This window comes from Kitasatospora albolonga, assembly GCF_039535905.1.
GTDB classification, from domain to species: domain Bacteria; phylum Actinomycetota; class Actinomycetes; order Streptomycetales; family Streptomycetaceae; genus Kitasatospora; species Kitasatospora albolonga.
Genome location: NZ_BAAAYB010000120.1, coordinates 1 through 115,343 on the forward strand (window position 1 = coordinate 1; position 115,343 = coordinate 115,343).

Genomic DNA, 115,343 nt, shown 5'->3' on the forward strand with positions numbered 1-115,343 from the left:
AGCTTCCAGAGCGGGAAGCGGGACTCGACTGTGACGTGCCGGCCTCGCGGTCGAGCGCGCAGCGCGGACAGGCCGTCGGGGTGGCATCAGCAGCGACGTCCCCAGGCGGAGGCGATCGCGGGAAGGAGTGGCCGGAGCCGACCGCCTTCAGCCGTCCGGCCATCGACTCTGCGGCCGTGGCCGATCAGGGCCGACATGCTCCCCTCGACCGAGCGCGGCGTCGCCGTCGGCTGGCCGGGCGATATGGTTTCGGCCCAGTTCCGCAGCGCTGGCCTGAGGGCATGGGGTGCCTCCGCTCCGGGCCGGCCCGCGCCGTAACCGTGGAGTAGTGGGGAGCGTAGTCGCCGCGCGCCCCGGAAAAACAGGGTCCGGGGTCACGCACGACGATCATTCGTAGAGCGGTCTCAGTACCGCCACGGGCCTGCTGCGCTACGGGGGCGGCAGCCTCCGCGCGCAGCCGCCGAAGATGCCGCCGAGGGGTCGACACAGGCGCGCCGAAGCGGCGGAGGCCACCCGCACCCAGTACCCGGCCGAGCGTTCGCCGCGTCCACCACCAGGCCACCGAGTCTGTGTCGAACCGGTTCCCACCCGAGAGCGGCACGCCAGGTCCGGCCGGATTGGTGGTCCAGGTCAGTCCTCGGTCAGCTGGTGGCCGCATCAGCTCGCTCGACCAGCGCCATCGCGTGATCAGGTCGGCGAGTATGCAGACCTCGCCGCGCCACGAAAGCAGTCGTCGCGCGGATGCGTCCACGCACAGCCCGCGCGGGTCGCGCACCAGCGCAGGGCCACGCACACCACCAGGCGGCACCATGCTGGCCAGCCATCGAGCGGACGACCGGCCCGACGAGGAGAGCGTGCGGCCATGCGACTCCGGTGACGCTCAACAGCGTTGCGCCGAGGCACACGACCGCCGGCGCTAGGCGCAGGAGCGCGAGCGGGTGCGCGTAGATCGCCAGCACCACGCACGCGGTCAGGCTCATTGTGCTCTGGCCATCGGCGTACGGCGCAGGCTGACGTGACACCTCGACCGAACCGAAGACGCGCAGGTCAGCCACGACTGAGGCTGGCCAACCAGCACCTGGAGGGACCCTTGAGAGAGGAGGCGCTCGACGCGGCCGCGCCCGGTGCGTCCTCGGTAGCGCACCGTGCGCCTCGTCGCGCGCGCTGGGCTGGTGGAGAGGCAGCGGCACGCCGACCATGCAGAACGGACGCCCGCGCAGCAGCACGGTTGCCGGACGTCGCGTTGAGAGGACAGCTGGTGGCCTAGTCGTGATGCGGTGAGAGGATCCGGGCCCCGATTTGATGACAAGTCTAGAGTGGCTCGTCCACGCACCGCGCTCGCGAGCTGAGTTCTTTACGCGGTGGTGTGCCAAGCCTGTGGCGGGGGCGAGCTGTCGGTACAGGTCTCTGCGCAGCAATGCGTGGCCGCGCGACCATCGAGCCGTGCGGCGATGGGGCATGCTCGCGCTCATTGCCGCGACTCGCGGGCGCAGGAAGCGCGTCCAGACTGGGCCCCGCGTGTCAGGCCCCGGGCAGCATGGACAGTCAGCTCCGACTTCACGCCGGCGGCAGTAAATCCGTGACCGCGCGGCTCCGCGGGCAAGGTGGATCCGCCGCTGCCTGCTGTACGCAGGTGTCGACCAGGCCGTGCGGAGACCTAGGGTGCGCCCAGAGCACGCGCGACCGGAGACGGCCACTGCGGCCGAGCACCAGCGGGCCTGCGCCACGCACTTCCCCGTAGCGCGCTCTCGCGCAGCTCGCGGCATACTCAGCAGCTTCCATAGCTGATGACTGCTCGCGTATCCGGCGGTCTATCGAGATCGGCACTCACGGCATACAATTGAATCCGCGGACGACTCGAGAAGGCGCTGGCTAGCCGGGGTCGCGCATGGAAGCCGCGAGCGACAGATCTCTTGGGCCAGCGGCTAGCGACTCGGACAGCGCACGCGCGGAGGCTCGCTAGCGTGCGAAAGGTCAAGGCAACACTCGGACCGTCACGCAGTACACAGCACTACGAGCCCAGCGGCGAACAGTATCCTGATGCTTCCGTTCCTAGTCTGTGGACCTGCGCCGGGGAACGTCCCTTTGGTGGCCGAGACGATCGTGTCGCCGCATGCACCGACTTCGCGCACCCTCACTCGCCCGCGTGGCGGGGACATCCGTGCCGGCCCCACGTACGCGACGCCCTGCTGCTGTCTCTCCTTCGGCGGACCGGAGCCCCCGAGGACGTGGTCTCCTGTAGAGACGTCACCGCGCGCCGGAGGCATCCCGAAGGAGCGGCTGGCCGAGGTCGGCAAGCACTACTTCCTGTTCGGCGGGGGTCAGCCCGATCAACGAGCAGAACCGGAGCTGCTGGCCGCCCCTCCGCAAGGACTTCGCCGACCACGGCCTGACCTGCCGGTCTACTGGGGCAACCGGAACTGGGCGCCCTACCTGACCGACACCCTGCGCGAGCTGGCCGCCGACGGTCACCGCCGGGTGCTGGTGCTGGCCACCAGCGCCTACGCCGGCTACTCCGGCTGCCGCCAGTACCGGGAGAACCTGGCCGACGCGCTGGCCGCCCTGGAGGCAGAGGGCGTCACCGGGCTGGGCGTGGACAAGCTGCGCCACTTCTACAACCACCCCGGCTTCGTCGAGCCGATGGTGGACGCCACCCTCGCCGCCCTGGAGGGGCTGCCCGCCGCGGCCCGCGACGGCGCCCACCTCGCCTTCACCACGCACTCCATCCCGGACGCGATGGCCGACGGCTCCGGGGCCCCCGACGACCCGGCCCGGGGCGAGCCCGGCGGCGCGTACGTGGCCCAGCACCTGGAGGTGGCCCGGCTGGTCGCCGAGGCCGTCGCCGAGCGCACGGGCGTGACGGGCCGTCCGTGGCAGCTGGTCTACCAGAGCCGCAGCGGCGCGCCGCACGTCCCGTGGCTGGAGCCGGACATCTGCGACCACCTGGAGGGCCTGAAGGAGGCCGGCGCCCCGGCCGCCGTGGTGGTGCCGATCGGCTTCGTCTCCGACCACATGGAGGTCAAGTACGACCTCGACACCGAGGCCGCCGCCAAGGCCGCCGAGCTGGACCTGCCGGTCACCCGGGCCGCCACGGTCGGCGCCGACCCGCGCTTCACCGCCGCCGTGCGCGAGCTGGTGCTGGAGCGCGCGGCCGCCGAACGCGGGGAGCGCCCCGAACGGTGTGCGCTCGGGGCGCTCGGCCCCAGCCACGACGTGTGCGCCGTCGCCTGCTGCCCCAACCCGCGCGCCCCGCGTCCGGCCGCCGCCGAACGCTGAGCCGCCGAGCCGAACTGACGCGGCGTCGTCCTGACGCCGCGTCACCCTGACGGACCGTCGGAAGGAAACCCCGTGCCCGATCCCGCCCTGCTCGACGAACTCCTCGACGTGGCACTGGAGGCCGCCACCAAGGCCGGCGCCCTGCTCCACGACGGCCGCCCGGCCGACCTCGGGGTGGCCGCCACCAAGAGCAGCCCGGTGGACGTGGTGACCGAGATGGACCTCGCCTCCGAGAAGCTCGTCCTGGAGCTGATCGGCACCCGCCGCCCGCAGGACGGCTACCTCGGCGAGGAGGGCGCCGACCGGCCCGGCACCAGCGGGGTGCGCTGGGTGGTCGACCCGCTCGACGGCACCGTCAACTACCTGTACGGGCTGCCCTCCTGGGGCGTCAGCGTGGCCGCCGAGCTGGACGGGCGGGCCGTGGTCGGGGTGGTCGCCGTCCCGGCCCGGGGGGAGCTCTTCCACGCCGTGCTCGGCCGCGGCGCGCACCTGGACGGCGCCCCGATCCGCTGCCGCCCGGCCCCGCCCTGGGGCCAGGCCCTGGTCTCCACCGGCTTCAACTACGTGCGGGCCGTCCGGGAGGAGCAGGCCCGGGTGCTGCTCGGCCTGCTCCCGGAGGTCCGGGACATCCGCCGGGGCGGCGCCGCGGCGGTCGACCTGTGCGACCTGGCGGCGGGCCGGCTGGACGCCTTCTACGAGCGCGGCCTGCACGCCTGGGACCGGGCCGCCGGGCTGCTGATCGTCGCCGAAGCGGGCGGGGTCTCCGGCGGCCGCCCCGGCGAACCGGCCGGCGACGGGCTCACGGTGGCCGCGCCGCCGGCCACCTTCGAGCGCCTCACCGCCCGGCTGGCCGAGCTCGGCGCCTGACGGGCCGCAGCCGCACGCGCACCCCCGGCTCCCGCACCCCCGTACGCGCACCCCCGCTCCCGCACCCCGTGCCCGTTGTGCCCGGGCAGCACGAAGCCCTGGCACACGGGGGGTGCCAGGGCTCGGTCTGTGCGGGTGGCGCGGCGGTGCGGGTGGCGCTGGGTCAGGCGGCGGAGCGGTGCAGCTCCTGCACCGGGTCGACGCCGTGTTCGGCGGCGAGCCGGCGGAGGTCGTCCAGCTCGGACTGCTCGACCTCGGCGAGGAACTCGTCCCCGGAGGCGAGAGCGCGGTGCAGGTCTTCCTCGGCGTTCCTTATGCGCTGGATGATCCCGGCGGTGAAGGCGTCCATTCGGGCCCCCTTACGGTGTCGGACGGGCACGGTCCGGCGTTCCCCGATCCGGATGACGGCGACAACGGGAACGCCCCAGCCGGGCTCCCTGCTCCCCCGGCTGGTGCGTCAACGGCCTGCGGCCGCCCTATGTGACTCCGAAACCCGGACCGGTGCGGATGAACGCACGGCGGGTGGTGACCACGATCGGCGTTCGGCGCGATCGTGGGTGTGCAGCTCTACTCCCCGCCACCACCGCCGGGAAACCTGACGGGGACGGAAAGTTGCCCGCGTCACAGTCCGAACACGGAACCGTTCGACCTGACGTGCCCTGGTCGAGACCGACCGGCAGTCGGGGGGCGGCGTCGCGACGCCGGGGTGCGCACCTCGCCGGCTTCTCCTCGGTCGCCGATGCTCCGCATGGACTTCCTCGTCGGCGCCGCCGAGGCACGCACCCCAACGCCGCTCCTTCTTCCACCCCCCGACTGCCGGTCGGTCTTATCGCTGCTTTACCGCCCGACCAGGCAGGATGGAGCCACCGTCGGACCGCTGTGCCCGGCCCCGCCGCCGCAAGGCCGGTGGGTGTCCGCGCCGGTGTCCGCGCCCGGCCGCACCACGGCCTGCCCGGGCACCGCCACGGTGGGCCGCAGCCAAGCCGTAGAAGGGACAACCACCGTGCGGGTTCTCGTCGTGGAGGACGAGCAGCTGCTCGCCGAAGCAGTGGCCACCGGTCTGCGCCGGGAGGCCATGGCCGTCGACGTGGTCTACGACGGGGAGGCCGCGCTCCAGCGCATCGCGGTCAACGACTACGACGTGGTGGTGCTCGACCGCGACCTGCCACTGGTGCACGGCGACGACGTCTGCCGCAGCATCGTCGAGCAGGGCCTCGCCACCCGGGTGATCATGCTGACCGCCTCCGGCGACATCAGCGACCGGGTCGAGGGCCTGGAGATCGGCGCCGACGACTACCTGCCCAAGCCCTTCGCCTTCAGCGAGCTGGTGGCCCGGGTCAGGGCGCTCGGCCGCCGGGCCACCGTCCCGCTGCCGCCGGTGCTGGAGCGGGCCGGGATCTCGCTGGACCCGGGCCGCCGCGAGGTGCTGCGGGACGAGCGGCCGATCCAGCTGGCCCCCAAGGAGTTCGCCGTGCTGGAGGTCCTGATGCGGGCCGGCGGCGCCGTGGTCTCGGCCGAGCAGCTGCTGGAGAAGGCCTGGGACGAGCACACCGACCCGTTCACCAACGTGGTCCGGGTGACCGTGATGACGCTGCGCCGCAAGCTCGGCGACCCGGCCGTCATCGTCACCGTGCCCGGTTCCGGCTACCGGATCTGAGTCCGGGCCAGCCGACCTGACGCCGCGTCAGCCCGACCGGCCCCACCCACCACCGGCCCCGGACCGCCCCGGCCCCGGACCGCACCCGAGAGGACAGCCATGACCACCCCGCCCTCGCCCGGCGGGTCCTCCGGCGCGCCCGGAGGCACCCCGGCACCGCCGCAGCCGACCCAACCCCCGGCCGTGGCAGCGGCCCCGTCGCCGGCCGAGCCGGCGAGCGGCGGCGGACTGTTCGGCTGGCTCCAGCTGCGCCCGACCATCCGGATCCGGCTCACCCTGCTGTACGGCGGGATGTTCCTGATGGCCGGCGTGCTGCTGTTGCTGCTCATGTACTACTTCGTCCAGCAGGCCTTCCACGACGCCTCGCTGCCGTACATCAGGCTCGGGCCGAACGTGCAGGTCGCCCTGCCGAACGGCCAGGTGGCCACCGAGGGCACGTTCAACCAGCTGATCCGGGAGTACCAGCAGCAGGAGTCCGCGGACTCGCTCACCACCCTGCTGCGCAAGTCGCTGACCGTCATGGTCTGCCTGGCCGTGATCGCCTTCATCCTCGGCTACGCACTGGCCGGCCGGGTGCTCCAGCCGCTCAACCGGATCACCCGCACCGCCCGCGAGGTGGTCGGGTCGGACCTGCACCGCCGGATCGACATGGACGGCCCGGACGACGAGCTCAAGGAGCTCGCCGACACCTTCGACGAGATGCTGGAGCGGCTCGACCGGGCCTTCGACTCCCAGCGCAGGTTCGTCGCCAACGCCTCGCACGAGCTGCGGACCCCGCTGGCGATCAACCGGACCCTGCTGGAGGTCCAGCTCTCCGATCCGGCGGCCTCGCCCGACCTCCAGCAGCTCGGCAAGACCCTGCTGGCCACCAACGAGCGCAGCGAGCAGCTGGTCGAGGGCCTGCTGCTGCTCGCCCGCAGCGACAACGAGCTGACCGAGCGCCGCCCGGTCGAGCTGTCCGAGGTGGCCCAGCGGGCGGTGGAGGTGACCAAGCCGGAGGCGGCCGGCCGCGAGGTGGAGGTGCGCTCCCAGCTGCACCCCGCCGTGGTCGGCGGGAACGGCGTGCTGCTGGAGCGGATCGCGCTCAACCTGCTGCAGAACGGCATCCGCTACAACACCCCCGGCGGCTGGGTGGAGATCACCAGCGCCCCCGCCCCGGGCGGTGGGGGAGAGCTGACGGTCAGCAACACCGGGCCGGTGGTGCCCGGCTACGAGCTGGAGCACATCTTCGAGCCGTTCCGCCGGGTCAAGGGCGCGGACCGGACCAGGAGCGACAAGGGGGTCGGCCTGGGCCTGTCCATCGTCCGCTCGGTGGTCCGGGCGCACGGAGGCGCCATCGAGGCCACCGCGCGCCCCGGGGGCGGGCTCACCATCCGGGTCCGGATCCCGGGAGTCTGACCTCCGGGCGTCCCCGCGCCGCCCCGCCGTCCCCGTGCCCCCGCAGCCGCCCCCACCGGCCGCCCCGGTGCCTCCGCGTCGCTCCGTGTCCGGAGCATTCCGTTACGTCCACGATCGCCCAACAGCCGCCTCCGCCAGGCAAGTCAGCCGACATATGCCCTGGCGGGGGCGGCTTGTCTTTTGCCGCCGGGAGAACTTACGGTGTCGTAACCTACGCAGCCGTAAGGTGGATCGCAGCCACCCAGGCCCGACCGCGACCGCCGTCGTCCCTGCCCGCCCGAGGAGCACCGTGACCATCGCACCCGTGCAGCGCACCGTCGCCGCCCCCACCGCCGCCCCGCTCGCGACCACCGGCTGGACCGACGCGCGGCTGATCATGGCGCTCGAGGAGGTCGTGGAGACGGAGCTCAACCGGCACCTGAAGGTGGCCAAGGAGTGGATGCCGCACGAGTTCGTGCCGTGGAGCCAGGGCCGGGACTTCGACGGCGTGCTGGGCGGCGAGGCCTGGTCGCTGGACCAGTCGCAGGTGACGCCGCTCGGCCGGGTCTCCCTGGTGGTCAACCTGCTGACCGAGGACAACCTCCCCAGCTACCACCACGAGATCGCCACCATGTTCGGCCGCGAGGGCGCCTGGGGCACCTGGGTCCACCGCTGGACGGCCGAGGAGGGCCGGCACGGGATAGCCATCCGTGACTACCTGCTGGCCACGCGTGCGGTCGACCCGGTGGAGCTGGAGCGGGCCCGGATGTCGCACATGTCGGAGGGCTTCGAGTCCGACAACGCGCACAGCATGCTGCACTCGGTGGCCTACGTGGCCTTCCAGGAGCTGGCCACCCGGATCTCGCACCGCAACACCGGCAAGTGCGCCGGCGAGCCCCTCGCCGACCAGCTGCTGGCGAAGATCGCGAACGACGAGAACCTGCACATGATCTTCTACCGGAACCTGCTCAAGGCCGCCCTGGAGATCGCCCCGGACCAGGCCATGCGGGCCGTCGCCGACGTGGTGATCAACTTCCGGATGCCCGGCCACGGCATCCCGGGCTTCGAGCGCGCGGCGGCCCAGATCGCCATCGGCGGCGTCTACAACCTGCGGATCCACCACGACGACGTGCTGCAGCCGGTGCTGCGCCACCTCAAGGTGATGGAGATCGGGGGCCTGGGCCCGGAGGGCCTGCTGGCCCAGCAGGAGCTCGGCGCCTTCCTGGACGGGCTGGACGCGCAGGCCACCAAGTTCGACGAGCGGCAGGCCGCCCTGCTCGCGCGCAGGGCCGCCGCGGCCGCTCGGAAGTAGTCGCGGGGCAGGAGGATTCTTCGGGATTTGCCCGAAAAGTTCAGACTGTGACGGATCTCACACAAACGCCCTCGACCCGTTCGGATGATCTCTCTTGGTGATCACCGATCAGGGTGAATCGGCTCCGCAGGGTGACGGCCCGTTCGGCGGGGACAATTGTCGACGTAGCGTCAAATCCATGGCGTTGCAGGTAAGTTGGCGAATTGTCCCCTCGGCGGCCGTCGCTCAGCGTGACCATCCGAGTGCCCTGTCGCACCGGCGGTGGCAGCTCTGCGTGAACCCCTGACGGCCCCTCAGGACGTGCCCCAGGGGGCCGTTTGAGGGTGTCGATTGAGTAACGGGGCTTGAAGTAAGGCAAAATCTCGGCCTCGGGTCGGGCACAAGACCGGCCCCCCATGCGTTACGTGCGCTGGAGATACCCGCACACACCCAGAGGGGGAGAGCGAACAATGGCAACGGACTACGACACCCCACGCAAGACTGACGACGACGTCAACGAAGACAGCATCGAGGAGCTCAAGGCTCGCCGGAACGAGAAGTCCGGCAGCTCGGTGGACGTCGACGAGTTCGACGCCAACGAGGGCCTGGAGCTCCCCGGCGCCGACCTGTCCAACGAGGAGCTCTCCGTCCGGGTGCTGCCGCGCCAGGCGGACGAGTTCACCTGCATGAGCTGCTTCCTGGTGCACCACCGCAGCCAGCTGGCCGGCGAGAAGAACGGCCAGCCCATCTGCGTGGACTGCGGCGCCTGAGCCGGAGCGGGAACGGCCCGGGTCCGACGGTCACCGCCGGCCCGGCACACCACCCCGCCCGGCCTTGGGCAGCAAGGCCGGAGGCAGCAGCAGCGGCCGCTCCGGCGGTCGCGCCCGCACCACCGCACGGCCGGTCCGTCCGGCCGAGCGGCAGCAGTACCGGAACACAGGGACGGTCCCGCGTGACACCACGCGGAGCCGTCCCTCCTCCGTGTCCGGGGCCGCCCGGCGCGGACCTGCGCCGCTCGGGCCTACTTGGTGCGCCCGACCCGGCGGGCGTCGGCCAGGGCGTCGGCCAGCTTCTGCGGCGAGCGGGTGGACAGGTAGACGTACGGCGTCGGGTCGGCCGGGTCGGTCACCTCGACCCGGAGGGCCGTCGGGACGTAGCTGCGCAGCAGCATGAAGGCGCGCGGATCGGCCTTGCTGGTCCGCCAGGCGACCGTCTCGGCGGGGTTCAGCACGTGCGCGGTGCCCAGCGCCTCGGCGGGGATCCGGGCCTGCCCCGCCACCAGCGAGCCCTGCACCACCCGGATCCGGGCGGAGCCGTAGCTGCTCAGCGCGGCCGCGCCGAGGACCAGGCCGATCACCAGCGCGACCAGGGCCGCGACGGCGTCGAACCGGATCATGATCAGGCCCAGCGTGAGGCCGAGCGCGACGGGCAGCAGCCACCAGCTGCGCGGGACGGTGAGGCGTTCGTCGTACATGCCTCCATTGTGGGTGCGCCAACGCCGCCCACGGCCTCCGGGGGCCCCGCCGGAGGCCCGCCCGGGCACCTCGGGCGTCCGTGCGGGCGGGCGCCGGACACCCCGTGCACCGGAAGCTACCCGCCGGTAGGGTCGCGGGCGTGAACGCCTCCACCGACACCCCCACCGCAGCGCCCGCCCCACCGGCGCTCCCGCCCACCACCCCGCCCGCCGAGGCCGTGCTGCCGCCCCGTCACCCCCAGGCACCGGCGCCCGGCACCCACCTCGGCTCGCACTACGACCACTGCTTCGGCTGCGGCCCGCAGCACCCCCAGGGCCTCCAGCTCGACGCGGTGGCCGGGGAGGGCCTGGAGGTCACCGCCCGCTTCACCGTCCGCCCCAGCCACCAGGGCGGCCCCGGCCTGGCCCACGGCGGCGTCCTGATGACCGCCATGGACGAGACCATCGGCACCCTCAACTGGCTGCTGAACGCCCCCGCCGTCACCGGCCGCCTGGAGTGCGACTTCGTCCGCCCGGTGCCCGTCGACTCGGAGCTGCACATCCACGCCCGGATCACCGGTGTGCACGGCCGCAAGATCTACAGCGCCGCCGAGGGCCGGATCGGCGGACCTGACGGACCGGTCGCGATCCGCGCCCAGGCACTCTTCATCCAGGTGAAGCTGGAACACTTCACCACGCACGGTCGTCCCGAGGACATCAAGAAGGCCATGGACGACCCGGACCTGTTCAAACGCGCCCGAGCCCTTGAGGTGAACCCGTGAGCACCACCGCCCGCCCGCCGGTAGACGTCCTGATCACCCGGCTGGACCCGGAGATCCCGCTGCCCGCGTACGAGCACCCCGGCGACGCCGGCGCCGACCTGCGCACCACCGAGGACGCCGAGCTGGCCCCGGGCGAGCGGGCCGTGCTCCCCACCGGCATGGCGATCGCCCTGCCCGACGGTTACGCGGCCTTCGTGCACCCGCGCTCCGGCCTCGCGGCCCGGTGCGGCGTTGCCCTGGTGAACGCCCCGGGGACGGTCGACGCCGGGTACCGTGGTGAGATCAAGGTGATCGTCGTCAATCTGGACCCGCGCGAGCCCGTGAAGTTCCGCCGGGGGGACCGGATCGCCCAGCTGGTCATCCAGCAGGTCGAGAAGGCCCTCTTCCACGAGGTGGCCGAACTGCCCGGTTCGTCCCGGGGAGAAGGCGGGTTCGGGTCGACCGGAGGTCACGACAGGGTTACCATGCCCGCGCCAGCGCAGTAGCCGAGCAGTAGTCGAGCAGGTATTCGCATCGGTCTTGGACCGGGAAGGACAGTGACCGTGTTCCGTCGTCGCCAGAAGAGCGAGGACGCTGTCGAGCAGCTCGCCGACGACGCCATCAGCGCCGACGAGACGGCCGATGACGTCGAAGGTTCCGCCGACTCCGAGAGCGAGAACAGCATCGACCCCGCCGACCGGGTCGGCCTGCCGCCGGCCCCGCGCCCGGAGGGCCCCTGGGACGTCTCCGAGCTCGAGACCCCGCAGGACGGCCGGGTGGACCTCGGCGGTCTGCTGATCCCCGGCGTCGAGGGCATGGAGCTCCGGGTGGAGGTGGCCGGCGACGCGATCGTGGCCGCCACCCTGGTCCTGGGCAACAGCGCCATCCAGCTGCAGGCCTTCGCCGCCCCCAAGTCCGAGGGCATCTGGGGCGAGGTCCGCGAGGAGATCGCCACCGGCATCACCCAGCAGGGCGGTCTGGTCGAGGAGGAGGAGGGCCCGCTGGGCTGGCACCTCCGCGCCCAGGTCCCGGTCCAGCTCCCGGACGGCACCCAGGGTGTCCAGCTGGTCCGCTTCGTCGGCTGCGACGGCCCGCGCTGGTTCCTCCGCGGCGTCATCTCCGGCCAGGCCGCGGTCCAGCCCGAGATGGCGGGCGTCCTGGAGCAGGTCTTCCAGCAGACCGTCGTGGTCCGCGGTGAGACCCCCATGGCCCCCCGCGACCCGATCGTCCTCAAGCTCCCCGAGGACGCCCAGATGGTCGCCGACGGCGGCGCGGGCGTTGTCGAGGGCGCCGGCTCCCGCTTCGCGGACGCCTCGCTCGACCCCTTCGCCCGCGGCCCGGAGATCACCGAGGTCCGCTGACGCGCAGCGCGCTTCGCCCCCGCCCGGTCCGCCGGGCGGGGGCGATTTGCTTGTGGGGCGCCGATCCCCGTACAGTTCCGGAGTCGCCGCGAGAGCAGCGAACAAAAGCAGGTCAGATGGATGAAACTCCGGTGAAACGGAGCGGAAAACGTCTGATAGGCTGGGAAAAACGAACGAAGCGCCCGGAGGGCCCGCTGGAAGGCGGACCGAAGGAAGCCACCGTTCCTTGAGAACTCAACAGCGTGCCAAAAGTCAACGCCAGATATGTTGACATCCCCGGCCTCACCGTTCGGTGGGGTTGGAGATTCCTTTATGAAGTAAACACTAGCGAGGACGCAGTGCGCGGGACCGCCCTATTCCGGTGGTTGCCGTGCCGCTCAACGCGGGTGCTTGCCGGATTACCGGTAGACATTCACGGAGAGTTTGATCCTGGCTCAGGACGAACGCTGGCGGCGTGCTTAACACATGCAAGTCGAACGGTGAAGCCCTTCGGGGTGGATCAGTGGCGAACGGGTGAGTAACACGTGGGAAATCTGCCCTGCACTCTGGGACAAGCCCGGGAAACTGGGTCTAATACCGGATATGACCTTCTTCCGCATGGTTGAAGGTGGAAAGCTCCGGCGGTGCAGGATGATCCCGCGGCCTATCAGCTTGTTGGTGGGGTAATGGCCTACCAAGGCGACGACGGGTAGCCGGCCTGAGAGGGCGACCGGCCACACTGGGACTGAGACACGGCCCAGACTCCTACGGGAGGCAGCAGTGGGGAATATTGCACAATGGGCGAAAGCCTGATGCAGCGACGCCGCGTGAGGGATGACGGCCTTCGGGTTGTAAACCTCTTTCAGCAGGGAAGAAGCGCAAGTGACGGTACCTGCAGAAGAAGCACCGGCTAACTACGTGCCAGCAGCCGCGGTAATACGTAGGGTGCGAGCGTTGTCCGGAATTATTGGGCGTAAAGAGCTCGTAGGCGGCTTGTCACGTCGGGTGTGAAAGCCCGGGGCTTAACCCCGGGTCTGCATTCGATACGGGCAGGCTTGAGTGTGGTAGGGGAGATCGGAATTCCTGGTGTAGCGGTGAAATGCGCAGATATCAGGAGGAACACCGGTGGCGAAGGCGGATCTCTGGGCCATTACTGACGCTGAGGAGCGAAAGCGTGGGGAGCGAACAGGATTAGATACCCTGGTAGTCCACGCCGTAAACGTTGGGAACTAGGTGTTGGCGACATTCCACGTCGTCGGTGCCGCAGCTAACGCATTAAGTTCCCCGCCTGGGGAGTACGGCCGCAAGGCTAAAACTCAAAGGAATTGACGGGGGCCCGCACAAGCAGCGGAGCATGTGGCTTAATTCGACGCAACGCGAAGAACCTTACCAAGGCTTGACATATGCCGGAAACGTCCAGAGATGGGCGCCCCCTTGTGGTCGGTATACAGGTGGTGCATGGTTGTCGTCAGCTCGTGTCGTGAGATGTTGGGTTAAGTCCCGCAACGAGCGCAACCCTTGTTCTGTGTTGCCAGCATGCCTTTCGGGGTGATGGGGACTCACAGGAGACTGCCGGGGTCAACTCGGAGGAAGGTGGGGACGACGTCAAATCATCATGCCCCTTATGTCTTGGGCTGCACACGTGCTACAATGGTCGGTACAAAGGGCTGCGATGCCGCGAGGCGGAGCGAATCCCAAAAAGCCGGCCTCAGTTCGGATTGGGGTCTGCAACTCGACCCCATGAAGTTGGAGTTGCTAGTAATCGCAGATCAGCATGCTGCGGTGAATACGTTCCCGGGCCTTGTACACACCGCCCGTCACGTCACGAAAGTCGGTAACACCCGAAGCCGGTGGCCTAACCCTTGGGAGGGAGCCGTCGAAGGTGGGACCAGCGATTGGGACGAAGTCGTAACAAGGTAGCCGTACCGGAAGGTGCGGCTGGATCACCTCCTTTCTAAGGAGCACATAGCCGGATGTGAGCGAATGTCTCACACGGTTGCTCATGGGTGGAACGTTGACTATTCGGCACACTAGGTAGGCCCTGTTAGTACTGCTTCGGCGTGGAACACAGGACACCGTCTGGTGTGTCGGGCACGTTGTTGGGTCCTGAGGGAACGGCCGTGAGGTTGTTGCTTCAGAGATGCCGGCCTCATGCGAGGCGCCATGTAAGTGGTGTTGAGTTTGGGTGTCTGGTCGTTGTTTGAGAACTGCACAGTGGACGCGAGCATCTGTGGCCAAGTTTTTAAGGGCGCACGGTGGATGCCTTGGCACTAGGAACCGATGAAGGACGTGGGAGGCCACGATAGTCCCCGGGGAGCCGTCAACCAGGCTTTGATCCGGGGGTTTCCGAATGGGGAAACCCGGCAGTCGTCATGGGCTGTCACCCGCACCTGAACACATAGGGTGTGTGGAGGGAACGAGGGGAAGTGAAACATCTCAGTACCCTCAGGAAGAGAAAACAACCGTGATTCCGGGAGTAGTGGCGAGCGAAACCGGATGAGGCTAAACCGCGTTGGTGTGAGACCCGGCAGGGGTTGCCATCGTGGGGTCGTGGGAAAGTTCTTCAGTCGTCTGCCGGCGGCTGGGCGAGTCAGAAACCGTATGGATAGTCGAAGGACATGCGAAAGGTCCGGCGTAGAGGGTAAGACCCCCGTAGACGAAATCTGTGCGGCTCGCTTGAGCTTCTCCCAAGTAGCACGGGGCCCGAGAAATCCCGTGTGAATCTGGCGGGACCACCCGCTAAGCCTAAATATTCCCTAGTGACCGATAGCGGATAGTACCGTGAGGGAATGGTGAAAAGTACCGCGGGAGCGGAGTGAAATAGTACCTGAAACCGTGTGCCTACAAGCCGTGGGAGCGTCGGATGTGCAGCTTGCTGTGCATCTCGTGACTGCGTGCCTTTTGAAGAATGAGCCTGCGAGTTTGCGGTGTGTAGCGAGGTTAACCCGTGTGGGGTAGCCGTAGCGAAAGCGAGTCCGAATAGGGCGGTTGAGTTGCATGCCCAAGACCCGAAGCGGAGTGATCTAGCCATGGGCAGGTTGAAGCGGAGGTAAGACTTCGTGGAGGACCGAACCCACCAGGGTTGAAAACCTGGGGGATGACCTGTGGTTAGGGGTGAAAGGCCAATCAAACTCCGTGATAGCTGGTTCTCCCCGAAATGCATTTAGGTGCAGCGTCACGTGTTTCTTGCCGGAGGTAGAGCACTGGATAGGCGATGGGCCTCACCGGGTTACTGACCTTAGCCAAACTCCGAATGCCGGTAAGTGAGAGCGTGGCAGTGAGACTGTGGGGGATAAGCTCCATGGTCGAGAGGGAAACAGCCCAGAACACCGACTAAGGCCCCTAAGCGTGTGCTAAGTGGGAAAGGATGTGGAGTCGCAGAGACAACCAGGAGGTTGGCTTAGAAGCAGCCACCCTTGAAAGAGTGCGTAATAGCTCACTGGTCAAGTGATTCCGCGCCGACAATGTAGCGGGGCTCAAGTACACCGCCGAAGTCGTGTCATTGCAGCTATAGGGCCAACGCCTGCTGTGATGGGTAGGGGAGCGTCGTGTGCCGGGTGAAGCAGCGGAGGAATCCAGTTGTGGACGGTTCACGAGTGAGAATGCAGGCATGAGTAGCGATACAAGAGTGGGAAACTCTTGCGCCGATTGACCAAGGGTTCCTGGGTCAAGCTGATCTGCCCAGGGTAAGTCGGGACCTAAGGCGAGGCCGACAGGCGTAGTCGATGGACAACGGGTTGATATTCCCGTACCCGCTTTGAAGCGCCAACGGCGAACCTTCTGATGCTAAGATCGTGAAGCCGCCCCGGAGCCTTCGGGCAAAGGGGAGTGGTGGAGCCGTCGGACCAAGGTGGTAGTAGCTGAGCGATGGGGTGACGCAGGAAGGTAGTCCAGCCCGGGCGGTGGTTGTCCCGGGGTAAGGGTGTAGGCCGAGTGGTAGGCAAATCCGCCACTCATTAAGGCTGAGACCTGATGCCGAGCCGATTGTGGTGAAGTGGATGATCCTATGCTGTCGAGAAAAGCCTCTAGCGAGTTTCATGGCGGCCCGTACCCCAAACCGACTCAGGTGGTCAGGTAGAGAATACCGAGGCGTTCGGGTGAACTATGGTTAAGGAACTCGGCAAAATGCCCCCGTAACTTCGGGAGAAGGGGGGCCGGAACTGGTGATGGGATTTACTCCTTGAGCTGGGGCCGGCCGCAGAGACCAGCGAGAAGCGACTGTTTACTAAAAACACAGGTCCGTGCGAAGCCGTAAGGCGATGTATACGGACTGACGCCTGCCCGGTGCTGGAACGTTAAGGGGACCGGTTAGTCTAGTTTCGACTAGGCGAAGCTGAGAACTTAAGCGCCAGTAAACGGCGGTGGTAACTATAACCATCCTAAGGTAGCGAAATTCCTTGTCGGGTAAGTTCCGACCTGCACGAATGGCGTAACGACTTCTCGACTGTCTCAACCATAGGCCCGGTGAAATTGCATTACGAGTAAAGATGCTCGTTTCGCGCAGCAGGACGGAAAGACCCCGGGACCTTTACTATAGCTTGATATTGGTGTTCGGTTCGGCTTGTGTAGGATAGGTGGGAGACTTTGAAACCCAAACGCCAGTTTGGGTGGAGTCGTCGTTGAAATACCACTCTGGTCGTGCTGGATGTCTAACCTGGGTCCGTGATCCGGATCAGGGACAGTGTCTGGTGGGTAGTTTAACTGGGGCGGTTGCCTCCTAAAGAGTAACGGAGGCGCCCAAAGGTTCCCTCAGCCTGGTTGGCAATCAGGTGTTGAGTGTAAGTGCACAAGGGAGCTTGACTGTGAGACCGACGGGTCGAGCAGGGACGAAAGTCGGGACTAGTGATCCGGCGGTGGCTTGTGGAAGCGCCGTCGCTCAACGGATAAAAGGTACCCCGGGGATAACAGGCTGATCTTCCCCAAGAGTCCATATCGACGGGATGGTTTGGCACCTCGATGTCGGCTCGTCGCATCCTGGGGCTGGAGTAGGTCCCAAGGGTTGGGCTGTTCGCCCATTAAAGCGGTACGCGAGCTGGGTTTAGAACGTCGTGAGACAGTTCGGTCCCTATCCGCTGTGCGCGTAGGAGTGTTGAGAAGGGCTGTCCCTAGTACGAGAGGACCGGGACGGACGAACCTCTGGTGTGCCAGTTGTCCTGCCAAGGGCATGGCTGGTTGGCTACGTTCGGGAGGGATAACCGCTGAAAGCATCTAAGCGGGAAGCCTGCTTCGAGATGAGCACTCCCACCTCCTTGAGAGGGTAAGGCTCCCAGTAGACGACTGGGTTGATAGGCCGGATGTGGAAGCCCTGTAAGGGGTGGAGCTGACCGGTACTAATAGGCCGAGGGCTTGTCCTCAGTTGCTCGCGTCCACTGTGTTGTTCTGAAACAACGACCCCATGGTCTGGCCAGGTCATGGTGCGGTTGACAGTTTCATAGTGTTTCGGTGGTCATAGCGTGAGGGAAACGCCCGGTTACATTCCGAACCCGGAAGCTAAGCCTCACAGCGCCGATGGTACTGCAGGGGGGACCCTGTGGGAGAGTAGGACGCCGCCGAACAATCATTCAGAAGAGGCCTCCCGGCTTAGCCGGGGGGCCTTTTCGCATTTCCGGTCAGATTCCCGTCCGACCGTCCAGCGTCTCCCTGATGATGTCGGCGTGGCCGGCGTGCCGGGCGGTCTCCTCGATCATGGGGACGTGGTGAGGCCGTCGAGTTTGCGGAGCAGGGCTGTGCGCTGCTTGTCGAGGAAGCCGTTGAGGGCGTCGCGTTCGGTGTCGGTCGCGAAGGCGGGGGTGCTCATCCGAGGGCCAGTTTGAAGCCGAGGTGGGAGGCGGTGAAGCCGAGGCGTTCGTAGAAGCGGTGGGCGTCGGTGCGGGTGGCGTCGGAGGTGAGTTGGACGAGTTCGGCGCCGAGGGTGCGGGAGCGGTCGACGGCCCATTCGACGAGGGTGGTGCCGAGGCCGGTGCCGCGGGCGTCGGCGTGGACGCGGACGGCTTCGATCAGGGTGCGCGTGGAGCCTCGGCGGGAGAGGCCGGGGATGACGGTGAGTTGGAGGGTGCCGAGGACCTGGCCGGCGAGTTCGGCGACGACCAGGTGCTGGTTCGGGTCGTCGGCGATCAGGTGGTACGCGGCGAGGTAGGGGGTGAGGTCGTCGGGGGATTCGCGGGCGGCGCCGAGGGGGTCGTCGGCGAGCAGGGCCACGATGGCGGGGAGGTCGGCCTCGGTGGCCGGACGGATCGTCAGCTTGTCGGTCATGATCGTGAGGATAGGACGGATCCGGTACGGACTGTCACCGGGAGGCGGTACGGTGCGTAGCGCACGGTCACCGATCCGAGGGGGCAGCCCGATGGGTACTCAGCCCGCGCAGTCGCCGCAGCGTCAGCTCGCCCAGGTGGAGGGCGTGTTGGAGCGGATCACGTACGCCAACGAGGAGACCGGGTACACCGTGGCCCGGGTGGACACCGGGCGGGGGCAGCACGACCTGCTGACGGTGGTGGGGGCGTTGCTGGGGGCGCAGCCGGGGGAGTCGCTGCGGATGTTCGGGCGGTGGGGCTCGCACCCGCAGTACGGGCGGCAGTTCATGGTGGAGAACTACACGACGGTGCTGCCGGCCACGGTGCAGGGCATCCAGCGGTACCTGGGGTCGGGGCTGATCAAGGGGATCGGGCCGCGGTTCGCGGAGCGGATCGTGACGGCCTTCGGGGTGGAGACCCTGGAGGTGATCGAGAACGAGCCGAAGCGGCTGATCGAGGTCCCGGGGCTGGGGCCGAAGCGGACGAAGATGATCGCGGCGGCCTGGGAGGAGCAGAAGGCCATCAAGGAGGTGATGGTCTTCCTGCAGACGGTGGGGGTGTCGACCTCCCTGGCGGTGCGGATCTACAAGCAGTACGGGGACGCCTCCACCGAGGTGGTGCAGAAGGAGCCGTACCGGCTGGCCTCGGACGTGTGGGGCATCGGCTTCCTGACGGCGGACCGGATCGCGCAGGCGGTGGGGATCCCGCACGACAGTCCGGAGCGGGTGAAGGCGGGGCTGCAGTACGCGCTCTCGCAGAGCAGTGACCAGGGGCACTGCTACCTGCCCGAGGAGCGGTTGATCGCGGACGGGGTGAAGCTGCTGCAGGTGGACGTCGGTCTGGTGATCGACTGCCTGGCCGAGTTGGTGGCGGCGGAGGGGGTGGTGCGGGAGCAGGTGCCGGGGGAGGCGGGGGAGCCGGTGACGGCGGTGTACCTGGTGCCGTTCCACCGGGCCGAGGTGTCGCTGGCGAACCAGTTGCGGCGGCTGCTGACGGCTGACGTCGACCGTCTGCAGGCCTTCCAGGGGGTGGACTGGGAGGCGGCCCTGGGGTGGCTGGCGCAGCGGACGGGGGCCGAGCTGGCGCCGGAGCAGCGCGAGTCGGTGAAGCTGGCGCTGACCGAGCGGGTGGCGGTGCTGACGGGTGGGCCGGGGTGCGGTAAGTCGTTCACGGTGCGCTCGATCGTGATGCTGGCGTTGGCGAAGCGGGCCAAGGTGGTGCTGGCGGCGCCGACGGGGCGGGCGGCGAAGCGGCTGGCGGAGCTGACGGGGGCCGAGGCGTCCACGGTGCACCGGCTGCTGGAGCTGAGGCCGGGCGGGGACGCGGCGTACGACCGCGACCGGCCGTTGGACGCCGACCTGGTGGTGGTGGACGAGGCCTCGATGCTGGACCTGATCCTGGCGAACAAGCTGGTGAAGGCGGTGGCCCCCGGGGCGCACCTGTTGCTGGTGGGGGACGTGGACCAGCTGCCCTCGGTCGGGGCGGGGGAGGTGCTGCGGGACATGCTGGCGCCGGAGAGCCCGGTGCCCTCGGTGCGGTTGACCAGGATCTTCCGGCAGGCCCAGCAGTCGGGTGTGGTGACCAACGCGCACCGGATCAACGAGGGGTTGCCGCCGATCACCGACGGGCTGCCGGACTTCTTCCTGTTCGCGGAGGAGGACACCGAGGCGGCGGCCGGGTTGACGGTGGACGTGGTGGCCCGGCGGATCCCCCAGCGGTTCGGTCTGGACGCCCGGCGGGACGTCCAGGTGCTGGCGCCGATGCACCGGGGCCCGGCCGGCGCGGGGGCGCTGAACACGCTCCTCCAGGCGGCGGTCACTCCGGCGCGCGAGGGTCTGCCGGAGCGCCGGTTCGGCGGGCGGACCTTCCGCGTAGGTGACAAGGTCACCCAGATTCGCAACAACTACGAGAAGGGCCGGAACGGGGTCTTCAACGGCACGGTGGGGGTGGTGACGGACCTCAACGTGGAGGAGCAGCGGCTGACGGTGCGCACGGACGAGGACGAGGAGGTGCCGTACGAGTTCTCGGAGCTCGACGAGCTGTCCCACGCCTACGCTGTGACGATCCACCGTTCGCAGGGGAGCGAGTACCCGGCGGTGGTGATTCCGGTCACCACCTCGGCGTGGACGATGCTCCAGCGGAACCTGCTCTACACCGCCGTGACGCGTGCGAAGAAACTGGTGGTGCTGGTCGGATCACGCAGAGCGATAGCCCAGGCGGTCCGGGCCGTCAGCGCAGGTCGCAGGCACTCCGCGCTGGACCACCGGCTGGCGGTCGGCTGATCAGCGGGGCCGCTCCGACCTGATGGGTTGTCTTGACGTGAAGAGATTTACGGCGGAACCTAGTCTGTGCCGATCTTGTCCGGTTCATACCGGGTGGGGCGACAGCTTTTGTAGGTGCAGGGCCTTTCCGGCCCACCCCGGGTGCACGGTGATCGGCCCGATGGTGGATCGTAGAGTCAGTCAGGGCACCTTGGATGAGGATTCATTTCGTCGGTGAGGAAGACGTGAGCGACAACTCGGTAGTACTGCGGTACCAGGACGGCGAGTACGAGTACCCCGTCGTCGAGAGCACTGCGGGCAACGCCGGCTTCGACATCTCGAAGCTGCTCCCGCAGACCGGCCTGGTCACCCTGGACAACGGCTTCGGCAACACCGCCGCCTACAAGTCCGCGATCACCTTCGTGGACGGCGACAACGGCATCCTGCGCTACCGCGGCTACCCGATCGAGCAGCTGGCCGAGCAGGGCAGCTTCATCGAGACCGCGTACCTGCTGATCAACGGTGAGCTGCCGACCACCGAGCAGCTGGCGGAGTTCAGCAACGAGATCACCCAGCACACCCTGCTGCACGAGGACGTCAAGCGCTTCTACCAGGGCTTCCCGCGGGACGCCCACCCGATGGCGATGCTGTCGTCGGTGGTCGGCGCGCTGTCCACCTTCTACCAGGACAGCCACAACCCGTTCGACGCCGGCCAGCGCCACCTGTCGACGGTCCGGCTGCTCGCCAAGCTCCCGACCATCGCCGCGTACGCGTACAAGAAGTCGGTCGGCCAGCCGTTCGTCTACCCGCGCAACGACCTGAGCTACGTCGAGAACTTCCTCCGGATGACCTTCGCGGTCCCCGCCGAGGACTACGAGATCAACCCGGTCATCGTCAACGCGCTGGACAAGCTGCTGATCCTGCACGCGGACCACGAGCAGAACTGCTCGACCTCCACGGTCCGCCTGGTGGGCTCCAGCCACGCCAACCAGTTCGCCTCCATCTCGGCGGGCATCTCGGCCCTCTGGGGCCCGCTGCACGGCGGCGCCAACCAGGCGGTGCTGGAGATGCTGGAGGAGATCCAGAAGACCGGCGGCGACGTCGACACCTTCATCCGCAAGGTGAAGAACCGCGAGGACGGCGTGAAGCTCATGGGCTTCGGTCACCGCGTGTACAAGGCGTTCGACCCGCGTGCCGCCCAGGTCAAGATCCTGGCGCACGAGGTGCTCGGCCAGCTCGGCAAGTCCGACGAGCTGCTGGAGATCGCGCTCAAGCTGGAGGAGCACGCGCTCAAGGACGACTTCTTCGTCTCGCGCAAGCTCTACCCGAACGTGGACTTCTACACCGGCCTGATCTACCGCGCCATGGGCTTCCCGACCAGCATGTTCACCGTGCTGTTCGCCCTCGGCCGGCTTCCGGGCTGGATCGCCCACTGGCACGAGATGATCAACGACCCGGGCAGCCGCATCGGCCGTCCGCGTCAGATCTACACCGGCGTGGAGATCCGCGACTACGTGAAGCTCGAGGGTCGCTGACCCGGGAGGTCCTCACGGGCGCCCCACTGACGCGGAAGGGCCCGGCTGCCACTGGCAGCCGGGCCCTTCCGCGTTCCCGCGGCGCACGACGCCCGGGGGCGGTCCTGGTGGGCCCGGAACGGCCGCTCAAAGCGTTCCGAGCCCGTTACCGCTCCCCGGCGTCGTGCGCGAGGCCGCCGAAACGGTTCGGCAGCCGTACCGGGGCCCGCCGGAGCCCCGTCCCGACGGCCGGAGCCGTCGTACTACAAAGGTAAGACGTGTCCGGGGTCGCAAAGTTACGGGGAGGGGGTGTGAGTTGGCTCTCTCCACGCTCCGTGCATGACCGGGTGCATGGCCGGTACACGGCACATACCACACCATCTCAGACGGGCTACGTCACCCTCCCCACAGTCGCCGCAACCGAGCGTGATAGGAATCGACCCATTCCGGGACGGACCGCCGCGCCCTCAGCTGCGGTGGCCGGAGCAGGGAGGGAGTGCGCAGATGGCCAGGAACGTCGTCGTCACGGGCGGTGGCACCGGCATCGGGTACGAGGTGGCCCGCCGTTTCGCCGAGGCCGGCGAGCGGGTCGTGATCGTCGGCCGCCGCCGGGAGGTCCTGGAGAGAGCCGCCTCCGACCTCGGCCCGAACGTCTCCCCGCTGGTCTGCGACCTGGCCGACCCGGACGCGGTGGAGCACGCGCTGGACGCGCTGCCGGCCCAGGTGGACGTGCTGGTGAACAACGCCGGCAGCCGGGAGACCGTGATCGGCGGCGGCCCGCACGCGCTGCTGGCCCGCTGGCGCGGGGACTTCGAGCGGAACGTGCTCACCGTGGTGCTGCTCACCGAGTCGCTCCGCGACCGGTTCACCCAGGGCAGCGGGCGGGTGGTGACGGTCAGTTCGATCGCCGCCCTGCGCGGGGCCGGCTCGTACGGGGCCGCCAAGGCCTCCCTGCACGCCTGGAACCACTTCCTGGCCGCCCAGCTCGGCACCTCCGGCATCACGGCCAACATCGTGGCCCCGGGCACCGTCTCGGGCACCGAGTTCTTCGGCCCCCGCCTCGACGAGGCGGAGGTCTCCCGCCGGGCGGCCCGCACCCTGCTGGGGCGGATCGGCGAGTCCGGCGAGGTCGCGGCGGCGGTCTACTTCCTGGCCTCCCGGGAGGCGGGCTTCATCACCGGCGAGATCCTGCACTGCAACGGCGGGGAGCTGCTCGGCCGCTGAGACGCCGTCAGGGCCCGGGACGGTCTGTCCGTCCCGGGCCCTGACGCTGCGTCGGCTCCCGGTCAGCGGGCCGCGTCGAAGCGGCGCAGGCGCAGGCTGTTGGTGACCACGAAGACCGAGGAGAAGGCCATGGTGGCCCCGGCGACCACCGGGTTGAGCAGTCCGGCGGCGGCCAGTGGGATGGCGGCGACGTTGTAGGCGAAGGCCCAGAAGAGGTTGCCCTTGATGGTGGCGAGGGTGCGGCGGGAGAGCCGGATGGCGTCGGCGGCGGAGCGCAGGTCGCCGCGGACGAGGGTGAGGTCGCCGGCTTCGATGGCGGCGTCGGTGCCGGTGCCCATGGCGAGGCCGAGGTCGGCCTGGGCGAGGGCGGCGGCGTCGTTGACCCCGTCGCCGACCATGGCGACCGAGCGGCCCTCCTCCTGCAGCCTGCGCACGGCGGCGACCTTGTCCTCGGGGAGGACCTCGGCGATGACGTCGGCGGCGTCGATGCCGACCTCGGCGGCGACGGCCTTGGCGGCCGCGGCGTTGTCGCCAGTCAGCAGGACCGGGCGCAGGCCGAGGGCGCGCAGGCGGGTGATGGCCTCGGCGCTGGTGGGCTTGACCGCGTCGGCGACCACCAGGACCGCCCGCGCCTGGCCGTCCCAGCCGACCGCGATCGCGGTCTGCCCGGCGGCCTCGGCGGCGCTCTTGGCGTCGGCCAGGGCGGGCGGCAGGTGCTGGGCCCAGTCGGCCAGTAGGGCCTCCCGGCCGGCGACCACGGCGTGGCCCTCGACGATGCCCTGCACGCCGCGGCCGGGCAGGTTCTCGAAGCCTTCGACGGGGGGCAGGGTGCCGAGGCGGTCGGTGGCGGCGGCCGCGACGGCGGCGGCGATCGGGTGCTCGGAGGCGTGCTCCAGGGCCCCGGCCAGGCGCAGGGTCTCGGTCTCCGACACGCCGTCAGCGGTGTGGACGGCGAGCAGGGTCATCTTGCCGGTGGTCACGGTGCCGGTCTTGTCCAGCACGATGGTGTCGACCTTGCGGGTGGTCTCCAGCACCTCGGGGCCCTTGATGAGGATCCCGAGCTGGGCGCCGCGTCCGGTGCCGACCATCAGGGCGGTCGGGGTGGCCAGGCCGAGGGCGCAGGGGCAGGCGATGATCAGCACGGCGACCGCGGCGGTGAAGGCCTCGGTGGGGCTGTCGCTGACGAGCAGCCAGGTGACCATGGTGGCCAGGGCGAGCAGGATGACCACCGGCACGAAGACGGCGGAGATGCGGTCGGCCAGGCGCTGGGCGGCGGCCTTGCCGTTCTGGGCGTCCTCCACCAGCTTGGCCATCCGGGCCAGTTGGGTGTCGGCGCCGACCCGGGTGGCCTCGATCACCAGGCGGCCACCGGCGTTGACGGTCGCTCCGGTGACGGCGTCCCCGACGCCGACCTCCACCGGCACGGACTCGCCGGTGAGCATCGAGGCGTCCACCGCGGAGGTGCCCTCGACCACGGTGCCGTCGGTGGCGATCTTCTCGCCGGGGCGGACCACGAAGCGCGTGCCGACGGTCAGTTGACCGACCGGCAGCCGGACCTCGCGGCCGTCCTGGAGCACCGCGACGTCCTTGGCGCCGAGGTCGAGCAGGGCGTGCAGGGCGGCTCCGGCGCGGCGCTTGGAGCGGGCCTCCAGCCAGCGGCCGAGCAGGATCAGCACGGTGACCCCGGCGGCGGTCTCCAGGTAGAGGGTGGAGGAGGCGTCGGCGCCGCCGACCGCGAGGGAGAACTCGTGCCGCATGCCGGGCATGCCCGCGTGGCCCCAGAACAGTGCCCAGACCGACCAGCCGAAGGCGGCCAGGGTGCCGAGCGAGACCAGGGTGTCCATGGTCGCGGCGCCGTGCTTGAGGTTGGTCCAGGCGGCCTTGTGGAAGGGCCAGCCGCCGTGGAAGACCACCGGGCCGGTGAGGGCGAAGGCGAGCCACTGCCAGTTGTCGAACTGCAGTGCCGGGATCATGGACAGCAGCACCACCGGCACGGTGAGCAGGGTGCTGACCGCCAGCCGGTCGCGCAGGGGGTCGGGCGCCTTCGCGGGCTCGGTGGTGGCGGGGGCGGCCTCGGTGACCGGCGGGGCGGGCAGCTCGGCGGTGTAGCCGGTGCGCTCCACGGTGGCGATCAGGTCGGCGACGCTCACCTCGGGGCCGAAGTCGACCCGGGCCTTCTCGGTGGCGTAGTTGACGATGGCCTGGACGCCGTCCATCCGGTTGAGCTTCTTCTCGACCCGGGCCGCGCAGGAGGCGCAGGTCATCCCGCCGATGGCGAGTTCCACCCGGTCGTGGACGGCGTCGGGCTCTATGCCCGGTGCGGTGGTGCTCATCGCTGGCTGCTCTCCTCGGGTCGTGCCCCGGGGGCCGGCGGGCGGCCCCCGGAGGGGGTGGGGGCTCAGGCGGTGCGGCCGACCAGCTCGTACCCGGCCTCGTCCACGGCGGCGCGCAGCTGCTCCTCGTCGACCGGGGAGGCGGAGGAGACCGTGACGGTGCCGGTCTTGGCGTCGGCCAGGACGTCGAGGACGCCGGGCAGGGCGGAGACCTCCTCGTGGACGGACTTCTCGCAGTGGCCGCAGGTCATGCCGGAGACGGAGTAGGTGACGGTGCTGGACATGGGTGCCTCCGATGGGCTTCCGCAGGGGCTGGGTTCGACTCTGATAACACCATACCCCCAGGGGGTATTCCCCGCATCGGATGGCGATCAGTGCGCGGTGTTGCGGTCGTCACGTCGCCCGCCGAGAGTAACCGGACGGACACACTGGGTGCGCGACCGTCCGCAGGGCCGCGCCCCGGGGACGCCGAACGGGCGGTACCCGGAGTATCCCGGGGCCGCCCGTCGGTGGGTGCGTGGTGTGTCAGGTGACCTGCGGTTCGTCAGGTGACCTGGTGTTCGTCAGGTGATCGGAGGTGTGTCAGGTCACCGGGGTCGCCGGGGCCGGCGCCGTCCGGCTCTGCCGGACCAGTGAGCGCAGCCAGCCCAGGCCTCCCAGGGAGATCAGGATCAGCCCTAGGGCGTTGTAGAGGGTGTAGAGGTGCACCTGCTGCTCGGTCGGGGTGGGCATGTAGCCCAGCTCGAACAGCGAGCGCTGGAAGTCGCTGGTGGTGGTCCGGGCGACCAGCCAGACCGCGATGCCGCTCATGCTGTCCCAGAGGGCGTGCAGCAGCGAGACGCCGAGGTAGGTCGCCAGCACCGGGCCGTTGAGCCGGAAGTGCAGGCCGCGCCGCTCGCGGAAGAGCACGCCGCCCATGATCCCGGTCCACAGGATGTGGCCGACCGGGGCCAGGATGCCGCGCAGGATCTCGGTCTCCACCAGGTCCTTGAGCGAGAGCCCCTGGATGGTGAGCACCGCGTTGAAGGCGTAGCCGGCGCTCTCGAAGGCCGCGAAGCCGGCGCCCACCGTGGCGCCCAGCACCAGGCCGTGGCGCAGGCCGCTGACCGGGATCCGGCGGGCGACCAGGATCAGGGCGCCGAGCTTCACGGCCTCCTCGATCAGGCCCACGCCCAGGTACATCCAGACCGAGGGGGAGAGCAGGTAGGTCTCCAGCACCGAGGCGCCCAGCACGCCGATGATGCCGCCGACGCCGAAGCAGGCCGCGATCCGCTCCAGGCCGACGTCGTCGGCGTAGCGCTCGTACGCCCAGACCACGAAGGTCGCCGGGACCAGGAAGCTGCCGAGCAGGACGATGGTCGGCACCAGGTTGCTGTTGTCGGTGAAGAACGTGACCACCACCGTGGCCACCCAGAGCGCCAGGCCGGTCAGGAAGAGCTTCAGCCAGTACGTCGGTTTCGGTGGGGCGGCCGTGCGCGTGCGGACGTGGTCGGACATCGGCGAAGACCCTTCCCTCGGTGAGTGGGGTGAGTGGGCGTCACGTTGTCCGTACGGTATGACAAAAGGGTTATTTCGGGCGGTATTGCCCTCGGGACGCGCGGGTGGTGGGGGGTTTCTCCGCTATGTTCGGTATGTGTCCCGGTTCGTCCGCGCCCAGTCGCCCACGATGCCCAAGGCCGCCGGGCTGCCGCCCGCCCGGCGCGAGCGGGCCCTGCTCGCCACCGACCTCCAGGACCTCTCCCGGCGGCGCCGGGCCACGCCCGCGCTGAGCGCCCTGCTGCTGGTGGTCTTCGCCGACCTGGTCACCGGCCGGGACAGCTACCTCGCCCCGCTGATGGTGGTGGTCCCCTCGCTGGCCGCGCTCACCCTGCGGCCGGTCGAACTGCTGCTCGTCTGCCTGCTCGGCTTCCTGGCGCTGATCGGGCTCGGGCACTACGACCAGGTGGCCGACCTGAACAACGGTCAGTTCCTGTTCGGCGCCGTGGTCAGCTACCTGGTGCTCTCCGTCTTCAGCGCCTGGGTGGCCCGGATCAGGATGCGGCGGGCGGCCGCCTTCGCCGCCGTCTCCTCGGTGGCCGAGGCCGCCCAGCGCGCCCTGCTGCGCCCGCCCGGGCCGGTGGTCGGGCCGCTGCGGCTCGCGGTGCGGTACGCCTCGGCGGCGGACTCCGCCCGGATCGGCGGGGACCTCTACTCGGTGCTGGAGACCCCGAACGGGACCAGGGTGCTGGTGGGGGACGTCCGGGGGAAGGGACTGGGCGCGGTGCAGACCGCGGCGGTGGTGCTCGGTGCCTTCCGCGAGGCCGCCTACGACGAGAGCGGGCTGACGGCGGTGGCGGCCCGGGTCGAGGTCAGCGTGGACCGGCACGTGCCGGACGGGGAGTTCACCACCGCCCTGTTCGCGGAGTTCCGGCGGCCGGGTGTGGTGGAGCTGATGCACTACGGGCACGTGCCGCCGATCGTGGTCTCCCGGGACGGGGCCGTGACGGTGCTGGAGGCCGACGATCCGTGGGTGCCGCTCGGGCTGGGGGCGATGGCGGCGGGAGCCCCGACGAGCATGGAGGCGGCGTTCGGGGACGGGGACGTGCTGGTGCTCTGCACGGACGGGGTGGTGGAGGCGCGGAAGAAGGGGGCGGGGGACTTCTATCCGTTGGCGGAGCGGGTGGGGCCGCTGGTGCGGGACGCCGCGCGCTCGGCGGCGGAACTGGAGACGGCGGTGGGGCGGGTGTACGCGGACCTGCTGGTACACACGGGCGGGGAGCTGGGGGACGACGCGCTGCTCCTGCTCATCAGCCGCACCGACGGCTGACGCGGGCGGTCGCACCGGGCTGCGCCCCGCAGGGGCGCGGGGAACTGCGCGAGTACGGAAGGCGGACCGGCGCTAGATCGGGGCAGGCGAGCCGGTTGCACGTGTTGCCGTTCCCCCGCGCGCAGTTCCTCGCGCCCCCGGGGTAACCACGTACGCCCTCGCGCCCCCAGAGGCGTCACCTCGGTCCGGCGTCGGCCAGGGCACGGAAGAGCAGGGCGGTGGAGGTGGCGCCGGGGTCCTGGTGGCCGGTGCTGCGGGGGCCGAGGTAGGAGGCGCGGCCCTTCCGGGCCTGGAGGGGGGTGGTGGCGAGGGCGCCCCGTTCGGCGGCGGTGGCGGCGTCGGCGTAGGAGCCGGTGAGCCGGTAGGCCGCGGCGGCGGGGGCCCAGGCGTCGACCATGGTCTTGTCGCCGGGGGCGGCGCCGCCGAGCCGTCGGACGTCGGCGAGCGCCGCGTCGAGGGCGTCGGCGAACGAGGAGCCGGCGGTGAGGGCGGTGCCCATCGCGCGGAAGGCCTTGCCGTAGAGGGGGCCGGAAGCGCCGCCGACCTTGGAGATCAGGGTGGTGCCGGCCTTGGTGAGGACGGCGCCGGCGGAGTCCAGGCCTTCGACGGCGGGGAGGACGGCGGCGAAGCCGCGCCGCAGGTTGGTGCCGTGGTCGCCGTCGCCGATGGCGGTGTCGAGGTCGGTGAGCTGCTGCTGGTGCTCCTCGACGGCGGCCGCGGCGGCGCGCAGCCAGGCGAGGGCGAGGGCGGTGTCCACGGGTGAGGTCCTCTCAGGGCCGGCGCAGCGCCGGGGTGGTGGCGGGGGCGTCCCAGAGGTCGAGGAGTTCGGGGTCGGCCTTGGTGAGGGTGAGGGAGAAGCCCGCCATGTCGAGGCTGGTGACGTAGTTGCCGACCAGGCTGCGGGCGATGGTGATGCCGCGGTCGGCGAGGCGGTCGCGGACGGTGCCGTGGAGCACGTAGAGCTCCAGCAGCGGGGTGGCGCCGAGTCCGTTGAGCAGGGCGATCACCTCGTCCCCGGCGGTGAGGTCGTGGTCGGCCAGGACGGTGTCGACCACCTCGGCGGCGAGTTCGGCGGCGGGGCGCAGGGGTTCGCGGCGGCGGCCCGGTTCGCCGTGGATGCCGACGCCGACCTCGATCTCGTCCTCGGGGAGGTCGAAGCCGGGTCTGCCGGCGGCGGGGGTGGTGGCGGCGGTGAGGGCGATGGCGAAGGAGCGGGAGGCGGCGTTGACCCGGGAGCCGAGGGCGGCCACCGCGTCGAGCGGCGCGCCCCGTTCGGCGAGCGCTCCCGCGCACTTCTCGACCATCACGGTGGCGCCGGTGCCGCGCCGTCCGGCCGTCCAGGTGGAGTCCTGGACGGCGACGTCGTCGTCGACCAGGACGGTGCGGACCTCGATGCCCTCCTCCTCGGCGAGCTCGGCGGCCAGTTCGAAGTTCAGGACGTCGCCGGTGTAGTTCTTCACCACGAAGAGCACGCCCGCGCCGCTGTGCACGGCTCGGGCGGCGGCCAGCAGCTGGTCGGGCACGGGGGAGGTGAAGACCTCGCCGGGGCAGGCCGCGTCGAGCATGCCGGGGCCGACGAAGCCGCCGTGCAGGGGCTCGTGACCGGAGCCGCCGCCGGAGACCAGGGCCACCTTGGGGGCGGCCGGGCGGGCGGTCCGGTGGATCACGCGCTGCTCCAGGTCCACCGTCAACTCCGGGTGGGCGGCGGCGAATCCGGCCAGCGCGTCGGTGAGCACGTCCTCCGGGGCGTTGATCAGCTTCTTCACCGGTGGTCCTCCCTCGAACGGATCCTGCGGCCGACGTTACGTCAACCGGGAGCACGGGGACGGGAGATCCGACACGCTCGGCGCGAACCGGTCGTCTGGGCAGGCGGGGCGGCCGCCGTTAGGGTCGGGGCATGGGCAACCACGTGGGCGTCGTGTTGGTCTCGCACAGCCCCGGCCTGGCCGCCGGGCTCCGCGACCTGCTGGCCGAACTGGGCTCCGGCCAGGTGGCGGTACGGCTGGCGGCGGGCACCGAGGGCGGCGGGCTCGGCACCAGCTACGACCTGATCGTGCGGGAGGTGGCGCAGGCCTGGAGCCCGGCGGGGGTGGTGGTGCTGGCCGACCTGGGCAGCTCGGTGCTGACCACGGTGGCCGCGCTGGAGGACCATCCCCGGGACGGGGTGCGGCTGGTGGACGCGCCGTTCGTGGAGGGCGCGGTGGCCGCCGTGGTCACCGCCTCGACCGGGGCGGGGCTGGACGAGGTGGTGGCGGCGGCCGAGGACGCCCGGGGCTTCCGCAAGCTCTGACGCCCCCTCAGGCCCTCACTTGGCCTCGGCGTAGCTCTCCACCACGGCGGTGGTGAGCGGGAACCGCACCGGGGTGTCGCCGAAGACCAGCCGCCGGGCCTCCTCGGCGCTCTCCTCCACCGCGGCGGCCACCGCCTCGGACAGATTGGCCGGGGTGTGCACCACCACCTCGTCGTGCTGGAAGAGGACCAGGTGCGGGCGGTCCGGCCCGTCGGCCAGGGCGGTCAGGCGGCGGCGCAGCGCGGCCAGCAGGGCCAGCGCCCAGTCCGCCCCGCTGGCCTGGATCACGAAGTTGCGGGTGAAGCGGCCGCGGGCCCGGGCCGAACGGGCGCCCGCCTCCCCGGCGGTGTCCGGCGCCTCGGTCAGGTCCATCCAGTCCGCCGAGGGCGGCGGGCAGGTGCGGCCCAGGCGCGAGCGGACCATGCCGCCCTCCTCGCCGGTGCGGGCGGCCGCCTCCACGTAGCCCATCGCGGCGGGGTAGCGGCGGCGCAGGGTCGCCAGCAGCGGGCCGATGTCCCCGCTGGTCTGGCCGTACATCGCGCCGAGCAGGCCGAGCTTGGCCTTCTCCCGGTCGCCCTGGAAGGCGGTGGCGGCGAGCGCCGCGTACAGGTCGCCGCCGGCCGCGCTGCGGGCCAGCCCGGCGTCCTCGGAGAGCGCGGCGAGCACTCGGGGCTCCAGCTGGGCGGCGTCCGACACCACCAGGGCCCAGCCCGGATCGGCCACCACCGCCCCGCGCAGCACCCGGGGGATCTGCAGCGCCCCGCCGCCGCGGCTGGCCCACCGGCCCGAGACCACCCCGCCGACCACGTACTCCGGCCGGAAGCGGCCGCCGCGCGCCCAGGTGTCCTGCCAGGCCCAGCCGTGTGCGGCGTGGATCCGGGACAGTTCCTTGTACCGGATCAGCAGCGGCGCCGCCGGGTGGTCGACGCCGCGGACCTCCCAACTGCGGGTGGAGTTCAGCCGGATGCCCTGGTCGGCGAAGGCCTTGAGCACCTGGGCGTGCGAGTCCGGGTTGAACGGGCGGCCGCCGAGCGCGCGTTGGAGCTCGACGGCGAGCTCGGCGAGCAGCCTGGGCTGGGTGCCGGGCACGTGCGGGCGGGCGCCGAGCAGCTCGGTGAGCAGCCGGTCGTGCAGGTCGGCCCGCCAGGGCAGGCCGTCGCGCGCCATCTCGGTGGCCAGCAGGCCGCCGGCCGACTCGGCCGCCACCAACAGGCGGAACCGGCCGGGGTGCTCGGTCTCGCCGATCCGGCGCAGCTGGTCGGCGTGGACGGCCACCACGGCGGCCAGCGGGTCGGTGCCGGGCGGGAGTTGGAGGCGGTCGGGGGCGAAGAGGCTGTCCTGCTCCTCGCCTCCGGCGGCCTCCGGGAGGTCGGGCGGGACGGGGGAGCCCTGGAGGCGGGCCCAGGCGGCGCCGAGGCTGCGGGGTGCGCCCCAGCGGCCCTCGTGGCCGAGCAGCAGTGCCTCGACCAGGCGCAGGTCGTGACACCTCGCCACCTGCTGCGGCAGCAGCGGCGCGTAGGCGCTCTCGGCCGAGGCGAACACCCAGCGGGGGCGGACCGCCGCCTCCCGCTCCGCCACCGCCGCCGCCAGGTCGGCCACCTTCACCGGCCCGCCCGCCGGCCGCCCGTCCTCGGTCAGCTCCACCATCCGCCCGCCGGGGCCGTGCTCCGCAGGCACCACCGCGATCCTCGCCACCACGACGGGGCCTCCTTGCACGTACCGGAACAGACTTTCGGCCCCGACGCTACCGCCCGCCGCCGACAGGCCCGTGGATTGCGCCCCGCAGGGGCGCGGGGCTCTGCTGATCTGCGGCTCCGCCGCGGGGCGCGCAGGGGAACGGCAGCACGTGCAACTGGCTGACGGCGGTTCAGTTGCAGGTGGGCCGCCTTCCGATTCGCGCAGTTCCTCGCGCCCCCAGGGTGACCACCAGCCCGCGCCGCCCGGGGTGATCAGCCTCCCGCCCCTGATCCAACCGCCAGCGCTCCGGCCTTCCGCGGGCGGTATGGTCGCGGGCATGACGGACAACCCCTTCTTCGCACCCAGCACCCTGGTGTTCGAACTGCCGCCCTTCGCCGCGATCCGGGAAGAGCACTACCTGCCCGCCTTCGAGCGCGGCATGGCGGACCAGCTCGCCGAGACGGCCGCCATCGCGGCCTCCGAGGAGCCGCCGAGCTTCGCCAACACGGTGGAGGCGATGGAGCGTTCGGGTGCCCTGCTGCGCCGGGTCCGGCTGGTCTTCGACAACAGGAACTCCTCGGACACCAGCCCGCGGCTGCAGGAGCTGGACGCCGAGCTGAGCCCCCGGCTCGCCGCGCACCGGGACGCGATCCTGCTGGACCGCGCCCTGTTCGCCCGCTTCGACGCGCTGTACGAGCGGCGGGAGGCACTCGGCCTGGACGCCGAGGCGCTGCGGCTGCTGGAGCGCCACCACGCGCGCTTCGTCCGGGCCGGCGTCCGCCTCGACGAGGCGCAGCAGTTGCGGATGCGCGAGCTCAACTCCCGGATGGCGGCGGCCGAGTCGGCCTTCCGGCAGAACGTGTTCACCGGGACCCGGGCCAACGCGCTGGTGCTGGACGACGCCGGGCAGCTGGCCGGCCTCGCGCCGGGCGCGGTCGCGGCGGCCGCGGCCAACGGCCGGTCGCTGGGCCAGGACGGCGCCTACGTGCTGAGCCTGAAGAACTTCTCCAACCAGTCCGAGCTGGCGGAGCTCACCGACCGCGGCGTGCGGGCCCGGCTGATGGCGGCCTCGCTGGACCGGGCGGTGGAGGGCAACGGCCCGCTGGCGGTCGAGCTGGCCGCGCTGCGGGCCGAGCGGGCGGCCCTGCTGGGCTACCCGAGCCACGCCGCGTACGTGGTGGCGGACGAGACGGCCGGCACCGTGGAGGCGGTGGAGGAGCTGTTCGCCAAGCTGATCCCGCCGGCCGTGGCCAACGCCCGCAAGGAGGCCGAGCAGCTGGCCGCGTTCGCCGAACGGGTCGACGGGGTCACCGACTTCGGGGCGCACGACTGGCAGTTCTACGCCGAGCGGGTCCGCAAGGCCGAGTACCAGCTGGACAGCGCCGAGCTGCGCCCGTACTTCGAGCTGGAGCGGGTGCTGCACGACGGGGTGTTCTTCGCCGCGAACCTGGCCTACGGGCTGACCTTCACCGAGCGGGCCGACCTGGCGGCGTACCACCCGGACGCCCGGGTCTTCGAGGTGTTCGAGGCGGACGGCTCCTCGCTGGGCCTGTTCATCGGGGACTTCTTCGCCCGGGAGTCCAAGGGCGGCGGCGCCTGGATGAACGAACTGGTGCAGCAGTCCGAGCTGCTGGGCCAGCGCCCGGTGGTGGTGAACAACCTGAACATCGCCCACCCGGCGGACGGCGAGCCGGCACTGCTCACCTGGGACGAGGTGCGCACGCTCTTCCACGAGTTCGGCCACGCGCTGCACGGCCTGTTCTCGGCGGTGCGCTTCCCGTTCTTCGCGGGCACCGAGGTGCCGCGGGACTTCGTGGAGTTCCCCTCGCAGGTCAACGAGATGTGGATGACCCGGCCCGAGGTGCTGGCCAACTACGCCCGGCACCACCTGACCGGCGAGCCGCTGCCCGCCGAGCTGGTGGAGCGGATGGCCGCCACCGAGAAGTTCGGGTACGGCTTCCGGACCGTGGAGTACCTGGCGGCGGCGCTGCTGGACTGGGCCTGGCACACCGTGCCGGCCGGGGAGGAGATCGGGGACGCGCGGGAGTTCGAGGCGCTCGCACTGGCGAAGGCCGGGCTGGCCGAGCCGCTGATCCCGCCGCGGTACCGGACCACGTACTTCAGCCACGTGTTCTCGAACGACTACAGCGCCGGGTACTACGCGTACATCTGGTCCGAGGTGCTGGACGCCGACACCGTCCGCTGGTTCGAGACCAACGGGCGCGGCGTCCGGGAGAGCGGCGAGGTCTTCCGGACCGAGCTGCTCTCCCGGGGCGGCAGCGTGGACGCGTTGACCTGCTTCCGGAACGTGGTGGGCCGCGCCCCCGAACTGGAGCCGCTGCTGGCCCGCCGGGGCCTGGACGGCTGACCGTCCTGACCCGTCGTCAGGGGGCCCGCTACCGGCCGGTGATCCGCACCGTGACCACCGTGCCGGGGCGGGCCTGCGGCAGCAGCACCCGGGCGGTGCCAGCCCGCCCGTCCCGGGGCTGCTCCACGTCCAGCACCGAGGCGCGGGCGCCGGAGACGGTGACCTTCGCGCCGCTCGGGTAGGCGGTGGCGGGCAGGGTGATCTCGGTCCAGCCGCCGCTGCCGCCCGCGGTGCGCCCGCCGGCGGTGAAGGTGAGGGCGTAGGCGCCGTCCCGGAAGGTCTCGTCCTGCGGGGTGCCGGCCAGCGCCCGGGCGTACGGGGCGAAGGCGGGCTCGTGCCCCGGGGCCGGGAGGCCCTGCGGGTCCAGCGCGCAGTAGCCGCCGTTGCCCCTGCACCAGTACCACATGGCCCAGCCCTCGGCGAAGGCGGACATCGCGGCGGTCTGACGCCGCACCAGCTCGCGGTTGCCGGGGGTGCGGGCGCTGGGCGGGCCCCACTCGCCGACGATCACCGGCAGCCGGTGGGCCCGCGGGTAGGCGGTGACGGCGGCGGTGTAGTTCTCCACGAAGCCGCCGGACGGGTCCCAGTCCTTCCCGGCCTCGACGGCGGTGTCGTAGAAGTGCGGGGCGTAGCCGATCCGGTCGGCCCCGGAGCGGGGGTCGGCGAACGGCGGCAGCTCGGTCGGCACACCGAGCCCGACCAGGACCGTCGGCTCCACGAACAGCCAGGAGCGGGAGTCCACTTGGCGGACCGCGGCGATCAGCCGCCGGTACATGGCGGGGAGCCGGTCGCGTTCCAGGGCGGCGGAGGCGGCGACCAGCACGGCCGGGTCGGTCGGGTCGCCGGGGATCGGGCCGGACGGCTCGTTGAACAGGTCGTACCCCAGCAGCGAACCGTGGCCGCGGAGTTCGCGGGCCAGCCGGGTGTAGAAGTCGGCCTGCCAGCGGCGCAGGTCGGCGTCGTCGTAGAGGTGGGTGAAGGCGGCCTGCACGGCGGGCTGGTAGTACCCGGCGAACCAGTCGTCGGGGTCGGCCTCGAACGGCAGGCCGTCGTCCCGGGTGGCCCAGAGCGGGATGCCGCGGTCGCCGCCGCCGAACTTCGGCCCGTAGACGTCCTGGTGGAAGTCGACCAGGGCCAGCAGCCGGTACTTCTCGGCCCAGTCGAGCACCCGGTGCAGGCGGGCCAGTTCGGCGGGATCGAGCCGGCCGCGGGTGGGTTCGAGGCGGTTCCAGGAGATCGCCACCCGGACCAGGGTGAAGCCCTGGGCGGCCGCCGCCCGTAGATCGGCCTCCGTCACCTCGGCGTACTTGTCCACGTTGAAGCCGCGCAGCTGGACCACCCGGCCGTGGGCGTCGGTGAGGTGGGTGCGGCCGTCGGCGGTGGTCGAGGTGCCGGAGGGGAAGAGCGGTTGCTGCTGGTGGGCCGAGGCGGTGGCGGGCGCGGCCAGGCCGGTGAGGGCGGTGGCGGCGGCCAGGGAGAGAGCGGCGGCGGTACGTCGAGCGCGCACGGGACACCTCGCGGCTAGGGCCTGGGGCCAGTCTGGGTGCGCCGATCCTGCCTCAGCCCCCTGGTGCGCACAAGAGGTGAGGCAGGCTCATGTTACGTGGCGTCAGCCGAGCGCCCCGGGGAGCGCGGCGGCCGCCGCGAGGCGGCCCCAGAGCAGGTCGGCCAGTGCCTGCACCATCCGGGCCCGGGGGCAGGGCCGCTGGTCCAGCCACCAGTCCCCGGCGGCCAGCACCATGCCGGTGATCGCCCGGCCCCAGGTCTCGGAGAGCAGCGGTCCGTCCGCCCCGAGGTCGACCTGGGCCTGCACGGCCTTGGTGATCTCGTCGGCGATCTGCTGGAGCGCGGGCGCCAGCGCCTGCCCGGCGGCCCGGCCCTGGTCGCCGCCCTGGGTGATCAGCCGGTAGACCTGCGGGCGGGACTCGATCCCGGCCAGGTAGACGTCCAGCACGTGCTCCACCCGGTCGCGGCGCTCCAGCGGCTCGTTCAGCGCAGCCCGGACGGCGGCCAGCAGGCCGCTGGTGTGACGCTCCGTCAGGGCGCTGATCAGGCCGTTCCGGTCGCCGAAGTGGCGGTAGAGGATCGGTTTGGTGATCCCGGCCTCGGCCGCGATGGCGTTCATGCTGGCGCCCGGGCCGTCCCGCTGCACGACCCGGTCGGCGGCGTTCAGCAACTGCTCGCGGCGGGGCTCGTCCGGCATGTGCTGCTCCCTGGGCGTGGGGGTGGATGTGGACGTTGACAGGCCTACCAATCAGTAGCAGACTCCGAGCATGTTACCGGGGGTAACACCCCACGGCATGGGACGACACCGCGACCGGAGGCACCCCGCATGAGCACCTTCTCCCTCGACCCCGGCCCGGACCAGCTCGCCGTCCGCGACTGGCTGCACGGCTTCGCCGCCGACGTGATGCGCCCGGCCGCGGCCGAGTGGGACGAGCGCGAGGAGACCCCCTGGCCGGTCATCCAGGAGGCGGCCAAGCTCGGCATCTACTCGCTGGACTTCTATGCCCAGCAGTTCTTCGACCCCTCCGGCGTCGGCATCCCGATCGCCATGGAGGAGCTGTTCTGGGGCGACGCCGGGCTCGGCCTGGCCATCACCGGCACCACCCTGGCCGCCGTCGCGGTGCTGGCCAACGGCACCGACGAGCAGATCGGCACCTGGGCGCCGCAGATGTTCGGCACCCCCGAGGACGTCAAGCTGGCCGCCTTCTGCTCCTCCGAGCCGGACGCCGGCTCCGACGTCTCCGCGCTGCGCACCCGCGCCGTCTACGACGAGGCCAAGGACGAGTGGGTGATCAACGGCACCAAGACCTGGGCCACCAACGGCGGCATCGCCCACGTCCACGTGGTGGTCGCCACGGTGGACCCGGAGCTCGGCGCCCGCGGCCAGGCCTCCTTCGTGGTGCCGCCCGGCACCCCGGGACTGAGCCAGGGTCAGAAGTTCAAGAAGCACGGCATCCGCGCCTCGCACACCGCCGAGGTGGTGCTGGACGGCGTCCGGGTCCCCGGCAGCTGCCTGCTCGGCGGCAAGGAGAAGCTCGACGAGCGCCTGGCCCGGGCCCGCGAGGGCGCCCGCAAGAGCGGCAAGAACGCGGCGATGGCCACCTTCGAGGCCTCCCGCCCGGCCGTCGGAGCGCAGGCCATCGGCATCGCCCGGGCCGCCTACGAGGTGGCGCTGGACTACGCCAGGACCCGGGTGCAGTTCGGCCGGCCGATCATCGACAACCAGGGCGTGGCCTTCCAGCTGGCCGACATGAAGACCCGGATCGACGCGGCACGGCTGCTGGTCTGGCGGGCCTCCTGGATGGCGGCCACCAACCAGCCGTTCACCTCGGCGGAGGGCTCGATGTCCAAGCTCTACGCGGGCGAGACCGCCAAGTACGTGACCTCGCAGGCGATGCAGCTGCTCGGCGGGAACGGCTACACCCGGGAGTACCCGGTGGAGCGGATGCACCGGGACAGCGCGATCTACACGATCTTCGAGGGCACCAGCGAGATCCAGCGACTGGTGATCGCCCGGGCCATCTCGGGGATGCCGATCCGCTAGCGCGGTGGTGCCGAGGTGGTGGTGCCCGCGTGGTGACGTGCCGTCAGAACCGCGGGGGCCTGCGCTCCAGGAAGGCGGCCAGGCCCTCGCGGACGTCCGGGGACCGGCGGGACTTCCGCTCCCAGGGGGCGAGGGCGGCGCGGGCGTCCTCGACCCCGGGCCCGGCCTCCAGCGCGGCCTTGGCCGCGCCGAGGGTCTGCGGTGAGCGGGTGGCCAGCATCGCGGCGAACTCGTGTGCCCGGGCGTCCAGTTCGGCCGCCGGGTGCACCTCGTCGGCCAGTCCGAACAGCTCGGCCCGCCGGGCGTCCACCAACTCGCCGGAGAACAGCAGGTACTTGGCCCGGGCCGGGCCGACCAGCCGGGCCAGCCGGGTGGTCGGCACCGCCGGGTAGACCACGCCCAGCTTGGCCGGGGTGATGCCGAGGCGGGCGTCGTGGGCGACGAAGCGCAGGTCGCAGGCGACCGCCAACTGGCAGCCGCCGCCCACGCAGTGGCCGTGCACCACGGCGACGGTCGGGTGCGGGAAGGCGGCCAGCGCCTGCTCGGCCGCGACGTTCTGCGCGTGGTAGGCCTCGGCCCGGTCCGGGTCCGCGTACACCTCGGAGAGCTCGGCGATGTCGGCGCCGGCACTGAAGGTGCCGCCCGCGCCGGTCAGCAGCAGCGCGCGCACCCCGGGGGCGGCGGCCAGCCGGTCGAGCACGCCGGGGAGCGCGCGCCACATCGCGAGCGTCACGGCGTTGCGCCGCTCGGGGCGGTCCAGGACGAGGGTCGCGACCGCGCCGTCCACCGTGGCCCGCAGGCCGGGGACGCCGGTGTCGACGTGCTCGATCCCGGACCGGTCGCTCTCGAACTGCTCGGTCAAGGCCGCCTCCTGGGGGTGGGTCGGCTCAGCCTTCCACGGCGGACGGCTCCGGCACCACGGCGGTGACTGTGATCTCCACCAACTGGCCGGTGTAGCCGAGGGTGGTGACCCCGAGCAGGGTCGAGGTGTGCGGGCCGTCGTGCAGCGCCGAGGCGTCGACCACGTCCCAGACCGTGGAGAGCGGGCCCGGCCGGTCCGCCACCACGTAGACGGTGGAGGCCACCACCCGGTCGAGCGAGCTGCCGACCGAGACCAGCGCCGTCTCCAGGTTGGCGAGCACCTGGTGCGCCTGGGCCACCGGATCGCCCGGGCCGACCAGCCCGCCGGAGGCGTCCAGCGGGACGCCGCCGGCCAGGAAGACCAGCCGCTCGCCGGCCTCGACCACGGCGGTGTGCGCGTAACCGGGCGGCGGGAAGAGGGCGGGGACGGTGCGGTGCTGGGCCATCGGGACTCCGACCGGTCGAGGGGCTGGGCCTGGGCGGGCCCGGTCTGGGTGGGCCGGGCCTGGGTGGGCCGGGCCGGACGACCTCCGATCCTCGGCCGTCCGGCCCGGCCTGTCACCCGGTTTTCCGGGCCGCCCGGGCGCCGCTCTCCGGGGCGGGGCGCCATGTGGTCCACGAGCTGTCGGGCGACCGGGAGCCGGCCGGCGCCCACGCGCTGTCGAGCGCCCACGAGCTGTCAGGCACGGTCGGAGCCTCCCCGCTTCTCGGCCCACTCCGGGGCCAGGATCGCCCAGACCTCGTAGTCCAGCCGCTCGCCGCGGTACAGCGCGGACTTGCGCAGTACGCCCTCCAGTTGGAAGCCGAGGCCCTGGGCCACCGCGCGGCTGCGCGGGTTGACCGAGCTGTTGTGCCACTCGGCCCGGTAGAGGCCGCGCTCGGTGAAGGCGTAGTCCAGCAGGCGGGCGGTGGCGGCGCTGATCAGGCCGCGGCCCTGGCCGGCCGGCTCGGTCCAGGCGCCGATCTCGCAGTTGCCCTGCTCGGCGTCGAAGGCCACGAACATCACGCCGCCGACCAGCGTGCCGTCCAGCCAGATGCCGAACAGCTGGCGGGCGTCGGCGGCCTTCCGGTCGGCGAAGCCCTGGAGCGTGGCGGTGGCCGACTCCAGGTCGGTGGAGCGGGTGGCCCAGGGGACGTACGGGTTGACGTTGTCCCGGGCCCGGTCCATGTGGGCGAGGAACTCCTCGGCCTGCCAGGGCTCCAGCGGGCGGAGCTCGGCGCCCTCGGCGAGGGGTACGGCGAACACGGGGCCTCCTGTGGGCGGATGGTCGTACGTACATAACAAACGTTTGGTAGGTACCCTAGCGCCATGCCGCCCGCCCGTGGAGACCATGCCGCCCGTCGCAACGACGTATCCGCCGCCGTCTGGCGCGTGCTCGCCGAGCGCGGCTTCGGCGGTCTGACGCTCCGCGCGGTGGCGGCCGAGCTCGGGGCCAGCACCGGTCTGCTCACGCACTACTTCCCGAACAAGCGGGCGCTGCTCTCGTACGCGCTGGAGCTGCTGGACCAGGACGCCCAGGGCCGGCTGCCCGCCGCGGAGCCGGCCGGGACGGCGGGTGCGGCGGGGGTCGACGCCGGGCGCGGGGCGGCCGCCCCGGGCGCGGACGGGTTGGAGCGGCTGCGGGAGGTGCTGCTCGGCATCCTGCCGACCACGCCCGAGTCCGTCGCGGGGAACCGGATCTGGGTGAGCTCCTGGGACACGGCCCTGGCCGATCCGGAGCTGACGGCCCAGCACGCGGAGCGCTACCGCAGGGCCAGGGAACGGAACGCGGCACTGGTCGAGGCGGCGCAGCGGGCCGGGGAGGTGTCGGCGGAGCGGTCGGCGACGGAGGTCGCGGCGGGGGTGCAGGCCTTCGCGCTGGGGCTGGTGGTGCAGGCCCTGCTGTCGCCGGAGGAGTTCCCGGCGGAGCGTCAGGCGGCGCTGCTGGAGGGGTACCTGGAGACCCTCTGAGGGGGTCGGCGGCGGTGGCCGGAGCGGGCCCGCCGTGGCGCGGTGGTGCCCCCAGCAGGATTCGAACCTGCGACCTACCGCTTAGAAGGCGGGTGCTCTATCCGCTGAGCTATGGGGGCGCGGCGACATCCGCCCGGGGAGGGCTTCGGTCGGCGTGCGAGGTCCGGGACAGGATAAGGGAGCCCAGATACTCGTCCGGGTCTTCAAGCACCGTGCCGGGTGTGTCGAGCCGGTTGAGCGGTCCGATAATCGCAGGTGGCGGCCGGGTGCGCAGCGCTCTGACGGCTTCTGGCGGCGGACGTTGTGCAGTCGTTACGGGGCTGTCTCCCCACCTGTTATGGATTCGGTGCGGAGAATGCCCGTGCCCGGTGGCCGGGTGGGGGAGGTTTTCGGCCTAGTGGGCACCGGGTGACGTGCGGGGATGCCGGGGCGGCGCACCGACCGGCGGCGGGGCCGGGGAGGGTCGGCGGGCGGGCGCCCGGGGGTGTCGGGGCGAGGATGTTGTCATGGCCCCGAAAAGCTGGCGTCAGGTCAGTCGGAAATGCGATTGATTCACTCCGGAGAGTGACATCGGTTATCCCCATGCCCGGGTTGTCCACAGGATTTCGGAACTTCTCCGTGCATTTCCGCGGAGGGGGAACCCTCGGTTCTGCGGGCGATTCCGCAGGGTGATTCCCGACGGACGGAGGGTGTTCCGGTGAACGAGTCGATGGTGACCATGATCGGCAATGTCGCGACGGTGGTGAACTACTCGCAGACCGCCGCCGGGGTTCCGGTGGCCAACTTCCGGATGGCGGCCACCGAGCGCCGCTACGACCGGGAGAAGGGCGACTGGGTGGAGGGGGACACCAGCTGGGTCACGGTGAAGGCCTGGCGCTGGCTGGCGGCCAATGTGGTGAGTTCGCTGAGCAAGGGCGATCCGGTGGTCGTGAGCGGCCGGTTGAGGGTCAGGGAGTGGGGCGAGCCGGAGAAGCGGCACTGCGTGGTGGAGATCGACGCCCGGGTGGTGGGTCACGACCTCGGGCGCGGTACCACCGCGTTCCGCTGGGCGGTGCAGGCCAAACCCGAGTTGGTGGGCGGCCGTTCGGGTCGGGACGATCCGGCGGCCGGGCCGCCGCCGTCGCAGCCGGGCGGGCGCGAGCCGGCCCCGGCCGAGCAGGCGGTGCCGGGGTGGATCGTCGCGGCGCTGGACTCCAGGCGGGCGGCCGTGGCGGAGTCGGTGCGGGTCCCGGTGGCGGTTGGTGCGGGTGGGACGGATGGGGAGGGAGGGGCCGATGGTGTGCGGGAGTTGGAGCAGGCGGGTGACGGAAATGCGGGAGGTGATCGAGTAGTCGCCGGATGAGCCGGGCTCCGACCGACTCCGGACACTTCCCGGCCGCGGGAGTGCCGAAGCGGAAACCGTCCTGATTGATCGTGAGAATCTGGCGGATCGTCAGTACACCGTTGTGATCAGCTGCTTGATAACAATATAGATACGGAACCGTCCTGGTTCGGCACGGAGGTTTGCTGGCGCCCGTCGGTCAATAGGATGCGTCTGGTTCAACACAGGTGCGGCGGTGTCACAGGGTGCGTCGCTTTGCAAGGCGGGCTGCCATCGGCAACGCCCAGCCCGGAGGGGTCGAGATGTTCCACAAGCAGGGGCGGGCGTTCTCCCGCATAGGCTCTGTCATGCTCGCGACGAGCATGCTCGTCGGCGGAGCGATGGCCACGGCCGCGTCGGCGGCCGACACGCCGAGCTCGACCGGTACCAAGGCCAAGCTGCTGCCGGGCGTCCGGCACAGCGGCAGCATCAAGTACGACCGCAACGGCGAGGAGCACAAGGTCCAGGGCGGCATCCTGCAGCTCATGACCGAGGACGAGAAGACCCTCGACACGTACTGCATCGACCTCCTGAACCCGACCCAGGAGAGCGCCGACTACAGCGAGACCGGCTGGTCCGCCACCTCGCTGGCGGACAAGCCGACCGAGGCCGGGAAGATCCTCTGGATCCTCAAGAACTCCTACCCGCTGGTGAAGCCGGCCGCGCTCTCCACCTCCAGCGGCATCGAGGGCCTGACCGAGGACGACGCGGCCGTCGCCACCCAGGCCGCGATCTGGCGCCTCTCCGACGGGGTCAACGCGACCCCGATCAACAACGAGAAGGCCGTCAAGCTCGCCGACTACCTGAGCCAGAAGGCGGTCAAGCTCGAGGAGCCGAAGCCGACCCTCACCCTCAACCCGGCCTCGGTGTCGGGCAAGAGCGGCGACCTGCTCGGCCCGATCACCGTCACCACCAACGGCACCGCGGTCTCGCTGGCCCTGGACGAGGCGGGCACCAAGGCCGGCCTGACCATCACCGACAAGAGCGGCAAGCCGGTGACCAGCGCCAAGAACGGCGACCAGGTCTTCGCCAAGGCCGGCGCCGCCGGTGCCGCCGCGGGCAGCGCCGCCATCAAGGCGACCACCACCGCCGCCGAGGTCTCCGTCGGCCGGGCCTTCGTCGGCGTCGGCAAGGAGAACAAGCACAGCCAGACCCTGATCCTGGCGGGCTCGCAGCCGGTCAACGCCGCCGCCTCCGTCACGGTCAACTGGGCCCCCACCGGCCCGATCCCGGCCCCCTCCGCCAAGATCGACTGCATCCAGGGCGCGGTCGTGGTCACCGTCGCCAACAACGGTGACCAGGACTACACCTTCACGCTGGCCGGCCAGACCGTGACCGTCCCGCCGGGCGCCAGCAAGAGCGTCCCGGTCAAGGTCGCCGAGGACACCGCGTACAACATCAAGGTCCCGCTGGGCGGCGGCAAGTTCGAGGAGTTCAAGGGCGTCCTGAACTGCAAGACGGACACCGCCGTGACCCCGAGCCCGAAGCCGTCGGTCTCCGGCAGCAAGAGCGCCACCCCGACCCCGTCGGCCAGCCCGAGCGGTCCGGTCCTGGCCAACACCGGTGGCGGCGGCCAGACCCCGCTGCTCGCGGGCATCGCCGGTGCGCTGGTGATCGCCGGTGGCGCCGCGGTCTACACCCTGCGCCGTCGCGGCCGCCACAGCCGCGCCTGAGCCTGACGGTGACTCAGCCCGCCGAGGGCTGAGCCCCCGCACCGGCCCCGTTCCCTCCGCAGTCGAGGGGACGGGGCCGGTGCCGTCCCGGCCGGGCCCGCCGCGGCAACTCGGGCCGGTCCGGGGAAGGGCGGTTCGGGGCGGGTGCCGCGTTGCGGCAGAATGGAACGCTGCAAGCCGAATGTTCGGCTCCCCGTAGTTGCGGGGCGGTCCCCATCTCACACGACGACGCCGGAGCGATCTCACGTGGCGGAATACATCTACACCATGCGCAAGGTGCGCAAGGCCCATGGCGACAAGGTCATCCTTGACGACGTGACGCTGAGCTTCCTCCCCGGGGCGAAGATCGGCGTCGTGGGCCCCAACGGCGCCGGTAAGTCCACGGTGCTGAAGATGATGGCCGGGCTGGACCAGCCCTCCAACGGTGACGCCTTCCTGTCGCCGGGCTTCACCGTCGGCATGCTCCTGCAGGAGCCCCCGCTCGACGAGACCAAGACGGTCCTGGAGAACGTCCAGGACGGCGTCAAGGAGATCAAGGGCAAGCTCGACCGCTTCAACGAGATCGCCGAGCTGATGGCGACCGACTACTCCGACGAGCTGCTCGCGGAGATGGGCACCCTCCAGGAGGACCTGGACCACGCCAACGCCTGGGACCTCGACGCCCAGCTGGAGCAGGCCATGGACGCGCTGGGCTGCCCGCCCGGCGACTGGCCGGTCACCAAGCTCTCCGGTGGTGAGCGCCGCCGCGTCGCGCTCTGCAAGCTGCTGCTCGAGGCGCCCGACCTGCTGCTCCTCGACGAGCCCACCAACCACCTGGACGCCGAGTCGGTGAACTGGCTGGAGCAGCACCTGGAGAAGTACGCCGGCACCGTCGTCGCCGTCACCCACGACCGGTACTTCCTGGACAACGTCGCCGAGTGGATCCTCGAGCTCGACCGCGGCCGCGCGTACCCGTACGAGGGCAACTACTCCACCTACCTCGAGACCAAGCAGTCCCGTCTCAAGGTCGAGGGCCAGAAGGACGCCAAGCGCGCCAAGCGGCTCAAGGAGGAGTTGGAGTGGGTCCGCTCCAACGCCAAGGGCCGCCAGGCCAAGTCCAAGGCCCGCCTCGCCCGTTACGAGGAGATGGCGGCCGAGGCCGACAAGATGCGGAAGCTGGACTTCGAGGAGATCCAGATCCCGCCGGGCCCGCGCCTGGGCAGCGTCGTGATCGAGGTGGACCACCTCAACAAGTCCTTCGGCGAGAAGGTCCTGATCGACGACCTCAGCTTCACCCTGCCGCGCAACGGCATCGTCGGCATCATCGGCCCGAACGGCGCCGGCAAGACCACGCTGTTCAAGATGCTCCAGGACCTGGAGACCCCGGACTCCGGTTCGGTCAAGGTCGGCGAGACCGTCAAGATCAGCTACGTCGACCAGTCGCGGGCCAACATCGACCCGAAGAAGACCCTCTGGGAGGTCGTCTCCGACGGTCTGGACTGGATCAACGTCGGCCAGGTCGAGATGCCGTCCCGCGCCTACGTCTCGGCGTTCGGCTTCAAGGGCCCGGACCAGCAGAAGCCGGCCGGGGTCCTCTCCGGTGGTGAGCGCAACCGTCTCAACCTGGCGCTGACCCTCAAGCAGGGCGGCAACCTGCTGCTCCTCGACGAGCCCACCAACGACCTCGACGTCGAGACCCTCTCCTCGCTGGAGAACGCGCTGCTGGAGTTCCCCGGCTGCGCCGTGGTCATCTCCCACGACCGCTGGTTCCTGGACCGAGTGGCCACCCACATCCTCGCCTACGAGGGCGACAGCAAGTGGTTCTGGTTCGAGGGCAACTTCGAGTCGTACGAGAAGAACAAGATCGAGCGGCTCGGCGCCGACGCCGCCCGCCCGCACCGGGCCACCTACAAGAAGCTGACCCGCGACTGACGGGTCGGTGCGCCCCGTCCGGCAGCCCGCCCCGCGGGCGGGCTGCCGGACCGCCGCCCGTAAGCTGCCGACGGGTCACGTCGGCCGACGGGCGACCGGAAACCTGAGGAGAGATCGACCGTGGCACGCCACATCTACGCCTGCCCCCTGCGGTGGTCCGACATGGACGCCTTCGGACACGTGAACAACGTGGTCTTCCTGCGCTACCTGGAGGAGGCCCGGATCGACTTCATGTTCACCCAGGCCGCCGCCGCCGGCGCCGGGGAGTTCGCGGGCGGCTCGGTGGTGGCCCGTCACGAGATCGACTACAAGCGCCCGCTGGTGCACCGGCCCGAGCCGGTCACCGTGGAGACCTGGGTGACCAAGATCGGCGGGGCCTCGCTCACCGTGGCCTACGAGATCAAGGACACCGCCGCCGACGGCACCGAGACGGTCTACGTCCGCGCCTCCACCGTGGTCGTCCCCTACGACCTGGCCGAGGGTCGCCCGCGCCGGATCAGCCCGGTCGAGCGCGAGTTCCTGAGCCGCTTCACCGAGGACGCCGACGAGGTCGGGGACCGGTCGCCCGGTGTGGCGGCCGCCGCGGCCTGAGCCCGCGCGCCCGTCGCGGTCCGGGCCCGGGCCTGACCCGGCCCGCCTGACGGTCCGTCACCGCCCGCCCCTCCGTCACCGCCCGCCCCGGGACCCGTCCGGCGGGCCCTCCCGTCGCCGTCTCCCGCGCGTCGCCGCCTCGTACGCGTCGCAGCCCCGCGCGGAGCCGCCCCCATGAGTGAGCTGATCCGTTGACCACCCCTGCCCCGCTCCCGCTCGCCGACCAGGGCGAGGCCGCCGGTCTGGCCGCCTTCCTGAGCAGGTTGCTGCGCTTCGACCGCGCTGCGGCCGTCCGGCTGCAGGCGGTGCGGGCGGGTGGCGGCGCCGAGGGCGGTGGTGCGGGCGGTGTGGTGCTCGCGGTCTTCGGCCGGCTTCCGCTGGGCGGTACCGGGGTGCTCGCGGTGCGCAGCGTCCGGCTCGGCGCGGACGCCCCGGAGTTCGACCTCACCGTCTCCGCCGGGCAGTTGCTCGACGGACTGGACGAGGCGGCCGACGAGCTGCGCCTGCCCGCCGCCGTGACCGGCCCGGCCTGGGCCGGGCTGCTCCCGCCGCGGACCGGCTGGGAGCGGATCGCCGAGACCGCCGCAGCCGAGGTGGCGCCCGAACTGGCCGCCGCCATCGAGGAGTTCAAGCAGCGCAGCGCGGAGGTGCCGGAGCACCACCACAGCCGGTCGGTGCTGGAGGGCCTGGCCGACGAGATCTGGTCCCGCCCGCTGACCGCGGCTCCCGGGCTCCCGCTGCGTGCGGCGCACGCCGCCCAGGTGATCGGCTTCCTCGCCCCCGGTGGGCCGGTCACCGCCCACCGTTCCGGGGCCTGGCTGCGCCTGGGCACTCCGGCCGGCTCCGTCGCGCTGCGGGCGGCCGCCGCTCCGGGTGCGGGTCTGGGCCTCAGCCCGCTGCGCTGACCGGCCCGCGCCGGTCGGTCGGGCCGGGTCGGGGCGGACCTGCGCGGACCCGATCGGTCCCGACCCCTCCGGCGTCAGCCCGGGGTGTTGATCATCGAGGCGGCGGCGTAGGTCAGGTAGTCCCAGAGCTGGCGCTCGGCGTCGGCCGGGAGCTCCAGGGAGTCGACCGCGGTGCGCATGTGGCGCAGCCAGGCGTCGTGGGCGGCACGGTCCACCTTGAACGGGACGTGCCGCATCCGCAGCCGCGGGTGGCCGCGCTCCTCGCTGTAGGTGCGGGGGCCGCCCCAGTACTGCATCAGGAACAGCGCGAAGCGCTCCTCGGCCGGGCCGAGGTCCTCCTCCGGATACATCGGGCGAAGCAACTCGTCCTCGGCGACGCCCTGGTAGAAGACGTGCACCAGGCGTCGGAACGTCGGCTCGCCGCCGACCTGGTCGAAGAAGGTCACCTCGTCAGTCACTTGACCATGGTCGCAGACCGCCCCAGCGGCCGTACACCAGGTCCATCGGCCTAGGACCGTGGTACGTCGGGTGTGCGGCCGCCGGGGCGGCGGGGTGCTGCGGGCCGGGGTGGTGCGGGTCCTGGCGTACGGGCCGTCAGGAGCGGTGCAGGGTGATCGTGGTCCAGGCGCCGATGTGGACGCGGTCGCCGTCGTTGAGCGGGATGGCGGTGTGCGGGGGCACGGGCTCGGCACCGCCGTTGACCGTGGTGCCGTTGGTCGAGTCCTGGTCCACCAGGACCCAGCTTCCGTCGGCCTGTTCGGCCAGCAGGGCGTGCTGGTGCGAGGCGCCCGGGTCCTCCGGCGGGACGGAGAGGTCGATCTCCGGGACGGTGCCCCGGTGCTGGCTGCGGCGGCCGATCCGCAGCTGTCCCCGGCCGGTGAGCGGTATCCGCCGCTCCGGGCAGTACGGCGGGAAGAACAGCCCGGCCGCCTCCGGGCCGCTGCGGGCCATCATGTCGGTGAAGTAGTCGCGGTCCGCGCTGACCACCGCGATCCAGGTGGACCGGACGGGAGCGGCCGGGGGCTGCTGTGCGGCCGGCGGCTGGAGGTGGAACGAGGTGCCGAACTCGTCACCGGGGGCGGTGCCGGGCTGGGCGTAGGTCGGGCCGGAGTCGAAGGTCTGCAGGGCCTCGGCGCCGGTCGGCTCCGCGAACCGCTCGTGCTTGCGGAACGGATCGCCCGCACCGAACGGCCCCGGCGCCGCGGGGGAGCCGGGCACGCCGGGCACCCCGGGTACGGGGGGTGCGGCCGGGGCGCCCTGGGTGCCGACCGGTGGGAACGGCGAGGGCTCCGGGCTCGGCGCGGGCGGCGGTACCGGGGGCAGGTAGGGGTCGGGCGCCGGGGCCGGCGCCGGCACGGGTGGCTGGTACGGCCCCGGGGCGGGGGCCGGCGCGGGCGGCGGGAAGCCGGGGTGACGACCGGCGCCGGGGTGCTGGGCCTCGGGGTTGGAGAGGGCGTAGTCGAAGCCGCACTCCTCGCAGTACCGGCCGGTCTGCGGGGTCCGGCAGATCGGGCAGGTGACCAGGTCGGTGGTGAGCTCGGGTGCCTGCCCGGGGTGCCCGGCCTGCCCGGGGTGGGCCGGGTGCGGGGCGTGCGCGCCGGGGCCGGCCGGAGGGGCGAACTGCCCAGCTCCGCCCGGGGGTTGGGCGTACGGGTCGGACTGCTGAGGGTGCGGCTGGTAGGGCGCGGAGTGCGGCTGCTGTGACTGCTGCGGCTGGTACGCGGCGGCCTGGTGCGCCTGGTGCTGCTGCCCGTGGTGTTGGTGTGCCTGGTGCTGGTGCGGCGCCGGGTGTCCCGGGGCCTGGTGGCCCTGGGGCTGCGCCGGGTGGGCCGCGTACGGGTCGGGCCGGCCGGGCTGGGTGTGCTGCGGTGCGCCCGCGCCGTAGGGGTCATCCGGGCGCCCGAAGTGCGCGGGGGGAGCGACGGCTGGTGCGGGCGCCACCGGGGACACCGGTGCGACCGGCGACACCGGAGGCAGGTGCGGTGCGGCGGTCGGCGGCGCCCCCGTGCCCGGTGCGGGAGTGTGCCCGCTGCCGAACGGTGCGGCCGAGCCCGGCACGGCCAGCCCGGGCGGAGGCGTCATCGGGAAGCCGCAGAAGTCGCACCAGTCCTCGGCCTGCGACTCGTGGCCCCTAGGGCAGATCGGCATCAGGTCCCCCACATTCCAGCGACGTCACGTTCCAGCAGAGTCCAGCACGAGCGGCCCGGTCTCACTGGACCGTCACTTCTTCACCCGGACGGTCTTGGTGGACCGGGTCTCCAGCGTCATCGAGTCGGCTTCGCTCACGTTCTTACGGAACCGAACGGTACCTTCCTTCGGGTCCACCACGTCCACCACCTTCTGCAGGAGCTTGTAGGTGGAGTCGTTCCCCGTCCGGTGGGCGATCCGCACCGCCGCCCCCAGCTTGGCGGTGGCCCGGTCCAGGTCACCGGCCCGGTGCGCCTCCAGGCCCTCCTGGATGGAGGAGGCCAGCTCGGCCTGGCCGGTGTAGTGCGCGACCTGCGGGCTGATCCGGGTGGTGGAGGCGAGGTCGTCGGTCCAGACCGCGCGCACCAGACCCTGGGAGAGCACCTCGGTGCTGCCGTCCGGTCGGGGCAGCACCAGGCTTATCCGGGCGGCCAGCATCTCGTTGCCGACCTCGGCGGAGGGGACCTCCACACAGACGTGGTAGTCGCGGCTCTCGTCGCCCCAGGAGCCGGTCGGGTAGTCCCCGGCGCGCGGTCCGGCCTCGGACCGGTGGTCCGTCAGGTCCTCCAGCGAGGGGGAGACCTGCTTGACGTAGCGGACCACGGCGTTGGCCGGCGTCCAGACCCGGAGGGACACGTCGGCGACCTGCTTGCCCATCGCGGCCTCCATCATCTGCCGGAAGTCCTCGGCCAGGCCGGAGGGTTCGGCGACGATGTCCACGGTGCCGAGCAGGGCGGAGGCGATCTTGCGCAGCTCGGCCACCTGCCAGTCGGTGCCGACGCCGCGGCAGTCCACGGTGAAGTACCCGGCGGCCGACTCCAGGGCGCCCTCCAGGCCGCCCGGCTTCTCGTGCTCGTTGCGCCCGTCGGTGAGCAGGATGCCGTGCCGGATGGTGGACTCGGGGCGGCTGGCGAAGAGCTGACGGGCCTTCAGCAGCCAGGTGCCGATCGCGGTGCCCCCGCCGGCGGAGAGCTTGCGCAGGGCCTCCTTGGCCTGGGCCCTGGTGGCCTCGCCCGCCACCGCGAGCTTTCCGCCGCCCGGGTAGACCTCGGTGGCCTCGTGGGTGCCCGCCACCACGGCGAAGGCGACGCCGTCCCGGATGGTGTCCACCGCGACGGCGGTGGCGGCGCGGGCGTTGCGCAGCTTCTCGGCCGGGTAGTCCATCGACCCCGAGCAGTCCACCATGATCACGACGGCGGCCTGGGCGCCGCCCGCGCCGCCGGAACCACCCGCGCCGCCCGCGCCCTCCGCGGCGTCCCGGGAGACCGGCCGCCCCCCGGTGGTGCCACCGCCGGTCGCGGTCACGGTGACGATCGCGTTCACCTCGCGGGCGCCCTCGGCGAGGTACTCGTTCTGGAAGACGTCGACGCTGAAACTCGGCTCGGACCGGGACAGAACGGCCATCGTTGCTCCTGTCGTGCGGATCGGGTGATCGCGGGTTCGCTGGGTCGGTGGTGGGGCACGGGCACGGGCACGGGCGCGGGGGAGCGGGTGGCCGGGGCCGACGGCCGCGGGCCGGGGGCGCCGGCCCCGGGGTGACCGGTCGTCAGGCCCGGTCGGCCGGTTGGAGCTGGAGCTGGAGCTGGAGGGTCTGGTCGGCGGGCCGTTGGAGCTGGATGGTCGGGTCGGAGTGGAGCGGTGCGGCACCGGTCGCGGCGCCGGCCTGGAGGGGAACGGTCTGGAGCGAGGACTCCGGCGGCGGGCTGATCGGCAGCACCGCGACGGTGATGTTGTCGTGCCCGCCGGCGGCCACCGCGAACTCCACCAGGTTCCGGGCCGCGGCGAGCGGCTCGGTCCGGGCGTCCGGGCGGACCCGCTCGGCCAGGTCGGCGGCGGCCTCGGCGTAGTTCCACAGGCCGTCGGTACAGACCAGCAGCACGCCGGGGACGTGCGGGGTGAAGCTCACGGTGTGCGGTTCCAGGTCCTCCGCGTCGGCGCCGAGCCAGCCGGTGATCGCGTGGGCGCGCGGGTCGGCGTACGCCTCGGCCTCGTCCATCAGGCCGATCGCCACCACCCGCGCCGCCCAGGAGTCGTCCTCGGTCAGCCGGTACGGGACGGCCGACTCGCGGTCGTCCGGGATCCAGTACGCCCGGGTGTCACCCACCCAGCCGATGGTGACCAGCCCGGCGGCCGAGACCGCGCTGACGTAGGTGCAGGCCGGGGCGTTGAGGCTGCCGCCGGGGGTGCGGACGCCGTCCTTGGCCAGCTCGCTGACCGCCTTCGCGGCCTCGCCGATCGCCTCCCGCATGGCCTGGTCCGGACGCTGACCGCGTTCCAGCGCCGCGAGCAGGTGCGCCGAGGCGGCCCGGACGGCGGTCTCCGAGGCCTCGTCGGGCCGGGCCGAGGAGGACACCCCGTCGCAGACCACCGCGAGCGCGACCGGCTCGCCGCTGGGCAGCCGGGTGGCGGCCACCGTGAAGGCGTCCTCGTTGCGGTGGTGCCGCAGCCCCCGGTCGGTCACCCCGGCGACGCCCTCCACCTCCCGCTCCTGGTGGTCGCGCGGGCGGGGCTGCACGCCGCCGCAGGATTCGCAGTAGCCGTCGGCGGTCAGCTCCGCCGCTCCGCAGTGCACGCAGGGCACGGCCGCTGACGCTCCGTCGGAAGCGGCGGGCACCGGGGCGGTGGCGTCGGTCACGCCGACGCCGCAGGCGCCGCAGTAGTCGTCCTCGGGGTCCAGCGGCTCGGCACAGCTCGGGCACACGGTCTGCTGCGGCATCGGTTCACACCCACGTCCGGGGGCGGGCACGGTTGGCCCGCTCCACCATCTCGATCCTGATCTCGGCGCGGTCGGTCAACCGTGCCAGTACTCGATAGGAGTGTTCCAGGGCGAAGCGCAGTTCCCGTTCAACGGCGGGTCGGCCGAGCACGTCGATCGTACCGGTGGAGGCACCTCCGCCGGCCTTCCCGGCTCCGCTCGCAGGCTCGTTCCCGGCGCCGTTCCCGGCCCCGTTCCCGGTCCCGTTCGCGGCGTCGGCGGGGGAGCCCGCCAGTACCCAGCCGAGGGCGGCCTCGAGGAGTTCCACCGAGAGCTCCTCGGCGTGTCGGGCGTCCAGCGGAAGCGCCGTCAGCTGCTCGGAGCAGCGCGCCAGTTCCGGGCCGAGCGGGTCGGTCGCGGGCCGGCCGCGCAGGCGGGCCCGCAGGGTGGCGACCCGGGCGGAGGTCCAGTGCGCCGAGGACTCCGGCACGCTCTCCAGGGCCCGGACCGCCCCCTCCCGGTCGCCGGCGGCCAGCAGCACCCGGGCCAGGCCGAAGGCGGCGCTGACGTAGCCGCGGTCGGTGGTGCCGACCAGGCGGTAGAACTCGGCGGCGTCCTCGCCGTTGCCGAGCAGCTCGGCGCAGACCGCGAGGGCCAGCTTGGGGGCCTGCTCGCCCGGGAAGGCGTCGTAGACCGCGTCGAAGGACTCGGCGGCCGCCGCGGCCCGGCCGGCCACCAGCTCGAACAGGCCCCGGTGCCAGACCACCCGCCAGTCGTCCCCGTGGTCCTGCTCCAGCGCGAGCAGTTCCTGCTCGGCGGCGACCGTCGCGGCGGCCTCCCGCGAGCCGGGCGCGGGGACCTGCACGGGCGGTGCGCCGGGGACCATGACGACCGAGGCGGGCTCGGGGGTCCGCGGGTCCCCGGCGAGCCGCTCCAGATGGGCGCGCAGGGCGCGCAGCCGCAGCTCCGGCGAGGGGGCCGGAGCGGTGGCCAGCGCGGCGAGCGCCTCGGTGGGGCCGCTCGTGCTGAGGGTGGCCAGCAGGCCCGCGTAGGGGTCGGACGGGTCCACCAGCGGCACCGGCAGGGCGAGCGCGGCGGCGGCCGGGGCGGGCGGAGCCGGCGTCAGCTCGCGGTCCACCACCCGCAGTTCCGGCCCGAAGAGGGTGGAGAGCGCGGGCCGGGGGCGGCCGTCCTGGAGGCTGAGCAGTTCGCGCAGCACGCCGGTGAGCTGCCCGGCCATCTCCTCGGCGGAGCCGAAGCGGCGGGCCGGGTCCGGGTCGGTGGCCCGGACCAGCAGCCGGTAGTACGACTCGTACCGGGCGAACAGCTCGACCTGCTCGGGGCCGGGCAGCTCGTACCGGAAGCGGGTGTTGTAGCCCTGGAAGTCGAAGGTCAGCACGGCCAGGGTGCGGGCCACGGTGTACAGGTCCGAGGCGACCGAGGGGCCGTCGGTGGCGATCTCCGGGGCCTGGTAGCCGAGGGTGCCGTAGATCGGGCCGTCCTCGCCGATCCGGCAGACCGCGCCGAGGTCGATGATCTTGAGCGAGTCCTCGCTCTGGATCACGTTGTCGATCTTGAAGTCGCAGTACACCAGCCCGCGGGCGTGCAGGTAGCCCAGCGCGGGCAGCGCCTCCAGCGCGTACGCGATGGCCTGCTCGACCGGGAGCGGGTCGCGTCGGCCCTCGATGGTGCGGCGGTCGTTGGCGATGTCCTTGAGCGACAGGCCGCCGACGTACTCCATCACGATGTAGCCGTCGGTGGAGCCGGTCCGCAGGTCGGGGTGCTCGACGAAGTTGATGATGCGGACGATGTTCGGGTGGTCCACCTCGGCCAGGAAGCGGCGCTCGGCGATGGCCACCGCCAGGGCGTCCTGGTCCCCGGTGTCGAGCAGGCCCTTGAGCACCACCCAGCGGTCGTTCACCCGGCGGTCGGCCGCCAGGTAGATCCAGCCCAGGCCGCCGTGCGCCAGGCAGCCCATCACCTCGTACTGACCGCCCACCAGGTCGCCCCGGGTGAGCTTGGGCGTGAAGGAGTACGGCGTGCCGCACTTGGTGCAGAAGCCGTCGGCCCGTCCGGGGCGGCCGTTCTTCTCCCGGCCCACCTCGGCGTCGCAGTTGCTGCAGAAGCGCTTGCGCTCCGGCACCTGGGGATCGGTCAGCACCGCCGAGGCCGGGTCGGCCGCGGGGACCACGGGGACGTTCACCAGGCCCGCGCCCAGGTTGCCGCGCCGCGCCGTCCCGGTGGAGCCGCTGCCGGTGCCGCTGCGCACCGAGACCGAACGGCCGCTGCCGGTCCGGGTGGAGCGGTGCGAGCGGGAGCGGCCGGACATGGTCCGGGAGGAGCGGGAGGAGGTGGTGCCGGAGTGCGACCCGGTCCGGGCCGACGGGACGGCGCTCACCCGGCCGGTCTCGGCGGCCAGGCCGCACTCGTCGCAGTAGCCGTCCGGGTCGATGGTCCCGCCGCAGCCGCGGGTGCAGGCGCTCCCGGTGACCGGCGGGCCGGGGACGACCCGCCCGCTGTCCGGCGCGGCGGCCGAGGATCCCGTGGCCGACGACGCCGTGCCGGTCGATGCCGTGGTGGTCGAACCGAGCGGCGCCAGGCCGCAGTTGTCGCAGTAGCCGTCCTGGTCGATAGTCCCGTCGGAGCAGTCCGGTCGGACGCAGTTCTCACCCATCGACGCCATCCCCCTGTCCATCCGGTATCCGGTCCTGCGGTTGTCCGGCGGCCGCCGCGGCGGGCTCGGCGGGCGCCGGTGCCGGCGGCCGCAGCGCCTGCTGGAAGCGGACCACGGCCTCCGCCGCGGCGCGCAGGTCGCAGGGCGCGCTCCACAGCAGCCAGCGCGCCTTCTCGAAGCGCTCCACCACCACCGGGTCCTCGGCCAGCCCGAGCCGGGCCGCCATCGCCTTGTACGCCTCCAGGCGGCCGCGCAACTCGGCCCGCACGGCGAGCGGTTGGGCCACCTCGGTGAGCGACTGCCGGGCCCGGCCCAGCTCCTTGACCGCCACGTCCTCCAAGGCGTCCAGCAGCGGCGCCAGCCGGTGCCACTGGCCGCTCTGCTGCAACTCGACCGCGAGGGTGACCCGTTCGCGCAGCGCCGAGGCCGGTCCCGGGACCTGGGGCACCTCGGTGGCGGCGATCTTGGCCAGCACCTCGCCCCGGGCCCGGCGGGCCTCGGCCAGCGTGGCGTCGGCCCGGCGCAGCAGGTCTCCGACCTGCTGCAGGCGGTCCTGGGCCTCGTCGCGCAGCCGCAGCAGCCCGTCCAGCTCCAGTCTGAGCCCGTCCAGCGCCCGGCCGGCCCGGTCGAACCGCTCGGTGTCCGCGGCCCCCGCCAGCACCCCCGCCATCGCGGCCCCGGGCGAGACGGTCCCGGTGCGCTGCGAGGGCACCCGGCCCGGCCGCCAGAACGCCAGCGGATCGGACCGCACCTCGGACCGCAGCTGCGTCAACTCCCCTTCCAGGCCGTCCAGGTCGTCGGCCAGTGGGTGCGCCCCGCTGCGCACCCCGACCGAGCCGGAGAGCATCCGGACCCGGCCCAGCTCGGCCAGCAGCAGGTCGATCCGGGCGGGCAGCGCCGTCCAGACCGCGTCCGCCGGGGCCACCACCTCGTAGACCGCGGCGTACCAGGCGTTCATCCGCTCCAGCAGCTCGGCCAGGCTGATCTGCTCCACCAGACGGACCGGCACCGGCCCTGCGGCGTCCGGCAGTTGGCCGCCGGAGACGGTCACGGCCGGGCCGCTCAGCAGCTCGGTCAGCTCGGCCAGCTCCGCCCCACCGGGACGGTTGCGCCGGGCCCGGACCGCCCGGGCCGAGGCCAGCGCCTCGGCGTAGCGGTCGAACAGCGCCCAGAGCAGCGCCAGTCCGGGCTCGGCCACCGCCCAGCGCTCCTGGGTCCGCCCGCTCAGGACGGCGCCCTCCAGCAGCCGCCGGCCCTGGTGCTCCTGGAGGGAGAGCAGCGCGGCTTCGACCGCGTCGCGCTCGGCACCCAGCCGGCCCAGCTCGCGGTCCACCTCCTCCCGGCTCATCGCCGGCCCGGCAGCTCCTGCCAACGCCACGTCATCCCTCTCTCGACCAAGACCACATCACCGAACGAACCACGAACCTCGAACCACGAACCTCGAACCACGAACCGAGCACCACGCACCAGGAGCCGCGCACCACGCACCGCGATCCACGGGCTCGGCGCCGACGACGCTACGGCAGGTAGGGAGCCGAGGAGGCCCCCATGCTCGCCGCCAGCCAGTGGTCGTAGGAGGCCTGCCAGCCGCCGTTCGCCCGGTAGTCCACCAGCACCTGGTTGACCAGTGCCACCAGGTCGGTGTCCTCCTGCTTCAGCCCGATCCCCATCCGGGTCGAGCCGAGGTTCTCCTCGACCATTCTGGCGGTCGGGTCCTGGGCCACCTGGGCGGCGGCCAGCGAACCGTCCGTCAGGGTGGCGTCCACCTTCCCGAGCTGCATCAGCACCAGGCAGTCCAGCTGGTTCTCCACCAGGGTCACCGAGGCGGTGCCGTACTCGGGCTTCTTCAACTCGGTGTCGGAGGAGGACTGCTGGGCCGCGCAGGCGCGCTTGCCCTTCAGGCCCTCGGCCACCGTCCTCGCCTGCACCGCCTTCGGGACCACCAGCCGCTGGCCGTTGGCGAAGTAGGGCGCGGAGAAGGCGATGTCCTTCCAGCGCTCGCAGTTGATGGTCATGGTGCGGACGATCAGGTCCACCTGGCCGGTGCGGATCGCCTCGATCCGCTTCGGGGTCTGCACCGTCCGGTAGGTGATCTTCTCCGGGTCGCCCAGCACCGCCTTGGCGACGGCCTTGGCCAGGTCGATGTCGAAGCCCTCGATCCGGCCGGTCTGCGGGTTCCGGTAGCCCCAGTTGAAGCTGTTCTGGTCCACGCCGACCACCAGGGTGCCGCGGTTGCGGATCTCCTGGACCTTGCGGCCCGTCAGCGAGGAGCTGGGCGCCACCGTCTTCTCCGCGCAGTCCTCGGTCACCGGAGCCGCCGGAGCCGCCGGAGCCGCCGGCGCGGCGAGTGCCGCGGCGGGCACCGCTTCCGGGCCCGCCGGCCCGGCCGGGGCCGCCCGCAGGCCCACCGTCAGACCGGCGGCGGCCAGGGCCACCGCCACGCCGCCCGCCGCGGCCGCGAGGGTCGTTCCACGAACCGTTCGTTCCGTGTGCACCGTCAACTCCCCCTTACCGGTACTCCGCCAGGCGGCGGCCCAGGCCCACCACGACCCCCGCCGCCGCGAGCAGCGTCAGCACTCCGAGGCCCCAGGCCAGGGCGGCCAGATCGCCGTCCACCCCGCGGGCCGCGCGGTCGAACGCCGCCTGCTCGGCAGCCGCGGCGCTCCCCAACTTCCGGTCCAGTTCGGCGAAGACGGCTGCCGAGCTCTCCGCCCCGCCGCCGCTGCCGACCACGATCCGCAGCGAGGCGCCGTAGTCGTCGCCGCTCTCGGACTTCCGGTGCAGGGCGTCCCAGCGCAGGAAGTCGTTCGCGGCCTCCGTGACCGCGTTGCGGGCCCCGCGCGGCGATTCGTCCAGGGCCCGTCCCAGGGTGCCCTTCACGGCGGTCCGGGCCTTGCCGTCCTCTACGGGAGCTCCGGCCAGGGCGGCGGTGTAGCGGGCCCAGTCCTTGTCGTATCCGTCCGAGCCGCCCCGGGAGACCAGGTCGAGGTTCTCCGCCGCCCGGGCCTGGAGGGTCTCGATCCGGGCCTGGTTCAGCACCCGCAGCGGCGCGGCGCCGTTGCCCCGGCTCTCGCCGAGGTCCGACTGCGCCAGGGTGGTGCCGACGGTGAGCCAGGCCAGTCCGGCCAGCACCGCGGCCGTGGCGCCCAGCATGCCGGGGTTGAAGACCCGGTTGGTCCGGCGGAGCAGCAGGACCTGGCACCAGACCAGCGCGGCCAGCACCAGCAGTCCGAGCACCGCACCGGCCCACGGGACGGACCGGGCGTCGGCGTAGTCCGCGTCCAGCCGTCGGTTCTCCGCCTCCACCAGCTTCTGGGCGACCGGCAACAGCTCGGTCTGCATCTGCTTCGAGGCGTACCGCAGGTAGGCCCCGCCGAGCGGCAGGCCCTGCCGGTCGTTGGCCCGGGCGGTCTCCACCAGGCCCGCGTACGCCGGGAGTTGCCGGTTCAGGTCGGCCACCCACTGCTGGGTCTGCGCGCTGCTGCCGCCGGTGCCGGTCCGGGCCGCGGCCCGGGCGAGCAGCTCCGCGGCGGTGGCCAGGTCCTTCTCGTACCGGGCGCGCAGCTCCGGAGGGGCGTCGGAGGCCAGCAGGAAGACCGCGGCGGCGGTGGTGTCCGCGTCGGCCAGCGAGCGGTACACCTCGGCGGCGTCCTGGCTCATCGGCTGACTGTGCGTCACCACCTGCCCGGCGGCCCGGGCCCGGACGCTCACCTGCCAGGCGGTCAGCGCCCCGAAGGCCAGCACCAGGACGGTCAGCACCGTCATGGCGGCCCTCAGCCGCGCCGGCGCGGTGCCGGTCAGCCGTCTCAGCCGGTCCGGGTCCAGCAGCCGCGCCGGACCTCCGGAGGTCCGGGCCGCTTCCGTCCCTGCTTCCGTCCCCGCCCCGGCCGCGGCCTCGCCGCCGGGTGTTCTCGGTATCGGCGGACGCCCGCCGTGCACCACCGGTGTCGCCACCTGCCCCAACCTCCCCCTGGGACCCGCCCCGCCTCCGGGACCGTCCCCCGCGAGCAGTATGGCCGCCGGGTCCGGCCGCCACACGCGAGTTGCGCCGCTCTTGAGCTTCCGGCAGCCTCCGCGCTCTACCGGCGACGCCGGACGCACCCTATGCGGTTCCTGGCGATCAAGGCCATGGGGGGTGGGGAGGGGTTCGTCCTACGATGGGGGCCATGCGCCTGATCGGAACCATCGCCCCGGACCGCCCGCTGCTCGTCGTCGCGGTCGAGGAGGAGGCCGCCCACCTCGGCGGCGAGCTCCCCGTCCTGCTCACCGGCATGGGCAAGGTCAACGCCTCGGTGGCGCTGGCCACCGTGCTGGCCCGCGGCGAGCGGCCCTCCGAGATCGTCAACCTGGGCACCGCGGGCGCCCTGCACCCCGGCCTGGAGGGCACCCACCTGGTCTCCCGGGTGATCCAGCACGACCTGGACACGCCCGTCCTGCACTCCCTCACCGGCCGCACCTTCGGTGCCGAGATCGTCTTCGAGGGCGTGGCCGACGGCCCGGTGCTGGCCACCGGAGACCTCTTCGTCTCCGACGCCGACGCCCGCGACCGGCTGGCCGCCCGGGCCCACCTGGTCGACATGGAGGGCTACGCGGTGGCCACCGCCGCCCAGCGGGCCGGGGTGCCGGTGCGGCTGGTCAAGCACGTCAGCGACGAGGCGGGCGAGGGCGCGGCCCGCACCTGGCGCGAGTCGGTGGACGGCTGCGCCGAGCTGATGGCGGCCTGGGTCCGCAGCCACCTGCTCTGACCCGGACAGCGGTGCTGACGCCCGGTCAGGCCGCCTTCAGCACCTCCTCGGTGCGGACCACCTTGGCGAACCGCATCGCGTGCAGCACCGCTGCCGTGCTCCGGGCCAGCACCTCGGCCGGCACCGGCTCGCCGCCCGGGCCCGCCATCGCGAAGGTGTGCATGGCGTCGATCGGGAAGACGACGTCGTAGCCGAGGTTGCCGCCCATCCGGGCGGTGGTCTCGTTGCAGACGTTGGTCATGATGCCGGCCACCACCAGCTGGGTGGCGCCGCGCAGTCGCAGCCACTCGTGCAGGTCGGGGGTGCCGTAGAAGGCGCTGTTGACGGTCTTGGTGACGTGCAGGTCCGGGGCCGCGGCGGCGACGAAGGGCTTGAGGGCGTAGCCGGGGGAGCCGACCGCGAGCGGACCGCGCGGCGCGCCGTGCTGGACCGTCACCACCGGGCGGCCGGTGCGCTGCCACGCGTCGAGCAGTTCGCCGATCCGCAGCTCGGCGTCCGGGTTGTCCCGGGGGCCCCAGAACTCCTCGTCCTCGAAGCCCTGTTGGACGTCGATCACGATCAGCACGGCGTCGGGGGCGAGGGTGAGCGGGGCGTCGAAGGCGCTGGTGTTCGTCATGGCTCCATCCTCCGGCCGGCCTCCGGAGGGCGGTGAGGGGGCCGAGCGCCGGTGATCGATAGATTCCTGCCATGCGAACGGTGGGCTGCCTGGTGCTGGACGGTGTACGGGCCTTCGACTACGCGGTGGTGGGGGAGATCTGGGCGTCGCGGGGCGGGAGCCGTCCCGGACTGCCGGAGTTCGAGCTGCGGGTCTGCGGCCCGGGCGGTGGCCCGGACCGCGGCCCGGGCGGTGGCCCGGACCGCGGCCCGGATGTCCGGCCGGTCCGGATGGGCGGCGGCCTGGAGCGGTGGCCTGACCACGGGCTGGACGCGCTGGCCGGCTGCGACCTGGTGGTGGTCCCCGGCGTCGAGGACCCGTCCGCCTCCACCCCTGGGCCGGTGCTGGACGCACTGCGCGCCGCGCACCGGGCCGGCGTGCCGCTCGCCTCGCTCTGCGCCGGGGCCTTCCTGCTCGCCGAGGCGGGGCTGCTGGACGGACGCCGGGCCACCACGCACTGGCACCTGGCCGGTGAACTGGCCCGCCGCTACCCGGCGGTGACGGTGGATCCGGAGGTGCTCTTCACCGGCGACGGACTGATCTGGACCTCGGCGGGCGTGGCGGCCGGGATCGACCTCTGCCTGCACCTGGTCCGGGCCGCGCACGGGCAGGGGGCGGCGGCCGCGATCGCCCGGGGGATGGTGACGGCGCCGTTCCGGGCGGGCGGGCAGGCGCAGTTCATCCCCTCGCCGGTTCCGGTGGCCGGCGAGGATCCGCTGGCCGGGGTGCGGGCGGCGGTGCTCGGTTCGCTGGAGCGGCCGTGGACGGTGGGGGAGTTGGCGCGGATGGCGGTGATGTCGGAGCGGTCGTTCGCGCGGCGGTTCGCGGAGGCGGTGGGGGTGCCGCCGCTGCGGTGGCTCTCGGAGCAGCGGGTGCTGGCGGCGCAGCGCCTCCTGGAGGAGACGGACCTGACGGTCGAGGAGATCGCGCTGCGCTGCGGCTTCGGCTCGGCGGTCTCGCTCCGGCCGGCCTTCACCCGCCGCGTGGGGGTCGCCCCGCGGGACTACCGGCGGAGCTTCAGCGCACGGCCATAGGCGGAGCCAGGTGGTCACCCCGGGGGCGCGGGGCCCTGCTGATGTGCGGCTCCGCCGCGTGGGCGCGAGGCGGAAGACGACGACCCGTGTGCCGGGTACGGACACTCACTTGCAAGTGGCTCTCCGTACCCGGCACACGGGTCTCGTTCTTCCGCCTCGCGCAGTTCCCCGCGCCCCTGTGGCCCCCTTGCGGGGCCCAGGGGCGCGCGTGGGAGTGATGTCCCCACTTGGCACACGGCGCGTTCTCTTCCGCCTCGCGCCCACGCGGCGGAGCCGCACATCAGCAGGGCCCCGCGCCCCTGTGGCCCCCTTGCGGGGGCTACAGGGGCCGTCAGGCGGCCAGGGCCGGGGTGGGGAAGGCGCTGCGGAGGTGCTGCTGGGCCGCGGCCCCGGCGTCGAGGTGGTCGAGGCCGAGGAGGGCGGCCCCGAGGACGGGCGGGGCGACCACGACGCGGGGTTCGGCCAGGGGGGCGGTGGCCGCGAGGCGGGCGATGACGTTGTCGAGCAGGAGCGGGTGGCGGGCGGCGAGGACGCCGCCGCCGAGCACCACCGGGGCGGCCTCGGCGAGCAGGTCGAGCCGGCGCAGGGCGACCACCGCGAGGCGGGTGATCTCGTCGGCCTGACGGTCGATCAGTTCGAGGGCGATGGGGTCGCCCTCGCCGGCGACGTCGAACAGCACCGGCACCAGCTCGTGCAGCCGGCCCTGGTCCAGCTCGTCGAGGTGGATCGCCTCGGCGACCGCTCCGGCGGTCGGCAGCCCGAAGTGGGCGGCGATCGCCGGAGCGAGCGCGGTCGGCCGGTCCCGGCCGTCCTCGGCCCGGACGGCGTACCAGAGGGCCTCCTGGGAGAGCCCGCCGCCACCGCCCCAGTCACCGGTGAGCTTGCCGAGCGCCGGGAAGCGCGCGGTACGACCGTCCGGCAGCAGGCCGACGCAGTTGATCCCGGCGCCGCAGACCACCGCGACCCCGAGCGGGCCGTCGGTGCCGGCCCGGAGCAGGCCGAAGGTGTCGTTGGCGACGTGGTTGGTCAGGCCCCAGGGCCGGGTGGAGAGGGCGGCGAGCAGCGCCTCCTCCTCGACCGGCAGGTCGGCGTTGGCCAGGCAGGCGCTGACGTGACTGGTCAGCGCCCCGCCGTCCGTCCCGAGCCGGACCGGGTCGAGTCCGGCCTGGACGGCCACCGAGGCGACCAGTGGGGCCAGGCCCTCGATGGCGGCCTCGGCGCCGATGCTCTGCGGCTGGAACCCGCCGCCCCGGGCCCGGCCGAGCACGACGCCCGTGGCGCTGACCAGTGCCACGTCGGTCTTGCTGTTCCCGGCGTCGACGGCCAGGACGCCTGCGAGCTGTGCCTGCTGCTCCATCGGATCCTCACTGCTGGGGGCGTTCCGGACCGACTGCCCCGGCCCGGCCTGCCTCGGGAAGCTGACGCCCGACGGGCCGCTCGTGCCCGCCGGACCGCGGGTGCCCGCCGGACTGCTCATGCCCATGCGAGGTGGGCCCGGTTGTGGGCGATCAGACGGTCCGTCAACTGGTCCGCCAGCTCGATCTGCCCGACCAGCGGGTGGGCCAGCAGGGCGTCGAAGACCCGGTCCCGGCCGCCGCGCAGCGCGGCGTCCAGGGCCAGGTGCTCGTACGCGGTGACGCCGGCGATCAGGCCCGCGTACAGCGGCTCCACCGGCCGCTGCGGCAGCGGCCGCACGCCCGCCGCGTCCACCTCGGCCGGGACCTCGATCACCGCGTCGTCGGGCAGGAAGGGCAGCACGCCGTCGTTGCGGGTGTTGACCACCTGGACGGTGGTGCGGCCGTCGGTGCCCAGCAGCGAGGCGATCAGCTGGACGGCCGCCTCGGAGTAGAACGCCCCGCCGCGCTTGCTCAGCAGCTCCGGCTTGGTGTCCAGGGTCGGGTCGGCGTACATCTCCAGCAGCTCGGCCTCGATCGCGGAGACCGCGGCGGCCCGGGAGCCTGGACCTTGAGCTCCTCGACCACCTGGTCGTGCTGGTAGAAGTAGCGCAGGTAGTAGGAGGGCACCACGCCGAGCCGCTGGATCACCGGCAGCGGCAGGTGCAGGTCCTCGGAGATCTCCTTGCCGAAGCCGGCCAGCAGCTCGGGCAGCACCTCCCGGCCCGACGTGGCGTCGGGGGAGTCGAGCAGGGTGACGCCGCGCTCCCAGGTGAGGTGGTTGAGGCCGACGTGGTCCAGCCGGACCAGCTCGGGGGCCACGTTCAGGTGGGCGGCGAACTTGCGCTGGAAGCCGATCGCCACGTTGCACAGGCCGACGGCCTTGTGGCCGGCCTGCTGGAGCGCCCGGGTGACGATGCCGACCGGGTTGGTGAAGTCCACGATCCAGGCGTCCGGGTTGGCCCGGCGGACCTGCTCGGCGATGTCCAGCACCACCGGGACGGTGCGCAGCGCCTTGGCGAGGCCGCCGGCGCCGGTGGTCTCCTGGCCGACGCAGCCGCACTCCAGCGGCCAGGTCTCGTCCTGGTTGCGCGCGGCCTGGCCGCCGACCCGGAGCTGGAGCAGCACCGCGTCCGCACCCTGGACACCGGCGGCCACGTCGGTGGAGGTGGTGACCACCGCGTCGTGGCCCTGCTTGGCGAAGATCCGGCGGGCCAGCCCGCCGATCAGCTCCAGCCGGTCGGCGGCCGGGTCGATCAGCACCAGCTCGCCGATCGGCAGGGTGTCGCGGAGCCGGGCGAACCCGTCGATGAGTTCGGGCGTGTAGGTGGAACCGCCACCGACGATCGCCAACTTGAGTGCGGACATCAGCCCTTGACCCCTGTCAGTGTCACGCCTTCGATGAAGGCTTTCTGTGCGAAGAAGAAGAGAACGATCACCGGGGCCATCACCAGCAGGGTGGCTGCCATGGTGAGGTTCCAGTTGGTGTGGTGGGCCGCCTTGAAGGAGGCCAGGCCGTAGCTGAGGGTCCAGGAGTGCTCGTTGTCGCTGGAGTAGATCTGCGGGCCGAAGTAGTCGTTCCAGCAGTAGAAGAACTGGAACAGCGCGACGGCGGCGATGGCCGGCTTGGCCATCGGCAGCACCACCCGCAGCAGGGTGCGCAGTTCGCCGCAGCCGTCGATCCGGGCGGCCTCCACGTACTCCTTGGGGATGGTCAGCAGGAACTGCCGCAGCAGGAAGATCGAGAACGCGTCGCCGAAGGCCATCGGGATGATCAGCGGCCAGAGCGTCCCGCTCAGGTGCAGCTGCTTGGCCCAGAACAGGTACATCGGGATGATCACCACCTGCGGCGGCAGCATCATCATCGAGACCACCGCCAGCAGCGCCAGCCGCCGGCCGCGGAAGCGGAAGCGGGCGAGCGCGTAGGCGACCGGCACGCTGGACACGATGGTCAGCACGGTGCCGAGCCCGGCGTACAGCAGGGTGTTGCCCCACCACTCCAGGAAGCCGGGGGTGCGGAACACCGCGACGTAGTTGCTCCAGACCCACTCGTGCGGCCAGAGGTCCGAGGTGAGTGCCTGACGGTCCGTCATCAGCGAGGTGAGCAGGACGAAGACGAAGGGCAGCACGAAGAACAGCCCGGCGGCCAGCGCCGTGGTGTGGACGGCCACCCAGTGCAGGGCGGCCCGGCGGCGGGCGACCCGCAGCGCGGCGCCCTGGCGGGTCAGCGGTACGGAGACGGTGGCGGCCATCAGTCCTCACTTCCCAGCAGACCGGACTTCCGGCGCATCAGCACGGCGGTGAACGCCATCGAGAGGGCGAACAGCACCAGGGCCACCACGCAGGCGGAGCCGTAGTCGGAACGCTGGAAGCCCAGGTTGTAGACCATCTGCGGCAGGGTCCAGGTCGAGCCGTTGGGGTAGCCGGGCTCGAACTGCTGGCCGGAGCCGCCGATCACGCCGCTGGCGACCTTCCCGGCCACGATCGCCTGGGTGTAGTACTGCATCGTCTGGATGACCCCGGTGACCACCGCGAACAGCACGATCGGGGTGATGTTCGGGAAGGTGACGAAGCGGAACTTCTGCCAGGCGCCCGCGCCGTCCAGCTCGGCCGCCTCGTACTGCTCCTTGGGCACGTCCAGCAGGGCGGCCATGAAGATCACCATCAGGTCGCCGATGCCCCACATGGCCAGCATGGTGAGGGCCGGCTTGGACCACTCCGGGTCGGTGAACCAGCCGGGCTGCGGCAGGCCGAAGCTGCCGAGCAGGTCGTTCACCGGGCCGGTGCCGGGGTTGAGCAGGAAGGCGAAGGCCATCGTGGCGGCCACCGGCGGGGCCAGGTACGGCAGGTAGAACAGCGTGCGGAACAGGCCGGCGCCGGTCTTCACCTTGGTGATCAGCAGGCCGATGCCGAGGCCGAAGGCCACCCGCAGGGTGACCATGATGACCACCAGCCAGAGGGTGTTGCCCATCCCCTGCCAGAACGAGGGGTAGTGGTTGAAGACGTAGTTCCAGTTCTTCAGCCCGCGGAACTCCGGCGGGTCGATGCCGTTGTACTTCATCAGCGAGAAGTACGCGGTGGAGACCAGCGGGTAGACGAAGAAGACGCCGAAGCCGATCAGCCAGGGGCTGAGGAAGGCCAGGGTGCGCAGGCCCTCCCGGCGGCGCTTGCTGCGCAGCGCCGCCGGGACGGGGTTGGTGCCGAGGAGCGTCATGTCACTTGGCCTGGTCGACGGCCGCGTCGATCTCCTTGGCCGTGGCGGTGAGCCCGGCCTTGAGGTCGGAGGCCCGGCCGGCCTCCACCTCGTAGGAGAAGTTCTGCAGGCTGACCTGGAACGCGCCGCCGTTGATGGAGGCCGGGGCGCCGTTGGAGGCCGAGTTCTTGGCGATCTCCAGGAAGGTCTTGAAGTTGGCGTCGGCGGTCAGCTTCGGCGAGTCCAGCGCGGCGAAGGTGCTCGGCACGTTGTGGATCGCGTTGGCGAAGTTCACCACCGCGTCGGTGTCGGTGGTCAGGTACTTCACCAACTCCCAGGCGGCGGTCTGCTTCTTGCTGGTCCGGGCGATGCCGACGATGGTGCCGGTCTGGTAGCCCTTGCCGTAGCTGGCGGCCTGGTCGTCCGGCACCGGGAACGGCGCGGTGGCCCACTCGAAGTCCGGCTTCTCCTCGGCCAGCGAGGCGGTCCGCCACTCGCCGTCCAGCGACATCGCCACCTGGCCGGTGTGGAAGGGGTTCTTGGCGCTGAACTCGTCGCCGAAGCCGGAGCGGTACTTCTCCAGCTTCTCGAAGCCGCCGAGCTTCTCCACCAGGGACTTCTGCCAGGTCAGCGCCTGGGCCACCTTGGGGTCGGTGTGCACGGTGGACTTGCCCTGGGCGTCGAAGTACTCGACGCCGTACTGGCTCAGGTAGTGCGGCAGCGCGGTCTCGTAGCCGTGGTAGTTCGGCATGAAGCCCAGCTGCTTGTACGAGTCGCCCTCGGTCTGGGTCAGCTTGACCGCGGCGGCCTCGAACTCGCTGAAGGTCTTCGGCGGTGCGGTGATCCCGGCGGCGGCGAAGGCGGTCTTGTTCCAGTACAGGCCGTAGGCGTCGCCGAGCAGCGGCAGCGAGCACTGGTTGCCCTGGAACTGGCTGTACTTGAGCATCGCGGCCGGGAAGGTCTTGGCCGGGTCGATGCCGCTCTTCTGCAGCAGCGGGTTGAGGTCGATCCAGGCCTTGGAGTTGCAGAACTTGCCGACGTTGTCGGTGGTGAAGGAGGAGACCACGTCCGGCGCGTCCGGGCCGCCGGCCCGCAGGGCCTGCTCGACCTTGTCGTCCTCGATCCTCGGGACGACCTTGACCTTGATGTTCGGGTGGGCCTTCTGGAAGGCGGCGATGTTCTCGTCGATCGCCTTGGTCTCGCTCTCCTGGCTCCAGCCGTGCCAGAAGGTGATGGTGACGTCCTGGCCGGAGGCCGACTCGTCCGTGGTGCCGGAGTCGGGGGTGCCGGTGCAGGCGGTGGCGAGCAGGGCCAGCACGGCGCTGCCTGCGGCGGCGGCGAGTACGCGGGACGGTCTGCGGGGGGAGCGCATCGAAGGTCCTCCTGGGGGAATCCGGGCAGGCCGGACCGCCCTGTGGGCGGGCGGTGGCGTGGTGACGGTGGGTCAGGCAGTGGAGGCGGAGCAGGTGGTGACGACGGATCCGGTGGTGCGGGTGGTGACGGCGGATCCGGTGGTGCGGTGTCGGGTCAGTGGGTGGTGAAGACCGTCTCCCTGGCGGTGGCGAGCGCGCGTTGCAGCGCGCCCTGCAGGACGGGGGAGCCCGGGACGGTGCTGGAGCGCACCTCGGGACGGGGGACGGAGGTCCGGGCCAGCTCGGCCTGGACCAGCTCGCAGAGCCGGTCGCCGCCGGCCGCCACGGTGCGCCCGGCCAGGACCACCAGCTCCGGGTCGACCACCGCGACCACCGCGGCCAGGCCGACCGCCAGCCGGGCGGCCAGGGTGTCCAGGAAGTCGTCGCCGGCCCCCTCGGTGCGCAGCGCGGCCCCGACGGCGGCCTCGGCGAGCGCCTCGACGGTGGAGTCGGCGGCGGTCACCTCCAGGCCGTGCTCGCGGGCCAGCGCGATCACCGCGTCGGCACCGGCCAGGTCCTGGAAGCCGCCGGTGTTCTTGCGCGGGTGGTGCACCACCGGCGAGCCGGGCACCGGCATGTAGCCGATCTCCCCGGCGCCGCCGGTGAAGCCCCGGTGCAGCCGGCCGGCGATCACGATCGCCGCGCCCAGGCCCTCCTCGGCCCAGAGCAGCACGAAGTCCTCGCTGCCCCGCGCCGCGCCGAAGGCCTGCTCGGCCATGGCGGCCAGGTTGACGTCGTTCTCGACGGTCACCCCGGAGCCGAGCGCCTCGGTCAGCTCCTCCAGCAGCCGGGGCGAGTGCCAGCCGGGCAGGTGCGAGGCGTACCGGAGCCGGCCGCTGCCGGGGTCGAGCGCGCCGGGCACGCCGACCACCGTCTCCAGCAGGCTGCCCGGGGCCAGCCCGGCCTCCCGGACGGTCTCGGCCAGCACCTCGGCGGTGCGGGCCACCGCCTCGGCGGCCGGCCAGCCCTTGGTCGGGGTGACGCGCTCGGCCAGCGTGGAGCCGGTGATGTCGGCCACGGCGGCGCGCACGTGCGTGGTCGTCACGTCCACCCCGGCCACGTGGCCGGCGGCGGGGTTCACCTGGTACAGCTGCGCGTTGGGCCCGGGGCCGCCGGCCGTGGTGCCGACCGGCAGCACCAGGCCCGCGCTCTCCAGCCGCCCGAGCAGCTGGGAGGCGGTGGGCTTGGAGAGGCCGGTCAGGGTGCCGATCTGGGTCCGGGAGAGCGGGCCGTGGGCGAGCAGCAGCTCCAGCGCCGCACGGTCGTTGATCGCGCGCAGCAGGCTCGGGGTGCCGGCCAGGGGGGTGCGGGTGTTGTCGGTCACGCCCAGAATCCTCCCTGCTCTGGCCCCGGCCGTGCGGCTCGGGGCCTCCCGTTGGACTGTTAGGAAAGTTTCCAATCCCTGGGAGGAGGCTATTCGCCTAGGCCAGGGGGTGTCAACGGGGCGTCGCCCGCAGGTTGCCGAAGCGTTACCCAGCACGCGCCGGGACCCCGCCACCGGAGGGGTGACGGGGTCCCGGCGCGGCCGCTGCTACTCGGTGCCCTGGGCGGGGATCGGCTTGGTCGCGAGCGAGGCGGGGGAGGTCGGGTCGGCCAGGGCGGAGGGGGCGGTGCCGGCCGCGGCGGCGGTGCCCGCGGCGGCAGCGGCGGTGGCGCTCTCCGCCGACTTGGCCGCTGCGGCGGCCGCGGCCGCGGCGGCCGTCACGGTCTCCTCCTTGACCTTCACCCCGGCGCCGTCCAGCGCGGTCTTCAGGCGCTGGCGCAGGGTGCGGGAGACCAGCAGCGCGTTGCCCGGCGACGTGCGGGCCTCGACCCGGACCGTCACCGAGTCGAAGGCCACCGACTCCAGCCCCAGCACCTTGACCTGACCCCAGATCAACTCGTCGAACGGGCTCTCCTTGGAGAGCCGCTCCGCCGTCTCCTTGATCAGCTCCTCGACCTTGGCCAGGTCCTCCTTGTAGCCGACCTGGACGTCCACCGAGGCGGTGGCCCAGCCCTGGCTCATGTTGGCGATCCGCTTCACCTCGCCGTTGCGGATGTACCAGATCTCGCCGTTGGCCCCGCGCAGCTTGGTCACGCGCAGGCCCACCTCCAGCACGGTGCCGGTGGCCACACCGGTGTCGATCTCGTCGCCGACGCCGTACTGGTCCTCCAGGATCATGAAGACCCCGGAGAGGAAGTCGGTCACCAGGTTCCGCGCGCCGAAGCCGATCGCCACGCCGGCCACACCGGCGCTGGCCAGCAGCGGCGCCAGGTTCACCCCGAGCGCGGAGAGCACCATCAGTGCCGCGGTCCCCAGGATGGTGAAGGAGGTCACGCTGCGCAGCACCGAGCCGATCGCCTCCGAGCGCTGCTGGCGCCGTTCGGTGTTGACCACCCCGCTGTTGGCCAGCAGCCCGCTGAACCGGCCGGTCTCGGCCTCGGCCTCGGCGGGGCGCACCATCCGTGCTATGAACTTGGTGATGATCTTCTGCAGCACCGCGCGGAGCACCAGGGCGAGCAGCACGATCAGCACGATCCGCAGGCCGCCCTCCAGCCAGCCCTGCCAGCTGCGGCCGACCCACTCCGTGGCCTGCTTGGTGGCCTCCGCGGCCTCGGCCGGCGAGGTCGGCAGGTTCGTGAGCGGGTCCGCGGTCGGGCCGGGGGAGGGGGAGGCGTCGGCGAGGAGGCCGAGCGTGCCGGAAGCGGTCACGGGCGGAGTCCTTCCTTACTCGGTGCTACGGCTGGGCGAAACGCCAGCCTAGCCCGGCCCGCAGGGGGCACTTCCCGGTGCCGGGGGCGCGGGGCTCCGCCGTGTGGGCGCGTGGTGGTTACCCCGGGGGCGCGGGGAACTGCGCGAGGCGGAAGGCCTGGACCGTGTGCCGGGTACGGACGCTCACGTGCAAGTGGAACTCCGTACCCGGCACACGGGTCCGTGACTTCCGTCTCGCGCAGTTCCCCGCGCCCCTGAAGGGCCCTTCGGGCCCCGCTGTTACCTCCGTCGGGGGAGTGGTGGGGTGGGATGCGGGAGGTGGATGGGCATACCGGGTATGACGGAATCCACATCGGATCCGTTTCGCAGGAGTGGTGGCGCCCCACGACGGCGTGAGGCGACACTTGTGGAGATCGCGGCGGGGCACCCGCCCGCGGTCGACCGCTCGTCCCGGCGCGAGCCACGCGCCGCAGGCGTCCAAGGAGGCCTCCGTGCCGCATGTCCTGGTCCTCAACGCGTCGTACGAACCGCTGGGTGTGGTCTCGATGCGACGCGCTCTCATCCTGGTCCTCAACCACAAGGCGGTCTGCCTGGAGGATTCCGGGATCACTCTGCACAGCGCCACCAGCGCCGTTCCGGCGCCGTCCGTCGTCCGTCTGACCCGCTTCGTCCGGGTCCCCTTCTGCGGCCCGGTCCCGCTCACCCGCCGGGCCCTGTTCGCCCGCGACCACGGTCGCTGCGTCTACTGCGGGGCCGCCGCCACCAGCGTCGACCACGTCATCCCGCGCAGTCGGGGCGGCCAGCACCGGTGGGACAACGTGGTGGCGGCCTGCCGCCGCTGCAACCACACCAAGGCCGACCGTCACCTGACCGAGCTCGGCTGGCGGATGAAGCGTCCGCCCGCCCCGCCCACCGGCCTGGCCTGGCGGATCATCGGCACCGGCATCAAGGACCCGCGGTGGCGGCCCTACCTGGAGCCGTACGGGGCCACCGAGCAGTTCCGCGAGTACGAGCACCACGACCATAGCCGCCCGCGCGGCGAGCCCGAGCCGCTCTCCGCCTGACCTTCCGCCACCGACGACACCGACAGCACCGACAGCACCGACGCCACCGACAGCTCCGACGACGCCACCACGACCGACGACAGGGCCACCCCTCGGTACGCCTCATGGGCCGCCGCACCACCCGCAGCGCGGGCGGTGCGGCGGCCCGCCGTACGTCCGGGGCCGTCCGGGGGAGGCCGTCGTCCGCGCGGGTGACCGGACCTGACGGAGTATCGGCCCGGGATTGGCAGGCCCGGAGCGGCGCTCCCTAGCGTCTTCGGCATGACCCCCGACCCACCGGGACGCTCAGGAGTCGCTGCCGTGCCGGGCGTAGTGCCGGGAGGCCTTGGCCCGGTTCCCGCAGACGGACATCGAGCACCAGCGGCGGGTGCCGTTCTTCGAGACGTCGTAGAAGTGCAGCACGCAGTCGTGGTTGGCGCAGGGGCGGATCCGCTCCGGACGGTCGCCGAGCAGGCGCAGGTAGTCCTCCGCCGCCGTCCAGGCGGGCAGCCACTCCGGGGCGTCGGTCTCCACGGCGGTGGCGGGGCCGTGGTCGGTGAGCAGGTGGCGGACCCGGCCGTGGGACAGGACCTCGTTGAGGGCGGCGCGGGCGGCCGGGTCCTCGGGTGCGCGCACCGCCGCCGCGATCGCGTCCCGGGCCTGTCGCAGCCGTTCCAGGGCCTCGGGGGTGGCCTCGGGCACGGTGGCGCCGAAGGCCTGACGGGCCGTCGGGAAGTCGAGCCAGGCGGCCAGGCCCTCGGTGCTGTCGAGCAGGTCCTGCGGCCCGGACTGGGGCTTCCAGCGGGTGTTCAGCAGATCGATGGAGAGCGGTTCGCCGGCCAGGGGGCGCGGGTCGGCCGTGGTCGACGGGGCCATCGGGCTCCTCCTCACGTGCGCGGTGAAAAGCGAAAGACTAGCAATACTAACCGGTAAACGGAAGTTAGTCGGTTTGCTGCCCCGGAATCTAACCACTAAAGTCGCTTTCAGCGGTTCGGGAACGTATCCGGGCCACCTCTATGAAGGCACGTGATCACCATGGGTAACTTCAAGTCGCTGCAGACCGGCCACGTGGGCCTGAACGTCACCGATCTGGACCGCTCGATGAACTTCTACGGGAAGGTCTTCGACTTCGAGGTGCTCGGCGAGGGGAAGGAGACGGACCGCCGGTTCGCCTTCCTCGGCCGCGACGGCAAGCTGCAGGTCACCCTCTGGCAGCAGAGCGCCGTGGCCTTCCCGACCGCCTCGGCCGGCCTGCACCACCTGTCCTTCCAGGTGGAGACGGTCGACGAGGTCAAGGACGCCGAGGCCGTGCTGCGCGACCTGGGTGCGGAGTTCGCCTACGACGGCGTGGTTCCGCACGGTGAGGGCGCCTCCTCCGGCGGCATCTTCTTCACCGACCCCGACGGCATCCGCCTGGAGATCTACAGCCCGTCCGGTGCCGAGGGCCAGGAGGCCCCCCACCACCGGTGCCCCGACCTGCGGCTTCTTCTAAACCGCCCCGCCGCACCGACCCCGCCGATCCGACCGGAAGGACAGAGACCGTGACGACCGCCTACCACCGTGGGGAACTCGCCGTTCAGGACCGGGCGGAGCTCAGCCGGCAGGCCGGGTTCTCCCTCGGCGGGATCGGCACGGTCATCCCGCCCGTGGCCGCGGAGTTCCTCACCGGCCAGCCGATGGTCGTGATCGGCGGCGCCGACCGCGACGGCCGGATCTGGGCCACCCAGGTGAGCGGGACCCCCGGGTTCCTCCGGGCCCCGGACGAGCGGACGCTGACCGTCGCCGCCCGTCCGGGGCCGCAGGACCCGCTGGCCGCGACGCTGGCCGGTCCGGCCCGGATCGGCATGATCGCCATCGAGCCCGCCACCCGGCGCCGGATGCGGATCAACGGCCGCTCCGTCCCGGACGGCGACGGCCTGCGGGTCGACCTCGACCAGGTCATCGCCAACTGCCCCAAGTACATCCAGAAGCGCGACCACCGCCCGCTCCCCGTCGAGGAGGCCGCCGGCCGCCGGCCCCGCGCGCTCGACTCGGCGGAGCTGACCGAGGACCAGCAGCGGCGGATCCGGGAGGCGGACACCTTCTTCGTGGCCACCGCCTCGGACGGCGGCGACGCCGACGCCTCCCACCGGGGAGGCAGCCCCGGGTTCCTCCGGGTGCTCTCGCCCACCCGGCTGCGCTGGCCGGACTACGTGGGGAACGCGATGTTCCTGACCCTGGGCAACCTCGAACTCAACCCGGCCGCCGGGATCCTCGTCCCCGGCTGGGAGTCCGGCTCCTCCCTCCACCTCACCGGCACCGCCCGCACCGTCTGGGACCCCGAGCTGATCGCCGAAGTCCCCGGCGCCCAGCGCCTGGTGGAGTTCGACGTCACCGCCGTCCGGGAGGTCCTGGACGCGGCCCCGCTGCGCTGGAGCGCCCCGGAAGCCTCCCGCTTCAACCCTCCCGTCACCCCCGTCAGCTGACCCTCAGAGGAGTACGGACATGCGGATCACCGTCGACATGGACCTGTGCGAGAGCCAAGGGCAGTGCGTCTACGCCGCGCCCGAGGTGTTCTCCTTCGACGAGGACGACTACCTGGTCTACCAGGCCGAGCCCGCGGACGGGCTGCGCGACAAGGTGGAGAAGGCCGCCGCCGTCTGCCCGGTCCGCGCCATCGCCACCGCCGCGGCGGGAGGCGCGGACCGGTGAGCGGCGGCCTGGGGCGCGTGCTGGTGGTCGGCGCCTCGCTGGGCGGGCTGCGGGCCGCCGAGGCGCTGCGGGCCGGCGGCTACGACGGCGCGCTGACCCTGGTCGGCGCCGAGCCGCACCCGCCGTACGACCGGCCGCCGCTCTCCAAGCAGCAGCTGGCCTCGGAGGATCCGGCGGACGCCACCGCCCTGCCCGTCCCGGAGGGGCTCGGCGCCGAGTGGCTGCTCGGCACCCCGGCCGTGGCGCTGGACCCGGACGGCCGCACCGTGAAGCTGGCGGACGGTCAGGAGCTGGGCTGGGACGGCCTGGTGATCGCCACCGGTTCGGCGGCCCGGGGCTGGGACGGCCCGGTGCCGCAGGGCGTGCACACCCTGCGCGGCCGCGACGACGCCCTCGCCCTGCGGGCCGAACTCCGGTCGGGGCGCAGGCTGCTGGTGGTCGGGGCCGGGTTCCTCGGCGGCGAGATCGCGGCCACCGCCCGCTCCCGCGGGCTGGAGGTCACCGTGGTGGAGGCCGCGGGGCAGCCGCTGGCCCGGGCGATCGGTGCCGAGGCGGGCGGCTACCTGGCCGCACTGCACCGGGAGTCGGGGATCGACCTGCGCACCGGCGTCACCGTGACGGCCTTCCGCGGCGGCGCCCGGCTGACCGGGGCGGTGCTCTCCGACGGCACCGAACTCGCGCTGGACGCGGCGGTGCTGGCGCTCGGGGCGGTGCCGAACACCGGGTGGCTGGAGGGGGCCGGCCTGGCCCTGGACGGCGGGGTCGGCTGCGACGCCGCGCTGCGGGTGCTGCGGGCGGACGGCTCGGTGCTGCCCGGCGCGGTGGCGGCGGGCGACGTGGTGCGCTGGCCGCACCCGTTGGCCGGCGGCGCGCGGGTGGCGCTCGGGCACTGGACCAACGCGGTGGAGCAGGCGGCCGCGGCCGCGCGCACCCTGCTGCACCCCGGAGCACCGGAGCCGTTCACGGGAGTGCCGTCGTTCTGGTCGGACCTGCACGGGGTGAAGGTCCGCTCGGTCGGCCTGCCGGCCTTCGCCGACGAGGTCCGGGTGGTCGAACACGACCTTCCGGGGCGGCGGTTGGAGGTCTCGTACCACCGGGCCGGCGCGCTGGTCGGCGCGCTGACCGTCAACCGGGTCGGCCGGCTGGCCGGCTACCGGCGGGAGTTGGAGGAGGTGCTGCTCGGTGCGGTGCGCTGACCACCGCACCGAGCAGGCTGACCTACGGTCAGAACTTGCAGTACTTCGGCGCCTCGCGCTCGTAGCGGAGCGGGGTGCCCTCGGGCAGGACGTAGGTGAGGTGGAGCTCGATCGGCTCGGTGCCCAGGTTGACGCCGTTCAGGGGGACGTCGCCCTGCTTGATGAACGAGCTGCCGGCCGGGAAGGTCTCGACCTTGCAGTCCGCGCTGCGGCGGGTGATGGTGCCCTTGACGACCGTCAGGAAGACGATGCCCGGGTGCACGTGCCAGCCGGTGTCGCCACCGGGCTGGATCGTGAGGGTCTGCTCGATGACCCGGCTGACGTTCTTGACCTTGACGTTCTGGGGCTTCACGAACTTGCCCTCGGCGGTGGTCTTCGCGGTGATCAGGTGGCCCGGGCTGGCGGAGGCGACGCCACCGGCGCCGAGCAGACCGGCGACCAGAGCGGCGGCGACCACAGTGCGACGGCCACGACGAGTACGCGTGCTGTTCACGTCCATATCTCCAGGGGGTATAACGTGCGGGGGAGTCGGTCGGAGGTATTTCCGACGGCAGGGACGCTAGGCGATTTGCCGAAGACACATCAAGGCTTATCGGATGCATATGTCAGGTCCCCGGGAAATCTCAGGAACGATGGTCCGTGCCGGTATCGGAAATACCGATGGCTGATTCGCTGGAAAACTCTGTCTAAACCTGTCGACAGGCCCTAGATTCCTTCTCGCAAGCCTCCTAGCGAAAAGGAACCGCCCAGATGAACCGCACCACGAGGACTCGCCGTTCCGTGCTCAAGGCCGCCTGTTCGGTCCTGGCCATCGGCGGTCTGGTCTCGCTCGTCCCGCAGAGCGCCAACGCTGTGGAGGACGCCGAGACGTCGGCCGTCCACCGCACCGACCACGTCATCTACTGGAACAACGTCCTGATGGACGCCTTCCGCACCACCGGTGGCACCCCCGGCCCGCTGGGCCGCGGCGGCGCGATGATGAACCTCGCCATCTACGACGCCGTCAACTCGATCCAGCAGATCGGCCGCCCGTACCGCACCCTGGTCCCGAACAGCCGTGGCTACAACGGCTCGCTCGAGGCCGCCATCGACCAGGCCGCCTACAGCGCGCTGAAGGCGGCCTTCCCGGCGATCAACTTCGACGACGAGCTGAACACCGCCGTCTCGCTGCGCCGCCCGACCAACGCGATCAACATCAACCGCGGCATAGCCATCGGCAACGCCGCCGCCAACGGCATCATCACCGACCGGGTCGGCGACGGCGCGGACGACAACACCCCCTACGTGGTCAACAACACGCCCGGCTACTGGCGGCCCACCCCGGGCAGCGCCCCGGTCCCGCACTCGCCGAACTGGGGCAAGGTCAAGCCCTTCGGCCTGGTCTCCGGCAGCCAGTTCCGCCCGACCAGCCTGCCCTTCGGCTACACCACCATCCCGGCCTTCATCGCCAGCCCGGAGTACGCGGCCGGCGTGGACGAGGTCCGCCGCCTCGGTGGCGCCACCTCGACCGAGCGCACCGCCGACCAGACCGAGCAGGCCCGCTACTGGGCCAACGACGTCAACGGCACCTACAAGCCGATCGGCCACCAGTACGTCCAGTCGATGGACGTCTACCAGCAGCAGCACCCCTGGGTCGACTCCACCGCGAGTGCCCGCCTGTTCGCGATGATCTCGGTCGCGATGGCCGACGCCGCGATCGCGATCTGGGACTCCAAGTTCGACACCGAGAACGACCTGTGGCGCCCGGAGTCCGCGATCAACTTCGCCGACACCGACAACAACCCGCTGACCACCGCGGACCCGAACTGGCGTCCGCTCTCGATGACCCCGCAGGGCGTGCACTTCTCGCCGCCGTTCCCGACCTACGTCTCGGGCCACTCCGGCATCGTGGCGGCCTGGGCCGGCGCGATGAAGAACTACTTCGGCTGCGACAACATCCCGTTCAGCAGCGGCACCGACGACCCGAACGCGGTCGGCGTGGTCCGCCACTTCACCAGCTTCACCCAGGCCGCCCAGGAGAAGGCCAACAGCCGCCTCTACGCCGGCGTGCACTTCCGCTGGGACAACCAGGCCGCCCTGGAGATGGGCTACAAGGTGGCGGCCGAGGTCAACAAGAACGTCCTGTAACCCATCTGACGAGGAGTAATGCCGTGACCAGCCGGTACGCACAGATCGCCTTCACCACGGAGACCAAGCGCCATCAGCAGGCGCACGGGAGCGCGCGCAGCTACGAGCGGATGGCCGCCGGGGCGGAGGGTGCGGACCAGCTGGGTCCGGACGAGGCCTGGTTCATCCAGGAGCGCGACAGCTTCTACCTGGCCAGCGCCAGCGCGACGGGCTGGCCGTACGTCCAGCACCGGGGCGGGCCCAAGGGCTTCGTCAAGGTGCTGGACGAGCGCCACATCGCCTTCGCCGACTACCGGGGCAACAAGCAGTACATCACCACCGGGAACCTGGACCACGACAGCCGGGTCTCGCTCTTCCTGGTCGACTACCCGCACCGCGCCCGGCTGAAGGTCTACGGCCGGGCCCGGGCGGTGGACGTCAACGAGGACCGCGCCCTGATCGAGGCGGTCCGCGACAAGGAGTACCCGGGCGTGCCCGAGCGGGTCATGGTGATCGAGGTCGAGGCCTTCGACTGGAACTGCAGCCAGCACATCACGCCCCGGTTCACCAAGGAGGAGATCGAGACGGCGGTCGAACCGCTGACCACCCGTCTCGAGGAGCTGGAGCGGGAGAACGCCCGGCTCAAGGCCCAGCTGCTGGGCACCGCCTGACGGTCCGCCAGGACCGGCCAGGGCCCCACGGCCGGAAGCCCTCGTAGCGTCGCTACGAGGGCTTCCGGCCGTTCGACGTGCGAGGGGGGACGCGCGGGGCGTACGGCCCGTACGGGTCGTCAGGCGGAGCCCACGGGCTCCCCGGTGAGCTGCCCGACCCGCCGCGCCAGCTCCAGCAGGGCCACCATCGCGGCCGGCTGCCAGGCCTGGTCGCGCCAGAGCATCCAGACCGCCCGCCGCATCCGCGGCAGCTGCTCCTGGAGCACCACCGAGCCGAGCTCCACCTCGCGGGCCACCGACTGCTCGGGGAGCACCGCGATGAACGGACCGCTGCGCATCAGCCCGAGGGCGCTGCCCACCGAGCCGGCCGACATCACCTCCAGGGTGAAGCCGTACTGGTCCTGCAGGGCCGTCTGCACCTGCTCCTGGGACGGGCAGCCGTGGTCCACCTGGAGGATGCGCGCCTCCCGCAGGCGGCCGACCGGATCGCCCTCGGCGCTCGGCAGGCCCAGCGAGCCGATGCAGACCAGGTCCAGCTCGTGCAGCCGCTCCCGGACCACGCCGGCCGGCGGCGGCTCGGAGGGCTCGGCGGTGCTGGTCATCATCAGGCCGAGGTCGAGGCGGCCGGCCGCGACCTCCTCCGGGATCCGGGTGGAGAGCATGCTGAGCGGGGAGACGGTCACCCGCGGGTACCGGTAGCGGGCCTCCCAGATCAGCCGGGACACTTCGCGGTCCACCAGCGAGCCGGTCGCACCGACCGACACCTGGCCGGTGACCTCGCCGTTCTCGGCGAGGGCGGCCGACAGCTCGTCCACCGCCGAGAGCATCCGGGCGGCGTACCCGTGGAAGATCTGGCCGGCCTCGGTGAGCCTGACCCCGTGCGGCAGCCGCTGGAACAGCGGGGTGCCCACCTGGGCCTCCAGCACCCGGACGTGCGCGGTGATGGTGGACTGCGAGTAGCCGAGCTTGCGGCCCGCCTTGGTGATGCTCTGCAGGCGCGAGACTTCCCAGAAAGTCCGCAGCTGGTACATGGCTATGTCCACTGCGCCTCCTCTCGCTATCGAGTTCCCCTCATCCTGCGCGAGTGCACACCGCCCCCACAGCGACAAGATCTGACTGTGTCACGTGCCATCGGCTTCTCGCTTGCCTCCCCATCGGGAAGGCCGGGGGGCCAGGGGTCTCCCCGGGCCATACATTTATTACAGGCAAGGGGAACGGGAAAAAGAAAAGCCCCGGCCACAATCCAGATAAATCCGAGAAGGGGATTCCCATGGCTGAGATCGAGTTCATCCAGAATGTCTTCCGCAGCGGTTTCGACCTCACCGACATCGAGTGGACGACCTGGGCCGAGCCTGGCCGCGCGGGCGTCGAGCACCACGTCCTGTGGGCCCCGAACGCGGAGACCGGCGAGGAGTCGGTGGGCCTGCTGCTCCGCTTCCCGCCCACCGCGCACGGCGACTTCCACGAGCACCTCGGCTACGAACTGATGCTCGTCCTGGACGGCCAGCTGGACCACAGCGACGGCGACTCGTACGTGAAGGGCGACCTGATCGTCGAGGGCCCGGGCACCCAGCACCAGATGTCCAGCGCCTCCGGCTGCACGGTGCTGGCGATCCGCACCCGCCCGGCCTCGCCGCGCACCCCGCAGCACCCGATCCGGCCGGTCGCCGCCGCGCTGACCTCCTGACCGGCCCGGCCGGCCGGCCCGGCGGGGACCCCCGCGGGCCGGCCACCCCGGCCGCCCACCGCAACTCCCGTGACGCACCCGCCGGCTGACAGCAGTTCAGCGGCCTCCCCGCACCCCACCCAGCAGAACGTCAGAGAGAAGCCCATGTCATCGCTTACCCCGACCGGGGCGCACCTGCCGGCCCAGCGCCAGCGCAGCGGCCGCCGGGTCCTGGTCTCCAGTGTCTCCTCCGACTCCCACACCTGGAACCTCGTCTTCCTGCAGCTCCTGCTGGAGGAGATGGGCCACGAGGTCGTCAACATCGGCGCCTGCGTCCCGGACGAGCTGCTGATCTCCGAGTGCCGCCGCCACAACCCCGACATGGTCGTGGTGAGCAGCGTCAACGGCCACGGCTTCCTGGACGGCCGCCGGATGATCGGCCGGCTGCGCGACGAGGCCGACCTGGCCGACCTGCCGGTCGTGATCGGCGGCAAGCTCGGCATCCGCGGTGGTGAAGGCGGCGGCTACGGCGCCGAGTTGATGGCCGCGGGCTTCACCGCGGTGTTCGAGGACGGAGAGGGCGTGGCGGACTTCCGCCGCTACCTGGAGACCCCCAAGCCCGTTGCGATCGTCGGAGGAGCGGCATGAGCGCCCTGGCCACCACCATCCCCGCGGGCGGCGTCCGCCGCCTGCTGTCCACCGCCCCCCTTCGGCGACACCGTCGCCGCCGCCGCGGCCGCCGGCCGGCTGGTCGTCCAGCCCCGGATGGGCATGCCCAGCGTCCCGGTGATGCTCGGCGGGCTCCAGGCGGTCGCCGCCGCCGACGCCACCACGGTGGGCACCATCACCCTCGACAGCTACACCCGGGTCGGCGACCACGACTCCGCCCGCAAGGCCCTGCGCGAGGGCTCGGACCTCAACGGCTTCCCGATCGTGGCGCACGGCGCCGACGTCACCCGCGAGATGCTGGCGAACATCGGTGCCCCGGACTTCGCGATCCAGGTCCGGCACGGCTCCCCGCTGCCGCTCGGCATCGTGCAGGCCCTGCTGGACGCCGGTCTGGACGCCACCGAGGGCGGCCCGGTCTCCTACTGCCTCCCCTACTCCCGCACCCCGCTCGCCCAGGCGGTGGACGCCTGGGCCGCCAGCTGCGAGATGCTCGCCGAGCGGGTGCAGGGCGCCCACCTGGAGAGCTTCGGCGGCTGCATGCTCGGCCAGCTCTGCCCGCCCAGCCTGCTGGTGGCGATCTCCGCCCTGGAGGGCATGTTCTTCCGCCAGCGCGGCCTGACCTCCATCTCGCTCAGCTACGCCCAGGGCACCAGCTTCGACCAGGACGTGGACGCCATCGCGGCGCTGCGCCACCTGGCCGGCCAGTACCTCGGCGACACCCAGTGGCACGTCGTCCTCTACTCCTACATGGGCGTCTTCCCCCGCACCGAGGCCGGTGCGCTCGAACTCCTCCGCGGCAGCGCCACGCTGGCCCGCACCACCGGCGCCGAGCGCCTGATCGTCAAGACCCCGGCCGAGGCCCACCGCATCCCCACCGTCGCCGACAACATCCTCGCCCTGGGCGAGGCGGCCCGGGCCTCGGAGGGCGTCCTCCCGCAGCCCGGCTCGATCACCGACAACCCGGTCTACGCCGAGGCCCGCCTGCTGGTCGAGGCCGTCCTGGAGCTCGACCCCGACATCGGCCGGGCGCTGCGCAAGGCCTTCGAGAAGGGCTACCTGGACGTCCCCTTCTGCCTGCACGCCGACAACGCCCAGCGGGCCCGCAGCTTCATCGACGGCGACGGCCGGCTCCAGTGGCTCTCCACCGGCCGCATGCCGATCGCGGCGACCAAGCCCGCCGGCTCCGCCCGGCTCGGCGCCGACGACTTCCTCGGGATGCTCTCCCACGTGCAGCGCGGCTTCGACCTCGCCGCGCTGGAGACCGAGTACAGCCGCCCGACCCTCACCTCGACCACCTCGATCGCCAAGGACGCCAAGTGACCACCGACCGCAACTCCCAGGCCCCGCTCTCCCTCGGCATCATCGGCTCCGGCCCGCGCGGCCTCTCGGTCCTGGAGCGCCTGGCCGCCCGGCTGAACGACGGCGAACTGAGCGGCCGTCAGGTCCGCATCCACCTGATCGACGCGGTGGAGGTCGGCTCGGGGCGGGTGTGGCGCACGGACCAGGACGACTGGTTCACGATGAACACGGTGGTCGGCCAGGTGACGATGTACTCCGGTGACCCGGACGGCGGCCCGGCCCGCCCCGGCGCCGGCCCCTCGCTGGGCCAGTGGATCGCCGAGCGGGCCAGAACCCACGGCGAGCCGCTGCTGGGCCCGGACGACTACGCCTCCCGGCAGCGCTACGGCCAGTACCAGCAGGCCGTCTACCGCTCGATCGTCGAGAACCTCCCGGAACGGGTCGAGTTGGTGTCCGTCAAGGCCCGGGTCACCCAGGCCTCGCCGGCCGCCGAGGGCGGCTACGTGCTCGAACTGGACGCCGCCCCCTACCTGGTGGAGGTCGACCAGCTCCTGCTCGCCACCGGCCACCCGACCAACAAGGCGGACGCCTTCGAGCGCGGCATGTTCGCCTTCGCCGACCGCCACCCGGGCCTGGCCTACCTGGCCGGCGACTCCGCCGCCGACATGGCGTTGGACCAGCAGACCGTCCGCCCCGGCTCCACCGTCGCGATCCGCGGCCTCGGCCTCTCCTTCTACGACGTGATGCTCAGCCTGACCGTCGGCCGCGGCGGCACCTTCGCCACCGACGCGGACGGCACCCTGCGCTACCTGGCCAGCGGCCTGGAGCCGAAGATCGTCACCGGCTCGCGCAGCGGCCTGCCGATCCCGGCCCGCGGCCGCAACCAGAAGAACCCGAACCACAGCCACAAGCCGCGCTTCCTCACCTCGGCCGCGGTGGCCGACGCCCGCAAGCGGCGGATCGAGGCCGGCGGCAGCGGCCGCCTGCGCTTCGACGAGGACGTCCTCCCGCTGCTGATGCAGGAGGTGGAGGCGGTCCGCGCCGACTCCCAGGCCCGCTCCGGCGGCGCCCCGCTGGCCCCGCTCGACCTGGACGCGCTGGCCCGCCCGTTCCGCGGCAAGGAGTACGCCGGCCCGGAGGACTTCCGCGCCGAACTGCTGACCATCATGCGGGAGGACCTCGATGCGGCCCAGCTCGGCAACGCGGACGGTCCGCTCAAGTCCGCCCTCGACGTCCTCCGCGACATCCGCAACGTGGTGCGCGAGGCGGTCGACTACGGCGGCCTCCAGCCCGACTCCTACGTGGAGGAGTTCCAGAAGAAGTTCCTCCCCGTCAACTCCCTGCTCTCCGCCGGACCTCCGATCGAGCGGGTGGAGCAGCTGGTGGCGCTGATCGAGGCCGGCGTGGTCGAGGTGGCGGGCCCCGCCACCGAGTTCGAGGCCGACGAGACGGCCGGGAAGTTCCGGATCTCCTCCCCGCAGGTGGCCGGCTCGGTGCACCACGCCGAGGTGCTGGTCGACGCCCGGATCCCCACCCCGGACCTGCACAAGGACACCTCCCCGCTGACCACCTCGCTGCTGGCCGACGGCCTGATCGGCGAGTACGTGATGACCGACCCGGCGACCGGCGCGAGCCACGCCACCGGCGGCCTGAACGTCACCGAGGCCCCGTTCCGGGTGATCGACGCCGGCGGCCGGATCCGCTGCGACCTCTACGCCCTGGGCATCCCGACCGAGCACACCCGCTGGTTCACCCAGGTCGGCAGCGGCAAGCCGGGCCTGAACACCCTGTTCCGCCGCGACGCCGACTCGATCGCCGCCGCCATGCTCGACCTCGCCGTCACCACCACCGTCCGCCAGTCCGCCACCGTCACCGCCGGAGGAGCCGCGTGAACACCGCCGGCCGCAACCCCAACGCCACCGCCGCCTTCCGCGCCGCCCGCAACGTCCTGCTGGACAACGCGCACGACCTGGACACCGCCCGCGAGCAGTTCCAGTGGCCCCAACTCCCGCAGTTCAACTGGGCGCTGGACTGGTTCGACGTGATCGCCGCCGAGGGCGGGGACCGCACCGCCCTCCGCCTGCTGGGCGAGGGCCCGGCCCGCGAGGTCAGCTACGCCGAGCTCTCCCGCCGCTCCGACCAGGTCGCCAACTGGCTCCGCTCGCTGGGCGTGCGGCGCGGTGACCGGCTCCTGATGGCCCTGCACAACCGCCTCCCGCTCTACGAGACCATGCTCGCCGCGATCAAGCTGGGCGCGGTGGTGGTCCCCACCTACGCCACCGCCACCACCGACGACCTGGCCGACCGGCTGGACCGCGCCAAGGTCCGCCACGTGCTCACCGAGGACTCGCTGGTCGAGCGCTTCGCCGACCTGCCGGGCGGCTGGACCCGGATCAACACCGGTGCCCGGGTCGAGGGTTGGGCCAACTACGCGGACTCCGAGACCGCCCCCGAGGCCTTCGACCCGCAGGGCGCCACCCGCGGCGACGACCCGCTGTTCGTCTACTTCACCTCCGGCACCACCTCCCGCCCCAAGATGGTGCTGCACACCCACACCAGCTACCCGGTCGGCCACCTCTCCGGGATGTACTGGAACGGGGTCCGCCCCGGCGACGTCCACCTGAACATCTCGGCCCCCGGCTGGGCCAAGCACGCCTGGAGCTCCTTCTTCGTCCCCTTCAACGCCGAGGCCACCATCGTGGTCCTGGACTCCGCCCTCTCCACCCCGACCGCCGTCCTGACCACCCTGCGGGAGCAGGGCATCACCACCTTCTGCGCCCCGCCGACCGTCTGGCGCGGCCTGCTGGCCGAGGGCCTCGGCGAGGCCCCCGCCACCCTCCGCGAGGCGACCTGCGCCGGGGAGCCGCTGGAGGCCACCCTGATCAACACGGTCGAGGAGACCTGGGGCGTCTACGTCCGGGACGGCTACGGCCAGACCGAGACCACCGGCCAGATCGGCCACACCCCCGGCCGTCGCCCGCAGGCCGGCGTGATGGGCCGCCCGCTCCCCGGTTACCGCCCGGTGGTGGTGGACCCGAAGACCGGCCGCCCGGTCGCCCCCGGCGGCGTCGGCGAGCTCTGCCTGGACCTGACGGTCCGTCCGACCGGCATCATGGTCGGCTACGCCGGCGACCAGAAGAAGACCGAGGCGGCCTTCGCCGGCGGCTACTACCACACCGGTGACCTGGTCCGCCTGGGCGAGGACGGCGAGCTGAGCTACGTCGGCCGCGACGACGACATGTTCAAGTCCTTCGACTACCGGATCTCCCCGCTGGAGCTGGAGCGGGTGCTGCTGGGCCACCCGGCCGTCGAGCAGGCCGCCGTGGTGCCGGTGCCGGACCCGGTCGGCATGTGGATCCCCAAGGCCTTCGTGCTGCTCGCCCCCGAGTGGACCGAGCGCGAGGACGCCGCCGAGCTGCTCTTCGAGCGGGTCCGGGCCGAGCTGCCGGCCGAGAAGTGGGTCAAGGTCCTGGAGTTCGTCACCGGGATGCCGACCACCATCTCCGGCAAGATCCGCCGCGCCGAGCTCCGCACCCTGCAGACCCTCGGCCACGAGGAGCACCTGCTGGCCGCACTGGCGGTGGCCAACTGAGGCCCGCCGCGCACCACCACGGGACCGCGCCGACCACCTGAGAGCACGAGGGGGGCGGCGCGGTCCCGTTTCCGGCACCTGGGGCGGCGGTCACCTCCGGGGCGCTCCCGTCAGCCCGTGGTGACGCCGTACAGCTGCACGGAGGTGAGCGCGTACCCGTACTTGGTGGCCCGGGTGACGCCCTGCACCCGCAGGTACCGGGTGCCCGGGGCGTCGAAGCGCACCGTCTCGGTGCCGCCCCGGCCGTCCGCCACGGTGGCCACCGTGGTCCACGAGACCCCGTCCGCCGAGGCCTCCAGCCGGTACGCGGAGGCGTACGCGGTCTCCCAGGCCAGCACCGCCGAGCCCAGCCGGACCGGCTCCGGCAGCTCCAGCTGCACCCAGGCGTCGTCCTTCGCCGGGGCGGACCACCTGGTCCGCGGATCCCCGTCGTTGACCGCCGAGGCGGGCGTCTTCGCGGAGTCGGCGCCCGAGGCGGCGGCCGTCGCGCGCGGCGCCAGGTCGGGCCCGCCGGTCGGCGGCACCACCCGCACCCGCAGGGTCTGGCGCACCGTCATGCCCTGGGCCGCGAAGACCACCGGCACCTCGTACGTCCCGGTGGGCGTCCCGGCCGCCGCCGTCACCTGCAGCGGGGCGGCGATCCGGCCGCCGCGCGGCACCGCCAGCTCGGGCACCGGAGCCACCGTCAGGCCCTGGGCCACGACCGGCACCTCGGCGGTGAGGCGGCCGGTCACCCCGTCCGGGCGGCCGGACTCGACCACCGTGTTGGTCTGCGCCGGGGCGGCGGCGCCGGCCACCACGTCCAGCACCGGAACGGAGAGCGAGAGCCGGGCGGCCGGGGTGTCCTGGTACCAGGGCACGATCTGGTTGACCACCGGCGGCTCGCCGCCCGGCGCCCAGCTGAGCCGGATGGACGTCACCTGCCGCCCGCCGGCGGACAGTTCGTTCCAGCCGGGGCGGACCGGCCCGGCCGGCACCCAGGTGCCGTCCGGCAGCCCGAGCTCCACGGTGCCGGAGGCCTTCACGGTCGGGTCGGTCAGCACGGTGACCCGGTCCAGCGGACGGGCCGCGCCCAGCTCCACGGTGAGCGGGGCGTCCCCGGCGGCCGGGGCGGTGGCCGCCCGGTAGGCGGTGTCCGGGTTCCCGTCCAGGACCGCCGCGGCCGAGGAGCCGGGCTCGGCCAGCGGGCCGCCGGTCACCGTGGCCGGGGTCTCGCCGGGCGCGGCCACGCTGAACTCGCGCACCGCCACGGCGGTCTTCTGCCCCGAGGTGGCGCGCAGCCGGACGGCCTTGGCCACCACCCCGGGCGGGACGGCCACGGTGAGGTCCTGACGGCCGTTCAGATCGGCCAGCGGCCGCCAGCCGCCCTCGCCGGTGCTGTACTCCAGCACGCCCTCGCGCAGGAAGTCGCCGGCCGCGCTGCGGGCGTCCGGCCCCTGCCCCCAACTGCCCATCAGCACCGTGACGCTGCCCAGCGGGCGGCCCGGCCCGAGGTCCAGGCCGATGGTGTCGCCGGTCTGCGGCGGGGAGGCGGTCCAGTAGAAGGTGTCGGCCGAGTCGTCGGTCATCAGCGAGGGCCGGTGGTCGTGCGCGGTGCCCAGGGTGGTGGTCGGCGAGACCGGCCCGGCGCTCACCCCCGACCAGCTGTCGGCGGCCCGGACCGCCCGGTCCAGGAACGGATCCAGCACCCCGGCACCGACCGTGGCGCCGCCCTGGCCGAGCCGCTCCCGCTCGCCGCGCAGCGCGACCCGCTGCTGCCAGGCCGCCGAGCCGTCCCCGCCGCGCTGGGCCAGCAGCATGTCCACCGCGGCCAGCCCGGCCCGCCCGTACCCGGCCAGTTCGGCGAGCCACGGGTCCGCCTCCACCCCGACCTGCTCGGTGGCCAGCGCCTGCCGGGCCCCGGCCATGGTGGCGAAGGCGTCCCGCAGCGGAGCCGCCGCCTCGGCCAGCTTCGCCCGGTCCGGCGCGGCCCCGCCGGTCGGCTCCAGGGCCGCCCAGAACCGCTCGGCCAGCGGGGTCAGGTAGCCGGACTCGCCCTTGGCCAGCACCGAGGAGGAGCTGTGCCCGGCCAGCGCGGTGAGCGCCGCCAGGCCCTGCGCCGAGCCGGCCAGCGGGCGCAGCGCGGCCCGCCAGGAGTCCGCGGGCCGGTAGCCGGCCGGGTTCCAGCCGAAGTCGGCGGCGGTGGCCAGCGGCACCTGCGAGGCCACCGGCTGCTCCATCGCGGCGGTCAGCAGCGCGGCCGAACCGGTCGCCACCCCGGCCTCCCGGCCCTGGTACGCGCCCAGGTAGAGCCGCTCCGGCGCCGAGTCGTTGGCCGGGTAGCCGTCCAGCGTGACCAGCGGCCGCCCGGCCGCCCGGGCCGCCTCCGCGGTGGCGGCCGCCGAGATCTTCGCCGGGATCACCGCACCGCCGCTCCAGGCCACCTGGACGTCGGCGGGCAGCGCGGCGGACAGCGCCTTGCGGTACGGCGAGACGGCCGCCTTCTGGTAGTCCGTCGGCACCACCGTCAGCGGCAGCTTCCCCTTGGTCAACCGCTCCCGGACCTTGCCGACCAGCGCGGCCTGTGCCTTGGCGGCGGCCTCCGGGCCGGTGCCGAAGCCGCGCCGGTCGGTGCCGCAGTGCCACTCGTCGAAGGAGACGTCCAGGAACTCCAGCTGGAAGGCCCCGAAGCCCAGCCTGCGCAGCCCGTCCAGCTTGGCCAGCAGCGCGTCCACGTCCCGGCCCGAGCTGTAGCAGAAGGACTGGCCCGGATCGATCGAGTACCCCAGCGTCACGTGGTTCTGCCGGGCCGCCTCGGCCAGCCGGCGCAGGTCCTCGGCCTCCGCCTCCGGGTACGGGTCGCGCCAGCGGGAGAGCCGGTAGCGGTCGGCGCCCGGCGCGTAGAGGTAGAAGTTCTGCTTGGTCCGGCCGAGGAACTCCAGCTGCGCGATCCGCTGGTCGGTGCTCCACGGGGTGCCGTGGAAGGACTCCGCCAGACCGCGCACCGGCGCGCCCGAGGGCCAGTCCCGCACCGTCACGCCCGGGAACGCGAAGCCCCTGCCGTCCGCCGCCGGGGCCAGCAGCTGACGCAGGCTCTGCGCCGCGTGGTACGTCCCGTCCGCGTCCACCCCGGCCAGCACCACGGTGCCGTGCGGGCCGCCCTCGCCCGGCACCTGGCCCGCCGCCAGCAGGTAGCCCCCGGCGGGCAGCCCGTCGAAGGAGAGCGCCTCGGTGTCCTTGCGCCCGGCCGCCTGCGCCAGCTCCCGCAGCGCCCGGTCGGCCGCGCCGCCGGCCAGCTCGGCCGGGCCGCCCACGTACACCGTCAGGCTCCCGGGCGCCGGGTGCTCCGGCGGCCCGGGCAGCGGGGTGATCTCGGTCGCCCCGGCCGAGGTGAGCAGGGACCTCAGCAGGTCGACCGCCGGGCCGTCCGCCTTCTCCGCCGCCACCAACTGCACCGTCGCGGGAACGGCCACCGGCTGCCCGCCGGAGGTCAACTGCTGCGGCTGCGGGAAGAGCTGAGGGTCCGCCAGCGAACCCAGTGGGGTGCGCTCCGCCGTGCTGACGGGCCGTCCGGGGGAGGGCTCCGCGTACGCCGTGCCCGGCGCGGCCACCAGCAGCCCGCCCACCACGGCCGCCGCCGACAGCGTCGCGGCCAGCTGCAGCGTCGCCCGCCGCGGGCCCGGGCGGTGCCGCCGCTCGGCCCGGACGGAGGCCAACAGCGGTGCGGTGCCCTTGAGATCGGCGATCAGGCGGTCCGCGGCGCGCGGCGCCAGCTGACGGGCCGTCCGCGCCGTGGCCCGGCGGGCCGCCAGGGCGGCCGGGTGGTACAGCACGTCACGGAGGGCCGCACTCTGCTCGATCTGCTGCCGCAGCAGCCTCCCGGCGGCCACCGACACCCGAGCCTGCACAGGACCCTCCTCGCCCACATCGCCCCAGTCCACGTGCCCCCGGCGGCACAGCCCATCAGCAAGCCGAAACACTGTCAACGCCCGCGCCCACTATGTCCGCTATGCGGCAATGTCCGTCCGCCCACACCGACCGCGCCGCGGGCGGTGGTCACCCCGGGGGCGCGAGGCTCTGATGATGTGCGGCTCCGCCGCATGGGCGCGCGGCGGAATGGCACAGCTGGCTGACGAGAGTGGTCACCCCGGGGGCGCGGGGAACTGCGCGCGGGGGAACGGCAGCTCCTGCAACTGGCTCGCCTGCCCCGATCTCGCGCTGGTCCGCCTTCCGCTTCGCGCAGTTCCCCGCGCCCCCAACCCGCCCTCCGGGCGGCGTGTCGGGTCGGGTCGGGCGGGGCGGGCACGGGTAGGACTGGGGGTGTCCGTACGGTTACACCGAGCGCAGGAGCCCTGAAGTGGCCGCTTATCTCGACCGTGACGCCGCCGACCCGCAGCAGGCCCCGGCCCAGGAGCCGCCGCCCTCACCGGAGTTGGCCGCCCTGGCGCACGCGCACGGAGTGGACACCACGTACGACGTCGGCGCCGGCCCGGTGCCGGTCGCGCCGCACACCCTGGTCGCCGTCCTGGCCGCCCTCGGCGTGGACGCCTCCACCCCGGCCGCCGTCCGCGCGGCGCTGGAGCGCCACCGCGCCGACCTCGCCGCCCGCGTCCTCCCGCCGTGCGTGGTGGTCCGGGCCGGCCGCCGCACCGCGCTGGACGTCCCGGCCGGCGCCCGCCTCTCGGTGGAGCTGGAGAGCGGCGGCACCTGGACGCTCGCGCCGTCCCGCTCGCACTGGCTGCCCGCCGACCTGCCGCTCGGCCGCCACCGCCTGACCGTCCGCACCACCGACGGCCGGGCGGACTCCACCCCGCTGATCGTGGCCCCGCAGCGGCTGCCGGAGATCGGCCGCCGGTCCTGGGGCTTCCTGGCCCAGCTCTACTCGGTGCTGTCCGAACGGTCCTGGGGCATGGGCGACCTGGGCGATCTGGCCGAGCTCGCCGCCTGGTCCGGCCACGCCCTCGGGGCCGGCTTCGTCCAGCTCAACCCGTTGCACGCCGCCCTTCCCGGCGCTCCCTCCGACCCGTCCCCGTACCGCCCGTCCTCCCGCCGCTTCACCGATCCGGTGCACCTGCGGATCGAGGCGGTCCCCGAGTACCCGTACGCCGACCACCGGCAGCTCGCCGAACTCGGGGAGCGCGGAAGGCGGTTGAGCCAGGAGGTGTTGGCCCACGACGGCCTGGTGGACCGCGACGCGGTGCGCGCCGTCAAGCTGGAGGCCCTCGAACTGCTGCACCGCGTCCCCCGGGGCCCCGGCCGCGAGGCCGCCTACCGGGCCTACGCGGCGCGCGAGGGCAGCTGGCTGGAGCGGTACGCGCTCTGGTGCGCGCTGGCCGAGGTGCACGGCGACGACTGGCACCACTGGCCGAAGGGCCTGCGCCACCCGGACAGCCCGCACGTCACCAAGGCCGCCCAGGACCTGGCGGAGCGGGTCGAGTTCCACCGCTGGCTGGCCTGGCTGACGGACCACCAGCTCGGCGAGGCCCAGCGGGTCGCCGAGGAGGCGGGCATGCCCGTCGGCCTGGTGCACGACCTGGCGGTCGGCGTGCACCCGGACGGCGCGGACGCCTGGGTGCTGCAGGACGTGCTGGCGGCCGGCATCTCGGTCGGCGCCCCGCCGGACGCCTTCAACGCCCACGGCCAGGACTGGGGCCTGCCGCCCTGGCGCCCGGACGCGCTGGCCGCCGCCGGGTACGCCCCGTACGCGGAGCTGCTGCGGGCGGCGGTGCGGCACGCGGGGGCGGTGCGGATCGACCACGTGATGGGGCTGTTCCGGCTCTGGTGGGTGCCGGAGGGGCTGCCGCCGACCCAGGGCGCGTACGTGCGCTACGACGCGGAGGCGATGCTCGGGGTGCTGGCCCTGGAGGCGCACCGGGCCGGCACGTACGTGATCGGCGAGGACCTGGGCACGGTGGAGCCCGGGGTGCGCGAGGAGTTGACGGCCCGTGGGGTGCTGGGCACCTCGGTGCTCTGGTTCGAGCGGGACTGGCGGGCGGACGGGGCGATCCTGCCGCCCGAGCGCTGGCGGGCCGCCTGCCTGGCCACCCTGACCACCCACGACCTGCCGAGCACGGCGGCCCGCCTCTCCGGCGAGCACGTGGAGCTGCGCCACCGGCTCGGCCTGCTGGGCCGCCCGTTGGCCGAGGAGCAGGCCGAGGCCGCCGCCGAACTGGCCGACTGGCAGGCCGAACTGACCCGGCTCGGCCTGCTGGCCGAGGGGGCGGAGCCGACCCCCGAGGCCCTCTACGCCTTCCTGCTGGCCACCCCGGCCGAGCTGGTCGGGGTCTGGCTGCCCGACCTGGTGGGGGATCCGCGCCCGCAGAACCTGCCCGGCACCTGGGACCAGTACCCGAACTGGCGGCTGCCGGTGGCCGACCGGAGCGGACGCCCCGTCACCCTGGAGCAGCTGGCGGCCTCGGACTCCGCCGCCCGGCTGGTGGAGGCGCTCGGAAGGCGCACCCCGGCGAGCGGTGCCCGATAAGCGGCCGGTACCTTGGGAAACGTGGACAAGAGGAACGCTTTGCGAGCCGGTGCGGTCACCGCCACGGCGACGCTGATGATGCTGCTGACGTCGCCCGCCGCCCTGGCGCTGACCCGGGACGACGGCGACGACCCGGGCTCCGGCATCTCCGTGGCCCAGACCCTCGGCCTGTTCGTGGCCGCCCCGCTGGTCGCCTTCGCGATCATCGCCGGCCTGGTGATGATCCCGTCCCTGGGCAAGGGCAAGAAGTAACCCGACCCGCCACCCGCACCAACCGAAAGGGCCGCCGCCCGGGAGCTCCCGGGCGGCGGCCCTTCCGCGTGCGGCGGACCGTCAGTGCCCCAGGGCCCGGGCGCCGGCCGACCGGTCGGCGGTCTGGGCCTTGAGGGCGCGCTCGACGGCGGCGCGGGACTCGACCACCATCCGGCGCAGGGCCGGGGCGGGCTCGGCCGAGGCCAGCCAGGCGTCGGTGGCGTCCAGGGTGGACTGCGAGACCTGGAGGGCCGGGTAGAGGCCGACCACGATCTGCTGCGAGATCTCGTGGCTGCGGGTCTCGTAGACGCCCTTGATGGCGGCGAAGTACCGCTCCGCGTAGGGGGCGAGCAGCTCGCGCTGGTCGGCCTGGCCGAAGCCGCCGATCACCGCGTCCTGCACGTAGTTGGTGAGGTCGTCGCGCTCCACCACGGAGGCCCAGGCCTCGGCCTTGGCCTCGGCGGTCGGGCGGGCGGCGCGGCAGGAGGCGGCGCGCTCCTGGCCGGCGGCGGTGGAGTCGCGCTCCAGCTCGGCCGCGATGGCGGCCTCGTCCGCGCGGCCGGTGGCGACCAGGCGGGAGAGCAGCACCCAGCGCAGCTCGGTGTCCACGGCCAGGCCGTCCAGCTCCTGCGAGCCGTCCAGCAGACCGGCCAGCAGGCCGAGCTGACCCTCCGTCCGGGCGACGGCGGAGAGCGCGCGGGCCCAGGCCAGCTGGTGGTCGCCGCCCGGGGCGGCGGCACGCAGCTGCTCCTCGGCGGCGGCGGCCCAGCGGGCCAGGCCCTGCTCGCGCCAGGCCGGGTCGGCGTACATGTCCAGGGCCAGCTTGACCTGGCGCTGCACCGACTGGACCACGCCGATGTCGGACTCCCGGGACAGGCCGGAGAGGGCCAGCGCCAGGTAGTCGCGGGTGGCCAGCTCGCCGTCGCGGGTCATGTCCCAGGCGGAGGCCCAGCACAGCGCGCGGGGGAGCGAGGTGGCGAAGGCGCCCAGGTGCTCGGTGACGGCGGCCAGCGAGTCGGCGTCGAGCCGGACCTTGGCGTAGGAGAGGTCGTCGTCGTTGAGCAGCAGCACGGTCGGGCGGACCTTGCCGACCAGCTGCGGCACGGCGGTCTCGGCGCCGTCGACGTCCAGCTCGATCCGCTCGGTGCGGACCAGCTGACCCTCCTTCAGCTCGTAGGCGCCGATGGCGATCCGGTGCGGGCGCAGCACGGCCTCGCCCTTGGCGCCGGCCGGCAGCGCCGGGGCCTCCTGGAGCACCGAGAAGGAGGTGATGACGCCGGCCGCGTCGGTCTCCAGCTTCGGGCGCAGCACGTTGATACCGGCCGTCTCCAGCCAGGACTTGGACCAGGCCTTGAGGTCGCGGCCGCTGGTCCGCTCCAGGGCGCCGAGCAGGTCGCTCAGGCGGGTGTTCCCCCAGGAGTGCGCCTTGAAGTAGGCCTGCACGCCCTTGAAGAACTCGTCCTGGCCGACGTACGCCACCAGCTGCTTGAGCACCGAGGCGCCCTTGGCGTAGGTGATGCCGTCGAAGTTGACCATGACGTCCTCGAGATCGTTGATCTCGGCCATGATCGGGTGGGTCGAGGGGAGCTGGTCCTGGCGGTAGGCCCAGGTCTTCATCTCGTTGGCGAAGGTGGTCCAGGAGTCCGGCCACTGCGAGCCGGCCGCCTCGGCCTGGCAGACCGACTCTGCGAAGGTCGCGAACGACTCGTTCAGCCAGAGGTCGTTCCACCACTCCATGGTGACCAGGTTGCCGAACCACATGTGGGCCAGCTCGTGCAGGATCGTGGACGCCCGGGCCTCGTAGGCGGCGTCGGTGACCTTCGAGCGGAAGACGTACTGGTCCCGGAAGGTGACCGCGCCCGCGTTCTCCATCGCGCCGGCGTTGAACTCCGGCACGAAGAGCTGGTCGTACTTCTCGAACGGGTAGGGGCAGTCGAACTTCTCCTGGAAGTAGTCGAAGCCCTGCCGGGTGACCGTGAAGATCGCGTCGGCGTCCAGGAACTCGCGCAGCGAGGGGCGGCAGTACACGCCGAGCGGCACGACCTGGTCGCCGTTGCGGTACTCGTCGAAGACGCCGACGTACGGGCCGACGATCAGCGCGGTGATGTAGGTGGAGATCCGGCCGGTGGGGCTGAACCGCCAGACCCGGGTGTCGCCCTCGCCCTCGGGCTGCGGGGTGGGCGAGTTGGAGATGACGGCCCAGCCGTTCGGCGCGGTCACCGTGAAGGTGAAGCTCGCCTTCAGGTCGGGCTGCTCGAAGGAGGCGAACACGCGGCGGGCGTCCGGCACCTCGAACTGGGTGTAGAGGTAGGTCTCGCCGTCGACCGGGTCGACGAAGCGGTGCAGGCCCTCGCCGGTGTTGGTGAAGGCGCAGTCCGCGACGACCGTCAGCTCGTTCTCGGCGGCCAGGCCCGGCAGCGCGATCCGGCTGTCGGCGAACGAGTCCAGCGGCAGTGCCTGTCCGTTCAGCACGATCTCGGAGACGCTCGGCGCCACCAGGTCGATGAAGCTCTCGGCGCCCGGGGTGGTGGCGGAGAACCGGACCGTGGTGGTGGAGCGGAAGGTGCCGCCCTCACGGGCCGAGCTCAGGTCGAGGTCGATGTCGTACGACTCCACGTGCAGGAGCGCGGCCCGGGTGCGGGCCTCCTCACGGGTCAAGTTGGTGCCAGGCACTCGTAGGACTCCTTTGTCAGGCATGGGTGCGGCCATCCTTCCACGTCGTCCTCCCGCCCCGCCCCGGAGTATCCGACCGACACCGCGGACGCATCCTGGAGGGGAGACCCCAGACAACGATCCGTGTTCGATCTGCGTTCAGGGCGGGTTCGCTCTTGACGAGGCGTCGGGCGGGTGGCCGAGCATAGGGTTCAGAAGTTGAAGGTGAATATCCGGAGCTCCGCCGCAACGGCGCGGCTGGTGCGGAGGCCGTCGGGCCGTCGCGCCCTAGGAGGGTGAATCATGTCGCTGGACACACCGGGATCGCAGTCCTCGCTGCACCGGGCCAATCTCGAACGGGTGCTGCGGGCGGTCCGGATGGCGGGCTCGCTGACCCAGGCGGAGATCGCCCGGTCCACCGGACTCTCCGCGGCCACGGTGTCCAACATCGTCCGGGAGCTCAAGGAGAGCGGCACCGTCGTGGTGGCCGACACCTCGTCAGGCGGCCGCCGGGCGCGCTCCGTCTCGCTCAGCGGGGACGCCGGTATCGTGGTCGGCGTGGACTTCGGCCACACCCACCTGCGGGTCGCCGTCGGCAACCTGGCGCACCGGGTGCTGGCCGAGGAGAGCGAGCCGATCGACGTGGACGTCTCGGCCCAGCAGGGCTTCGACCGCGCCGAGGCGCTGGTGGCCAGGCTGCTGGCGCAGGCCGGCTTCAAGGCCGAGAAGGTGATCGGGGTGGGCCTGGGCGTGCCCGGCCCGATCGACCAGGAGACCGGGGCGCTGGGCTCCACCGCGATCCTGCCGGGCTGGACGGGCATCGCGCCCGGCCGGGAGCTGGCCCAGCGCCTGGGCATGGAGGTGCACGTCGACAACGACGCCAACCTCGGCGCGCTCGGCGAGCTGGTCTGGGGAGCGGGCCGCGGGCTGACCGACCTGGCGTACATCAAGGTGGCCAGCGGCGTCGGCTCCGGCCTGGTGATCAACGGTCAGATCTACCGCGGCCCGGGCGGCACGGCGGGCGAGATCGGGCACATCACGCTGGACGAGTCCGGCCCGGTCTGCCGCTGCGGCAACCGGGGCTGCCTGGAGACCTTCGTCGGCTCCCGGTACCTGCTCAATCTCTTGAACGCCAACCACCCGGGCGAGCTGACCCTGACCAAGGTGGTGCAGCTGGCGCAGCAGGGCGACCTCGGCTGCCGCCGGGTGATCGCCGACGCCGGCCGGCAGATCGGCACCGGCGTGGCCACCCTGTGCAACCTGCTCAACCCCCGCCGGGTGATCCTCGGCGGAGACCTGGCCGAGGCCGGTGACCTGGTGCTTTCCCCGATCCGGGACTCGGTGGCGCGGTACGCGATCCCCTCTGCGGCGCGCCAGCTCTCGGTGGTGCCGGGCACGCTGGGTGGCCGGGCCGAGGTGCTCGGGGCGCTCGCGCTGGTGATGAGCGAGATGGGCGAATCGGGCGCAATCCGGCAGACCACCACCGTGGGGGCCTGACTCCGGAAATCGCTCTCCAGCGTCCGATTGTGGCGAAGCCGAGGCCGAACGTGTCCGTTTGGTCTCGGCTTCGCCTTCATGAAGATAACGAAAAGGTTCGGATCGTCGTTCGCTTGGTTTTACTTATTGACGACAAGCGATCGCCGGAGGTTGACTCCCTCTCACCTCGCCGCAACGTTGCGGCTCCGTCAGGGAGGCACCCCCCACCATGAACGCAATGATGCGTCGCGTCGTCATCGGTACCGCTGCCGTGTCGATGGCCCTCGGAATGGCCGCCTGTGGCAAGGCCGGTGACGACAAGAAGGACAGCGCCTCGTCGGGCGACACCAAGTCGATCGGCCTGCTGCTCCCGGAGAACGCGTCCTCCACCCGCTACGAGTCCTTCGACAAGCCCTTCATCGAGGCCAAGGTCAAGGCGCTGTGCGGGGACTGCACCGTCAAGTACAGCAACGCCGAGGGCTCCGCCTCGAAGCAGAAGCAGCAGTTCGACACCCTGATCGCGCAGGGCGTGAAGGTGATCATCCTCGACGCCTTCGACGCCACCTCCACCCAGTCCTGGGTCAAGGAGGCCGCCGCGAAGGGCGTCAAGGTCGTGGCGTACGACCGTCTGGCCACCGGCCCGGTCTCCGCCTACGTCTCCTTCGACAACGAGAAGGTCGGCCAGCTCCAGGGCGAGGCCCTGATCGAGGCGCTGGGCGCCAAGGCCGCCGACGCCAACGTCGTGATGATCAACGGTGACGAGGCCGACCCCAACGCGGCCTACTTCAAGTCCGGTGCCAAGAAGGCGCTCGACGGCAAGGTCAAGAAGATCGTCTACGAGGCCTCCGGCGAGTGGAAGCCGACCATCGCGGGCCAGAAGATCGGCACCGCGATCACCTCGCTGGGCAAGGACGGCTTCCAGGCCGTCTACTCCGCCAACGACGGCATGGCCGCCGCGATCATCACCCAGCTGAAGGCCGCCGGGATCAACGTCCCGGTCGGCGGCCAGGACGCGGGCATCGACGCCATCCAGCGCCTCGTCTCGGGCGACCAGGCCTACACCATCTACAAGGCCTACAAGCCGCTGGCCGACTCGGCCGCCGAGCTCGCCGTCAACCTGCTCCAGGGCAAGGACGTCAAGGCCGTCGCCTCCTCCACCGTGGACAGCCCGACCGACAAGGGCATCCCGGCGAAGCTGCTGACCCCGAAGGTCGTCACCAAGGCGAACATCAACGACACCGTGATCGCCGACCAGCTCTACAAGGTGGCCGACATCTGCACCGCCGACTACGCCGCCGCCTGCGCCGCCGCGGGCCTGAAGTAAGTCCGGCACGGGCCGGCGCTCCTGACGGGGCGCCGGCCCCCCGCGCGGCGTGACATCCGACCGCCGCGCCCCCTCGACGTTTCTCGTACTACCCCTGGAGATGGTTCACGTGACAGGCGCACCCGTACTGGCGTTGCGCGGGGTCTCCAAGCGCTTCGGTGCCGTCCAGGCGCTCACCGACGTCCACCTGGAGGTCCACGCCGGAGAGGTCGTCGCGCTGGTCGGCGACAACGGCGCAGGCAAGTCGACGCTGGTGAAGACCATCGCCGGCGTCCACCCGATCGACGAGGGTTCGATCGAGTGGGAGGGCCGCGAGGTCCGGATCAACCGCCCGCAGGACGCCCAGGCCCTCGGTGTCGCCACCGTCTACCAGGACCTCGCGCTCTGCGACAACCTCGACGTGGTCGGCAACCTCTTCCTCGGCCGCGAGCTGAGGAAGTTCGGGACCCTGGACGAGGTCGCGATGGAGAAGCGGGCCAAGGAGCTGCTCGACACGCTCTCCATCCGCATCCCCAGCGTGCGCATCCCGATCGCCGCGCTCTCCGGCGGCCAGCGCCAGGTGGTCGCGATCGCCCGCGCCCTGGTCGGCGACCCGAAGATCGTCATCCTGGACGAGCCCACCGCCGCGCTCGGCGTCGAGCAGACCGCCCAGGTGCTCGACCTGGTCGAGCGGCTCCGCGACCGCGGCCTCGGGGTCATCCTGATCAGCCACAACATGGCGGACGTCAAGGCCGTCGCGGACACCGTGGCGGTGCTCCGGCTGGGCCGCAACAACGGCTCCTTCCCGGTCGCCACCACCACGCACGAGGAGATCATCTCCGCCATCACCGGAGCCACCGAGAACGCCGTGACGCGGCGTCAGGCACGCATCGCGGAGGACGCCAAGTGAGCACCACCGACTCCACCACCCCGGCCCCGCCCGTCGACCCGCGCCTGCTGGTCCGTCAGCAGGGCGTCGCCGGCTACCTGGACGAGTTCAAGCGGAAGATGAAGAGCGGCGAGCTGGGTTCCGTCCCGGTCGTGCTCGGCCTGATCCTGATCGCGGCCATCTTCCAGGGCCTGACCGGCGACTTCCTGAACGCCGACAACCTCACCAACATCACGCTCTGGATCGCGGGCCCCGGCCTGATCGCGGTCGGCATCGTGTTCGTGCTGCTGCTCGGTGAGATCGACCTCTCGCTCGGCTCGGTGGCCGGCGTCTCGGCCGCGATAGCCGGCGTGCTGTCGGCCCGTCAGGGCGTCAACGAGTACCTGGCGATCCTGATCGCGCTGGCCGCCGGCGTTGCCATGGGCGCGCTGCACGGCTTCTTCTTCGCCAAGATCGGCGTCCCGGCCTTCGTGGTCACGCTGGCCGGCCTGCTCGCCTGGAGCGGTCTGCAGCAGTACGTTCTCGGTGACAAGGGCACCGCCAACGTGGTCAACGACGGCGTGATCGCCGACCTGGACCACTACTTCATCGGCGACGGCGACATCGCCGCCACCTGGATCTTCGCGATCCTCGGCGTCGCCCTCTTCGCGGCCGGTCAGGTGCTGGACGCCCGCCGCCGCGCGGCCGCCGAGCTGCCGTCCCGCCCGATGAGCGAGATCGCCCTGCGCACCGGCGTGCTCGCGGTGATCGCGGTCGTCGCCGCCGCCATGCTCAACCAGAGCCAGGGCCTGCCGCTGCCGCTGGTGATCTTCCTCGGCATCGTGGTGCTGAGCGACTTCGTGCTCCGCCGCACCTCCTACGGCCGCCAGATCTTCGCGGTCGGCGGCGGCATCGAGGCGGCCCGCCGGGCCGGCATCAACGTGGCCTGGGTGCGGATCTCGGTCTTCATGATCTCGGCCGGCATGGCCGCCCTCGGCGGGCTGTTCATCATGAGCCAGCAGGGTTCGGCCGACAAGGCGCTCGGCGGCGGCAACGTGCTGATGAACTCGATCGCCGCGGCCGTCATCGGCGGCACCAGCCTGTTCGGCGGCCGGGGCAAGACCTGGTCGGCGCTGCTGGGCATCCTGGTGATCCAGTCGATCATCACCGGCCTGGACCTGGTGCACGTCAACCAGTCGATCCAGTACATGATCACCGGCGCGGTGCTGCTCGCCGCGGTGGTCCTGGACTCGGTCTCCCGGCGGACCCAGAAGTCATCCGGTCGAGGTTGACCGTAAATCCGATCATGTGAGGCTCGGCACCCGAACCGTTCGGGTGCCGAGCCTCGTCATGTCGGTCAACACCGGTCAACCCCAGGCGCACTGACAAGCGTCCGCCAGGCGGACATTAGACTCGGGCAGTCCGGCCGTACGCGGCCCGAGAAAAAATCGGAACGAGGAGGAACGGGTGGCCCTGCTGACCCGCATTCGGGGACCGCGCGATCTCGACCGGCTCACGCCCGCCCAGCTGGCCGAGCTGGCCGGAGAGATCCGGACGTTCCTGGTCGAGGAGGTCTCCAAGACCGGCGGACACCTCGGGCCGAACCTGGGCGTGGTCGAGCTCACCATCGCGCTGCACCGGGTCTTCGACTCCCCGCGCGACCGGATCATGTTCGACACCGGCCACCAGAGCTACGTGCACAAGCTGCTCACCGGCCGTCAGGACTTCTCCGAGCTGCGGATGAAGGGCGGCCTCTCCGGCTACCCGTCCCGCGCCGAGTCCGAGCACGACGTGATCGAGAACTCGCACGCCTCCACGGTGCTCGGCTACGCCGACGGCCTGGCCAAGGCGAACGAGCTCCAGGGCCACGGCGACCGCCCGGTGGTCGCGGTGATCGGCGACGGCGCGCTCACCGGCGGCATGGCCTGGGAGGCGCTGAACAACATCGCCGACGCCAAGGACCGCCCGGTCGTCATCGTCGTCAACGACAACGAGCGCTCCTACTCCCCGACCATCGGCGGCCTGGCCAACCACCTCGCCACCCTGCGCACCACCCAGGGCTACGAGCGCTTCCTGACCTGGGGCAAGGAGGCGCTGCAGCGCACCCCCGTGGTCGGCCGGCCGGTGTTCGAGACCCTGCACGGTGCCAAGAAGGGCCTCAAGGACTTCATCGCCCCGCAGGGCATGTTCGAGGACCTCGGCCTCAAGTACATCGGCCCGATCGACGGCCACGACCTGAACGCCCTGGAGTCCGCCCTCACCAAGGCGCGCGGCTTCGGCGGCCCGGTGATCGTGCACTGCCTCACCGAGAAGGGCCGCGGCTACCACGCCGCCGAGAACAACGACGAGGACCGCTTCCACGCGGTCGGCGTGATCCACCCCGAGACCGGCCTGCCGATCAAGAGCGCCGGCAAGGACTGGACCTCGGTCTTCGCCGAGGAGATGGTCGAGCTCGGCCGCGAGCGCCAGGACATCGTCGGCATCACCGCCGCGATGCTCCACCCGGTCGGCCTGGCCCCGTTCGCCGAGGCCTTCCCGGACCGGATCTTCGACGTCGGCATCGCCGAGCAGCACGCCGCCGTCTCGGCGGCCGGCCTGGCCACCGGTGGCCTGCACCCGGTCTTCGCGGTCTACGCGACCTTCCTCAACCGGGCCTTCGACCAGGTCCTGATGGACGTCGCCCTGCACAAGCTGGGCGTCACCTTCGTGCTCGACCGGGCCGGCGTCACCGGCACCGACGGCGCCTCCCACAACGGCATGTGGGACATGTCGATCTGCCAGGTCGTCCCCGGCCTGCGGCTCGCCGCCCCGCGCGACGCCGACCAGCTCCGCGCCCAGCTGCGCGAGGCGGTCGAGGTGGACGACGCGCCGACCGTGGTCCGCTACTCCAAGGGCACCGTCGGCCCGGCTGTCCCGGCGGTCGGCACGGTCGGCGGCATGGACGTGCTCCGCCGCGACGAGGACCCCGAGGTGCTGATCGTCTCGGTCGGCGCGATGGCCACCACCTGCCTGGCCGTCGCCGACCTGCTGGCCGAGCGCGGCATCGCCACCACCGTGGTCGACCCGCGCTGGGTCAAGCCGGTCGACCCGGCCCTGCCCGGCCTGGCCGCCGAGCACCGCCTGGTCGTCACGGTCGAGGACAACGGCCGGGCCGGCGGCGTCGGCTCGATGATCGCCCAGGCCCTGCGCGACGCCGAGGTCGACGTCCCGCTGCGCGACTTCGGCATCCCGCAGGAGTTCCTCGACCACGCCACCCGCGACCAGATCCTGGCCGAGATCGGCCTCACCGCCCCGGCCATCGCCACCAAGGTCGCCGACACCCTGGCCCGCTCGGGCGCCTCCGTCTGAGGTAGAGCGCGGGCGGGCAGCTCCGGAAGGCAGCGACCCAGGGGCGCGAGGAACTGCGCGCAGGGGAACGGCAGCACCTGCAACTGGCTGATGGTGGGTCAGTTGCAGGTGCGCCGCCTTCCGACCCGCGCAGTTCCTCGCGCCCCTGGTGGCGCAGCCCGAGCACCGGCGGGCGCTCCGCGTGCGCACTGTCCGAAAATAATCCGTCGCGCCCGCACAGTGCCGCGCGTCACACTTCTGTCGGATCGTCACATCGAATGGCCGGACCGGCACCGCCCCCGGCAGAGCCGCCCGGTAGGTTGTCCCTCGTGTCCGTTGCCCTGGCCCGTCAGTTCGCCGCCCTGACCGGGCGGCTGCCCGAGCGCGTCCGGACGGGCTACTGGACCAGACTGGTCCCGGTGCTCGCCGTACTGGCGACGGTCACGCACATCCCGTCCTTCCTCCGCCCCGTGTGGAGCCCGGACGAGGGCTACCTCGCCACCCAGGCCCGCATGCTGGCCGACGGCGGCGTCCTCTACGACACCGTGGTGGACCGCAAGCCGCCCCTGCTGCCCTGGCTGTACGAGGCCTGCTTCGCACTCTTCGGCTCGGCCTCGCTCTGGCCGCTCCGCACCCTGGCGATCGTCGCCCACCTGGTCACCGCGATCCTGCTGGCCTCGATCGCCCGCGGCCGCTGGGGCAACCGGGCCGGCGGCGCGGCCGGCGCGCTCTACCTCCTGGTCTCGATCGGCCTCTCCCCGGAGGACACCCAGGCGGCCACCTTCGAGGTCTTCATGCTGCCCGCGATGGTGGCCGCGTTCCGGTACGCCGAGCGCCGCCGCTGGCTGGCGGCCGGGATCGCGGTGGCGCTCTGCTCGCTGACCAAGCAGACCGGCGGGGCGGTGATGCTCCCGGTGCTCTGGATGCTGCTCCAGGACGCCCGGCTGCGCGGGGTGCGCTGGCAGCCGGCGCTGTTCAAGATCTGCTTCGGCTTCGCGCTGCCGATAACGCTGGTCGCGGTGATCCTCACCAATCCCAAGGGCTTCCTCTTCTGGGTGGTGACCGGCAGCGGCGACTACGCCTCGCTGGGCGGCGCCTGGCTCCAGATGACCGGCCGCGCGCTCGGCAACTCGGCCATCCTGCTGGCGGCCGGCCTCGGCTTCCTGGCCCCGGTCGGCCACCGCCTCTGGCTGAGGCTGCGTCACCGCGCGCTGCCCTCGCCCCGGGGCGAGGAGCACGGATCGAGCTCGGACCTCTGGGTCTGGCTGCTCTCCTCGGTGGTCGCGGTCTCCACCGGCTTCCACTTCTTCGGCCACTACTACCTGCAGCTGATGCCCCCGCTGGTGCTGCTGGGCACTGGCGCGGTGGCCACCTCGAAGATCCGCTGGAGGCCCGTGCTGGTCTACAGCTCGGTCGCCTCCTTCGCGTTCTGCGCCCTCGCGGTCTTCTGGCCCGGCCAGCGGATGGACCACACCAGCCAGGTCGCCAGCACCATCGCCGAGCAGACCACGGCCAAGGACACCGTGCTGGTCTGGGGCATGCACCCGGAGCTCTACTGGCTGGCCGACCGACGCCCCGTCACCCGCTACCTGACGGCCGGTTTCCTCACCAACTTCAGCGGCGGCAAGGACGGCAAGGACGTCGGCGAGCAGTACAGCATGGCCGACGCCTGGCAGACCTTCGACCAGGAGCTCGCCACCAAGGGCCTCCCCGAGATCGTCGTCGACGACTCCGGCCGCTCCCCGTACCAGCCCGTCCACATCCCGAAGATCGAGAACCTCCTCGACACCCGCTACGAGGTGGTCGGGGTCAACGCCGACACCGTGATCTACCGCCTCAAGCGCTAGCCCGCCGCTCGGGCGCCGTGAGCTCGGCGGCCACCGTGAGCAGTACGGCGGCGATCTCCAGGGCGCTCTCGCGGCGTTCGTCCGGGTCCTGGCCGGAGCGGGCGGAGCACTCGGCCAGGTGCAGCCGGGCGGCGGTGGCGAGGTCGCGTTCGACGGCGGCGACGCTCCGCCAGCGCTCCAGGAAGTCGTGCACCGGCACCAGGCTGTCGGCGCCGAGCGCCCGGGTGAACGCCTGGTCGCGTTCGCGCTCCAGCTCCAGCAGGCGGTAGGGGGCGACGGAGGTGATGACGGCCCGGATGGCGGCGAAGGAGGCGTCCTCCAGCGGGGCAGGTTCGGCGGGGGCTGTGACGGTGCTCATCGTTCTGGTCCTTGCGTGAGCGGGGCGGTGCCGACCGGCGGTGCGATCGCCGTGGCCAGGGCCGCCCACAGGGAGTTGGCCGGCGGGTACGGCAGCATGTCCTCGGCGTAGTACCACCAGAAGTGACCGCCCAGGTAGCGCGGTGCGGTGACCGGCAGGGTGTAGTAGTGGGTGAGCTGCTCGGCCTTGCGGTCCTCGGTGGCCCGCCGGTCGGCGAGGCCGATCTCGCCGAAGCCCACCCGCGCGTGCGGGAAGAGGCCGGCCAGTTCGGTGAAGACGGCGTTCCACTCGGCGAGCGGCGGGCGGTAGCCGTTGCAGTCGTCCTCGTAGTAGGAGACCAGCAGGACGTCCAGGCCGTCCCGGAGCTCCCGCGGCAGGTTGGCCCGGGCCCACGGCAGCATCTCGTGCCCGGGGTCCTCGGCGCAGCCGGGGTTGTAGTACAGGGTGAGGGCGGTCCGCCCGCCCGCCGCGACCACCTGGCGGTAGGCGTCGGTCACCTTGGCGCTGACCTGCTCGGCGGGGCCGAGCCAGCCGCCGTTGACCTCGTTGCCGACCTCCCAGAGGTCGATCTGCCCGCCGTAGGCGGCCAGCAGCGCGGCGGTGCGGTCGTGATGCTCCGTCAGGGAGGTGCCGGCCACGGCGGTGGAGTCCATCGGCAGGCCCATCAGGTAGCCGACGGGCCGCAGGGCGGCGACGGCCCCGGCGTAGTCGGCCGGGGCGGTGCCCGGGTCGAAGACGATCCGGGCGGTCGGACGCTGCGGCAGGTCGCGGAGCGAGGCGGTCAGTTGGGGCAGCCGGGAGACGTCGTCCAGGGTGACGCCGTACAGGGTGTCGGGCAGCGTCCGGGCCGGGGGAGCGGTGGTGACGGGCACCTCGGCGGGCATCCCTGCGGGGGTGGAGCAGCTGAGCAGCAGGCCGAGGCAGCTCACCGCGACGGTGAGGTGGCGACGGCCGCTGCGCATCGGAGGTGCTCCCTACTCGACGGTGACGGACTTGGCGAGGTTGCGGGGCTGGTCGACCTCGTGGCCCTTGGCGGTGGCCAGCTCGCAGGCGAAGACCTGGAGCGGGACGGTGGCCACCAGGGGCTGGAGGAGGCCGTGGGTGGCCGGGATGCGGATCAGGTGGTCCGCGTAGGGGGCGACGGCGTGGTCGCCCTCCTCGGCGATGACGATGGTGCGGGCGCCGCGGGCGCGGATCTCCTGGATGTTGGAGACGATCTTCTCGTGGAGCACCGAGTGCCCGCGCGGCGAGGGCACCACCACGATGACCGGCAGCCCGTCCTCGATCAGGGCGATCGGGCCGTGCTTGAGCTCGCCGGCCGCGAAGCCCTCGGCGTGCATGTACGCCAGCTCCTTGAGCTTCAAGGCCCCTTCCAGCGCCACCGGGTACCCGACGTGCCGGCCGAGGAAGAGCACCGCGTGCGCGTCGGCGAGCGAGCGGGCCAGGGCCCGTACCGGCTCCATGGTGTGCAGCACCCGGCCGACCTGGGCGGGCGCCGCGCAGAGCTGGCCGACCAGACCGGCCGGGTCCGGTGCGGTGCCCCGGACCTGTCCGAGGTGCAGGGCGATCAGGTAGCAGGCGACCAGCTGGGTGAGGAAGGCCTTGGTCGAGGCGACCGCCACCTCCGGCCCGGCGTGGGTGTAGAGCACCGCGTCGGACTCGCGGGGGATGGTGGAGCCGTTGGTGTTGCAGATCGCCAGTACCTTCGCGCCCTGCTCGCGCGCGTGCCGCAAGGCCATCAGGGTGTCCATCGTCTCGCCGGACTGCGAGATCGCGATCACCAGCGTCCGCCGGTCCAGGATCGGGTCCCGGTACCGGAACTCCGAGGCCACTTCCACCTCGCAGGGCAGACGCGTCCAGTGCTCGATGGCGTACTTGGCGATCGCCCCCGCGTGGTAGGCCGTGCCGCAGGCGACGATCACCACCTTCTCCACCGGGCCCAGTTCCAGGGCCAGTTCACCCATCGTCAGCTGTCCGTCGGTGCCGATCCGCCCGAGCAGGGTGTCCGCCACCGCCTTCGGCTGCTCGGCGATCTCCTTCAGCATGAAGTAGTCGTAGCCCCCCTTCTCCGCCGCCGAGGCGTCCCAGTCCACGTGGTACTCCCGCACCACCGCCGGCCGCCCCTGGAAGTCCGTCACCGACACCCCGTCGGCCCGCAGCTCCACCACCTGGTCCTGCCCCAGCTCCACCGCCTCCCGCGTGAACGCGATGAACGCCGCCACGTCCGAGGCCAGGAAGTTCTCCCCCGCACCCCTACCGACGACGAGCGGAGAGTTCCGCCGTGCACCCACCACCACACCCGGCTGGTCCGCGTGCACCGCCACCAGCGTGAACGCACCCTCCAGACGCCGGCACACCACCCGCATCGCCTCGGCCAGATCCCCCGCGAACACCTCCCCCAACAGATGCGCCACCACCTCGGTGTCCGTCTCCGAGCGCAACACGTGCCCGCGGGCGGCCAGTTCGGAGCGGAGGGCGGCGAAGTTCTCGATGATCCCGTTGTGCACCACCGCCACCCGCCGGTCGTCGTCCAGGTGCGGATGCGCGTTCAGGTCCGTCGGACCGCCGTGCGTCGCCCACCGGGTGTGACCGATGCCGACCGCGGCCTCCGGCAGCGGGTCGTCGGCCAGGGCCTTGCGCAGGTTGACCAGCTTCCCGGCCCGCTTGCCGGTGGCCAGCCCGCCCGCCGCCTGGACGGTGATCCCGGCCGAGTCGTACCCCCGGTACTCCAGCCGCTCCAGCCCGTCCAGGACGACGTCCAGGGCCGCGCGTCCCCCTGTGTAACCCACGATTCCGCACATCGGAACCAGAGCCTCTCGGTAAAAGGGTCCCGGTCGCCGGCCCGGACGAGCGGGCCGGCAACCGGGCTGGTGCTCCGTCAGGGAGCGAGGACGGTGGCGGGGGAGGCGAAGGTGTAGCCGAGCGCCTTGATCCCGTTGACGGTCTGCTGAAGGGCGCTCAGACCGTAGGACGGGTGGTAGAAGAAGCTGGCGTAGCCGTCCCGCACCACCAGGTTCAGCTTGGCCGAGTTGATCATGTCGGCCGGCAGCCTGGGCGGGTTGTTGTTGGACATCTCGGGCTCGTAGTTGCCGAGGTTCTCCGGCAGCACGGTCTCGCCGTAGACGTCCCGCACGGGGTACGGGAAGAACTGGCCGATGATCATCGAGTAGTCGATCGGCTTGCCGCTGAGCACGCCGCCGAAGTACAGCGAGCGCTCGTAGCGGGCGGCGAACCGCGGTTCGAGGGCCCGGTAGTCGACGGCGGAGCCGGCGTAGTGCGGGAACTCGAAGATGGTCGGCACCGGCAGGCCGGAGAGGGTGAACTCCAGGGCGGCCGAGTTGATCCGGTTCAGCGCGTAGGTGCTGGAGTCGTTGGGCACGGGGCCCTGGTGGATGACCCAGTCGGTGTTCTGGCACGGGGCCCGGAACTGGTACGGCGGGTACTGGGTCACCGAGCACTGGGCCCGGTAGAACTCGAAGTCGTCACCGCTGACGCCGTCGTACGGGTTGGCGATGTTCGAGTACTGGTGCGTGTAGCCGTGCATGAGCATCGTGCCGCCGTTGTTGATCAGCGACCTGATCGCCGTGATCATCGCGGGCGTCCGGGAGAGCCGGATGGTCTCCGCCCGGCCGTTGTTGTAGGTGCCCTTGGGGTCGGTGTAGACCGGGATGACGCCGAAGCTGAACGGGATGTTCTGCGACTTCAGCCACTGGCCCATCGCGGTCAGCGCGACCGGGTCGTCGGCGGGGCTGATGTCCTCCAACCGCACCATCGCCCGGTGCCGCTCGGCGGTCTGGGGCGCGAGGGCGTCGAAGAGCAGGTCGCTGAAGATCATCACCCGGTCGTTGGCGCTCACGTAGGAGAACGGGACGTCGCCGATGTAGGTGAGGTTGTTCGAGCGGACCGCCCACGGGACGGTGGCCCCGGTGGAGTCGGTGGAGGAGGCGAGCACGTTCACCTTCGCCGGGTCGGTGATGGTCTCGCCCAGCACGCCGCCGCCGTTCAGCGGGTCACGGCTGAGCTGCTGGCCCTTGTAGCCGACCGAGGTGATCGAGTTGTAGTTGAAGTAGGAGTTGGTCGGGTCCCAGCCGTAGGCGGCCGAGAAGTTCGCGGGGCCGACCTGGTTGGCCAGGTTCCAGATGTTGTCGTAGAGCCAGATCACCGGCTTGGTCGTGCTGGTCACGTCCGTGTAGAAGGAGGTGGGGATGCCGTCCGGGATCGGCTGGCCGTTGGTGTCGGGGGCCCCGTAGTAGGTGGAGCCGAAGTAGACCGTGGCCGAGTAGTTGTTGACCTCACCGGGCTGGTACTGGGAGACCGGCTTCGGCGTCACGCTGCCGAAGTGGCCGGCCAGGTTGGCGGTGGTCATCGCGTACAGCTCGCCCAGGTGTCCGTACGGGCCGGCGGTGTCGTAGAGCACCAGCGTGCTCTTGCCGGTGTTCGGCGGCGGGTTGGCCGGGGCCTGGGCCAGGGCCTGCGGGAGGGCCTGGAGTTCGGTGGCCTTCTTCAGCTTCTGATGGGGATTCAGCTTCCGGTTCTTGTCGGCCTTCTTCTGTTCGGCACCGAAGGCGGCACCGAGGTCGGTCGGACCGCGGTCCTGTTTCTTGGACTCCTGGGACTTCTTCTGGTCGGGCGGCGCTTTCGCGGAAGCGGAGTCGACCGGGAGGAATCCCACGCTGAGGACGAGGGCGAGTGCCCCCACGATCGTCGTCCGGCCCCGCTTACGGCTCATTGAATGCACAGGCATGACAGCCCCTGGCGATGTGTGTTCAAGCCATGGATACGGGAATGCCCGGCGGCGTTCTCTCCCGGCGTCTCTACACAGAAGGCCGGCTGGCGCGCGGAACGGCACCGTAGAACCGGCCTGGAGTCGCGGGGATCTGGCGCTGACGCGACGTCAACACCGTCCAGCCGCAGCACAGGCGGTACACCCGACACTGGCACCGGCGCGGGTGGGTGTCAATCCCTTCCCGCGAGTAGCAAAGGATGGAATTCATTCATTGAAGGTCCACCCCACCCGTGTTAAATTGTTCGTGAAAGTCCCCATGGGGCGCGCGAAGATCCGAGTCGGCAGACGGTCGCCTTTCCCGGCTCGGGGAGTGAATGGCGAGACCGACCCCTCCACCGCGAGCGCGAGAGCCGTGTCATCGGCCGGCATCCGGTCGCATTCCGCCGGGGTTGATCTCCCATGTACGTGAACTGCGGAGCCAGCAGCGGAGTCTGCTTCAGTGCGGCGTCCGTCCTGCCCTCCGGCGCCTCCGGGTCCGAACTGGCCCGGCTGCTGCTGGAGATCGCCGGTGCCGGCTTCGGCCTGTACGTCGTGGTCGGCCTGCTCCTGCTGCTGTACGGCCTGGTGGTCCGCCACCGCCGTTCCCGGCAGGGCCCGGCCGAGCCCCACGCGGTGCCCTCCGAGGTCGCCGGGGCCACCGCCGTCCGGCGGGGTGCGTCGTGCTGACGGCCGTCCTGCTCGGACTCTCCACCGCCGTCATCGTGACGGCGCTGGCGTACAACACCGGGATGTTCGTGCTGTCCCGGCGGGTCGTCCGGCCCACAGCGACGGACGACCCGCACCGCCGGCGGTACGTCTTCCTGCTCGCCTGCCTCAACGAGGAGCGGGTGCTGGCCGAGAGCCTGCGCCGGCTGATGTCCCTGCCCCGGCAGGACGTGCTGGTGCTGGTGGTCGACGACGCCTCGGACGACCGCACCGCCGAGATCGTCCGCGCCGCGGACCCGTCCCGGGTGCTGCTGCACCAGCGGCACCTGCCGAACGCCCGCCGCGGCAAGGGCGCGGCGCTCAACGACGGCCTGCGGCACCTGGGTTCGTCCGGCCTGCTGGCCGGCACCGACCCCGAGGACGTGGTGGTCTGCGTGCTGGACGCCGACGGCCGGCTGGAGCCGGGCGCGGTCGACCAGGCCGACCGGTTCTTCGACGACCCGGCCACCGGCGCCGTCCAGATCGGCGTGCGGATGTACAACCGCGAGGACCGGCTGCTCTGCCGGATGCAGGACATGGAGTTCGTCGTCTACACCGACGTCTTCCAGTCCGGGCGCCGCCACATCGGCAGCGTCGGGATGGGCGGGAACGGGCAGTTCATGCGCCTCAGCGCGCTGCGCTCGCTCGGCCCCGAGCCCTGGAGCGACCGCCTCACCGAGGACCTCGACCTGGGCATCCGGCTGCTCGCGGCCGGCTGGCGCAACGAGTACTGCGCCACCGCCGCCGTGCACCAGCAGGCCGTGCTCGCGGTCCGCCCGCTGGTCCGCCAGCGCTCCCGCTGGTTCCAGGGCCACATCCAGGCCACCCGGCTGGTCCCGATGGTGCTCCGGGAGATCCCCGGCCGGGCCGCCGCGGACCTGGTCTACCACCTCTCCAGCCCGGCCCTGCTGCTGCTCACCTCGCTGCTCCCGCTGGCCTTCCTGGCCGGAGCCGTCGGCTTCCTCACCGACTCCCTCGCGGCGGGCCACAGCACCTTCTCGCCCTACTGGCTGATCCCGCTGTACCTGCTCGCCTTCGCCCCCGCCTACGCCTACGCGCACGTGTACCGGCAGCGGGAGGGCGAACTCGGCTGGTGGCGCTGCCTCCTGCTGGCCCACCTCTTCGTCGGCTACGGCTACCTCTGGTTCGCCGCCGGCTGGTGGGCCGTCGGCCGCACCGTCCGAGGCCGCACCGGCTGGCTGAAGACCGCCCGGACCTGACCCCGCGTCAGCGGCTGGTCCCCCCGGGCACCCCCTCTGTCCGACGCGTCGCGCCGTGCTCCCGCCGGAGCCGGCCGGCCCGTGCCTTCCGCTGCCCAAGTAGGTCACCATGTCCGAACCGCTGCACGTCAACGGCTCCCACCGGCCCAACGGCTCGGCCCCGCTCGACGGCCCGGCCCCGCTCAACGGCTCCGCCCCGCTCAACGGCTCGGCCCGGCCGGCGGGCTCCCCCCGGCTGCGTGCCGCGGTGGTGCTCGGCACCCGGCCCGAGGCGGTCAAGCTCGCTCCCGTGGTCCGGGCCCTGGACGCCTCGCCCCACTTCGAACCGGTGCTGGTCAACACCGGCCAGCACCGCGAGATGCTCGAACCCATGCTCCACCGGCTGCACCTGACGGCCCGTCACAGCCTCGACGTGATGCGCGACAGACAGCAGCTCTCCGCGCTCACCGCCCGCCTGGTCGACGGCCTCGGCGAGGTGCTGCGCCACGAGGAGCCCGACCTGGTGATCGTGCAGGGCGACACCTCCAGCACCCTGTGCGGGGCGCTGGCCGCCTTCTACGAACGGATCCCGGTCGCCCACGTGGAGGCCGGGCTGCGCAGCGGCGTGCTGGACGACCCCTTCCCGGAGGAGCTCAACCGGCGCCTGGTCTCCACCATGACCCGCTGGCACTTCGCCCCCACCGAGCGGGCCGCCCACCGGCTGCGGGCCGAGGGCGTGCCGCCCGACGCGGTGCACGTCACCGGCAACACCGTGATCGACAACCTGCTCTGGGTGCGCCGCCGCCACGTCGGCCGCTCCGCCTTCCGCACCGGCCGGCGCGGCGTGCTGGTCACCCTGCACCGCCGGGAGAACCAGGGCGACCGGATGCGGATGATGGCCGCCACCCTGCAGCGGCTGGCCCGGCGCGGCGACGTGGAGATCCTGCTCCCGGTGCACCGCAGCCCCGCCGTCCGGGACGTGCTGGAGTCCGCGCTCGGCCACGAGCCGCACGTCACCCTCACCGGGCCGCTGGACTACTTCGACTTCACCGCCTCGCTGGCCGCCTGCGAACTGGTGCTCACCGACTCCGGCGGGGTCCAGGAGGAGGCGCCCAGCCTCGACAAGCCGGTGCTGGTCCTGCGCACCACCACCGAACGCCCCGAGGTGGTCACGGCCGGCGCGGCCCGCCTGGTCGGCGTCGAGCCCGACGCCATCCACGCCGCCGCCAACGCGCTGCTGGACGACCCGGCCGACTACCAGGGCATGGCCGCCGCCCCCAGCCCCTTCGGCGACGGCTACGCCGCCCGGCGGATCGTCGAGCGGCTGACCCAGGACTGCGTCGGACCGCTGCCCCACCAACTGCAGCCCGACGTCTCGCTGGTGGACTGGTGACCGTGACCACCGGCCAGCCGCCGGTCCGCGCGGCCGGCCCCGCCCCGCCCGGCCGGCCGCCCGGCCGGCCGAGCGGCCTGCGGACGGCCCTGGTCGCCGTGCTGCTCGCGCTGGCCGCCGTCGCCACCGCCGTGCTGGCCGGCCCGGCCCGGCCCGGCTTCACCACCTGGCCGGAGGGCTCGGTGCACGGGCCGTGGGTCGCGGTCTTCAACGGCGAGGGCACCGTCGGGGCCCGGGGCGACCTGCTGGTCCTGGCCCCGCGCCCGGCCACCGTCCCGGACGAGACGCACGCCGCCCTGGTGGTCTCCACCGAGACCCGCTCCGACCTCACCCTGAGCCTGGGCGTGCGCACCGCCGAGCAGCTGCGCACCCCGACCCCCAACACCTGGGAGACGGCCTGGGTGGTCTGGCACTACACCGACCCCCGGCACTTCTACTACCTGGCCCTCAAGCCCACCGGCTGGGAGCTCGGCAAGGAGGACCCGGCCTACCCGGGCCACCAGCGCTTCCTGGCCACCGGCCCGCCGCAGTACCCGGTCGGCCGCTGGCACACGGTGGAGGTCCGCCAGCGCGGCGACACCGTCACGGTGCTGGTCGACCGCCACCGGCTGGTCACCTTCACCGACACCGAACGCCCCTACCCGGAAGGCAGGTACGGCCTCTACACCGAGGACGCCCGGGCCGAGTTCCGCCACGTGGTGGCCGGCTAGAGCCGGTCGGACAGAGCCGGTCGGACGGGCTCCGGGAACGCCGAAGGGCGGCACCCCCCCCGCACAGGGGTGCCGCCCGACGGTGCGTCAGGACGTGCTGACTACTCCGGGACCGAAGCCAGGCCGGGAGCCAGGAACTTCTTGCCGTTGACCCGCTCGGAGACGCCCTCGCGGTCCAGGTACGGGGTGATCCCGCCCAGGTGGAACGGCCAGCCGGCGCCGGTGATCATGCACAGGTCGATGTCCTGCGCCTCGCCGACGACGCCCTCGTCCAGCATCAGGCCGATCTCCTGCGCGACGGCCTCCAGGGCGCGGGCGCGCACCTGCTCCTCCGTCAGGACGGAGTCGCCGAAGGTCAGCAGTTCCAGGACCTCGGGGTCGAGGACCTGCTTGCCGTCCTCCCAGACGTAGAAGCCGCGCTTGCCGGCCTTGACCACCCGGCCGAGGTTCTCGGAGACCGAGAACCGCTCCGGGAAGGCGCCGTGCAGGGTCTCCGACACGTGCAGGGCGATGGCCGGGCCGACCAGCTCCAGCAGCGCGATCGGGGACATCGGCAGGCCGAGCGGCTTGACCGCGGCCTCGACCGTCTCGAACGAGGTGCCCTCGTCGATGATCCCCTGGATCTCGCCCATGAAGCGGGTCAGGATGCGGTTCACCACGAACGCCGGGGCGTCCTTGGTCAGCACCGCGGTCTTCTTCAGCTTCTTGGCGACCGCGAAGGCGGTGGCCAGCGAGCCGTCGTCGGTCTTCTCGGCCCGGACGATCTCCAGCAGCGGGAGGATCGCGACCGGGTTGAAGAAGTGGAAGCCGACCACGCGCTCCGGGTGCTGGAGCTTGGAGGCCATCTCGGAGACCGAGAGCGAGGAGGTGTTGGTGGCCAGGATGGTGGTCGGCGAGACCACCGCCTCCAGCTCCGCCAGCACGTTCTGCTTGACGCCCATCTCCTCGAACACGGCCTCGATCACGAAGTCCGCGTCGCCGAAGGCCACGGCCTTGTCCAGGTGACCGGTGACCAGGCCCTTGAGCTTGTTGGCCTTGTCGTTGCCGATCCGGCCCTTGCCGAGCAGCTTGTCGATCTCGGCGTGGACGTAGCCCACGCCCTTGTCGATCCGTTCCTGGTCGATGTCGGTCAGGACGACCGGCACCTCCATCCGGCGGGCGAACAGCAGGGCCAGCTGAGAGGCCATCAGACCGGCGCCGACGACACCGATCTTGGAGACCGGACGGGCCAGCGACTTGTCCGGCGCGCCGAACGGGCGCTTGGCCCGGCGCTGCACCAGGTTGAAGGCGTACAGGCCGCTGCGCAGCTCGCCGCTCATGATCAGGTCGGCCAGCGCCGCGTCCTCGGCGTCGAAGCCGGCCTGCAGGTCCGCGCTGTTAGAAATACCAGTCTTGACCTGCTGGATGATGTCCAGCGCCTTGTAGGCGGCCGGCGCGGCGCCGCTCACCTTGGCGTCGGCGACCCAGCGGCCCCAGGTGACGGCGTCGTCCCAGGCCTTGCCCCGGTCGAACTCCTCGCGCTCGACGACCACGTCGCCGTTGAGGACCTTGGCGGCCCAGCCCAGGGACTGCTCCAGGAAGTCGGCCGGCTCGAAGATCGCGTCCGCGATGCCGAGCTCGAACACCTCCTTGCCCTTGAGCTGCTTGTTCTGCGCCATCGAGTTCTCGACGATGACCTTGACGGCCTTCTGCGGGCCGATCAGGTTCGGCAGCAGGGTGCAGCCGCCCCAGCCGGGGACCAGGCCGAGGAAGACCTCGGGCAGCGAGAACGCCGGGACGCCCGAGCTGACGGTGCGGTAGGTGGCGTGCAGGCCGACCTCGACACCGCCGCCCATGGCCGCGCCGTTGTAGAACGCGAAGGTCGGGACCGGCAGCGCGGCGATCCGCTTGAAGACGTCGTGGCCGCCCTTGCCGATGGCCAGCGCGTCGCTGTGCTCCTTGAGCACCTCGACGCCCTTGAGGTCGGCGCCGACCGCGAAGATGAACGGCTTGCCGGTGATCGCGACGGCCTTGACCGCGCCCTCGGCGGCCTCCGCCTCGACCTGGTCCAGCGCCTCGGACAGCTTGGCCAGCGAGCCCGGGCCGAAGGTGGTCGGCTTGGTGTGGTCGAAGCCGTTGTCCAGGGTGATCAGCGCGATCCGCCCGGCGCCGTACGGCAGCTCCAGGTGGCGCACGTGGGCGGTGGTGACGACCTCGCCGGGGAACAGCTCGGCGGCGCGCTTCAGCAGCTCAGTGGTGCTCATGGTCACTTACCACCCTCGAAGTGCGGGTTCTCCCAGATGATGGTGCCGCCCATGCCGAAGCCGATGCACATGGTGGTCAGGCCGTACCGGACGTCCGGGCGCTGCTCGAAGCGGCGGGCCAGCTGGTTCATCAGGCGCACGCCCGAGGAGGCCAGCGGGTGGCCGAACGCGATGGCGCCGCCGTACGGGTTGACCCGCTCGTCGTCGTCCGCGATGCCGTAGTGGTCCAGGAAGGCCAGCACCTGGACGGCGAAGGCCTCGTTGACCTCGAAGGCCTGGATGTCGTCGATCGTCAGACCGGCCTTGGCCAGCGCCTTCTCGGTCGCCGGCACCGGGCCGATGCCCATGACCTCGGGCTCGACGCCCGCGAAGGCGAAGCTCACCAGGCGCATCTTGACCGGCAGGCCGAGCTCCTCGGCGACGTCCTCGGCCGCCAGCAGGGAGGCGGTGGCACCGTCGTTCAGACCGGCCGAGTTGCCCGCGGTGATGTTGCCGTGCGGACGGAACGGGGTCTTGAGACCGGCCAGGCTCTCCATGGTGGTGCCCGGGCGCATCGGCTCGTCGGTGGTGGCCAGGCCCCAACC

General features: G+C 72.2%; 86 protein-coding genes, 1 tRNA gene, 3 rRNA genes and 4 pseudogenes (1 of these 94 running past the window's edge). 51 read left to right on the top strand and 43 right to left on the bottom strand.

Features of this window, described 5'->3' with window-relative positions; translation table 11 throughout:
* Nucleotides 1–2,088 precede the first annotated feature (2,088 nt).
* Nucleotides 2,089–3,276 carry a ferrochelatase gene (locus ABD946_RS29135; RefSeq protein WP_345288505.1) on the top strand — a complete coding sequence of 396 codons (1,188 nt, stop codon included), beginning with the start codon at nucleotides 2,089–2,091 and terminating at the stop codon, nucleotides 3,274–3,276.
* 72 nt (nucleotides 3,277–3,348) lie between these two features.
* Nucleotides 3,349–4,143, top strand: a complete 795-nt coding sequence (locus tag ABD946_RS29140) for an inositol monophosphatase family protein (RefSeq protein ID WP_345288506.1) — start codon at nucleotides 3,349–3,351, stop codon at nucleotides 4,141–4,143.
* 163 nt (nucleotides 4,144–4,306) lie between these two features.
* On the opposite strand, the gene ABD946_RS29145 is transcribed toward ABD946_RS29140, so the two are convergent.
* A complete protein-coding gene (locus ABD946_RS29145) occupies nucleotides 4,307–4,492 on the bottom strand; it encodes a hypothetical protein (RefSeq protein ID WP_345288508.1) in 186 nt (61 codons plus the stop codon).
* A 654-nt stretch (nucleotides 4,493–5,146) separates the two neighbouring features.
* Between ABD946_RS29145 and ABD946_RS29150 the strand changes: the two genes are divergently transcribed.
* From ABD946_RS29150 to ABD946_RS29165, 4 genes are all read left to right on the top strand, one after another.
* Entirely contained in the window at nucleotides 5,147–5,800 is a 654-nt protein-coding gene (locus tag ABD946_RS29150) for a response regulator transcription factor (protein ID WP_345288510.1), read from the top strand.
* A 99-nt stretch (nucleotides 5,801–5,899) separates the two neighbouring features.
* A complete protein-coding gene (locus ABD946_RS29155) occupies nucleotides 5,900–7,198 on the top strand; it encodes a sensor histidine kinase (protein WP_345288512.1) in 1,299 nt (432 codons plus the stop codon).
* A gap of 289 nt (nucleotides 7,199–7,487) precedes the next feature.
* On the top strand, nucleotides 7,488–8,489 hold the full coding sequence (locus tag ABD946_RS29160; protein WP_380149864.1) for an acyl-ACP desaturase: 1,002 nt from the start codon (nucleotides 7,488–7,490) through the stop codon (nucleotides 8,487–8,489).
* Between the two features lie 449 nt (nucleotides 8,490–8,938).
* Nucleotides 8,939–9,238 (top strand): DUF4193 domain-containing protein, encoded by a 300-nt coding sequence (locus ABD946_RS29165; protein ID WP_345288514.1) that lies wholly within the window; start codon nucleotides 8,939–8,941, stop codon nucleotides 9,236–9,238.
* Nucleotides 9,239–9,489: 251 nt separating this feature from the next.
* Here the strand turns inward: ABD946_RS29165 and ABD946_RS29170 are convergent, their stop codons facing one another.
* Entirely contained in the window at nucleotides 9,490–9,942 is a 453-nt protein-coding gene (locus tag ABD946_RS29170; RefSeq protein ID WP_345288516.1) for a DUF3093 domain-containing protein, read from the bottom strand.
* A gap of 140 nt (nucleotides 9,943–10,082) precedes the next feature.
* Between ABD946_RS29170 and ABD946_RS29175 the strand changes: the two genes are divergently transcribed.
* The 6 genes from ABD946_RS29175 to rrf all read left to right on the top strand — a co-directional run bounded on the left by ABD946_RS29175 (nucleotide 10,083) and on the right by rrf (nucleotide 17,577).
* Nucleotides 10,083–10,703, top strand: coding sequence for a PaaI family thioesterase (locus tag ABD946_RS29175; RefSeq protein WP_345288518.1), 621 nt, complete (start codon nucleotides 10,083–10,085; stop codon nucleotides 10,701–10,703).
* On the top strand, nucleotides 10,700–11,188 hold the full coding sequence (gene dut / locus ABD946_RS29180; RefSeq protein ID WP_345288520.1) for a dUTP diphosphatase: 489 nt from the start codon (nucleotides 10,700–10,702) through the stop codon (nucleotides 11,186–11,188). The genes ABD946_RS29175 and dut overlap by 4 nt, the downstream gene beginning before the upstream one ends.
* Nucleotides 11,189–11,245: 57 nt before the next feature.
* The gene (locus tag ABD946_RS29185) at nucleotides 11,246–12,043 is read left to right on the top strand and encodes a DUF3710 domain-containing protein (RefSeq protein ID WP_345288522.1); all 798 of its coding nucleotides are present in this window, start codon (nucleotides 11,246–11,248) and stop codon (nucleotides 12,041–12,043) included.
* A gap of 411 nt (nucleotides 12,044–12,454) precedes the next feature.
* Nucleotides 12,455–13,976 (top strand): 16S ribosomal RNA (locus ABD946_RS29190).
* Between the two features lie 278 nt (nucleotides 13,977–14,254).
* Nucleotides 14,255–17,376, top strand: a 23S ribosomal RNA gene (locus tag ABD946_RS29195).
* An 84-nt stretch (nucleotides 17,377–17,460) separates the two neighbouring features.
* Nucleotides 17,461–17,577, top strand: a 5S ribosomal RNA gene (gene rrf, locus ABD946_RS29200).
* Together the 16S, 23S and 5S rRNA genes form the textbook arrangement of a ribosomal RNA operon.
* Before the next feature lie 54 nt (nucleotides 17,578–17,631).
* Here rrf and ABD946_RS29205 read toward each other — a convergent pair.
* Together ABD946_RS29205 and ABD946_RS29210 are read right to left on the bottom strand one after the other, a co-directional pair.
* A pseudogene (locus tag ABD946_RS29205) lies at nucleotides 17,632–17,721 on the bottom strand (mycothiol transferase); the annotation flags it as partial.
* 94 nt (nucleotides 17,722–17,815) lie between these two features.
* On the bottom strand, nucleotides 17,816–18,274 hold the full coding sequence (locus ABD946_RS29210; RefSeq protein WP_345288524.1) for a GNAT family N-acetyltransferase: 459 nt from the start codon (nucleotides 18,272–18,274) through the stop codon (nucleotides 17,816–17,818).
* A gap of 91 nt (nucleotides 18,275–18,365) precedes the next feature.
* Here ABD946_RS29210 and recD2 point away from each other — a divergent pair, with 91 nt between their 5' ends.
* The 3 genes from recD2 to ABD946_RS29225 all read left to right on the top strand — a co-directional run bounded on the left by recD2 (nucleotide 18,366) and on the right by ABD946_RS29225 (nucleotide 23,311).
* Nucleotides 18,366–20,594 (top strand): SF1B family DNA helicase RecD2, encoded by a 2,229-nt coding sequence (gene recD2 / locus ABD946_RS29215; protein ID WP_345288526.1) that lies wholly within the window; start codon nucleotides 18,366–18,368, stop codon nucleotides 20,592–20,594.
* Between the two features lie 224 nt (nucleotides 20,595–20,818).
* The gene (locus tag ABD946_RS29220) at nucleotides 20,819–22,108 is read left to right on the top strand and encodes a citrate synthase (protein WP_345288528.1); all 1,290 of its coding nucleotides are present in this window, start codon (nucleotides 20,819–20,821) and stop codon (nucleotides 22,106–22,108) included.
* Between the two features lie 483 nt (nucleotides 22,109–22,591).
* Nucleotides 22,592–23,311 (top strand): SDR family NAD(P)-dependent oxidoreductase, encoded by a 720-nt coding sequence (locus tag ABD946_RS29225; RefSeq protein WP_345288530.1) that lies wholly within the window; start codon nucleotides 22,592–22,594, stop codon nucleotides 23,309–23,311.
* Between the two features lie 62 nt (nucleotides 23,312–23,373).
* Here ABD946_RS29225 and ABD946_RS29230 read toward each other — a convergent pair whose 3' ends face one another.
* From ABD946_RS29230 to ABD946_RS29240, 3 genes are all read right to left on the bottom strand, one after another.
* Nucleotides 23,374–25,644 carry a heavy metal translocating P-type ATPase gene (locus ABD946_RS29230; RefSeq protein WP_345288532.1) on the bottom strand — a complete coding sequence of 757 codons (2,271 nt, stop codon included), beginning with the start codon at nucleotides 25,642–25,644 and terminating at the stop codon, nucleotides 23,374–23,376.
* Nucleotides 25,645–25,709: 65 nt separating this feature from the next.
* Nucleotides 25,710–25,928: a heavy-metal-associated domain-containing protein gene (locus tag ABD946_RS29235; protein WP_345288534.1), complete on the bottom strand. Its 219-nt coding sequence runs from the start codon at nucleotides 25,926–25,928 to the stop codon at nucleotides 25,710–25,712.
* Between the two features lie 298 nt (nucleotides 25,929–26,226).
* Complete coding sequence (locus tag ABD946_RS29240; RefSeq protein WP_345288535.1) at nucleotides 26,227–27,141, bottom strand: PrsW family intramembrane metalloprotease; 915 nt, start codon at nucleotides 27,139–27,141, stop codon at nucleotides 26,227–26,229.
* Between the two features lie 136 nt (nucleotides 27,142–27,277).
* Between ABD946_RS29240 and ABD946_RS29245 the strand changes: the two genes are divergently transcribed.
* Entirely contained in the window at nucleotides 27,278–28,450 is a 1,173-nt protein-coding gene (locus ABD946_RS29245) for a PP2C family protein-serine/threonine phosphatase (protein ID WP_345288536.1), read from the top strand.
* Between the two features lie 175 nt (nucleotides 28,451–28,625).
* Here ABD946_RS29245 and dhaL read toward each other — a convergent pair whose 3' ends face one another.
* Together dhaL and dhaK are read right to left on the bottom strand one after the other, a co-directional pair.
* Nucleotides 28,626–29,207 (bottom strand): dihydroxyacetone kinase subunit DhaL, encoded by a 582-nt coding sequence (dhaL, locus tag ABD946_RS29250; protein WP_345288537.1) that lies wholly within the window; start codon nucleotides 29,205–29,207, stop codon nucleotides 28,626–28,628.
* Between the two features lie 13 nt (nucleotides 29,208–29,220).
* Complete coding sequence (gene dhaK, locus ABD946_RS29255) at nucleotides 29,221–30,216, bottom strand: dihydroxyacetone kinase subunit DhaK (protein ID WP_345288538.1); 996 nt, start codon at nucleotides 30,214–30,216, stop codon at nucleotides 29,221–29,223.
* 131 nt (nucleotides 30,217–30,347) lie between these two features.
* Here dhaK and dhaM point away from each other — a divergent pair, with 131 nt between their 5' ends.
* On the top strand, nucleotides 30,348–30,740 hold the full coding sequence (gene dhaM / locus ABD946_RS29260) for a dihydroxyacetone kinase phosphoryl donor subunit DhaM (protein ID WP_345288539.1): 393 nt from the start codon (nucleotides 30,348–30,350) through the stop codon (nucleotides 30,738–30,740).
* A 15-nt stretch (nucleotides 30,741–30,755) separates the two neighbouring features.
* On the opposite strand, the gene ABD946_RS29265 is transcribed toward dhaM, so the two are convergent.
* A complete protein-coding gene (locus ABD946_RS29265) occupies nucleotides 30,756–32,438 on the bottom strand; it encodes a bifunctional 3'-5' exonuclease/DNA polymerase (RefSeq protein ID WP_345288540.1) in 1,683 nt (560 codons plus the stop codon).
* Nucleotides 32,439–32,754: 316 nt separating this feature from the next.
* Between ABD946_RS29265 and ABD946_RS29270 the strand changes: the two genes are divergently transcribed.
* Nucleotides 32,755–34,785 (top strand): M3 family metallopeptidase, encoded by a 2,031-nt coding sequence (locus ABD946_RS29270; protein ID WP_345288541.1) that lies wholly within the window; start codon nucleotides 32,755–32,757, stop codon nucleotides 34,783–34,785.
* A 28-nt stretch (nucleotides 34,786–34,813) separates the two neighbouring features.
* Here the strand turns inward: ABD946_RS29270 and ABD946_RS29275 are convergent, their stop codons facing one another.
* Nucleotides 34,814–36,292 (bottom strand): cellulase family glycosylhydrolase, encoded by a 1,479-nt coding sequence (locus tag ABD946_RS29275; protein ID WP_345288542.1) that lies wholly within the window; start codon nucleotides 36,290–36,292, stop codon nucleotides 34,814–34,816.
* 102 nt (nucleotides 36,293–36,394) lie between these two features.
* Nucleotides 36,395–36,988 (bottom strand): TetR family transcriptional regulator, encoded by a 594-nt coding sequence (locus ABD946_RS29280; protein ID WP_345288543.1) that lies wholly within the window; start codon nucleotides 36,986–36,988, stop codon nucleotides 36,395–36,397.
* A 129-nt stretch (nucleotides 36,989–37,117) separates the two neighbouring features.
* Between ABD946_RS29280 and ABD946_RS29285 the strand changes: the two genes are divergently transcribed.
* The gene (locus ABD946_RS29285; RefSeq protein WP_345288544.1) at nucleotides 37,118–38,335 is read left to right on the top strand and encodes an acyl-CoA dehydrogenase family protein; all 1,218 of its coding nucleotides are present in this window, start codon (nucleotides 37,118–37,120) and stop codon (nucleotides 38,333–38,335) included.
* A 43-nt stretch (nucleotides 38,336–38,378) separates the two neighbouring features.
* On the opposite strand, the gene ABD946_RS29290 is transcribed toward ABD946_RS29285, so the two are convergent.
* The 3 genes from ABD946_RS29290 to ABD946_RS29300 form a co-directional block, all read right to left on the bottom strand.
* Complete coding sequence (locus tag ABD946_RS29290) at nucleotides 38,379–39,164, bottom strand: enoyl-CoA hydratase/isomerase family protein (protein ID WP_345288662.1); 786 nt, start codon at nucleotides 39,162–39,164, stop codon at nucleotides 38,379–38,381.
* Between the two features lie 58 nt (nucleotides 39,165–39,222).
* Nucleotides 39,223–39,642: a RidA family protein gene (locus ABD946_RS29295; RefSeq protein ID WP_345288545.1), complete on the bottom strand. Its 420-nt coding sequence runs from the start codon at nucleotides 39,640–39,642 to the stop codon at nucleotides 39,223–39,225.
* Between the two features lie 233 nt (nucleotides 39,643–39,875).
* Complete coding sequence (locus ABD946_RS29300; RefSeq protein WP_345288546.1) at nucleotides 39,876–40,442, bottom strand: GNAT family N-acetyltransferase; 567 nt, start codon at nucleotides 40,440–40,442, stop codon at nucleotides 39,876–39,878.
* A 63-nt stretch (nucleotides 40,443–40,505) separates the two neighbouring features.
* Here ABD946_RS29300 and ABD946_RS29305 point away from each other — a divergent pair, with 63 nt between their 5' ends.
* Nucleotides 40,506–41,147, top strand: coding sequence for a TetR/AcrR family transcriptional regulator (locus tag ABD946_RS29305; RefSeq protein ID WP_345288547.1), 642 nt, complete (start codon nucleotides 40,506–40,508; stop codon nucleotides 41,145–41,147).
* Between the two features lie 43 nt (nucleotides 41,148–41,190).
* Here ABD946_RS29305 and ABD946_RS29310 read toward each other — a convergent pair.
* Nucleotides 41,191–41,266 (bottom strand) — tRNA-Arg (locus ABD946_RS29310).
* A 578-nt stretch (nucleotides 41,267–41,844) separates the two neighbouring features.
* Between ABD946_RS29310 and ABD946_RS29315 the strand changes: the two genes are divergently transcribed.
* The 5 genes from ABD946_RS29315 (at nucleotide 41,845) to ABD946_RS29335 (ending at nucleotide 47,587) form a co-directional block, all read left to right on the top strand.
* Nucleotides 41,845–42,489 (top strand): single-stranded DNA-binding protein, encoded by a 645-nt coding sequence (locus ABD946_RS29315; protein WP_345288548.1) that lies wholly within the window; start codon nucleotides 41,845–41,847, stop codon nucleotides 42,487–42,489.
* A 326-nt stretch (nucleotides 42,490–42,815) separates the two neighbouring features.
* Nucleotides 42,816–44,180, top strand: a complete 1,365-nt coding sequence (locus ABD946_RS29320) for a Cys-Gln thioester bond-forming surface protein (protein WP_345288549.1) — start codon at nucleotides 42,816–42,818, stop codon at nucleotides 44,178–44,180.
* Between the two features lie 246 nt (nucleotides 44,181–44,426).
* A complete protein-coding gene (gene ettA, locus ABD946_RS29325) occupies nucleotides 44,427–46,091 on the top strand; it encodes an energy-dependent translational throttle protein EttA (protein ID WP_345288550.1) in 1,665 nt (554 codons plus the stop codon).
* 120 nt (nucleotides 46,092–46,211) lie between these two features.
* The gene (locus ABD946_RS29330; RefSeq protein WP_345288551.1) at nucleotides 46,212–46,682 is read left to right on the top strand and encodes an acyl-CoA thioesterase; all 471 of its coding nucleotides are present in this window, start codon (nucleotides 46,212–46,214) and stop codon (nucleotides 46,680–46,682) included.
* Between the two features lie 191 nt (nucleotides 46,683–46,873).
* Nucleotides 46,874–47,587, top strand: a complete 714-nt coding sequence (locus tag ABD946_RS29335) for a DUF8010 domain-containing protein (protein WP_345288552.1) — start codon at nucleotides 46,874–46,876, stop codon at nucleotides 47,585–47,587.
* A gap of 74 nt (nucleotides 47,588–47,661) precedes the next feature.
* On the opposite strand, the gene ABD946_RS29340 is transcribed toward ABD946_RS29335, so the two are convergent.
* The 8 genes from ABD946_RS29340 to ABD946_RS29375 all read right to left on the bottom strand — a co-directional run bounded on the left by ABD946_RS29340 (nucleotide 47,662) and on the right by ABD946_RS29375 (nucleotide 59,097).
* Entirely contained in the window at nucleotides 47,662–48,045 is a 384-nt protein-coding gene (locus ABD946_RS29340; protein WP_345288554.1) for a globin, read from the bottom strand.
* Between the two features lie 136 nt (nucleotides 48,046–48,181).
* Entirely contained in the window at nucleotides 48,182–49,735 is a 1,554-nt protein-coding gene (locus ABD946_RS29345) for an FHA domain-containing protein (RefSeq protein WP_345288556.1), read from the bottom strand.
* A 72-nt stretch (nucleotides 49,736–49,807) separates the two neighbouring features.
* Nucleotides 49,808–51,178: a vWA domain-containing protein gene (locus tag ABD946_RS29350; protein WP_345288557.1), complete on the bottom strand. Its 1,371-nt coding sequence runs from the start codon at nucleotides 51,176–51,178 to the stop codon at nucleotides 49,808–49,810.
* Nucleotides 51,179–51,320: 142 nt separating this feature from the next.
* The gene (locus tag ABD946_RS29355; RefSeq protein WP_345288558.1) at nucleotides 51,321–52,490 is read right to left on the bottom strand and encodes a protein phosphatase 2C domain-containing protein; all 1,170 of its coding nucleotides are present in this window, start codon (nucleotides 52,488–52,490) and stop codon (nucleotides 51,321–51,323) included.
* A 4-nt stretch (nucleotides 52,491–52,494) separates the two neighbouring features.
* On the bottom strand, nucleotides 52,495–55,143 hold the full coding sequence (locus tag ABD946_RS29360) for a serine/threonine-protein kinase (RefSeq protein ID WP_345288560.1): 2,649 nt from the start codon (nucleotides 55,141–55,143) through the stop codon (nucleotides 52,495–52,497).
* A complete protein-coding gene (locus tag ABD946_RS29365) occupies nucleotides 55,136–56,491 on the bottom strand; it encodes a hypothetical protein (RefSeq protein WP_345288561.1) in 1,356 nt (451 codons plus the stop codon). Before ABD946_RS29365 ends, ABD946_RS29360 begins: the two co-directional genes overlap by 8 nt.
* Nucleotides 56,492–56,660: 169 nt before the next feature.
* A complete protein-coding gene (locus tag ABD946_RS29370) occupies nucleotides 56,661–57,638 on the bottom strand; it encodes a glutamate ABC transporter substrate-binding protein (RefSeq protein WP_345288563.1) in 978 nt (325 codons plus the stop codon).
* A gap of 13 nt (nucleotides 57,639–57,651) precedes the next feature.
* Nucleotides 57,652–59,097: a hypothetical protein gene (locus ABD946_RS29375; RefSeq protein WP_345288564.1), complete on the bottom strand. Its 1,446-nt coding sequence runs from the start codon at nucleotides 59,095–59,097 to the stop codon at nucleotides 57,652–57,654.
* 212 nt (nucleotides 59,098–59,309) lie between these two features.
* On the opposite strand from ABD946_RS29375, the gene ABD946_RS29380 reads away from it, so the two are divergent.
* Nucleotides 59,310–59,888 (top strand): nucleosidase, encoded by a 579-nt coding sequence (locus ABD946_RS29380; RefSeq protein WP_345288566.1) that lies wholly within the window; start codon nucleotides 59,310–59,312, stop codon nucleotides 59,886–59,888.
* A gap of 25 nt (nucleotides 59,889–59,913) precedes the next feature.
* On the opposite strand, the gene ABD946_RS29385 is transcribed toward ABD946_RS29380, so the two are convergent.
* Nucleotides 59,914–60,504, bottom strand: coding sequence for a cysteine hydrolase family protein (locus ABD946_RS29385; RefSeq protein ID WP_345288567.1), 591 nt, complete (start codon nucleotides 60,502–60,504; stop codon nucleotides 59,914–59,916).
* Nucleotides 60,505–60,575: 71 nt separating this feature from the next.
* Here ABD946_RS29385 and ABD946_RS29390 point away from each other — a divergent pair, with 71 nt between their 5' ends.
* Nucleotides 60,576–61,577, top strand: coding sequence for a GlxA family transcriptional regulator (locus ABD946_RS29390; RefSeq protein WP_345288568.1), 1,002 nt, complete (start codon nucleotides 60,576–60,578; stop codon nucleotides 61,575–61,577).
* A gap of 331 nt (nucleotides 61,578–61,908) precedes the next feature.
* Here ABD946_RS29390 and ABD946_RS29395 read toward each other — a convergent pair whose 3' ends face one another.
* The 7 genes and pseudogenes from ABD946_RS29395 to ABD946_RS29425 form a co-directional block, all read right to left on the bottom strand.
* Nucleotides 61,909–62,934 carry an N-acetylglucosamine kinase gene (locus ABD946_RS29395; RefSeq protein ID WP_345288569.1) on the bottom strand — a complete coding sequence of 342 codons (1,026 nt, stop codon included), beginning with the start codon at nucleotides 62,932–62,934 and terminating at the stop codon, nucleotides 61,909–61,911.
* A gap of 116 nt (nucleotides 62,935–63,050) precedes the next feature.
* A pseudogene (locus ABD946_RS29400) lies at nucleotides 63,051–64,339 on the bottom strand (6-phospho-beta-glucosidase).
* Nucleotides 64,339–65,223 (bottom strand): carbohydrate ABC transporter permease, encoded by an 885-nt coding sequence (locus tag ABD946_RS29405; RefSeq protein ID WP_345288570.1) that lies wholly within the window; start codon nucleotides 65,221–65,223, stop codon nucleotides 64,339–64,341. Before ABD946_RS29405 ends, ABD946_RS29400 begins: the two are co-directional and overlap by 1 nt.
* Complete coding sequence (locus ABD946_RS29410; RefSeq protein ID WP_345288571.1) at nucleotides 65,223–66,185, bottom strand: carbohydrate ABC transporter permease; 963 nt, start codon at nucleotides 66,183–66,185, stop codon at nucleotides 65,223–65,225. The genes ABD946_RS29405 and ABD946_RS29410 overlap by 1 nt, the downstream gene beginning before the upstream one ends.
* A gap of 1 nt (nucleotide 66,186) precedes the next feature.
* The gene (locus tag ABD946_RS29415; RefSeq protein ID WP_345288572.1) at nucleotides 66,187–67,536 is read right to left on the bottom strand and encodes an ABC transporter substrate-binding protein; all 1,350 of its coding nucleotides are present in this window, start codon (nucleotides 67,534–67,536) and stop codon (nucleotides 66,187–66,189) included.
* A 155-nt stretch (nucleotides 67,537–67,691) separates the two neighbouring features.
* On the bottom strand, nucleotides 67,692–68,900 hold the full coding sequence (locus ABD946_RS29420) for an ROK family transcriptional regulator (protein WP_380148969.1): 1,209 nt from the start codon (nucleotides 68,898–68,900) through the stop codon (nucleotides 67,692–67,694).
* Between the two features lie 207 nt (nucleotides 68,901–69,107).
* Nucleotides 69,108–70,268 carry a mechanosensitive ion channel family protein gene (locus ABD946_RS29425; RefSeq protein WP_345288574.1) on the bottom strand — a complete coding sequence of 387 codons (1,161 nt, stop codon included), beginning with the start codon at nucleotides 70,266–70,268 and terminating at the stop codon, nucleotides 69,108–69,110.
* Between the two features lie 491 nt (nucleotides 70,269–70,759).
* Between ABD946_RS29425 and ABD946_RS29430 the strand changes: the two genes are divergently transcribed.
* Complete coding sequence (locus ABD946_RS29430) at nucleotides 70,760–71,332, top strand: HNH endonuclease (protein WP_345288575.1); 573 nt, start codon at nucleotides 70,760–70,762, stop codon at nucleotides 71,330–71,332.
* A 285-nt stretch (nucleotides 71,333–71,617) separates the two neighbouring features.
* On the opposite strand, the gene ABD946_RS29435 is transcribed toward ABD946_RS29430, so the two are convergent.
* Nucleotides 71,618–72,187 (bottom strand): CGNR zinc finger domain-containing protein, encoded by a 570-nt coding sequence (locus ABD946_RS29435; protein WP_345288576.1) that lies wholly within the window; start codon nucleotides 72,185–72,187, stop codon nucleotides 71,618–71,620.
* 159 nt (nucleotides 72,188–72,346) lie between these two features.
* On the opposite strand from ABD946_RS29435, the pseudogene ABD946_RS29440 reads away from it, so the two are divergent.
* The 4 genes and pseudogenes from ABD946_RS29440 to ABD946_RS29455 all read left to right on the top strand — a co-directional run bounded on the left by ABD946_RS29440 (nucleotide 72,347) and on the right by ABD946_RS29455 (nucleotide 75,198).
* Nucleotides 72,347–72,803, top strand: a pseudogene (locus tag ABD946_RS29440) (VOC family protein).
* A 49-nt stretch (nucleotides 72,804–72,852) separates the two neighbouring features.
* Entirely contained in the window at nucleotides 72,853–73,776 is a 924-nt protein-coding gene (locus ABD946_RS29445; protein ID WP_345288577.1) for a pyridoxamine 5'-phosphate oxidase family protein, read from the top strand.
* 19 nt (nucleotides 73,777–73,795) lie between these two features.
* Entirely contained in the window at nucleotides 73,796–74,002 is a 207-nt protein-coding gene (locus tag ABD946_RS29450; RefSeq protein ID WP_345288578.1) for a ferredoxin, read from the top strand.
* Nucleotides 73,999–75,198 carry an NAD(P)/FAD-dependent oxidoreductase gene (locus ABD946_RS29455; RefSeq protein WP_345288579.1) on the top strand — a complete coding sequence of 400 codons (1,200 nt, stop codon included), beginning with the start codon at nucleotides 73,999–74,001 and terminating at the stop codon, nucleotides 75,196–75,198. Before ABD946_RS29450 ends, ABD946_RS29455 begins: the two co-directional genes overlap by 4 nt.
* A 28-nt stretch (nucleotides 75,199–75,226) precedes the next feature.
* On the opposite strand, the gene ABD946_RS29460 is transcribed toward ABD946_RS29455, so the two are convergent.
* Nucleotides 75,227–75,655, bottom strand: coding sequence for a cupin domain-containing protein (locus tag ABD946_RS29460; protein WP_345288580.1), 429 nt, complete (start codon nucleotides 75,653–75,655; stop codon nucleotides 75,227–75,229).
* Nucleotides 75,656–75,948: 293 nt separating this feature from the next.
* Here ABD946_RS29460 and ABD946_RS29465 point away from each other — a divergent pair, with 293 nt between their 5' ends.
* Both ABD946_RS29465 and ABD946_RS29470 read left to right on the top strand, forming a co-directional pair.
* On the top strand, nucleotides 75,949–77,325 hold the full coding sequence (locus tag ABD946_RS29465; RefSeq protein ID WP_345288581.1) for a vanadium-dependent haloperoxidase: 1,377 nt from the start codon (nucleotides 75,949–75,951) through the stop codon (nucleotides 77,323–77,325).
* A 23-nt stretch (nucleotides 77,326–77,348) separates the two neighbouring features.
* Nucleotides 77,349–77,975 carry a pyridoxamine 5'-phosphate oxidase family protein gene (locus tag ABD946_RS29470; protein WP_345288582.1) on the top strand — a complete coding sequence of 209 codons (627 nt, stop codon included), beginning with the start codon at nucleotides 77,349–77,351 and terminating at the stop codon, nucleotides 77,973–77,975.
* A gap of 119 nt (nucleotides 77,976–78,094) precedes the next feature.
* Here ABD946_RS29470 and ABD946_RS29475 read toward each other — a convergent pair whose 3' ends face one another.
* Nucleotides 78,095–79,018, bottom strand: coding sequence for a LysR family transcriptional regulator (locus tag ABD946_RS29475; protein WP_345288583.1), 924 nt, complete (start codon nucleotides 79,016–79,018; stop codon nucleotides 78,095–78,097).
* A 227-nt stretch (nucleotides 79,019–79,245) separates the two neighbouring features.
* On the opposite strand from ABD946_RS29475, the gene ABD946_RS29480 reads away from it, so the two are divergent.
* The 5 genes and pseudogenes from ABD946_RS29480 (at nucleotide 79,246) to ABD946_RS29500 (ending at nucleotide 85,201) form a co-directional block, all read left to right on the top strand.
* Nucleotides 79,246–79,662 (top strand): cupin domain-containing protein, encoded by a 417-nt coding sequence (locus tag ABD946_RS29480; protein ID WP_345288584.1) that lies wholly within the window; start codon nucleotides 79,246–79,248, stop codon nucleotides 79,660–79,662.
* A gap of 144 nt (nucleotides 79,663–79,806) precedes the next feature.
* On the top strand, nucleotides 79,807–80,289 hold the full coding sequence (locus tag ABD946_RS29485; protein ID WP_345288585.1) for a cobalamin B12-binding domain-containing protein: 483 nt from the start codon (nucleotides 79,807–79,809) through the stop codon (nucleotides 80,287–80,289).
* Nucleotides 80,290–80,361: 72 nt separating this feature from the next.
* A pseudogene (locus ABD946_RS29490) lies at nucleotides 80,362–81,630 on the top strand (methylaspartate mutase); the annotation flags it as partial.
* Complete coding sequence (locus ABD946_RS29495; protein WP_345288588.1) at nucleotides 81,627–83,501, top strand: FAD/NAD(P)-binding protein; 1,875 nt, start codon at nucleotides 81,627–81,629, stop codon at nucleotides 83,499–83,501. The pseudogene ABD946_RS29490 and the gene ABD946_RS29495, both read left to right, overlap by 4 nt.
* Nucleotides 83,498–85,201 (top strand): AMP-binding protein, encoded by a 1,704-nt coding sequence (locus ABD946_RS29500; RefSeq protein WP_345288589.1) that lies wholly within the window; start codon nucleotides 83,498–83,500, stop codon nucleotides 85,199–85,201. The genes ABD946_RS29495 and ABD946_RS29500 overlap by 4 nt, the downstream gene beginning before the upstream one ends.
* A gap of 110 nt (nucleotides 85,202–85,311) precedes the next feature.
* On the opposite strand, the gene ABD946_RS29505 is transcribed toward ABD946_RS29500, so the two are convergent.
* Nucleotides 85,312–89,088, bottom strand: a complete 3,777-nt coding sequence (locus ABD946_RS29505; RefSeq protein WP_345288590.1) for a beta-N-acetylglucosaminidase domain-containing protein — start codon at nucleotides 89,086–89,088, stop codon at nucleotides 85,312–85,314.
* Nucleotides 89,089–89,537: 449 nt separating this feature from the next.
* On the opposite strand from ABD946_RS29505, the gene malQ reads away from it, so the two are divergent.
* Both malQ and ABD946_RS29515 read left to right on the top strand, forming a co-directional pair.
* On the top strand, nucleotides 89,538–91,661 hold the full coding sequence (gene malQ, locus ABD946_RS29510; protein WP_345288591.1) for a 4-alpha-glucanotransferase: 2,124 nt from the start codon (nucleotides 89,538–89,540) through the stop codon (nucleotides 91,659–91,661).
* Nucleotides 91,662–91,682: 21 nt separating this feature from the next.
* On the top strand, nucleotides 91,683–91,913 hold the full coding sequence (locus ABD946_RS29515) for a hypothetical protein (protein WP_345288592.1): 231 nt from the start codon (nucleotides 91,683–91,685) through the stop codon (nucleotides 91,911–91,913).
* An 81-nt stretch (nucleotides 91,914–91,994) separates the two neighbouring features.
* Here ABD946_RS29515 and pepN read toward each other — a convergent pair whose 3' ends face one another.
* On the bottom strand, nucleotides 91,995–94,586 hold the full coding sequence (gene pepN, locus ABD946_RS29520; protein WP_345288593.1) for an aminopeptidase N: 2,592 nt from the start codon (nucleotides 94,584–94,586) through the stop codon (nucleotides 91,995–91,997).
* A gap of 288 nt (nucleotides 94,587–94,874) precedes the next feature.
* On the opposite strand from pepN, the gene ABD946_RS29525 reads away from it, so the two are divergent.
* From ABD946_RS29525 to ABD946_RS29550, 6 genes are all read left to right on the top strand, one after another.
* Nucleotides 94,875–96,062 carry an ROK family transcriptional regulator gene (locus ABD946_RS29525; protein WP_345288664.1) on the top strand — a complete coding sequence of 396 codons (1,188 nt, stop codon included), beginning with the start codon at nucleotides 94,875–94,877 and terminating at the stop codon, nucleotides 96,060–96,062.
* A gap of 208 nt (nucleotides 96,063–96,270) precedes the next feature.
* Nucleotides 96,271–97,365, top strand: coding sequence for a sugar ABC transporter substrate-binding protein (locus ABD946_RS29530; RefSeq protein ID WP_345288594.1), 1,095 nt, complete (start codon nucleotides 96,271–96,273; stop codon nucleotides 97,363–97,365).
* Nucleotides 97,366–97,465: 100 nt separating this feature from the next.
* On the top strand, nucleotides 97,466–98,254 hold the full coding sequence (locus tag ABD946_RS29535) for an ATP-binding cassette domain-containing protein (protein WP_345288595.1): 789 nt from the start codon (nucleotides 97,466–97,468) through the stop codon (nucleotides 98,252–98,254).
* Nucleotides 98,251–99,504, top strand: a complete 1,254-nt coding sequence (locus ABD946_RS29540) for a sugar ABC transporter permease (RefSeq protein WP_345288596.1) — start codon at nucleotides 98,251–98,253, stop codon at nucleotides 99,502–99,504. Before ABD946_RS29535 ends, ABD946_RS29540 begins: the two co-directional genes overlap by 4 nt.
* A gap of 175 nt (nucleotides 99,505–99,679) precedes the next feature.
* Nucleotides 99,680–101,560: a 1-deoxy-D-xylulose-5-phosphate synthase gene (gene dxs, locus ABD946_RS29545; protein WP_345288597.1), complete on the top strand. Its 1,881-nt coding sequence runs from the start codon at nucleotides 99,680–99,682 to the stop codon at nucleotides 101,558–101,560.
* A 308-nt stretch (nucleotides 101,561–101,868) separates the two neighbouring features.
* Nucleotides 101,869–103,386 carry a glycosyltransferase family 39 protein gene (locus ABD946_RS29550; protein WP_345288598.1) on the top strand — a complete coding sequence of 506 codons (1,518 nt, stop codon included), beginning with the start codon at nucleotides 101,869–101,871 and terminating at the stop codon, nucleotides 103,384–103,386.
* Here the strand turns inward: ABD946_RS29550 and ABD946_RS29555 are convergent.
* From ABD946_RS29555 to ABD946_RS29570, 4 genes are all read right to left on the bottom strand, one after another.
* Nucleotides 103,376–103,744 carry a DUF6247 family protein gene (locus ABD946_RS29555; RefSeq protein ID WP_345288599.1) on the bottom strand — a complete coding sequence of 123 codons (369 nt, stop codon included), beginning with the start codon at nucleotides 103,742–103,744 and terminating at the stop codon, nucleotides 103,376–103,378. The two genes, ABD946_RS29550 and ABD946_RS29555, sit on opposite strands and share 11 nt — an antisense overlap.
* The gene (locus ABD946_RS29560) at nucleotides 103,741–104,706 is read right to left on the bottom strand and encodes a Tat pathway signal sequence (protein WP_345288600.1); all 966 of its coding nucleotides are present in this window, start codon (nucleotides 104,704–104,706) and stop codon (nucleotides 103,741–103,743) included. The genes ABD946_RS29555 and ABD946_RS29560 overlap by 4 nt, the downstream gene beginning before the upstream one ends.
* A gap of 12 nt (nucleotides 104,707–104,718) precedes the next feature.
* The gene (gene glmS, locus ABD946_RS29565) at nucleotides 104,719–106,545 is read right to left on the bottom strand and encodes a glutamine--fructose-6-phosphate transaminase (isomerizing) (RefSeq protein WP_345288601.1); all 1,827 of its coding nucleotides are present in this window, start codon (nucleotides 106,543–106,545) and stop codon (nucleotides 104,719–104,721) included.
* Between the two features lie 77 nt (nucleotides 106,546–106,622).
* Nucleotides 106,623–108,473, bottom strand: a complete 1,851-nt coding sequence (locus ABD946_RS29570) for a DUF2334 domain-containing protein (protein WP_345288602.1) — start codon at nucleotides 108,471–108,473, stop codon at nucleotides 106,623–106,625.
* Between the two features lie 462 nt (nucleotides 108,474–108,935).
* On the opposite strand from ABD946_RS29570, the gene ABD946_RS29575 reads away from it, so the two are divergent.
* The 4 genes from ABD946_RS29575 to ABD946_RS29590 all read left to right on the top strand — a co-directional run bounded on the left by ABD946_RS29575 (nucleotide 108,936) and on the right by ABD946_RS29590 (nucleotide 112,516).
* Nucleotides 108,936–109,196: a hypothetical protein gene (locus tag ABD946_RS29575; protein WP_345288603.1), complete on the top strand. Its 261-nt coding sequence runs from the start codon at nucleotides 108,936–108,938 to the stop codon at nucleotides 109,194–109,196.
* Nucleotides 109,190–110,434: a glycosyltransferase family 2 protein gene (locus ABD946_RS29580; protein WP_345288604.1), complete on the top strand. Its 1,245-nt coding sequence runs from the start codon at nucleotides 109,190–109,192 to the stop codon at nucleotides 110,432–110,434. The genes ABD946_RS29575 and ABD946_RS29580 overlap by 7 nt, the downstream gene beginning before the upstream one ends.
* 109 nt (nucleotides 110,435–110,543) lie before the next feature.
* On the top strand, nucleotides 110,544–111,806 hold the full coding sequence (gene wecB, locus ABD946_RS29585) for a non-hydrolyzing UDP-N-acetylglucosamine 2-epimerase (RefSeq protein WP_345288605.1): 1,263 nt from the start codon (nucleotides 110,544–110,546) through the stop codon (nucleotides 111,804–111,806).
* Nucleotides 111,803–112,516: a 3-keto-alpha-glucoside-1,2-lyase-like domain-containing protein gene (locus ABD946_RS29590; RefSeq protein WP_345288606.1), complete on the top strand. Its 714-nt coding sequence runs from the start codon at nucleotides 111,803–111,805 to the stop codon at nucleotides 112,514–112,516. Before wecB ends, ABD946_RS29590 begins: the two co-directional genes overlap by 4 nt.
* 101 nt (nucleotides 112,517–112,617) lie before the next feature.
* Here ABD946_RS29590 and ABD946_RS29595 read toward each other — a convergent pair whose 3' ends face one another.
* Complete coding sequence (locus tag ABD946_RS29595; RefSeq protein WP_345288607.1) at nucleotides 112,618–114,759, bottom strand: 3-hydroxyacyl-CoA dehydrogenase NAD-binding domain-containing protein; 2,142 nt, start codon at nucleotides 114,757–114,759, stop codon at nucleotides 112,618–112,620.
* Between the two features lie 2 nt (nucleotides 114,760–114,761).
* Nucleotides 114,762–115,343 carry the end of a thiolase family protein gene (locus tag ABD946_RS29600; protein ID WP_345288608.1) on the bottom strand. Its footprint extends 636 nt past the window's final position, so only the last 582 of its 1,218 coding nucleotides appear in the window; its start codon lies beyond the right edge, outside the window — the gene reads right to left on this strand; the stop codon is at nucleotides 114,762–114,764.

Excerpts from the sequence above, each read along its gene's own strand:
- ABD946_RS29415 (WP_345288572.1), bottom strand. The coding sequence starts at position 67,536 with ATGCGCTCCCCCCGCAGACCGTCCCGCGTACTCGCCGCCGCCGCAGGC.
- ABD946_RS29450 (WP_345288578.1), top strand. The coding sequence starts at position 73,796 with ATGCGGATCACCGTCGACATGGACCTGTGCGAGAGCCAAGGGCAGTGC.
- ABD946_RS29560 (WP_345288600.1), bottom strand. The coding sequence starts at position 104,706 with ATGCGCAGCGGCCGTCGCCACCTCACCGTCGCGGTGAGCTGCCTCGGC.
- ABD946_RS29435 (WP_345288576.1), bottom strand. The coding sequence starts at position 72,187 with ATGGCCCCGTCGACCACGGCCGACCCGCGCCCCCTGGCCGGCGAACCG.
- ABD946_RS29360 (WP_345288560.1), bottom strand. The coding sequence starts at position 55,143 with ATGGGTGAGAACTGCGTCCGACCGGACTGCTCCGACGGGACTATCGAC.
- ABD946_RS29530 (WP_345288594.1), top strand. The coding sequence starts at position 96,271 with ATGAACGCAATGATGCGTCGCGTCGTCATCGGTACCGCTGCCGTGTCG.
- ABD946_RS29405 (WP_345288570.1), bottom strand. The coding sequence starts at position 65,223 with ATGGCCGCCACCGTCTCCGTACCGCTGACCCGCCAGGGCGCCGCGCTG.
- ABD946_RS29465 (WP_345288581.1), top strand. The coding sequence starts at position 75,949 with ATGAACCGCACCACGAGGACTCGCCGTTCCGTGCTCAAGGCCGCCTGT.
- ABD946_RS29270 (WP_345288541.1), top strand. The coding sequence starts at position 32,755 with ATGACGGACAACCCCTTCTTCGCACCCAGCACCCTGGTGTTCGAACTG.
- dhaM (WP_345288539.1), top strand. The coding sequence starts at position 30,348 with ATGGGCAACCACGTGGGCGTCGTGTTGGTCTCGCACAGCCCCGGCCTG.
- ABD946_RS29555 (WP_345288599.1), bottom strand. The coding sequence starts at position 103,744 with ATGAGCACCGTCACAGCCCCCGCCGAACCTGCCCCGCTGGAGGACGCC.
- ABD946_RS29355 (WP_345288558.1), bottom strand. The coding sequence starts at position 52,490 with ATGCCGCAGCAGACCGTGTGCCCGAGCTGTGCCGAGCCGCTGGACCCC.
- ABD946_RS29165 (WP_345288514.1), top strand. The coding sequence starts at position 8,939 with ATGGCAACGGACTACGACACCCCACGCAAGACTGACGACGACGTCAAC.
- ABD946_RS29395 (WP_345288569.1), bottom strand. The coding sequence starts at position 62,934 with ATGGAGCAGCAGGCACAGCTCGCAGGCGTCCTGGCCGTCGACGCCGGG.
- ABD946_RS29320 (WP_345288549.1), top strand. The coding sequence starts at position 42,816 with ATGCTCGCGACGAGCATGCTCGTCGGCGGAGCGATGGCCACGGCCGCG.
- ABD946_RS29570 (WP_345288602.1), bottom strand. The coding sequence starts at position 108,473 with ATGAGCCGTAAGCGGGGCCGGACGACGATCGTGGGGGCACTCGCCCTC.
- ABD946_RS29285 (WP_345288544.1), top strand. The coding sequence starts at position 37,118 with ATGAGCACCTTCTCCCTCGACCCCGGCCCGGACCAGCTCGCCGTCCGC.
- ABD946_RS29305 (WP_345288547.1), top strand. The coding sequence starts at position 40,506 with ATGCCGCCCGCCCGTGGAGACCATGCCGCCCGTCGCAACGACGTATCC.
- ABD946_RS29480 (WP_345288584.1), top strand. The coding sequence starts at position 79,246 with ATGGCTGAGATCGAGTTCATCCAGAATGTCTTCCGCAGCGGTTTCGAC.
- ABD946_RS29240 (WP_345288535.1), bottom strand. The coding sequence starts at position 27,141 with ATGTCCGACCACGTCCGCACGCGCACGGCCGCCCCACCGAAACCGACG.
- glmS (WP_345288601.1), bottom strand. The coding sequence starts at position 106,545 with ATGTGCGGAATCGTGGGTTACACAGGGGGACGCGCGGCCCTGGACGTC.
- ABD946_RS29280 (WP_345288543.1), bottom strand. The coding sequence starts at position 36,988 with ATGCCGGACGAGCCCCGCCGCGAGCAGTTGCTGAACGCCGCCGACCGG.
- ABD946_RS29235 (WP_345288534.1), bottom strand. The coding sequence starts at position 25,928 with ATGTCCAGCACCGTCACCTACTCCGTCTCCGGCATGACCTGCGGCCAC.
- ABD946_RS29350 (WP_345288557.1), bottom strand. The coding sequence starts at position 51,178 with ATGGCCGTTCTGTCCCGGTCCGAGCCGAGTTTCAGCGTCGACGTCTTC.
- ABD946_RS29155 (WP_345288512.1), top strand. The coding sequence starts at position 5,900 with ATGACCACCCCGCCCTCGCCCGGCGGGTCCTCCGGCGCGCCCGGAGGC.
- ABD946_RS29295 (WP_345288545.1), bottom strand. The coding sequence starts at position 39,642 with ATGGCCCAGCACCGCACCGTCCCCGCCCTCTTCCCGCCGCCCGGTTAC.
- ABD946_RS29485 (WP_345288585.1), top strand. The coding sequence starts at position 79,807 with ATGTCATCGCTTACCCCGACCGGGGCGCACCTGCCGGCCCAGCGCCAG.
- ABD946_RS29385 (WP_345288567.1), bottom strand. The coding sequence starts at position 60,504 with ATGACGAACACCAGCGCCTTCGACGCCCCGCTCACCCTCGCCCCCGAC.
- recD2 (WP_345288526.1), top strand. The coding sequence starts at position 18,366 with ATGGGTACTCAGCCCGCGCAGTCGCCGCAGCGTCAGCTCGCCCAGGTG.
- ABD946_RS29595 (WP_345288607.1), bottom strand. The coding sequence starts at position 114,759 with ATGAGCACCACTGAGCTGCTGAAGCGCGCCGCCGAGCTGTTCCCCGGC.
- ABD946_RS29225 (WP_345288530.1), top strand. The coding sequence starts at position 22,592 with ATGGCCAGGAACGTCGTCGTCACGGGCGGTGGCACCGGCATCGGGTAC.
- ABD946_RS29390 (WP_345288568.1), top strand. The coding sequence starts at position 60,576 with ATGCGAACGGTGGGCTGCCTGGTGCTGGACGGTGTACGGGCCTTCGAC.
- ABD946_RS29380 (WP_345288566.1), top strand. The coding sequence starts at position 59,310 with ATGCGCCTGATCGGAACCATCGCCCCGGACCGCCCGCTGCTCGTCGTC.
- ABD946_RS29410 (WP_345288571.1), bottom strand. The coding sequence starts at position 66,185 with ATGACGCTCCTCGGCACCAACCCCGTCCCGGCGGCGCTGCGCAGCAAG.
- ABD946_RS29345 (WP_345288556.1), bottom strand. The coding sequence starts at position 49,735 with ATGCCGATCTGCCCTAGGGGCCACGAGTCGCAGGCCGAGGACTGGTGC.
- wecB (WP_345288605.1), top strand. The coding sequence starts at position 110,544 with ATGTCCGAACCGCTGCACGTCAACGGCTCCCACCGGCCCAACGGCTCG.
- ABD946_RS29145 (WP_345288508.1), bottom strand. The coding sequence starts at position 4,492 with ATGGACGCCTTCACCGCCGGGATCATCCAGCGCATAAGGAACGCCGAG.
- ABD946_RS29230 (WP_345288532.1), bottom strand. The coding sequence starts at position 25,644 with ATGAGCACCACCGCACCGGGCATAGAGCCCGACGCCGTCCACGACCGG.
- ABD946_RS29365 (WP_345288561.1), bottom strand. The coding sequence starts at position 56,491 with ATGAGCCGGGAGGAGGTGGACCGCGAGCTGGGCCGGCTGGGTGCCGAG.
- ABD946_RS29535 (WP_345288595.1), top strand. The coding sequence starts at position 97,466 with ATGGTTCACGTGACAGGCGCACCCGTACTGGCGTTGCGCGGGGTCTCC.
- ABD946_RS29170 (WP_345288516.1), bottom strand. The coding sequence starts at position 9,942 with ATGTACGACGAACGCCTCACCGTCCCGCGCAGCTGGTGGCTGCTGCCC.
- ABD946_RS29210 (WP_345288524.1), bottom strand. The coding sequence starts at position 18,274 with ATGACCGACAAGCTGACGATCCGTCCGGCCACCGAGGCCGACCTCCCC.